Here is a 115,343-nt window from a genome sequence, read left to right as displayed (position 1 = left end):
CCATCATCCTTCTAGCCATTTACGTCTTTAAGGGCGGAGCCTGATATAGACTATTTTGAACTCATCCTATTCAGCTTGCTCGCCCTAACTAACCTGAGTACTCATACTTATCATACATATTGCAATGAACATTCGTCGCTCATTATATAACCTTTATGGCGTCTACATGTTATAGGAAAAATGCTCCAATCCCCTCATATTACGCCTCTTCTTTTTCCATTTTTCTCCCATTTGAATTCCGTTGTCTTTATCGTTTATACTTGGTTTGACCCTAAAGTCAATTCAAGAACTCGTAAGTTCCGCAGGTGAGGTGGATGTATCGTTAATGAACCCTATCCATGAAATGAATGAGAAGAAAAAGCTCATTATTACCACAGCACTCAAGCTGTTCTCAGCCAAAGGCAGTGCTGCAACCTCCATGCAGGAGATTGCAGAGATATGTGGGATGTCAAAAGGAAGCCTCTACCTCATGTTCAAATCCAAAGAGGAATTAGAGGCCAGCACGATGGAATACTGCATATTCACGCTCATGGACGAAATGTCCCAGATTGAACATGAAGCTGGGCTCACTTCGAGAGAACGTCTGCACAAACAGATTGAAACACTGCTTGTCCATGTATCCGAGCTGAAGGAATTTTTACGCGTGCAAATGCGCAGCATGATGATGGATGAAGAGCAGCATCGCAAGGAAAAGTGCAAACCGAAAAACAAGGATCTGGAGATCCGTACCCTGCACTGGTTTAAGGACAAACTGGAGGATCTGTACGGACCGGAGATTGAACCCTATACCATAGACCTTATCATGCTCACGCATGGTCTGTTCCTCTCCTACGTCAAAATCTGGTTTACGGAAATGCCTTCCCTTACCGTATCCAAGATGGCAAGCAACATGCTGCAAACGATTGATTATGCAGCTCGCGGATTGCTCGATCAACGCCCCGCCCCTCTGGTTCCTTTGGAACATTGGCCAGCATGGAGCAGCGATTCAGATACAGATTCGACAATGATGCGTCACCCCATTCATATCATCAAACAAATGAAGGATATCATCACTTCTGATATGCCTCCAGGGCAATTACGCAATGACGCGCTGGAGACCATCGCCATCCTGAGACAGGAAATGATGGAATTCACACCGCGACGTGCCATTATTCTGGGCATGATGCGCAACCTGGATCACATTCCTGTCATCCAGCCATTGCACTCCGAGCTTCAGCATATTATGGATGCCATGTATAGCCGGTTTATCCAAGCTGACTCGTCACAACAATAAAGAAATATAGGGAGAAACAGAGAGGAGAAGAAACCATCGTATGAAAGGAATTATTAATTTTTCACTGAACAACAAGTTTGCGATCTGGATTCTGACCATCATCGTTTCCTTCGCCGGTTTGTACAGCGGACTGACGATGAAACAGGAGACCATTCCAAACATCAATGTGCCATTCTTGAGTGTTACGGCCATTGATCCAGGGGCAGCTCCTGAAGGTATTGTCGAGGATGTCACCAAACCACTCGAACAGACCTTAAGAAATGTAGAGGGAATTAAGACACTCACCTCCACTTCCATGGAGAATGCCTCTTCCATCACCCTCGAATTTGATTATGGTACCGATCTGGATAATGCTACCGCAGCGGTTCGCGAAGCACTGAATGAGGTGCAGTTGCCGGATGGTGTACAGAAACCAACCATTTCCAAGTTCAGCATCAACTCCTTCCCGGTTGTCTCGCTTAGCTTGTCTGACAAGGACGGCGGCGATCTGGAACAATTGACTCGACTGGTTGAAACGGATATCCAGCCAGCACTCGAAGATATTGACGGTGTAGCTCAAGTCCAAGTTTCCGGCCAATATGTTAAGGAAGTTCAACTGAAGTTTGACCAGGAAAAAATGAATGAACTCGGTTTGACTGAAGATACAGTCAACGGTATCGTTCAAGGCTCTTCTGTCCGTGTACCACTCGGACTGTTCGAACTGGACAAAGCGCAGAAAGCTGTTGTTGTTGATGGCAATATCATCGATCTGGATGATTTGAAAAATCTCGCCATTCCGGTTGTACCAAGCGGTGCAGGAGCAGGCAGTGGTTCGGCCACAGCACCACAAGGCGCCGGCGCACAAGCTGGCGGGGCTCAAGGCTCTGCACAAGGTTCTGACCAGGCTGCAGGACAAGCTACTGGCGGAAATGCCAGTGTGGGCAGCACTTCAGGTGCCGCTAATGCACCTGGAATTCCAACGGTTAAATTAAGCGAGATCGCCAAAATTGAAGTCATTGGTCAGGCGGAATCCATTTCCCGCACAGACGGTAAGGAATCCATCGGGATCTCCATCGTTAAGTCCAATGATGCCAATACCGTTGATGTCGTGAAGGCGGTTAAAGACAAAGCGGAAGAGTTGCAGACGCAATTCAAAAACGCAGAGTTGACTGTTTTGCTCGACCAAGGTAAACCTATCCAGGACTCCGTAAACACGATGTTGTTCAAAGCGATGTTTGGTGCTTTGTTCGCCATTTTGATTATTCTGTTGTTCCTGCGTGATATTCGTTCCACCATTATTTCCATCATCTCCATCCCGCTCTCCTTGCTCATTGCATTGACAGCACTGAATATGATGGACATTACGCTGAACATGATGACCCTGGGTGCCATGACGGTTGCGATTGGACGGGTTGTCGATGACTCCATCGTTGTTATCGAGAATATCTATCGTCGATTGACACTCAAGGGAGAGAAACTTAAAGGCCGTGATTTGATCCGGGAAGCTACTCGTGAAATGTTCATTCCGATCCTTTCTTCCACGATCGTAACCATTGCGGTATTCCTGCCGCTGGCACTGGTAAGTGGTATGGTTGGTGAGCTGTTCATGCCATTTGCCTTGACGATGGTCTTTGCTTTGCTGGCATCCCTGATTGTAGCTGTTACGATTGTACCTATGCTGGCACACACGCTGTTCCGCAAAGGTCTGAAGAACAAGCAGAATCATGAGGAAAAACCAGGCAAGATGGCCGAAGCTTACAAACGACTCTTGAACTGGACATTGTCACACAAACTTATCACCGTCGGTGTTGCTGTATTGCTGCTCGTTGGTAGTTTGTTCCTCTATCCGTTCATCGGTGCAAGTTTCTTGCCGGAACAACAGGATAAATATGTGACCATTACGTACAGCCCGGAAACTGGAGCTTTGCGTGAAGATGTAGAAAAAGAAGCACTCGTAGCCGAGAAATGGTTGCTGACGCAGCCAGGTCTGGAGAAAATGCAGTATTCCATAGGCGGCAGTAATCCACTGAGCAGCATGGGTGGAGGCAGCTCCAACTCTGCTCTCTTCTATATCGAATATAACGAAGATACGAAAGACTTTACAAAAGTGAAAGAACAGCTTGTAGAAGGTCTGAAGAAAGAAGTGACTGTAGGAACCTGGAATGAGCTTGATATGTCCGGGGGTCTGGGAGGCAGCAGCTTGAGCCTTTCCATCTATGGTGACAATGTAGATCAGATCAAACCTGTCTCGGATGAAATTCTGAAACTGGTTGAAGCAGATACCGAATCTTTTGAAAAAGCCGACACTACGCTCTCCGATACCTACGGGCAATACACGCTCGTCGCGGATCAGGAGAAACTGAGCTCGCTGGGTCTGACAGCTGGCCAACTGGCTATGACGCTCAGTCCTGCACGTGAACGCCCTGTGCTCACAGAAGTGGATATCGATAACAAAACGTATAAAGTCTATGTAGAGACTGACAAAAAGACATTTACCAGCATTGCTGATATTGAAAACGAAAAAGTCACTTCACCACTCGGCATTGAAGTACCAATCAAAGATGTCGCGAAAGTGGAAGAAGGTACTTCACCGAACTCCATCATGCGTATTGATGGCAAAGTCGTTGTGCAGGTATCAGCCAACATTCTGGCTTCCGATGTGCAAAAAGCATCATCAAACTTGCAGGCGAACATCGACAAACTGGACCTGCCAGATGGTGTTGAAGTGAAATTTGGTGGTACAACCGAACAGATTAATGACACGTTTACCCAACTTGGTCTGGCCATGCTGGCAGCCATTGCGATTGTGTACTTTGTGCTTGTTGTTACGTTCGGCGGTGGACTGGCGCCATTTGCCATCCTGTTCTCCCTGCCATTTACCGTCATTGGTATTATGGTCGGCCTGTTCGTAGCTGGGGGTACGCTTGACGTATCTGCCATGATGGGTGGACTGATGCTGATCGGTATCGTGGTCACCAACGCCATCGTCCTGATCGACCGTGTTATTCACAAGGAAAAAGAAGGAATGCCTACTCGTGAAGCCTTGCTGGAAGCCGGAGCAACGCGTCTGCGTCCAATTCTTATGACAGCTCTGGCTACCATTGGTGCCTTGCTGCCACTGGTGACAGGACTTGAAGAAAGCGCAGGGATCATCTCGAAAGGTCTCGGTATTACCGTAATCGGCGGTCTGATCAGCTCCACGCTGCTGACTCTGGTTATCGTGCCAATCGTGTATGAGTTCCTGATGAAGTTCAAAAAGAAAAGAATTGAAGATTAATCGACACCTTCTGTTGATCGAATAAATCATCATTCAGAATTAAGATGAACTTCTAACATAGAACACCCCTTAGTCCGCATTAGAATGGTTTGTACATTCTGATCTCCGGCTAAGGGGTGTTTTACATTTAACTATAATTTCTTAGCATCGGTCATAGAAACATCTAGATGTTAGGTAGATCTACATAGGAATAATCCCATTTGTTTTATTTCATAAAAGGAAGAGATCATTTTGTGAAATAAAACAAATGAACGTGAGATTTCAGCTCATCTGTTGTTAACAGACTTATAATCAAGACAAACGCTCTTCAGAAGCTCGACTTACAAAGCGGGTATGTAAACTGCATGTATTTGAGGGAAGGACGGTGGTTGTGTGGGGGAAACGACGCTGCATATTCAGATGAGAGACATGCTGAAACGTCCAGTGTTCCGCAAGGCTGAGGTACTCGCCAGTGAACGGGCATTGGAGCGATATGTGCGTTGGGTGCACATTATGGAGGTTACCGAAGTAGGCAACTTGCTGAATGGCGGGGAACTGGTGCTAACGACTGGCATTGGCTGGCAGGATGATGAAAAGCAGGGACTGTCTTTCATGCGCCAGTTAATTGCTCGTGGAGCTGCGGGACTCTGTATCGAACTGGGGGCTCACACCAAGTCCCAGCTCGGACCTATGAAGGAACTTGCAGCAGAAGAGGATTTTCCACTGATCTGGTTCCACGAACAAGTACGTTATATCGATATTACACAGGACCTGCATTTCGCCCTGATTCGCAGCCACCAGCGTATGCTCGCTGATCTCGACAGCCTCACTACCTCGTTCAACCAACTTCTTTTGAATGGAGACGGTGTACAACCACTGCTCCGACTGTTGTCTCGAACAACGGGTTACCCTGTAGCGCTATATCCACTGGATGGGGAAGCAAGTGCCGTTCCCTACTGCCCTCCAGCCCAATTGGAGATTCGTCGACAGGAGTGGTTGTCACGTCGTGGTCATTCGGACGAGGGAGAGCATTTGGGAGATCATTCCGTGCAGAGGAATCATTCGGTGCATTCACCGGATGCACTCACTCTGCCTGTACAGGCGCTTGATTATGCATTTGCCGATCTGGTGCTGATGCTCGACAAGCTGTCGGATCACGATCAGGATCTGCATAACAGACCCTCTGAAGAGTTCATCATCCAGGCTCTGGAACGTTGTGCAGCCGCCATTGCTCAGGACTGGATGCGTACCAAATACATGGAGGAAAAACGACGCTACAAGGAAGATATGTGGGTCATTGACTGGCTTAACGGACATCATTCTGCGAAAGAAATTCTTGAATATGTATCTGCTGCCAACGCCCAGCTTGCTTCTGGAAAAGGTACCGTCATTTTGTTCGATAGCAATCCCAGCTACACAGACAGTCTCAAGCTACAGAAACTGCTGATTCAACGTAACATCGTTGCCCGTTCCGTGTTCTCGCGGGAAGGATTTGCACTGTACAGCACGGTTTTAAACCACCAGATCATTCTGATTATTGTTGACCCTCTGCCTGGATCTCAGCGAAAAAGCAGTCTATGGCGCTGCATTGAACAGTTGCAGCAGCATGAGCAGGAACAGACCCATCGCCTCTTCTCGGGTCTGTTCGGCATCGGTCACAGCTGCGCTGATCTATCACGTCTGAAAGACAGTCTTGAGGCAGCCAAGGATACCCTGCGCATTCAGAAGGACATCGGTGTGATGCAGCAGCCCTTTTACAGCAATCTTCACTGTTACCGCATTATTGCCAGCATGAAGCAGAGCGGCAGTCTGGATGATTTCATTGAGGAATATCTCGGGCCAGTCATTCGTTATGATGCCGAAAAAGGCGGTCAGTTGTTACGTACGCTTAAACAATATTTTATTCTATGCTGCTCCAAGCAGGAGACGGCCACGGCTTTGTTTATTGTCCGACAGACGCTTTATCACAGATTGCACAAAATTGAGACACTGCTGGGTGATGACTACACCCTCCCCGAGAAACGTGTCGCCATCGAACTGGCTATCTATGCATACGAATACGTCCATGGACCATTCGCGTGACCTTCTACGCTCCTTTTTGCTCCTGAAGCTGCCTGATCAGGATATGACTGAACCACTTCCGCCCAGACGCCGTACCCACATATTGCTCCTGTTTTTCTCCGGGAAGGTCGGGGTGCCCCCACACGACATGAGCACCCTCCAGATGTTCCCGAACGGCATAAATGCGATAACCCTGTGCCACCATTCGTTCAATCGCTATCTTTTCCGCTTCAAATACTTCATGATCAGACATCAGCCTCACCCTCCATTCACTGCCGTCACAGGCTGTGTTACAGGTAATGGTGCATCGGCATCATATTTTTCACGCTTCACATAGCGACCCGCGCCTGCCACTCCGGCAAACTGCCGGTCCCGAATCACATATTCCCCGCGGCATAACACCGTCACTGGACATCCCTGAACCTGCATGCCCTCAAAGGCGCTATAGTCCACATTCATATGGTGGGTAGCTGCCGAAATCACCCTTGAGATAGATGGGTCAAAAATAACGATATCCGCATCTGTCCCCACAGCAAGGGTTCCTTTCTGCGGAAATAACCCAAATAACTTGCTTGCCCGTGTAGAGCATAAATCCACCCACTGATTAAGCGAAATACGCCCCTTCATTACCCCTTCGGAATATAAAATGCTGAGCCGATCTTCAATGACAGGCCCGCCATTTGGAATTTTGCTGAAATCATCCCGTCCCAGTTCCTTCTGTCCCTTGAAGTTAAACGAACAATGATCCGAGCCAATGGTCTGCAATTGACCGCTCTTAAGCGCATTCCACAGCACTTCCTGATGAGGGGCTTCACGCAGCGGTGGGGACCAGACATACTTCGCACCTTCAAAATCCGGTTGATCCATCTTCGATTGATCCAGGGTTAAGTACTGCGGACAGGTCTCGCCCCAGATTCGATAACCCATGTCTCGCATACGCGCGATCTGCTCCACGGCTTCAGCACAGGTGACGTGCACCACATAGAGCTGTGAATCGGCAAGTGCTGCCAATCGGGCCGCACGCCCTGTAGCCTCTCCTTCCAACATGGAAGGTCGGGTAAGTGCATGGTGGATCGGCTCGGTTCTTCCATCCGCCAGCGCCTGCCGGACCAGCAGATCAATAACATCGCCATTCTCAGCGTGCACCATGACGAGTGCACCGTACTCTTTGGCTTTTTGCAGCGTCTGAAAGAGAATGCCGTCATCGGCCTGGAACTGGTTTTTGTACGCCATGAACACCTTGAAGGAAGACACACCCTCTTCTTCAATGATCTGTGGCAGTTCCTCCAGCACCTGATCATTCATCTCGCCAATCATCAAATGAAACCCATAATCAATGGCGGCTTTGCCCTCGGCTTTGGTATGCCATTCCTGTAGGGATTCAAGCAAAGATCGGCCTTTTTGCGTCAAACAGAAATCAATGACTGTCGTTGTGCCGCCGAAGGCAGCAGCTGCGGTTCCTGTTGCAAAATCATCCGCCGTCACCGTTCCGCCGAACGGCATATCCAGATGAGTATGCGGATCAATCCCGCCAGGGATGACATAACAGCCAGACGCATCCACAACCTCCGTTCGTTCATCCGGCACAAGTCCCATGCCAATCTGCACGATCTTTCCATTTTCAATGTAGATATCCGCCTCAAACGTATCCGAAGCTGTGACCAACATTCCATTACGAATCAATTTGCGGGTACTCATGATATCGCCTCCTTGGTGGATTGATCTCTGGCCGATTGCAGCAGGGCAATCGCAGACTGACGGTCATTCCAGGTTAACGGTTCCTGTTCATGTGCGATCTCTACCATCTCAATTGCGCCGTCCACCGGACAGACAATCGAGCACAGATTACATCCGACGCAATCTTCCTCAACGACCTCCAGATAGGAGCCAGAGGGATCAGACAGCATATCAATACATTGATGCGAGGTGTCTTCGCAGGCGATATGGCATTTGTTGCAGTTGATGCAGACATCGCGGTTGATGCGGGCTACCACTTTGTAATTCAAATCGAGATTGCCCCAATCGGAATAGCGCGGAACCGTTTGGCCAATCAATTCAGATACACTTCGCAGACCTTTCTCATCCAAATAATCGTTCAAGCCATCGATCATGTCCTCCACGATACGGAAGCCGTGATGCATGGCTGCAGTACATACCTGGACCCCCGTCGCGCCCATAAGTAAAAATTCTGCGGTATCCCGCCAATCGGATATGCCTCCGATACCGGAGATGGGCACACCAACTGCAGGATTGCGCGCACACTCAGCAACCATGTTCAGCGCAATCGGCTTCACGGCCGGACCGCAATAGCCGCCATGCGCCCCTTTACCACCTACATGCGGCACGGTATTCCAGGAATCGAGATCCACACCCGCCAGGGAGTTGATCGTATTAATCAGGGAAATCGCATCCGCACCGCCGCGCACCGCCGCCCGGGCAGTCGCCGTAATATCGGTGATATTAGGCGTTAGCTTCACAATGACAGGTGTGGTCGCCACTTCCTTCACCCACATCGTCTGCAATTCGACCAGATCCGGTTGCTGACCAGACGCTGCTCCCATACCACGCTCAGCCATGCCGTGCGGACACCCAAAGTTCAGCTCCAGCCCGTCTACGCCGACAGCTTCGACTTTCTTCACAATCTCATGCCACTTCTCCCGTTTCGGTTCAACCATGAGTGAAGCAACCACTGCCCGATCCGGGAAACGCCTTTTGGTCTCGGCAATTTCCCGCAGATTCACCTCGAGCGGACGGTCGGATATTAACTCAATATTGTTAAAACCCGCGACGCGCTGTCCGCCAAAATGAACGGCTGCAAATCGCGAAGAGGTATTAATGATCGGCTCGCCCAACGTCTTCCAGACGGCACCACCCCAACCTGCTTCAAAGGCGCGCTGAACCTGGTATCCGGTATTCGTCGGCGGCGCCGAGGCCAGCCAGAATGGATTGGGCGATCGAATACCTGCCAGATTAATAGATAAGTCAGCCATAACGATCCCTCCTTGGTGTGGTTTGAACTCACAATGGTGTTTGTTTGAACTTCACAAGATAGACTGGAATCTCTCGTATGACCCAGGAATCCTGCTTGATCAGGGTTAGTATGAGTGATTGGTGTTGCCAACCTGCTGTTATAAACTGTTGGTGTACATTCTAACGAACCGTGCACCTTCTGTTTGGTGCACATGCGGTAGGTGAGCGTTTTAACGAATCGTAGAAGGCTTGGTGCATAAGATTCGTTAGCTATAACTAAATATATCTCATGCCGTCTCTTCCACCTGTCCGGGCAACGCCTTCATCACCGATGCAGCCGCCAGCTTGCCCTGCTGTGCAGCGGAGACCACCATCGCTTCGCCCTGCCCCTGTCCGAAGATAACATCTCCTGCCGCGTAGATCTGTGGATGGGACGTACGGTACGTCTGTGGTTCCACTTCAACAACGCCCCAGTGATGACGCAGGCCAAATGCCTCAATTAATGGCAGCAAACGGTTCTGTCCAATGGCTCGAACAACAGTGTCACATTCAAGCATGAACTCCGATCCCTCTATCGGCACAGGCAGTGCCCGACCACCTCCAGGTGATGTAACCAACTTCATTTTCACACACTCTATAGCCTGAACTCGCCCATTCTCGTCTCCAATAATGCGCTTCGGCATAGTGAACCAGCGAAATTCCACACCTTCCTGCTTCGCAAATGTATATTCAAAGGCATAAGCTGTCATCTGGCTCTCCCCGCGTCGATAAAGCATCTGCACACGCTCGGCCCCCAGGCGTACCGAACAGGTCGCTGCATCCACTGCCGTATTGCCCGCACCAATAATGGCAACCTTCAGACCGTTCAGCGCCGGAGGCACACCCTGCTTCGTGGATTCCACTAGCTCAATGGCATCATAGACACCTTCCAGCGTCTCTCCTTCAATGCCAAGCATCGGAACAGCGCCCATCCCGCAAGCCAGAATAACGGCTTCGTGCTGTTCCAATAACTCTTCAGCGGACACATCCACCCCAATACGCACACCATACCGAATCTGCACACCCAGTGCCTGCACCTGTTCGACTTCCCATAAAGCTACGGATTCTGGCAGGCGAAAGGACACGATACCATACGTGTTCAGCCCTCCGCCTTTCGCTTTGGCTTCATAGATCGTCACCTCATACCCTGCACGCCCCAACTCTCTAGCCGCAGACAATCCCGCTGGCCCTGCGCCTACAACTGCAACATTTCTTCCGTTGGCAGGCGCTGCCTTGAATAACGGTTCATTCTTCGTCCGTGCCCAGTCTGTTGCATATCGCTGCAAATCACCGATCCGAATCGGCTTGGATGACTCGTTCAGTACACAAGCTCCTTCACACAGTTCCTCTGTGGGGCAGACCCGTGCACAGCTAGCACCAACCGGGTTGGCTTCCATAATGGTCCGAGCCGAGCCTTTGAGGTGACCTGTCGAGATTTTTTTGATAAACGAAGGAATATTAATGTCGGTTGGACACGCCTTGATACACGGTGCATCATAACAGTACAGACAGCGGTTCGATTCCTCCATCGCTTCCTTGCCTGTCATTGCAGGCTTCATTTCGGTAAAACGACTCTCCCATCCGTAATCGGACAACGTTGCTCCTGCGCTGTTCATCATGTCTTACACCTCCAAGGTAGATCTCTGATATCCCCAAATTTTCATTCCAGGCCACTGCTACAGGTTAACGAGATGTTCGTAGGTCTCAGGCCGTCGATCGCGGTAAAATTGCCACACATTGCGTACTTCCCGAATCAACTCCATATCCATCTCGCCAATGATGACCTCATCCTGATCCCTGCTGCCCATAGCAACCATCCTGCCCCGCGGGTCCACCAGATACGACTGACCATAAAACTCACCCATATTCCATGGCGATTCCACTCCCACTCGGTTAATGGCAGCCACATAATAGCCATTAGCTACCGCATGGGCAGGCTGCTCCAGCTTCCACAAATATTCCGATGTTCCGGCTACCGTTGCGGAAGGGTTGAATACAATCTCCGCACCAGCCAGCCCAAGAAGTCGTGCTCCCTCCGGAAAATGACGATCATAACAAATGTACACACCCACTCTGGCGTAGGCTGTATCAAATACCGGATAGCCCAGATTACCGGGTCTGAAATAATATTTTTCCCAGAATCCATTCGTGCCTTCGCCTGCTTCCACATGCGGAATATGATGTTTGCGGTATTTCCCCAGGTAGGAGCCGTCCGCATCTATAACAGCAGCTGTATTGTAGTACGTAGCGATTCCTTCTACCTCATATACAGGCAAAATGATTACTACCCCAAGCTCCTTCGCAAGCTCCTGAAAACGCCTAGTCGTCGGTCCTTCCGGCACCTGCTCGGCAGATGCATACCACTTGGGGCTCTGCTCCGTGCAGAAGTATGGTCCGTAGAACACTTCCTGCAAGCCAATAATTTGTGCTCCTCGAGCAGCCGCTTCACGTACCAGCGCAATGTGTTTCTGAATGGCGGCCTCCTTATGCACTTCAACTGGGGCCGAGCCTTCAACCTCGTGCGAAGCCTGAATCAATCCGATACTGATTTTACCCATAATGTCACATCGCCTCCCTGGGAAATGGTTTGATATGAACAGCTTTTACATGTCCGTCCCGTTACTCGCAATTTCCGGGCTGCACATTTGCCTGATCGTGCGGTACAACACTTCTGTACCGAGAGCAATGTCCTCGGGCGAAGAATACTCACTTGGATGATGGCTGACCCCATCCTTGCTGCGAACAAAGATCATGCCATAGTCACACACGTAAGAAAGGGCAAGTGCATCATGGAACGGACCACTCATCAGCTCTGGTAAAGGCAGGCCGATCTCTTCGGCAGACGAGCGAATGGCATTTTTGATTCGTTCTGCACAATATCGCGGTTCACTGTTGGTATCTTCGGTCAAGGAGTAGGTCAGCCCATATTCCGAGCTAACGTCATCCAAGAGGCTCATTAACCTTCCTTCAAGCCGATTTCTGCGTTCCATCTCCATATCTCGCAAATCAACCGTAAAGCTGACTTCTTCAGGAATGATGTTGCGTGAGTCCGGGAAGACACTGAGGCTCCCCACGGTCCCTACTGTCGGAGCTTCCGGTTCTTCTCTGACCATATCGTCAAAAGCCGCAATGACCTTGGCGCTGCCCACCAGCGCATCATGACGCATCCCCATCGGTACCGAACCGGCATGCCCTGCCATGCCTTTCATTGTCACCGTGAGCCACAGCGGGCCAGAGATGCCAGTCACCAGACCTAACGGGGCGGCCAGCGATTCGAGAACAGGTCCTTGCTCAATATGCAGTTCCAGATAACTGCCAATAGAGCCAGCCGGATAGATCGCTTCGGCAAATTGTTCTGGTGCACAGCCAAAGGCCTCCAATGCCTCTCGTCGGGTCACCCCATTTTTGTCCTTTCGCTCCAATTCTCCCTCTTCCAACTGTCCGGTTATGCCACGTGAGCCAAATAATCCTTTGTTAAAACGCGAGCCCTCTTCATCACAAAAAGCAATGACCTCAATGGGCATCCGAGGGCGAATGCCTTGTTCCATCAGGCACTGTACAGCTTCCAGCGCGCCAAGGACGCCGATGGCCCCATCATACCGACCGCCGTACGGCTGGGAATCGATATGTGAACCGATCATGAGGATCGGCAGGGACGAATCTGTACCTTCAAGGCGACCAATCAGATTGCCAAACGGATCAAGCCGAGTCACAAGCCCGGCCTCTTCCATCCAGAGGCGAACCTGGATAATGCCCTCCATATCTTCCGGAGTCAACGCGAGTCGGCAGACACCCGTCTCCACAATTCGGCCAATACGGGACAACTGTTCAATTCGATCATCCAGACGCAGCTGATTGATGATTTTCCCGGTGGTGGTCTGCATCCTCCATCGCCTCCTCACGCATATTCATAAGCACGATTTAAATGAAGATCCCACCTAGATTTCCGCTTCGCCCTCCATCACTACCCTGCATCCAGACTGCGTAGTGCAGCCAGCAAACTGCCAGCGATCAGGTCCAATTCTTCCTCAGTGGTGACGAACGGCGGTGAGATGGTCAAAATATTCGCAAATCCCGGCACGGTATCGCCGTTCTTGCCAATCAGGACACCGTCCTGTTTGCAGCTTGCCAGTACTTTCATGACCTTATCCGCATGAGCAGGCGAACCATCGGCTTCAATCAGCTCCACCCCGCAGGCAAAGCCAAATGTGCGGATATCTCCAACCACCGATAACTCCAGCAGCGGCTCCAGCTTATCCCGAAGCAGGTATCCAAGTTCATCAGCACGGCTGACCAGATTCTCTCGTTCCAGAATTTCAAGATTCGCCAGTGCCACGCGGCAGGATACAGGGTTGCCCCCGAACGTATTCACATGACGAAAGTGTGAATCGGGTCCGGGTTCTCTGAACGTGTCATACAGATCCGCTCGAACGGCTGTCGCCGATAGTGGAGCGTACGCGCTCGTCATGCCCTTTGCCATCGTGACGATATCGGGCTGCACCCCGTAATTCTGATGACCGAATTTTTGCCCGGAGCGGCCAAACCCGCAGATGACCTCATCCACTATGAACAGCACACCATAACGCTCACAAATCTCCTGTACGGTTCCCATATACTCCGGAGGCGGGACAATCATGCCGCCCCCTGTAATGACCGGTTCCATAATGACCGCAGCTACCGTCTCGGGCCCTTCCCAGCGAATAACCTCTTCATAGATGGTGGCGCATTCCAGTCCGCATGCATCCTTGTTTCGTCCAAATGGACAGCGGTAGCAATAAGGAGGTGGTACATGAGAAAAGCCTACACCTAGCGGCTCGTATTTGATTTTGCGGGCGGCTTGCCCGGTAGCGCCCAGCGCGCCCATGGAGTTGCCGTGATAGGCACGGTGACGGGAGATGAATTTGTGACGGGTTGGCTCACCATTCTGGTGATGAAACTGACGGGCTATTTTGAACGCTACTTCATTGGCATCTGAACCCGAGTTGGAGAAGAAGATGCGATACTCCCCCTCCAGCCAGTCATTCAGCTTCTCTGCCAGCAGAATCGCCGGCTCATGACTCTGGGTCATGGGCACGTACGCGAGAGCTTTCATCTGCTCATAGGCACTTCGAGCAATTTCCTCGCGTCCATGCCCGACGTTCACACACCACAGTCCCGACATCGCATCCAGATACCGTGTGCCATCCTGATCCGTGATCCAGCTGCCTTCCCCGCTAACGGCAATCATCGGATGATCATTATGAGGCGAGATGTGATGCCACACATATTTGCGATCCTTTTCTAGCCACTCTTCCTTTGTACCACCAATCGGTTGGGGTTGCTGATCCACTGAGCTCATTCGTCATCCTCCTCTCTAACCTGAACCTATGGACTTTACACTTGACCACTCCGATTGCAGTGCCCCATTCCGAACGCTCCACGCTTATTTATTTCGTCACATCCTTCACCGCTTCTTCATAGACGCTTTTCTCCAGTGCTTCGTCCAGGTTAGCGGCTTTCTTAATCAGACCATACTTCAGGGCAATATCCGCAGTCCGGGTAAACGATTCATCCACAAAACTGCCCACCTGTTTCTCCGTAAACCCTTCCGGGCGAATCAGCTTCGCAATCTCTTCCAGCATGGTCACCTGATGTTCACGGGTCGTACTGCCGTCCGTTACGTTCTTCATCACGATATCTACCGTTTCACTCTGATTGTCGATGGCGTAGTTCCAGCCTTTCAGAACGGCACGGGTCACTTTCACCGCGAGCTCTTTATTACTGTCCACCCAATCCTTCTTGGCGATCAGCGTATCCTCCAGCATGCCTACCCCGGCATCCTCAATGTTGAATACATCCAGGTCGGACTCCTTCGTCCCACTTTCAAGTACCACGTGATATTCGTTATAGATCGTTGCCGTGGCGACATCCACCTGATCGTTGAAGAACTGATCCATCGTGAAGCCCTGCTTCACCAGTTCAATATCCTTCTTTGGATCAAGGCCGTTCTTCTCCATAAAAGCGAGAACCTGAAACTGCTGACTGCCGAACCATGTGCTCACTTTCTTGCCTTTCATCTGGGCGGGATCGGTAATACCCACGGACTTCTTCGCAATCAATCGATAACTGCTCTTCTGCGAAATCTGGGCGAGGGAGACAAGCGGAAGACCGTTATCCCGGCTGACCAGCAAACTGTCCACCCCGGTGATACCCACATCGGCTGCGCCGTTAACCACCTGCTGTTCGATCACGATATCCGGGCCACCCGGAATGATCTCGGCATCAATACCTTCATCTGCAAAGAAACCTTTCTCCTTAGCGGCGTATATCCCGGCGAACTGAGCCTGAGGCACCCATTTGAGCTGAATCTTCACTTTGGTTAAGGGCTGATCTGACCCTTCCGCTCCCTCCGAGCTGGCAGCAGCAGGGGTGACGGACGGCTCTGATTTTGCGGAGCACGCTCCCAGCATCGCAACGACCAACAGGACCAACACCAGAAAACCCGGTTTTAACGTTTTGTACATATACAGAACAACCCCCTGTTTATATAAGGATCTTCAATCAGGTACTGTGAAGCCTGCTTCACGAGTCAATCGATCTGTGGAAGGTTGGTATCTTAATGAGCTTTAAGGATCTGTATGTGCACGATTCCACGGGGTCAGCCGTTTCTCGGCCAGAACGACGGCTTCATACAACACAATACCGAGCACGGCGGCGATAACAATACAGGACCAGGCAAGTGGCATGTTTGCCAGTCGGATCTGATCTGAGAGCAAGTAACCCAGCCCCTGGGAGGCGATGAAAAATTCACCCACAATGGCGCCAATAATGCTGGTCGACATATTAATTTTCAGACCTGCGAAGAGGGAAGGTAGCGCATGTGGCCAGCGTAGCTTCAAGAAAAACTGCATCCTACTGGCGGCAAGACCACCCATCAGATCACTGTATTGCGGCTGAATCGAGGTCAAGCCCTTGAATAAACTCACAGCCATGGCAGCCATCGTAATTACAGCCACGACGGCAATTCGAGACCAGATACCATCCCCAAACCAGTTGTTCATAATCGGGGCCAGCGCAACAATCGGAACGGCGTTCAGTGCTGACATCACGGCAACCGCCGCCCTGCCGCTCGTCGGGAAGAAGGATGCACCCGCAGCGGCCAAGGCTCCCAGCAAGGAGCCGAGCAGAAAGCCACCCAGCATCTCGGTTCCGCTATACATCGCGTATCGGAAAAGCATCTCTGCATTTTCCCTGATGGACGCTGCAATCGCTGACGGAACAGGCAGTTGGTAACTTTCAAGCGAGAATAACTGATGGAACAATCGAAGCTGCCACAGGGTTAGAAATAAGGCTCCGGCAAGCCACGGCAGTAGGCGCAATCCAATTGATCTTTTGCGAACACTGCTGCCCAGCGGCCTCTGTGCGGCTTGTCCCTGATGTCCATCGATATCCGTACTTGAAGGAGATGGTACCCTAACCGAATCCGCGATAGACTCCCCAATAGATGCCGTGCTTGAGACAGCTGCCGTCGCACCCTCCTCACCTTTGCGGCTTACCATCACACGTTCATTCATCATGCAGCATGCCCTCCCTTGGCCCTGAATTCAGGCTGCCATGGGGTTAGCCAGCGCTCAGCAAGGCTGATGGCAAGATACGAGATGAGTCCAATGCCAATGCTGAGCATGATGGTTGCCCAGAACATGCCGATTTGGGCACTGCCGTAATACAAGGAACTGACCATCAGTACGCCAAGTCCATCCGGCGCTCCCATTAGCTCCACCACAATGGAAGAGGTGACTGCAAGTGGAGCAGCTATTTTCATACCGGAAAACAGACCCGGTAGCGCAGAAGGCAGCAAACATTTGATATAACGAGCAGGCAGGGAAGCTCCACAGGAACGCATAAGCTCCAGATGCTCCGGCGCTGCACTTTTTAATCCTTTGAGTGTGTGGATGATAATCGGGAAGAACGTAACGTAAGCCGCCATTATAATTCGGGCCCACTCGGCGTTATGGATAATGCCATAGACAATGGGCGCAAGACCGATTACGGGCACCATCTGGGAAGAGATGACATACGGAGATAAGGTACGCTCCACCCAAACCGCCACACTCATGAGCAGGGCCAGCAACAGGCCTAACACAGTTCCACCGGCAAAACCAATTGCTGCATTCCCAAACGTTACGGCCCCCTGTTCAGCCAATGTGCCTGAGTAACGAAACAAGGCTGCTAGAACCTCGTGCAGATAAGGAAGACGGGATGCTGCCTGCTGGGGTGACAAGAACAAGTGGAGAATCCAGGCGATACCTTCCCACAGCAGCAATACGGACAAAATCCAGATCACTACCCAGGAGCGAAAACCCAGCTTATTGGTGTGCAGGAACATGGATTGGATCACGCTCCTCATAGAAACAATTGCGGATGGTGGTCATCATGCGGTAAAAGGCTTCGGTTTCCCTCAGCTCTCGATCCCGCTCGGCTGGCAGGTTGACGGAATGAATGGAGTGCACCTGACCGGGATGTGCGGAAAGGACGATGATGCGGTCAGATAGAAATACGGCTTCGGGGATGCTGTGTGTAACAAAAAGGAATGTCTTGCCTGTAGATCGCTTAATATCTAGTAGTTCCAGTTGCAGCTTCTCCTTCGTGAATTCATCCAATGCGGAGAAAGGTTCATCCATAAGCAGCAATGGCGGATCAAGCGCGAGTGCACGTGCAATGGAAACGCGCTGCTGCATGCCCCCACTGAGCTGCCACGGATAATGGTCAGCAAAGCGGGTCAGCCCGACCATTTCAAGCAGTTCACCACTTATGCGGCGGCACTCCTTCCTGCTTGTGCCGAGCAGCTCCAGGGGAAGCTCCACATTGTGGCGTACCGTGCGCCAATCGAACAGAGCTGGAGTCTGGAAGACAATACCGAACTGGCGCTGCAACCGCGCCCGCTCTGGTTCTTCCCCGGCAACCCGGATGCTGCCTTTCGTTGGCTGGAGCAAATCGGCTACGAGTCGCAGCAGTGTGGACTTGCCACACCCCGAGGGGCCAAGCAGAGAGACAAATTCATTGGAATGGATTTGAAACGAAACGTCGGACAGGGCGGTAACTTGTTGTGCTCCACTGCCAAATACAACGGACACGTGATCCAGCTCAATATGGCAGGTGTCTGGGACGATGATTGAGGACATGGGCATTCTCCTTTTCGCGGGAAGCTCGCAATCTTTTCACACCAAGGCTGAATGGAAGGTTTATATACACGAACGTAACAGGTTTTGCTTGTTAGGTAATACTATATATCTTTGGGCGGGGATTACATTATACAGACTGTTTTGAGTATGGGCCTGTTCATGTTACACATTGTAAAATGATACCGATTCTCAGTCCTAAACATGTCAATGTCCGTGTATGTTATCTTACATCTGCTTCACTCACACAGAACTCTTGTAATATCCAAGTAAAGGCGCATAATCATTTGTATTTATTGAATAAATATTCGGAAAATATGACATATACCCTCGTATTCTTGTTGATTTTCTTGTATAAACATTGATAACAGCATTTTGCAAAATGCTCATATAGAAGGACGTGAAATCTCGCCCCGATACGGTGTCTGGTTCTGGGATCATGAAGGCGGTGTCATTGATTCCCGTCCACCACCCATAGTGGCTGGATAATCGCGTTTCCGAACAGTCTCGCAAAAGATTTTTAAAATCAGAAATCGGGGTGGTCCGTATGTTTGATTGGCTGGGATGGAGAAAAGGGTGGCCGCTGTGGCGGTCGTATCGGTTGAATGAAAATATGAAGCAAGACGTAGAGGAAATCTTTGAGGGCATCGCCGAGACCCGGCGGCAGCTCTTGATGGATTGGGCTGAGGAGCAGTGGAATCATCTGGATCGATTGCTTCAGCAGGTACGAGCTGTTCATCCGCAAGGTATGTTACAAGGCACAGAAGATGTACACGGATTGGAGGTATGGTTCGCAGCAAGTTATGTACGCGCTACGGATTGTACTGAGCTTTTTATGCTTAACGAGCAAAATCAGGTTGTATTTTCTACATATAAGAAACATATTGGACAAGTCTACGAAGATGGAAATGCTTTGATCGGGCCAGGATTAAGGTATACCCAAGCGGATATCAACGGACAAAAGTGCCTGTTTGGACCTTATTCTGATCCGCTCACACTAGAAATTGGACCACGTTCTTCCACGTTTCACGATGATGTAACCTTGACGTTTATCGTACCGATCATGGAAAACGGCCGTTACATCGGTTCCCTGTGCAGTCGTGTGCCTAATGATGTATTGGGTGATCTGATCCAGCGTGAATCAGGCCACATCTACCCTGATTCGGGGGATAATTATCTTTTTATGGCTGAATCAAAACTGCGGCCCACGCTTCAACCCGGGACTGCCCTGTCCCGCAGCCGCTTCGAGGATCATACATTCACTCATGGGGAGAATCTGAAAGACGGCGTAACCACCGCATGGGGCGTTGTATCTGTTAAAGAACATACCGAATTGGAACTGATGTTTACCGATCCTTCCACCAACGAACTTCATCCTGGTGTAGCGAATACCATTTGCAATGGCTCCAATCTGTTTGTGGCTTTTCCAGGTTATTCGGACTATCGTCATATTTCAGTTATTGGTAAAGGCATCACGTTCCAGCTCCCCCATTGTCCGGATCTGTGGGGCATGATGTGTGAAGGCGATCTGGAGGAAGTTTATCGTATACGCAGCATTGGCTGGCGCCAATTCAAGCAGCACAGCTTATACATCCTGTTGTCAGGCATTGCAGGAGCGGCAATTGTATATGCGCTGACTGGAAGTGCATGGAGCGCAGCAGCCATCGCTGCCTTTAATATCATCTATGGATTTCTGACCGCAAACCAGCTGCAACGGAAACATGTTCAACGGGTCCATGAGGATTTGCGCCGCATTAGCCGATTTATTCGAATTAACGCAGAAGGCAAGGGCGATCTGACCCAGCGTCTGGATACGTCGGCTTTTGCCCAGGATGAATCAGGTGAACTGGCGAAATGGATCAACAATATGATTGACTCTCTGGAAGGAATTATGCTCAAAGTACAGCTTGCCACCGTGGATGTGATGAACAACCAGCACCAAATGCGGACGTCAACGGAAACTACACAGGGAACAACCGAACGTGTAAATCTCAAACTTGGCTCCATGATTCAGGGGATACGCAAACAGCTTGAGGACCTGGATCAGGCCAAAGTAGCCGCCGACGAAATGCGCCTCACCCTTCAGCAGCTTGAAGTGTCTGCCACCGAGCAGATTGACGTTGCCCGTCAGGAAGTGGAGCGTATCGGAGACAAAATGACCCAGATCTCGGGAGCCGTGTCCGACACCAACCATACGATTTTATCCTTTATGGCGACCATGCAGGACATCTACCGCGCACTTGCTGTCATTGATGAAATTTCGGCACAGACCAATCTGCTCGCACTGAATGCTTCCATTGAAGCAGCTCATGTTGGCGAACTCGGACGTGGATTTGCCGTCGTTGCTGGTGAGATCCGCAAGCTGGCCGAATTATCCCGTTCCTCCACGGAAGATATTCATCAGATTCTGGATAATATCTCTGTAGCGGCAGGAGCAGCCTCGCAATCCATCAAGGAAGGCGATCAGGTGCTGGCTGAAGGCACAACGCTTGTTCAGGCTGCTTCGCAGTTACTCCAAAGTGCGACGGCTGAAGAACCTCAAAGAACACAGGTTGTGGATCAGGTCGTGGTATTGATGGAGAATATCGCTGCCATCAGCCACAAAAATCGTTCCACGTCTTCGGAGGTGGAAGCCGAGATGGTCGAGCTTATTAACGACATGCTGCACGTTCAGCATTCATCGCACAATGTGGAAGCCATCACGGTCTTCTTGCAGCAGCTTGTCGGACAATTCCAACTGACCCATCCCGATAAAAACGTAATTATCTGAGGTCATCATTGACGCGGATTGGAGAAATAGCTAAAATTTGATGCAACTGTTCGTTTAGATATTGTCGGTTCATTTCATATAGAAGCTTTCCAATTTGAATCAATGAAAGGGTGGTCTGCATGGAAATGCTCCAGGATTCTTTTGGCAGAATACATGACTACATCCGTATTTCTGTTACGGACCGCTGTAATTTGCGTTGTGTGTACTGTATGCCCGAAGAAGGCATGGAATTTGCCCCGCATGACCAAATTATGAGCTACGAGGAAATCGCACAGGTACTCAAAGTGCTAGCTCCAATGGGAATGCGCAAAGTCCGTCTGACCGGAGGCGAGCCTCTGGTACGGAAAGATCTGCATCAACTCGTAAGTATGATCTCGGCCATTGACGGGATTGAAGATATTGCGTTAACTACCAATGCATTGCTGCTGGACAAACAGGCTCAGGCCCTTAAGGACGCCGGACTGAACCGGATTAACATCAGTCTGGATTCCCTGCAAGCGAGCCGTTTCTCCATGATTACTCGCGGCGGGGATGTAAATAAGGTGCTGAAAGGCATTGAAGCCGCCACGGCAGTTGGACTTGCTCCGATCAAGCTGAATGTCGTCTTAATGAAGGGCATCAATGATGATGAGATCAAAGATTTCATTGCCATGACCATAGATCAGCCACTGCATGTGCGCTTCATTGAATATATGCCGATTGGGCAGGCTTCAGATTCATGGCGCAAATCGTATTTGCCGCTGGAAGCAGTCACCGATGTATGCGCGGAGGCTGGCTGGACGGTGGAAAGTACGGCAGGTCCGGCAGGTAATGGTCCATCACGAAACATGAAGATTGCCGGTTCACAAGGAACATTTGGATTAATCCATCCGGTCAGTGATCACTTCTGTGATAACTGCAACCGACTCCGCCTGACAGCAGACGGGCATATCAAAGCTTGTCTGTACTGGTCGGATGAATACAATGTTCGCCGCTTCGTAGATGCCCCCGATGCTATGGCAGCTCTCTTCCTCAAGGCTCTTGGCACCAAACCGAAGAATCATGAAATGGCGCTTGCCCTGGAGCAAAAAATGCAAAGTCATACACCGACTGTACGACGCATGTCCCAGATTGGTGGATAGGCCAGCGTGATGTGGCGGGTAACACATCCATATTTATGTGCATCAGAGCAGGCAGATATAACAAACGTAAGCACCCGATATACTTCACAAAATACAGCCATTATCGATGTACTAAAAGCTGCTGAGGTCAGATGATCCTCAGCAGCTTTTTTATCATGTATTCTTCTTTTGTCTAACCTTGTTGATCAATTTTCCTGATCCCAAAATTAAAATAAAATTAATCTGCTTTTTGCCCTCTTTAGGCCTTCAAGAATCACGCAATTCTGACGATGAATATACAATACATCACGATCATACGCACACATATATAGGAGTTGATCCAATTGAATATTGTTGAAGCACTTGTTGCAGCAAGCCCGTATTTTAAAATCATGCTCAAGGAAAATGATTTGATGATTGCTGTTACCGATATGGAGCAGTTCCGGTATTACGTACGGAGCGAAGATCTTGATCTGGGTATCAAGGCTGGAGATCCGATCTCGCTTGAAGATCCTACACTACGCCGGGCGCTTATCCATGGTGAGACTTCAGCCAATCGTATTGAAGCGCATCATTACGGGACTCCCATTAACTCTGCGGCTACCCCACTTCGCGATGAAGCAGGCCAGATCGTAGGCGCATTAGCCATTGGATTTTCACTCAAAAACGAGGAAAAACTGGGGCACTTCACCGAATTGATCGGGGAAATCAGCGGTAAGTTAACCGATATGGTTCAGACCGTAGCGGCTCAATCCCAGCAACTGACCGCTTCATCTTCACAGATTTTGGACAACACACGGATGGCGGTGCAAAATTCCAGTGAAGTCACCAAGGTCGCTTCATTCATTCGTGAAATTTCGGAGCAGACGAACCTGCTGGGTCTGAACGCTGCTATTGAAGCGGCTCGAGCAGGAGAAGCAGGCGCTGGCTTTGGCGTTGTTGCTACCGAAGTACGCAAATTATCCACCGGAACCAAAGAAGCTACAGTGAACATTGAACGCTCCTTGAAGGAAGTACAACATTCCATTCGTCAGATGGAACAGGAGATTACATCCATCGCCCAATCCAGCAACCAGCAGGCCGAACTCGTCACCGAGTTCAGCGAGGTGATTGATCAACTGAACAATGCATCTCAGGATCTCAAAGCTTTTATTGAATCCATGCTATTGAAGGCAGAATAAGATAAAATACTCATTTGGCGCATTAACTATAAGGCCAGCATATAAACAATCCCCACACGTTTACCGTGAGGGGATTCTTTTCTATTTTTACGATACGATCAGCTTCCACAGCATCATGCCTGCCATTCCGACCATGACTACAGCGGACAATCGATTGAAGAAAACACTGATCCGGCCTGTACGATCTGTTCTACCTACTAGCCTGCCTGCACCTGCCAGTCCCAGAAACCATACCCATGATACCACTGCCGCCGTTATTGCAAAATAAAAGCGTGCCACCCCCTCGTATTGAAGTGAACTGGTGCCGATTACGGCTACCGTGTCCAGCAGGGCATGTGGGTTAAGTAAGGAAACGGAAGCAGCAAAGGCAATCTGTCTTCCCGCAGACAGCACTGCTGCTGAACTATTCGCAGGCCCGGAAGACTTCCAAATGCTCCATGCCATATAGAGCAAAAACACACTCCCTCCTGCATACAATACATTCGCCAGCACCGGCCATTGCAGTAAAATGAGGGACACCCCTCCGACGGCTGCTCCAATCAACAACGTATCACTGAGTCCTGCGGTTACTATCGCTGGCAGCGCCCGTGCATAACTTCGCTGACTCATGCCCTGATTAAAAATAAACACATTTTGTACACCGAGTGGCAAAATCAGGCCAAATGCCAGCACCACCGCGTGAATAATTACCCCCATCGTTCATCCCCCTTAGATATGTCTCCATAGTAGTAGAGATAACATCAGGCGTAACCAACCACTTGGATGGCACTGGACCCAACCAAATGATATAGTATTCAAAATAAGAGAAAATGTAAATCCCATCACTCATTCTATAAAGGAGGCAAACCTGCCCATGAATCGTTCCGATTCTCGACAGGGGGGCAGCTGGAAGCCGGACCCCTCCCATTCCCTACCTCTGTACCGACAGATTGAAGTCTATATCAGTGAGAAAATTACTGCCGGCGAATGGACAGCAGGATATCGGCTTCCTTCACAACGAACATTGGCTCAATCCATGGGTGTGAATCGCAGCACGCTGGTTACTGCGCTGGAAAACCTGGCCGCCTCAGGCATGATTGAAGGCAGACATGGCGGCGGAACATATGTCTGTGGCTCTGGCTGGCATGCGCTGGCTCACGGAGCCCTACCCAACTGGGAGGAAGCCATCGAAGAAGGCTGGTATTACCCCAATCTGCCAGAGGTACAGCAGATTAACCGGGCTGAGTTCCAGCCAGGCATCATCAGGCTTGGTACAGGTGAGCTTGCACCTGAGCTGATGCCCCAGGAGGCTTTTAACGACATCCTCCTTGCTCTATCCAGTCGTTCTCGTACACTAAACTACCTCGAACCTCAGGGTAGTCTGGAGCTCCGTCTGGCATTGTCCGTTTACTTGCAAGCAAGAGGCATCCAAGCCTCCCCTGACTCCATTCTGATCGTATCAGGCTCTCTCCAGGCACTGCACCTTATTTCAGTTGGGCTTCTGCCCCGCGGATCGGCAGTCCTGCTGGAAAAACCATCTTATCTGTACTCCATTCATGCCTTCCAATCGGCAGGATTGAAAATGAGTGGCATTCCGATGGATGCCGAGGGATTACACACTCCGCGTCTGGAAGATGCCGTACAGAATAATGCAAACAGGGAAAGCATCTCGCTGCTCTATACGATTCCGAGCTTCCACAATCCTACCGGCTCCGTCATGAGTGACAGCCGCCGGGAAGAACTGCTCGCCACAGCGCGGAACATCGGCATCTCCATATTGGAGGATGCCGCGTACAGCGACCTGTGGCTGGACGAGCCCCCGCCGCCATCACTGAAAGCGCGTGATAAAGAAGGACGGGTGCTGCACATGGGCACCTTGTCCAAGGCGGTCAGCCCCGGTCTGCGCCTCGGCTGGCTAGTTGGGCCGGAGCCGGTCATCCGTCGCCTCGCAGACATCAAGATGCAGACGGATTATGGCACCAGCTCCCTCGCTCAGGAGGCTGCTGCACTCTGGTTTGCGGATGGATACCACGAGCAGCATATGGATCGCCTGCGGCCAGAACTTCGCAAACGCAGAGACTTTATGCTTGAGCTTCTGCAACGCGATTTCAGTGAACTCGCTGAGTGGAGCATACCTGCCGGAGGCTTTTATATCTGGCTCCGATTTACCGCCAGTCCTCTATCCATTCGCGAACTGTTCCATGCCTGTCTGGAGAATCATGTGCTGATTCATCCGGGTTATCTCTATGACCGCCTAGATGCAGAGCACATTCGTCTGTCCTATGCCTATGCTTCACCGGATGAGATGGAGCGTGGTCTTCACTTGCTGGCACAGGCAGTCAAGAAGCTGATGTCATCATGAAATGAAAGAACCGCCATGATCGGAAGGAGTGACATCCCTCAGATCAAGGCGGTTCTTTCATGTTTTGTTATTAATAAGACAGATACGTCTCGTCTAGATCGCAGACAGGTTTTCCTTACCCTTTTACCGCACCTTCTGCAATACCCTCCATGATGAACTTTTGGAAGAACGCATAGATGAGAACCACCGGAATCGCGGTAAGTACCAGGGAGGACAGAATCAACGGCCATTCCTTATTGTACTCGCCAAACAGCATGTTCGTGGACAGAATCAGCGTATAACGATTCACATCCGTCAGCATGAGCAGCGGCAACAGGAAGTCATTCCAGATCCACAGGAAGTCCAAGATGGCGATGGTGACCGTAATTGGCAGCAACAGTGGGAAGATGATCTGGAAGAACGTCTGGAACTCATTACATCCATCCATCTGTGCCGATTCTTCCAATTCACGCGGGATGGACTTAACAAACCCGTGATACAGGAAGATCGCCATGTTCACACCAAGTCCGATATAGATCAGGGCCAATCCGTATGTGCTTCCTTGGACATGAAGTCCTTTGGCAACCCGTGTCAGCGGAATCATGATCGAGTGAAAAGGAACGAGCATGGATGCCACGAACAGGAAGAAAATCAGGTTGCTCAATCTGCCTGAAGTACGCGACAGCTTGTAGCCGGCCAATGAAGCGCAGAATACAATACCGCCAATCCCCAGGAAGGATACAATCGCCGAGTTCAAGGAGCTGCCCAGTAAATTGATTTTGTGAAATGCATCCGAGTAGTTTTCCCAATGAAATGTTGTTGGGAGAGCTATAAAGGACTGGAACATTTCGCCTTGTGTTTTGAATGAGTTCACAATCGCCATGTAGATTGGCAGCATTGCGACGAGGGAGCCCAGCACCAGCAGCAGTCGAATAAGGTAGCTGTTAATTCGTTGCATCCTCATGCTTCCACCTCTTTCTTCTTCATCACCGTAATCTGAATGAGCGTGAAGATGAGCACGATGACGAATAACACAACCGACTTGGCACTGGCATATCCGTATCTAAAATTGTTGGAGAATGCCTCTTCATAGATATTCATCGTAATGACCTGAGTGGCTCTGCCTGGACCGCCACCTGTCAGACCGTACACAACTTCAAATACTTTGAAGGCACCGTTCAGTGTCAGGAAGAAACAGATTGTAACCGCATGAGTAATCATTGGCAATACGACATTACGCAGTACCTGGAACGCGTTGGCTCCATCAATAACAGCTGCTTCCTTCAGACTCTTCGGCACACCCTGGAGTGCAGCCAGATAGATGATCATCATGTACCCCACACCATTCCAGAGCGATACGATCAGGATGGAGTAGAATGAAAATTTCGGATCACCCAGCCACTGTTGGTCCAAAAAGGAGACCGCCAACTTCTCGGCCAGCTGCGGCAGCACCTGGGAGAAGATGAATGTCCACATAAAGGCGCTGATGATCGTACTGATCATGTTCGGCATGAAAAACAGGGTCCGGAATAACCCCTTGCTGCGCGTCCGTGTCTCAATGAACACGGCGAGTAGCAAGGCAATTCCATTTTGCAGAATCAGCATAAACACCACATATTTTAACGTGAACCATAGGGAATTCAGAAAGTCGGGATCTTCCTTGAACAGCTCCACGAAGTTTCCCAAACCGATAAAACTATAATCCCGGTTCAGACCATTCCAGTCCGTCAAGCTGTAGAACAAGCCGCTAAATGTAGGATACAGCAGGAAAATGGCATAGATGATAAAGGCAGGCGCAGTGAACGCTAGCAGCGACAGATACTTCTTGAATACATTCGTAGCCATTGGTTCTCCCCCTTTTCACTATAAGCAGACTCGCGGAAACGGGGGAACGAAGACCGTTCTGCCAGCCGTTTCATCTGCTTACTTGTTGACTTTGTTGTAGGATTTCCACGCCTTGTCGAGCGCATCAATCACCTGCTGCTGATCCAGTTGTCCGGAGTAGTAACCTTGCAGCGCTTTGCCTGATTCATCCTTAACCGCTTGAGGAATGGATGGATCCTGATACGCTTTGCCTTCATTAACATATTTCAGGGCATCGTCTACCCAAGGGAAACTTTTGAAGTCATGAATTTTGGCAACCGGATTGAATTTCAGTGCTTCGTAGAATGCACTTGAATCCTTGTCATCGAGAACATAGTTTACGAAGTCGAGTGCCACTTCCTTGTTTTTGCTGGAGGAAGATACGGCCAGTGAAGTCGATGTGCTCAGGTTGATTTTGGTATCATCCGGGTTGTCATTGATCGGCAGTGGAGCTACGCCGAAGTTGATATCCGGATTGGACTTCAGGATGGTTTCTGCGAACCAAGGTCCTTGAATCCACATTGCTGCTTTGCCTGTTGCAAAGGCTGCCGATCCATCATCGCCGCCCACTTCGAGCGCTTTCTCCGTTCCATTGGCATTGACGAGATCGAAGATGTCGAACAAGGATTTCATATCCGAGAAGGAACCTTGATCCTGATTCATCTTATCCAAGAAGTCTTTATGTTCTGACTGAGTCAGTGCACCTACTGTAAGTGGCAAGAAGAGTTGTGGAATCCAGGCCTCTTTGTAGGACAGTTCAAACGGTGTGATGTTGGCTGCTTTCAGCTTTTCCACGACCGCTTTCATTTCCGTCAAGGTGGTAGGAACCTCTAGCCCCTGCTCTTTGAAAATATCCTTATTGTACAGGTATCCCCAAGACAACGTTTCCAAAGGAACGGCCACGACTTTACCCGACGCATCCGTTACGGAAGGCTTAACGGAATCCAGTAATTTATCGACAAAAGGTTGACCCGACAGATCTTCCAGATAACCCGCTTTGCTGAACGGTGGGATTTCATTGACCGCATGAAGTGCGAACACGTCCGGTGCATCATTGGAGGCAAGTCGTGTTTTCAGAATCTGCGGCGCATTATCTGCTGGCGGCATCTCCAGTTGTACATTGACCTCAATATTCTTTTCGGCTTTCTCCTTGGCTTTGAACTGTTCTATATATTTATCGTAATGTTCTTTCAGCCGCGGCTGTGCAATGAATACTTTGAGGGACACCGTACTGCCCGATGCAGTCCCCTCCTCCTTACCATCCGTACCCGCATTGGAACCGCAGCCTGCGAGCAGAACACTCACAAGTACCGCACTTGCTACGCTTTTCCATACTTTCATCTCTTATGACCTCCCGGTGTAACTGGTTTGTCTTTCATAGGATCATTATATATCACGAAATGAAAGCGCTTCATTGGACATTATTAGACTCGTTTATTGGATTATTTTAAACCTTAATCCAATAGTAAACTCTCTGTGAATGAATTATTTAGGGCTGTTACCTGATATTCGAGGTTGTCCCTTTCGCATCTCTCCAGGTGAAACCCCGAAGTGTTTCTTGAACACCCGGTAAAAGTACGATACATCCTCATAACCCGTCATCTCGGCAATATGTTTGAATGGAATCTGATCATCGAGCACCCATTCCTTGGCTCTTGCCATCCGTAACTGGACAATATAGTCGGTCACATTCACGTTATATTCTTTTTTGAACACCTTGCTGAGATATTCTTTGCTGACAAAAAAGATCTGGGCAAGCTGCTCCAGCGTAATCATCTCCATGCAATGCTGCTCGATGTATTGCTTCACCTCATCCAGGTTCAGCTTGTTCTTGAATTTGCGCTGCGCAATCAGCTGCTCCAACGAAGTATAATAAGGCGCTGATATCCAGTCCACTGCCGATGTGATGGACGCCAGAGCAGTTGGCGGCGGGAGTACAGCTGCTACAGGTTGCTCGCATAAGCCGTTGGAAACACAAAGCTCGCCCAGCAGCGTCTGCAATTCATATGCAATCCGCCCCAGCTGTTGCGGTCTTCGGATATCACTGGTATCAAGTCGGTGCTCCAGCTGCCCGAACAGCTCATGCAATCCCTGAACGTTCAAGTCGTTAAAACGTAGGCGTGCCTGCTGCTGGAACAACGAGAACTCGCCAGAAAAAGCGGAAGGATAAGGTTCCCATGACTCCGGCCCGGACTCGGTCTTTTCCAATTCACGTTTACACTTGGCCAGAACGTTATTCAATTCATCGGGATTTACCGGCTTGAGCAGATAATCAGCGGCACGGTGACGAATCGCATGTTTTGCATAATTGAAATCATCATATCCACTAACCACAATCACTTTGATATGCGGATATTGTGCACTTAGCGTCTGAAGCAGCTCCACCCCGTCTTTACCCGGCATACGCATGTCTGTAATGATAATATGGGGCTGATGCTGCTCGACCAACCGGATCGCCTCTCCGCCATCCTCTGCCTCACCTGTTACCACCATGCCAAGCTCATCCCACGTGCCCAAATTGCGCAAAATATCTCTGTTCCATGGCTCATCGTCCACTAATAGCACTCTATAATGATCTTTGTTCACGTGATCTCGCCTCCTGTATGGCAAGGAATTCGAACAGTGACACTCGTTCCCTGTCCTTCCCCACTCTCCATGTTCATACCGTATGCAGGCCCAAAGTGCATCACGATGCGTGATGCGGCATTGACCAGGCCAATGCTGGTGCTCGAGCTCCATACTCTGTCTCCTTGCTGGGACAGCTTGGACAGTCTCGATTGCATCTCGGCCAACCTTTCTTGATCCATGCCCACCCCATTATCGGAAATGCGGATGGTTACCTCATGATCTAGCCGGACAACTTGAATGTTCAATTTCCACTCTCCCTGCTTTTTCTCCAGACCATGGACAAATGCATTCTCCACAATCGGTTGCAGGGACAACTTCGGAATGTAGCAGTCACTGAGCCCGCCTTCAATCTCCAGTTTATATTCAAGTCTGCTGCCAAAACGCTGCTTCTGGATGAGCATATAATGCTCCAGTTGGTCCAATTCGGACTGCAATGGCACGAGACCATCCGGCGCTCTGACAATATAACGGAACATCTCGCTTAATGCACGAATAACTTTGTAACTGTCTGCCGGCTTCTGTGAGTACACCATACCTCCGATCATCTGCAGCGTATTTTGCAGAAAATGCGGATGAATCTGAGACTGAAGCGCTTTGAGCTCGGCCGTCTGTTTCTCCAGATTCATGAGGTAGTTATCCCGGATATGCTCCCGAATGCGACTTGCCATACCATGCAGATTTTTCTCCAGCAGGCCAATCTCATCCACCCGACCACTGCGGACCACTTCCTTGTCCTTGATCAACTGGATTCCCTTCATGGAATTCGCCAGTCTGACAATCGGTTTAGATGTTCGCCAAGCCACAAATGCTGCCAACAACACCGAAACCACGGTAGCCAGCCCACCTACAACAAGACCATATTTCATCGTTTCCAGTGCACTCTCATTGATAACATGGGAAGGAACAATTTTGATCAGACGCATCCCTGACGGATCAATGGCATGATAGAATACATATTCCTTGGCTGTTCGAATGAAGCCGGAACTGTCCTTCGTAGCTGCAAGCTTTTCCAGTGCCTCTGCTGAAGGCTGTATCTCCTTGTTTGGCTGATAAACCGGGCTTCCTGTACTATCCGCGATGTACACCGCATAATCGCCCCGGCTGTCCAGCAATTCCAGCGTTTGATTGAATTCGGCCCACTTGACTTCCAGACTGATTGCGCCGATCTGCGCCTGATCCTCAAAACGGTTCATGCTGCGGGTCATATGAAACTTTTCCGGATCATTCGAATCATTAATAATCGTAAAGTCCTTATGCTGCTCAAAAAGTTCATGGTATGCCGCAGGAATGTCCGGGACCGATCGAATTCGGCTTTCCATTGAGTTGAAGGTGAACAGCGTGTCCAGTTCCTTCAGGTATAATTCCACGCCAAATACATAGTTACCAGCTGAATAATATACACTGTTCAGCATGTTGAACATAGCCTTCTGCTCATCGAATCGACTGGCAGCTGGAGCATCCTGATTCAATGCCAAATACTGATGCAGCTCATCACTGATCTGAATGGAATAGATGAGATTGTTCATCCGCGCGAATTGTTCACCCAAATAGATGGAGGCCCAATTCATATTCGCACGGTTGGTCTCCATGACCTCTTCTTCCATGGAAGAACGGGTATTTTCTGCTGCTACAACTGTCATGGCAATTACGGGCAGAATGGCCAGAAACGTCATGGTGAGGATTAATTTGTTGCGAATGCTGCGTTTGAACGGATCAGTAAGCTTCCGATATAATTCGGTAAACACGAGGCATCCACTCCTGAGCTATGAGCTAAAATAAGATAAACGCCCCAGCATGAAGCCGAGGGCGCTTTGGTCTTGGTATTCTTTTTATAATCATTGAAAACAGACTTGTCAATTCATTTATGATTTCCCATTATTGCTCAATAATGCAGAACCCCCATGGTTCAAGCACCATATTCTGCCCTCCGGACACCGCTGTTCCTGCCAAAAGTTCCGTTCCGTCCCCGTAAGCATATACGAACGAAGTCGCCTGATCGGAGTAGTTAAAGAAATACCGAATCGTATTCCCTTGCTCATTCACTCCGTTCTTAACGATAATTGGAAAAGCCAATTCCTGATCGGTTCCCCACAGTCCGGCTTCCTTCATGACACGCTCCAACACGTTGCGGATCACCTCGGAGCTGGTATAACATCCAACGTACGTTGCTTTGCCCTTGCCATAGGCATTCTGGGTAATTGCCGCATATTCTCCCCAATGAGGATGATCATACCAGGCCAGCACTTCTGCAGTTGTTGGTGTGATCAGTTCCATCCAGGTGTGAATCTGATTCTGTTCCTCTCCAACCTCGAACGGATCATCTCGAAGCGACACATTTTTCGGCTCAACGAACAGGTTGTAACTGATGCCACAAGCCTCACTGATCAGTCCAGGCTGGCGGGTAGAGCGGACCTTAATATGCTCATTGGCGAATCCGCTCTTGAAGGAGTAAACGACATGCCCACCATCCTGTACAAATTCGTTCAGCCTCTCAAGCAAGGCATCAGAAGCTGCGTACAAAGCAGGCACAACGATCACATCATAGCCTTCATAACTCTCCACGGACGGATCAATCAGATCACAACCAATATTCATTTTGTATAATTCGTCATACATCCAGCGGATAACGTCGTTGTATTTTTTGTCACTCTTAAAATTAAATCCGAACCACTTGATCGACGTCAACGCCTCATTGCTGAACAGCATAGCTACCCGATTCGTTTTCTTCAAATTCACCAGTTGCGGGCTAAGTCTGGCAAAATCCCTACCGATTGTTTTGGCCTCATTGTAGACCGGATTCGGTTCAAAATCATGGCTCAGCAACCCTTTCCAATACGTCTCGAACGAATTATGCAAGGAATGCCAGTGCCAGTAAGCAACCATGTTTGCTCCCGAGGCCAGGTGGCTAAACGCCTGAAGGCGAAGCTGTCCCGGATAGGGAACCCAATGCCAGAAAGCCTGCGCTTCCGTCTCCAGTACAAGATAGTTCGATTGTTTGGTGGAACGTGCCACGTCACCGCCGAATGAAATCTCAATGCCGGTCAGATCATCCTGCGACGGATGGTAGATGTCCACACTAGTGATATCAAAAGGTTTGGATGCGGCAAAATGGTCCACATCCCCCTGAATGCCGTACGAGTATCCACGCCAGTCGAAGTCAAAGTTCTGGGTGACAAACTGACCTTCCTGTTTGTACTCATTTACAATTCCGACCTGCCACGCCAGAAAGTTGGTTACCAGTTGGCGCTGGAATTTAGCAAATTCAGCTCCCAGACTGCCATTGATTGTACCAACAACAGACGGGAAATCCTCCCAGCTATTGATACGGTTACTCCAATAGTCGAGACCAAATTCCTTGTTCAGATCATCCAATGAGCTGAACTTGTTACGCATATATTTGACGAATTGCAATTGTACATTATCTCCGGCAGTGTTGTAATGCTTCGTTTCGTTATCCGTCTGATAGCCAATCACGGCAGGGTGTTTGCTGACACGGGAAATCAGCTTGCGAATGATGCGTTCCGCGTAGAACAGATACGTTGGATGTGTGATATCCATGATCTGCCGTGCTCCATATTTTCCCGGTCCCTGTGCCGTTGTTGCCAGAACATCCGGGTGCTCCTTGACCATCCACGTCGGAACAGCATACGTAGGTGTACCCACAATAACCTGAATGCCCGCTGCATGCATGGCATCCAGTACACGATCTACTGAGGAGAAGTCGAATACGCCATTCTGTGGTTCATGCGTACTCCAGGTTGATTCCGCAATCCGCACCACGTTGATGCCTGCATCTTTCATCATCTGAATATCCTTGTCCAATCGCTCATAAGGCATATATTCGTCATAGTAGGCTACCCCGTACAATAACTTGTCCATGTTAAAATCCCCTTTTCATCCGGAAGTATGAAGCTCTTGGCATTTATACAAAATGAAATGATGCAATTGAAAAATGATAACGTTTACATTATTATCTATTGAAGTACATCAGAGACTTAGCAATCTGTCGAACGCTCTCCTGTTCTGCGATTTTCAATGTTGGCGTTAAACTGATTATAATGAAGTATACTATGCGTGCCGATTGTACAAGGCGAGTTGTTTTTACCCTTTTCCGAGGTGAATGTCATGGATATCCGATCGCAGCTTCGAGAAATGCCACATCATACATTGGCTCACTGGTTGCCTATTATCGACTGTAACATTAAATTCTATGGAGCGCACAGCCAACAAGTTCCATACGGTTGGGCGATGCCGGAAGAATGCCATCCGGGCTTTGAAATTATGCTGATTATAAAGGGGACTCAGGAGAGTGTAATTCACGGGTATACCTATACGGTTGAGGAAGGTTCGATTCTGCTGATTCCACCAGGATTCAAACATACAAACCAATGTGTATCATCAGAGGGCATGACATATTTTAGTGCTCATTTCAATGTAGATGATCCCGTATTTACCCTGAAGCTGATGTCACATCACAGCCGAATCTATGAGGCAGGCACCACAGATAACATGCAAATGCGCCCTGTCCTGGAGAACTGGATGAACATGATCAGAACATCAGAGGCATACACTTCCACAGACAAATTTATCATGCAGGCACGCATGTTTGAATTGTTTGCCCTGCTGTCCCAGGCAGCTGACCGTGAACCGCTGCCTACCCGATCTGATGCTTCGCCTAATGCTCCAGCTCCCGCAGCCATGCATTATGCAGGGGCCATCGCAGAAGCCATCAAACAGGCGTTCCATACGCAGCTCCGAATCAAAGAGGGCAATGTATCCACCGTCAAAGTGGAGCAGATCATATCCTCATTTGGTATCAGTCCGGGATATGGGCTGCAGATCTTCCGCAGGGTGTACGGACAATCTCCACGGGCCTATTTATCCAGCCTGAAGCTGCAGGAAGCCAAAGTGCTGATCGAACAGCCGCAGCTCTCTTTGGGGGAAATCGCATGGAAGCTGGGCTATACCCATCTGTCGCACTTCAGTCGGCAATTCAAGCGATGGACTGGCCAGAGTCCACTTCAATATCGTAACGCCGTTCAGGATCTATCCAACGAATCGGGTCCAGTGGACCAGAGTTGGGAGATCAAATCGGACTGAGAAAGGTATGAGATAATGAATGAACTGATGGGCTGGCCGGATTATCGGTTACGAATATGCTCGTACTCTTCCGGGGTATTCATATTACTAAGCTGAATGGCCACATCGTGGACACCAACGCTTTCCAACTCATCAACGTCGACATATCGGCAGCCGATCTCTTCAAGCCATTGCGTTACTTTCAGTCTATTATCTATTAAGCGCTGTTCAAGTTCGGGAAGAACACGTCTATGATATGCACCTGCAAGCGGATGAACACGCCCTGCCAGTCGCGGAATGATCGCGTGATGCTCTTGACCTGATTCGACGAGCCACTTCATACCTTTGAAAAAGGATGAATTTAGCAGTGGCATATCACAGGCGCAGATGAGGTTCCAGTCTGTTTCCGAGGCTCCCAGCGCGGCATGCAGCCCTGCGAGCGGCCCTTTTCCGGGGTAATCATCCTGAACGCAGTCGTAGGGCAATGCGTTGTATGCAGCTGTGTTGGTTCCTGCGGAAACGATAATACCATTCACAGCTGGTGCCATCGCTTGGATGACCTGCTCCAGCACGCTGTAACCATTCCATTCCAATAATGCCTTATTAGAACCCATACGGCGGGATAAACCTCCAGCCAATATAATACCTGTCCATTCCATCGTGCTCACGGTAATCCTCCTCGTTCAATAAACTTATTCTATACATTGAATACCCTTTCAACAAATGATACATTGAAGAATATGATTCTGAAAGGAATGGCTCTATTGGATAGATATGCACCCGGAAGAGGCAATCCCTCTTTGGTTTCGCTGAAACTATATAACTTTTTCATTTATGGAGCCATTTCAATCTTCGCCGGTTTTCTTCAGTTGTATTTGCAGGAAATCGGGATGACCAAATTGGAGATTGGCAGTCTGATGGCGATTGGTCCGTTTGTATCCTTGTTTGCTAATCCGTTCTGGGGCTTCTGGAGCGATAAATCACGCAATATTCGCATTATTCTGATGATGATGATGGGTGGCACCTTTGTGCTTGCTCAGGCCGTATTCTATGCGCCTACGTATGCCTGGATCTATGCAGCCATGATCTTTTTTTATTTTTTTCAAAGTCCGTTGTTTGCCCAAACCAACAGCCTCATTCTCGGTTATATCGATGGCACGACTCAGAAATTCGGTACGTTTCGGCTCTGGGGGTCGCTGGGTTGGGCTCTGACTGCTGCGGCTGCCGGACCGCTGATTGACCGCTTGGGAGCAGGCAGTGTATCGATTGTATTTGCCTTCATGATTGTCATTGCCTTTGTCTTTGCCTTGTTTCTACCTAGACAGCCGATCGCTTCAGATACACCTGTTGTGAGCTTTCGACGTTTCGGCAAGGTGATGTTCAATCCGTACTTTATGATCTTTATCGGGCTTGGGGTACTCGTTTCCGTACCCAACGCCATGAACAGTACATTTATGTCATTATACATCGTGGAAATGGGGGGCGATAAACAGATGGTTGGCTGGGCCATCTTCACATCATCCATCCTTGAAGTGGGTGTATTCTTGCTCCTGGACCGTTTTCTCAAACGCAAAATGGGCATGCTTCTCTCGTCGCTCATCCTGATCAGTCTGCTGTTCGCCATCCGCTGGCAGCTCATGGCCCTGGCGAACAATCCGTTAGAGATTGTGTTCATTCAGCTCATGCACTCCATTACGTTCGGCGGGTATTTCTATGTAGGGACTCAACTGACGATGCTGTTCATTCCAAGGCCGTACCGTTCCTCTGGTCAGGCCGTGTATACGATGGCCTGGGGCGGCCTCTCTGGTGTCATTGCCGGTCTGTTCGGCGGCTGGCTGTTCCAGAGCTTTGGTGCTGAAGTGATGTATAACATCGGGGTATTCTTCTCCCTGATCGGTGCTGTTGGCTTTGCAATCATGTGGTTCTCGAACCGCCGCAATGGCTATCAGCCAACAGTGCTGACGGAAATGGGTGAAAGATAATCTTTTGTTGGCAAAGGTTGAACCTTTCAAGATTTACACTGGAGCACTACGAGGACAGAACAATCTTTCGATCGCTGTTATCCCCGGATTTTTTTGGTTTCCCTTTTTCAAAGGGTAAAATCCAGGGATAAAGGCGAACGCTACGCTTCTCCAGCTTTATTCTGTCCTCTCCGTTATGGTGTAAATAAAGTTCAAACAATCAAACAAAAGATTAAGAATAGTAGTAGTAAAAAGAAAGGCGTCTCCATTGGCTTATTGCCCTGGAGACGCCTTTTACGTTTATAGATTAAAGTTTATTGATTTAGGTTTACAGCTTAGGCGTATAACCCTAACTTGTTTTCTCACCCTAAACCTCTAACTTCACCTATTGTTCTACCTCTATGCTTTACCTTAAGCTTTTGGCAGTTGGAACGAGCTTTTCAGGGATACAACCCGGTTAAATACCGGACGGCCTGGCTCGGAATGTTTCGGATCAACGCTGAAGTAACCGTGACGGAAGAACTGGAATTTATCCTGTGCTTTCGCTTCCTTCATCTCTTGCTCCACAAACCCTTGAACGACTTCAAGAGAGTTTGGATTCAATTGATCCAGGAACGTTTTCTCCGGTTGCTCTTCCACAACCTCCACCTCAGCGCCTGCCACGGCAGCTTCTGGCTCGATATCGGCTTCCGGTGCTTCTGCGGCGATCAGAGGTTCATACAGACGGAATTCAGCAGGCACCGCTTGAGTCGCTTCTACCCAGTGGATTGTACCTTTAACTTTACGGCCTGTGAATCCACTGCCGCTCTTCGTTTCCACATCATAGGTACAATGGATTTCAGTCACATTGCCTTCTGCGTCCTTAATGACATCGTTACATTTGATGAAATACGCATGTTTCAGACGAACTTCGTTGCCAGGGAACAAACGGAAATATTTGTTCGGCGGATTCTCCATGAAATCGTCTTGTTCAATATAAATCTCACGAGAGAACGGAATTTGGCGATTACCCATCTCAGGGTTCTCCACATTGTTCTCTGCTTCGAGCCATTCCACTTGCCCTTCAGGGTAGTTGGTAATGACCACTTTGAGCGGGTGCAGGACAGCCATTGTGCGCGGAGCTTTCAGTTTCAAGTCTTCACGTACAAAGTGCTCCAGCGTTTGCAGGTCGATAACGCCTTGGCTTTTGGAAATGCCTGTTTCGAATACGAAATCACGAATGGCTTCCGGTGTATATCCCCGACGGCGCAGACCCGAAATCGTTGGCATGCGCGGATCATCCCATCCATCCACATGTCCTTCATCCACGAGCAGTTTCAGCTTCCGTTTACTTGTCACCATTTGCGACAGGTTCAGGCGGCCAAACTCATATTGATGAGGTTGGTTCTCCATCTCACATTCGGCAATAACCCAATCATAGAATGGACGTTGGTCCTCAAACTCCAGGGAGCAGAGGGAGTGGGTTACTCCTTCAATTGCATCTTCAAGTGGATGTGCGAATGCGTACATCGGATAGATGCACCATTTGTCACCCGTATTATGATGATGTGCATGAGCAATACGGTAAATGACCGGATCACGCAGATTGATGTTCGGTGAAGCCATATCAATCTTGGCACGCAGCACTTTCTCACCGTTCTGGAACTCGCCTGCACGCATCCGTGTGAACAGGTCCAGATTCTCTTCTACAGTGCGGTCACGATACGGGCTGTTCTTGCCCGGCTCAGTGAGCGTTCCGCGCATTGCACGGATTTCGTCAGCGCTTTGGTCGTCGATATAAGCTTTACCTTTTTGAATCAGCAAGACCGCGCGGCTGTACATTTCATCAAAATAATCGGAAGCAAAACGTTTCTCGCTCCACTCATAGCCGAGCCATTTCACGTCTTCCTGAATCGATTGAACATACTCTACATCTTCCTTGACCGGATTCGTGTCATCGAAGCGCAGATTTGTTTTGCCGCCAAATTCGCCACCCAGTGCAAAGTTAATCCAGATCGCTTTGGCATGGCCGATATGCAGATAACCGTTCGGTTCCGGAGGAAAACGGGTAATGACTTCCTGGACTTTCCCTGACCGGAGATCTTCGGTAATAATATTTTTGATAAAGTTAGGTGGGGTTGTACGATTGTCCACAGGTATCAAACCTTTCATGAATTGATTGGAGCTTTCAGGAATTGCAGCAATTCCGGCTAAAATTCCTTTATAACGAAGTCATTTCCTGAAAAAATCTATTTTCTTGGAAAGTTTCGTACGCGTTTCATTTAAATATACCTTTAACGAGGAAGGAGTTCAATAAATAACGCCCCAAAATCAGGATCAGTTAAACACAAGATAGGCCCAAAACCATTTTGACGGGTTCGCACGAATCATGTAGCATGATAGAAAAACAGAATTTAAGGGAGGGTTTCCCATTGAACGCGCTAAAACTGTCCAAAGAACAACAGGATGAAGCCATACGTACCATCCAGTCGTATTTCGAAGAGGAACGCGGCGAAGAACTGGGCGATCTGGCAGCTTGGGGTGTGCTGGATCTTTTCATGACCCAGTTGGCTCCCTTCATATATAATCAGGCACTGGGTGACGCCCGTACTACGGTGAATCAACGCATGGCCTCGATGGAAGAAGACCTGTTTGCATTGGAGCGCAAGCTACCGAAGAATTCCCGATAATACATTATTTCAAAGAAAGAAGGTTGCACTCATGTTTACCTATTCATTGGATGAATATACCGAACTCCGCCCACTTGCCATGGAGCACACCAAACCGTTGTTCGAACTCACGGACCGCTCGCGGGATCAGTTGAGGCATTGGTTACCGTGGGTGGACAACGTGACCGAGATTGAGCATACTTCGAATTTTATCAGCAATGCATTGAAACAGGGCGCTGACAACGGCGGGTTCACCGCAGGTGTCTGGCTGAAAGGCGATCTTGCAGGCATCATCGGCTTCCACGAAATCAACTGGACCAACCGCTCGGTAAGCATCGGATACTGGCTTGGCAAAGGTTTTGAAGGTCAAGGCTTGATGACCAGCGCATGTCGTGTTCTGGTCGACTACGCTCTCGTCACCCTGGATCTGAACCGTGTCGAGATTCGTTCAGCAACCAACAACAAGCGGAGCCGGGCCATCCCTGAACGGCTTGGATTCGTCCTTGAAGGCGTTATTCGCCAGGCTGAGAAACTGCCTAAGGGCTATGTTAACCATGCGGTGTATGGTATGCTGCAGCATGAATGGGAACTTTTACGCTAAATTAGACTTACATAATTTGAATGGTTGGAGGACTAGCTTCCATTACGAATGACGGCCCTCCACAATGCATACATCAACCCTTAAAGCCCCTCCTACTCCACAACATGTGGAGAATAAGGAGGGGCTTATCTTATTTGCGCATTTGTGCATCCATATAAATTCGAATCTCTAGATCCGACTTCTTCTTAGAGCGCACGTACCATGCCACCATCCACCACAAGGGATGTACCTGTAATGTACGTATTCGCTCCTGATAGGAGGAACACAACTGCTTTGGCAAACTCCTCGGGTTGACCATAACGTCCCAGAGGAATTTCCTTACGAAATTGTTCGGCAACCTCTTCCTCACTTATTCCGTTCTGCTCTGCACGCGCAGCATCCAGTTCATGTATCCGATCCGTTCCAATTCTACCCGGCGCAACCGTATTGATCAGAATGCCATATGGCGCAAGTTCCCGTGACAAGGTCTTGGCCAATCCGAACACACCCGTACGGAACGTATTGGACAGAATCAGACCGGGAATCGGCTGCTTCACAGAGGTGGAGGCAATGTTCACGATATGTCCGCCATTCTCCTTCATGTAAGGAAGCGCACCGCGAATCAGTCTGACGTAGCTAAGTACATTTAATTCAAATGCACGTTCCCAATCGTCATCCGTCAATGACTCGAATGTTCCTGAAGGCGGGCCACCTGAATTGTTCACCAAAATATCAATCTGCCCAAACTGTTCGCCTGTCTTGCGAATCAGGGCATCAATATCTTCCTTGCTTGTCACATCGGTTGCACAATATTCGATACGTCCGCCACCACCGAGCTCCAGCAGCTCCTGCTTCACCGCTGCAAGCTTCTCTTCGCTCCGGCTGGCGAGCATGACATCAGCGCCTTCTGCCGCCAATTGAGCGGCTACCGCTTTGCCCAGTCCTCGACTGGATGCAAGCACCAGCGCCTTTTTACCCCGAAGTCCCATGTCCATTGTTGTTCCTCCTTCTACTCTGTTCTATCCTTTGGCCTGGATGAAATAACTCATAAGAATATCGTCCACATACTTGCCTGCGATATAAAATTCCGACACCAGTCTGCCTTCCGTCACAAATCCGCACTGTGTATAAAAAGCAATCGCCCCTGGATTGCTAGATAACACCCGCAACCTAAGTTTGATGATGCCTTGTTCAAAGGCATGCTGCTTCATGGCATCCATCAGAGCTGTAGCAATACCACAGCGCCGATCATGGGGATGAACAGCGATATTAATCTCGTATACATGGCGGTTAACAGGCATTCCTGTCGGCAGATAAAAGCCTACATAACCACATACCCGCTCTCCCTGAACGGCAATCAGCTGACTGCCTGGCGGACAATGCTGCAAATATTGTTGTCTGGATCGCCACTGAAACGGGGCCGGAGAGGTATGCTTATCCCATACCAATGCATCCAGTTCCATCAATTGGGCGGCATCCTTGATCTCGGATGGCCGAATAGTATACGTATGGCTGATAAGCATAAAAATTCAACCTTTCGTGCAATAGTCGATAACACTGCGCACAGCAGCGTTAGAAAAAATGTCTTATACCTTATTTATTTCAACATTTTGCAATTGAATGCGATGCAAAATGCTCCTTTGCTTTATATTGTAGCATAGCCTCAGACTTGACTAAAATTTCACCCAGTGGAAAGAAATGAACACTTAACCTTGCCGTAACGTCATCGTTTATACTGAATTGATAAGGAGGTGCACGTGATGAACATCAAAGAAGCCGCGGACAGACTCGGCATATCGGCAAGAGCCATTCGCTTTTACGAGGAAAAAGGACTGATCTCCCCTGTCAAACAGACAAGTAACGGATATCGTACATACACCGAGAATGACATCTGGCGGCTGCAAACCATTGCAGCTCTGCGCGAAATTGGGATGTCGCTTCAGGATATCACCCAAGCGCTCGGAGAGATTGACCAGGGTAATCAGCAGCGGCTGGAAGAATATCTGGAGCTGCAGCAGGCGGTCATGTATGCCCAGTGGGTCGAGCTAAAGCGCATGCTGGATACAACCCAGCGCATGATTGATCTCAACCGCCAGGACGGCCCACTGGATGTCAGCCATCTGCATGATCTTGCAGACAGTTCGCGCCGCCTCAGGGAAGCTCGGCAGAACTGGCATGACCGCTGGAATTACGATATGCAAGCAGCCATCCACGATCAGCGCGTACAAGCGGCGAATGACCGTCTGCCGAGACAAACCGACTCAAACATCAGCATTGATTCGGGACCTGAAGCCATGCAAACAACGGTTGAGTCGGATCGAGAAGACGGACCAGTTCATAACGGCGATGAAGTTCGCAGCCAGAAGAATAGCCGGACAGCACACAGGCCAAACAGCGATACAACGTATCCAGAAGACGTAGGATCAGGATTGGAAGAATTGGGAGTAAGAGTAGGTGCAGGACCGTTCAATATATATGACAACTATGATGAGGCGCTGGAGCAGACAGCAAGCTGGATATCTCCTGTTGCTGGCGAAAAAGGACTTGATATCGGTACAGGCACGGGAAATTTGGCTGGCAGACTGTTAGAGCGCGGCGCAGCGATGACTGCCATCGATCAATCCCGGGAGATGCTGCGTACATGCCGCACCAAATATCCAGAGATGCATGTGAAGCTTGGCAACTTTCTGGCGTTGCCTTTCGCTGACCAGTCCTTCGATTTTGTCGTATCCAGCTTCGCCTTCCATCATCTGAGCCCAGACCAGCAGCAGTTGGCGTTACAGGAAATGCAGCGGGTGTTAACTGCACGTGGACGAATCTGCCTGACAGACCTCATGTTTGTTGATGTAGCTCACCGCAAGACGTATATCCAACAGGCTGAGGCAGCAGGTCATGAGGACCAGTTACAAACAATAAAGGAACGTCATTTCCCGCTGCTGGACGTCCTGTGCGGCTCGCTGGAGGACGCAGGCTATGTGACGAAACATATACGCCATAATGCGCTTCTGCACACGTTGCTGGCCGTTCCATTGCGTTAGAATGATCATCGTATCGTAACGAGTTCCCCCTGATCTGCCAATAAACCTTCTCAAATAAAAAAAGGTCACCCTGCCTGTTAAGGAGGATGACCTTCCACTCTAGTGAAACATCGAGCTTGTATTGAATTTACATATAAATTTCAACAATCGTGCGCTCCGAAGCATTACGCGCTTGTTTGAACTCATCCAGCGCGATACGAGCCCCACCTTGACGGTAACGGTTCGCCGTTTGCTCGGTGCGGATGTCCTTGCCATTTACCGTTACACGGTTAACCGAACCTTCGTTCAGATGGTAGATAAATGTTACTGGCTCTCCTGCATATTCGAATTCGAACTGCATGCCATTCAGCTCAGCCGGCAGTACCGGGTCAATAACCAAATCTCCGCCTTCCTGACGAATGCCAAGTGCGTTGGAGATCAGTTGGTTCATGTAGATTCCAGGGCCGCTGGAGTAGATTCTCCATCCACCTTTCACCTGTACTGTTCCTTTGCGTAGTTGGTCAAAGTGCTCCTGCGCCTCGTAGCGCGTGTTGAACTTGCCGTCGGAACTGCTGAAATACGCGTTCGCCTGACGAATCTCGGCATTAGGTACAACTTCGCCGATGCCAACCGGGTTGATCATGGCAAGACCATTCCACACCTGATCCGTCTTACCGAGCTTCGCCATCGCTTCAACGTAACGGATATGAGCGTGTACATACTGCAAACCGATTTCGCGACCGAAGTTGGACGCTTGCTCTGCCCGTTTGAAGTGAGTGCTCACACCACCTGCATATTGAGCTGGACGATTCATCAGACGTACCCCATCCGGGCACAGGAACTGTTCACGAATCAGCGCATAATGCGATTCTGCCTGTTCTGCATTCAGCAATTCACCGATCATGCTGCGCGTCATCGGCAGAAGGCGATACTGAATGCCTGTCTCCGTATCTGTTGGGTGAAGCATCAGCTTCGCCTGATCCGCTTCTTCCATGTATACGAAACCTGGGATCACATCTGTACCCAACATGTAACGATTAAAGTCTTCACGGATGCCTTGAGCCAGAACATCCAGTTCTTGTGCAAATCCAGCATCTTTATGCTGCAGCGCCAGTGCGAGCACATTTACGGACTGATAAGTCAAAGCAACGGTCCAGCTGCTCACCATATATTGTTTGAGCTGTGCATTGGCTGGCTGGAGCGTATCATCCCAGTCCCCATCACCGTAAGAAGACAGGAATGTGTCGTGCAGGAAGTGTGAGCGGATATATTCGATCTCTTTTTTCGCGTGATCCAATACAGTCGCTGTTTCTTCCGTGAACCCGAAGCTATGCTTAACGGTATACGGTACTTTCTCATCCAGAATCGCATAGTCACGAGTCGCTGTCAGGTAGTCCGCCAGCACTTTCAGCGGCCATACGATGATATCACCGTGGCTCTCTTCCTGCTGAATTGCAAAGTATTTATCAAACATGAACCATTGCGGCCAGTTGCCATCATCTTCATATTGGTGGGTATATACCATTTTGATGATATCGCGAACCTGCTCATATTTTTGCGTTGCCATGAAGTATTCAACCGGACCTTGGCATACATCCCGAGTACCCCATGCTGCGCCGCCGTACTGCTCCAATCCGTGAGGTACGGAGTAGTGAACCAGCATGTTGTGTGTGTACCACCAAGCCAGTGCGTTCACTTTGAACAGATCCTCTGCACTTTGGCCTTCCCCACGAGACAAACGGAAACCGTTCATTACGCCTGCGAAGAATTCGCGGTACGCCTGAACTTCCTCTTCAAAAGTAAGGCTGGATCCTGCTGCTACAGAACCGTCTGCTTCGTTAGCTTGACCTTCCAATACGCCTTGTACCTTCAGCGTCCATTCTGCAGTCTCTTCCAGACTAAGTGTAACCAGCGATGCAGATCCACTGCGGATGCCACTCGCCAGCAACGTTTCGTCCCCAACATTTACGGCTGCTCCATCCACCGACATGCGGTATTGCAGGTCAGGATACGTTCCAGCACTAATCGCTTGCGGATCAGCCTTGAAGATCAGCGTGTTGCCATCTTGCGTCATATGCAGCGGATACTCGTATTCATTTACATTCATCGTAATTTGGTTGGTTACCAGGTAACGATATGCTTTGCCACTTGTCGAGCGTACGTTCATGCTCACTTCAGTGGTGTGTGCTCCAGTGTAGTTGGTCACGATAATGGTATCCGATTCGGTTTTGTAGATCCAACGTACATAGTTGAAGCCAATCTCGAACAGCGAAGGCATCGTCAGCAGACGATATTGTCCATCCATTTCCACATAAATGCGTTGTCCAGCCGTCTTCGGCACGTTCAATGCGTTGCGGGCATTACTGATCATTTTATTAAAATTGGTGTTACCAATAACGAGTTGTGAGTTGAAAATACCGTACATATACGATGTCGTCGTAATAACCTGCGCACCAAGCTGTACATTGCCACCACTCATCAGGATATGGCCGTGCGGACGCTCTACGAGCAATTCTTTCGCTTTCAGGACGATGTGTTCATAACTGCCCGTGAAGAAGGATAACAGCGAATCACCGCTACGCTCTTCCTGATGGCGATCAGGGAACAGATCATTAATCTCATCTTGTGTCAAATCAAGCGCAGCAAGTGGTTCACCCAAGAAGGATGACAGTTTCACCTGTTCCAACGTCTCGCCTTGCTCCACAGTCAATGCTTGTACTTCGTTCCATGCTGCAGTCACTTCATCCCCGAATTCCAGTGCGGAGATTCCGGCAGGATGATCTGCTTTGGCCAGTCCGTAGAAGACCACTTTGGCTTCACCGTCCAAGCTTACGCGCTCCGATTGCAATGCTGTGTAAGCAAATTCATACTGGTACGTCTCATTTGCCAATGTATTATGGCTCAGGCTTTCAGGCTGGTTTGTTTCCTTGTAGGACAGACCGTAGAATTGGAATCCATCTGTCGAGTAACCAACTGCCTTAGTCAGAGAACCTTGTTGCATGTAAGGGAAAGCACCGCCCTGAGGCTGGTTTTGACGCGAACATACCACATATCCCTTCGCTTCATCTTCGAACACCGTATGGTCAATATATTGTGACAGATAGGCTTCATTGCTACGTACTGCACCCGGATCAGCAAGACCTACATCTTGTCCATATACCACGTCAACGTTATGTTGTTGCCCTGTGAGCTTCACATCCCAGAACCAGACGCCTTGCGTTGTGGCTGTAAACACAACCTGATAGCCAATGCCTCGTTCTTTGCCTTCAAGCTGTACTGTACCTTCCCAGATCAGTTGATTGCTTGAATTCGCTTTGCTTGTAATCACTTTGCTGTTCGAACGCACACCCAGCAGTGGGAACGAGCTGATTTTCTCTCCCTCGTGTACACGCAGATACAGGTTATTCAAAGATCCATCGATCTGGTTGCTAAGCAATTGATTCAACATGGTCGTACCAGATTTAGCTTGGTACAGGTCCCCACTGTTCAAAAAGGTAAAGGATAAATCCCCGGCAGTCAGCCGGATTGGTTCATTAATCATCGTTGTCATACTATTCACTCCTTCAATTAGTATAAAATCGAAACGTTTCGATAAATCTGAAAAAGAATAGGGGTCCTCTGCGAAATGACCTTTGTCTGGCCAATTCGGACGGTGATCCCCATCATTCAACTCTTAATTCAAAGAGGGCCAATCCCTTTTACAACCACGCGAGTTAGAAAAGAACAACTTCACAAATCTATACAGACCGGATATGGTATGACTTCTGTAAGCAGTATCCAAACCATATCCCATCAGACGAGTTACTTCCTAGGCCGGCTGAATTCCTGACTCAACCTGTACCGATCGTACAGACTCGCGTTCAACCAGATCAATGGTTAACGTATACGATGTATTCACAGCTTCACCGTTCAGCATCTGGAAGAGCAAATGCCCTGCCAATGAACCTGCTTCATGCTTGGGCTGCCGCACCGTCGTAAGCGGAGGATGAACATATTCGGACAGTTGAATATCATCAAATCCGATGACCGAAATGTCATTCGGTACCGAAATGCCGCTCTCTTCAAATGCTTTTAATCCACCAATCGCCATTTCATCATTCCCGTAAAATACAGCAGATGGAAGCTCGCCCTGCATAACCATCATCTTGGTTGCACTATATCCACCCTCACGTACAAAGTTACCGCTTAGACGCCATTTGGACTTCTCTTCAAGGCCCGCCTCCTGCATTGCTCGCAAATATCCTTGATAACGCAGAGCATTATCATAAGAATTGGATGGCCCGCTGATATAGGCGATGGTCTTATGCCCCTTCTGAATGAGGTGACGTGTAGCGAGGTAACCACCTTGCTCCCCGTCCACCAGCACGTTGACCAGATGGCTACTCGACAGCTGCCGATCCATCACAATGATAGGGAAACGTTCACCTGCAGATTCCACCAGGATATCATCATGGATGTTATGGGCCAGGATGATAGCGCCATCCACTCTTTTTTCCCGCAAGAAACGAACCGCTGTGGAGTCGCGTCCTCCCATAGAGCTGCAAGCAATCAGATCATATCCGTTAGCCAGCGCTACGTCCTGTACGCTGCGAATCAATTCGGAGTAATACGGACCCGACAGATCAGTAAGAATCAACGCAATCGTGTTCGTCCGGCTCCGTTTCAGGTCCATGGCAAAGCCGTTTTTGCGATAATTCAGTTCCCGTGCTGCCGCCAGCACTTTTGCCTTGGTCTTGGCACTTACCTTGCTGTCCCCATTCAGTGCATAGGAAGCGGTCGAGAGCGCCACGCCTGCCAGCTTTGCCACATCCTTAATCGTTGCCATTCCACGTTCGCTCCTTCTAACTTTCTTGTTACCTATCATTTTATACTGTAAATGGTTGCAACAACCATACATTCCTATGCATTATCCATTAGAAATGGCATCAATTCTCATTTATCGAAACGTTTCGAAGTGTTTTCAAAAAAAATTTCTCTTCACGTCTTTTAAGCATCACTGCTGAATCATATACCCTTTTATTGTACATATAGCTTAATCGATTGACAACATTCCAATATTAGACAAGAGGAAGAATTCATTATAAATCACAATGAACACGCCTGTAAACCATAGATTGAAACGTTTCGACATTTTCATTATAGTCGGTGTTGATAGCGATTTCAACCTCTTTATCCATTTTTCACAGAAATATGTGAAGTGAATGATTCGAAGGGTCCTCATTACACCTTTGTGGTATTATACTGCTTATTAGTCCAATCCTCTATAAGGAGTCCATTATGTTATGAGCAATCTGGATCTAAGCTTTCATAAATCATCCGTGAACAATCCCGGCCGCTTGCAGCAAATCACAACCGTGCCTCCCGCAATGTTCAAACTGTGTCATCTGGTGCAGCTCCATGATCGGGAAGCCTTCTCCCGTATCGATGAACTGTGGAGCAGCAAGCACGTTCTTTATGTCATCACCTCTGGTCAAGCAAGACTGATCAGTTCGAATGGTCAACTGATGGTAAATACCGGATCAGCTGTCGTTCGCCAAGCTGGAACTCTGCTTCAGCATGAAAGCAAGCGTGGCTCCCTTTCCCCGGTTCAGGGTATTGCAATAGCCTTTGATTTTGCAGATAACGAACAAAGGCTCTGGCCATTCGGACATCCTGTTCCCGTTACAAGCCGCCTTATTGCCGAGCTGATCTCCGAATTGGTTCAGTCCAGCTCCAAACGCGATGAGTCGGGACCATTCAAACCTCATATGCTGTTTTATCAGCTGCTGGATACGTTGCGAGATCACGCTGTGCGTTTGGCTCATGAAGATCATTCCTGGCTGGACATTGTCCTCGCGCGTATCCATGAAAGAGTTACTCATTCTTTTACACGTGAGCAATTAGCGAGAGAGGTTAATGTGAGTCCAGAGCATTTTTCACGAGAATTCAAGAAATACACCGGATTTACATTCGTGGAGTATGTTACCCGGTTAAGAATTCGAATTGCCCAGGAGCACCTGCTGTTTGCCAATCCCACATTGCAAGAGCTTGCGCAGTTGACGGGATACAGGGATACCTTTTATTTAAGTCGAAAATTTAAACAAACGGTAGGTTGTGCACCGACTCTCTATCGGAAAACGCCAAAAAAAATTGCAAGTCTTACATACAACTATACCGCTTCCTTGCTCGCACTGGGCCACATCCCGCATCTGGGTGCCGTTGCAGAATGGATGAAAAGTAGACTTATTGAAAATGGACAAGACCAATTTGATCAGTGCTATGAGCATGATCTTATTAATCATCCGGATCTAATCGCAGACGCTCATCCCGATGTCATCCTTGGTTATGCACCTCATTCCGGCATGGATGAATTACGGCAGATTGCACCAACGATTTTGATGCCTTTTGAAGAACTTGACTGGCAGGAGCAACTCATTCATTTGGGACGCATCACAGGCCTGGAAGCCAAAGCTCGTGCGCTGTTAGACCAATATGATACGCTTCAGCAAGAGGCCAATCGTACACTTGATCAAATGATGGGTGTGCGTGGATCAGCAGTATGCATATTCATGATTGGTGAGAGTGGAGCGTACATCTATGGTCACGGATGGGGTAGAGCTTCTCATATTTTGTATCACTCGCTTGGCTTCGCCCCTCCTGCAAGAATGGAAAAGGATGGTCAGCTGCTCACAGGTTACATCCATGTTCCGCTAAATGAAATTCATTTGTACGCTGCAGATCATATTTTTATTGACTATGCCAGGGAGCCATCGGAGCAAGATGCTGTGGACAAGCTGTTCGCTCAGGAGTCCTGGAACAACTTGAGTGCGGTCCGAGAAGGGCGACTGTACGAGATTGAAGCGAATATGTTTTATGGATTCGATCCCATCTCGATTATGGAGCAATTACAGCACATCATACACAAACTGACATCACATCTGTCCATGCATTAGTCATCATAGATGTCCATGTACAAATGTTACGTCATCCTCTATGTTAGTAATGAGAATAATAATCATTATTGATTAAATAACAGGGGGAACAATTATATGTTTGCTGCAAAAAAACGCTTTTCTGGCTTGCTGCTCATGCTCGCCATCATCATGATCCTGGCTGCCTGTAACAGTGGTACGGGTTCCGGCACAACGGAACCAACAGCGGCGGGTTCAGAATCGACAACAGCTTCGACCGAAACAAATAACGACTCTTCCGGTGCTACGCGGATCTACAAGTCATTAAGTGGAGATGTGGAAATTCCGGCTGAACCGAAACGGATTGTTACGGATATGTACGTAAGTGATCTGCTCGCACTCGGTATAAAGCCTGTTGGCGCTGTTCAATATTATCTGGAAAACCCGTTCTATGCAGATCAGGTGGAGGGCATTGAAAGTATCGGTGATCGGGCAGCAGTCTCGATGGAGAATGTCATTGCCATGAACCCGGATCTGATCATTACCTACTCCGACCAGGCCAGCGAAATTGAGAGTTATCAAAAGATCGCACCTACCGTAGTGATTCCTTATGGTACATTCACCAATGTACATGACGAAATTCGGGGATTCGGAGAGCTGATGAACAAATCCGAAGAAGCCGAAGCTTGGCTGAAAACGTACGACGAACGGATTGAAGCCGCTCGTGCTAAGGTGAAAACCGTCATCAAACCGGAGGAAACCTTCTCCATCCTTGAAGTATCCGACAAGAGTTATTATGGATATGGAGACAATTTTGGTCGAGGAGGACAAGCGGTCTACAGTGCTTTGCAACTTGCCCCACTCGAGATCACCAAAAAAGAACTGATGGGTGATACCCAGTGGAAAGAGATTTCGCGTGAAGTTGTTGGTGATTATGCAGGGGATCATATCTTCTTGACCGTTGGGGAGAACAATAAAAATTATCAAGGCGACTCCATCTGGCAATCCCTGCCGGCAGTGAAAAACAATCAGGTGTACGAATTGCTGGAAGACCGTTACTGGTACTTCGACCCGATTGCGATTCAGGGTCAGGCTGAAGAATTCGCTGATATGATCGTAGAACGTGCACAGCAAAATCGCAAATAACATATGAAAGATGCAAGTGTCTGGTCAGGCTATGGAACCTGTCCGGGCATTTGCGTTATATGGAGGAGGACTTACATATGCTTCGCCGTTTCATGGCCTATTATCGTCCTTATCGGGGACTCTTTATATTGGACTTCTCCTGTGCCATTCTGGCTGCACTGCTGGAGCTTGCGTTTCCCTTGGCTGTAAACAAAGTTGTCGATCAGCTGCTTCCCGCAGGCAACTGGTCCATGATTTTATCAGCCTGTGCCGGATTGCTGGGCATCTATCTGCTCAGTTCCTTTTTCCATTATGCAGTCACCTACTGGGGGCATAAGCTGGGTATTAACATCGAATCCGATATGCGGCGGGAACTGTTCCAGCGTGTGCAGAAGCAATCCTTCCGCTTTTTCGATAACAACAAGACTGGGCACCTCGTCTCTCGCATGACCAACGATCTGATGGATATTGGTGAGATTGCCCATCATGGACCCGAGGATCTGTTCATTGCCCTGATGACGCTGGCCGGAGCCTTCGGCATAATGCTTGGTATCAACTGGCAACTGGCTGTCATGACCTTCATCATCGTACCGCTAATGATCTTCCTGTCTCTCTATTTCAGCCGCAAAATGTCCAAAGCGTTCAAGCGTATGTTTGCGGATATTGCAGACTATAACGCACGCGTAGAGAACAATGTGAGCGGAATTCGTGTAGTACAGGCTTTTGCCAATGAAAAGCATGAAGTGAAACGTTTTGTCGAAAATAATGAACGCTTCCGTCTTACCAAACTGATCACCTACCGGATTATGGCATGGAATTCCTCGCTCAGCTTCATTCTGATGAAATTTGTCTCGCTGTTTGTACTGGTGTGCGGTACGTGGTTTGTCATTCAGGGCAGCATGACCTACGGAGAATTTATCGCCTTTGTCATGTTATCCAATGTGTTTCTTGGACCGATTCAACAGATTAACTCCGTCATCGAAACCTATCCCAAAGGCATTGCCGGATTCAAAAGATATCTGGAGCTGCTGGAAGCCGAGCCCGATGTGGATGATACACCACAAGCCAAATCCATCCCACATGTGAAAGGCGACATCGCCTTCCATGACGTTTCATTTGCTTATGGGGAACACAAACCTACGCTGTCTCAGGTCAATCTGGATGTTCAGGCAGGCCAGACGGTGGCTCTGGTTGGACCCTCGGGCGGGGGTAAAACGACGTTATGCAGTCTGATCCCACGTTTCTACGATGTGGATGCGGGGCATATCTCTATCGATGGCATTCCGGTGAAGGACATGACGCTAGAATCACTGCGCTCCCATATCGGGATAGTGCAGCAGGATATTTTCCTGTTTGACGGAACGATTCGTGAAAATATTGCATACGGCAAGCTGAATGCTTCCGATGAAGAAATCTGGCAAGCCATTCGCCGAGCCCAACTGGAAGAGCTGGTACAATCCCAGCCAGACGGACTGGACACCATGATTGGTGAACGTGGCGTAAAATTGTCCGGCGGACAAAAGCAACGGTTGTCCATCGCAAGAATGATCCTGAAAAACCCGCCCATTCTCATTCTGGATGAAGCCACCTCCGCACTCGATACAGAGACAGAAGCTGCTATTCAACTGGCCTTGTCCGAGCTGGCGCAGGGACGTACGACATTGGTCATTGCCCATCGACTGGCGACCATCAGACACGCCGATCGCATCGTAGTCGTGGAGAACGGCAGCGTCGCTGAGCAAGGAAGTCACGAAGAACTGCTAGCACGCAAAGGCTCGTACAGCCGACTGCATCAAGCCCAGTTTGGGTAAATACAACGACAAAACAACCTTCCCTCAGAACTAGAGGTGAAGGTTGTTTTATTCATTTCAGGTATCCTTTTGATTTCCAGAATCGCTTCGCAAATGATTCAGCAGCGTACGGCAGCTCCCCATTCAGTAAATCCTCATTTGCTTGAATGAGCACTTGGCGTCCACGTTCGAGCAATTGAACGGCATGTAGTAATTGAGAGCCGCCTATATAATGAAGTTCAAGCAACACCGGTTCTTCTTCCTCACCCTCGTCCTTCTGAGCCGAGTATTCGATCAACACACTTTCCGTGCCGTCCTCATGTTGGTGCAGGGTATAATAGTATTTCTCCACCTGCGTCTCCCCTTGAGTATCCTTATACTCTCTTCCAATACGTAGCATAGCTGGCTGGGGAACACCATCACTCAGCTGACCTGCTTGTCGAAATGCATAATACAAGTCTCCAATCCACAGCCCATGCCGGTCGTCATCATAATAATCGTCATATGGCTCCACGATCGGCAAAGCTAATAAATCACGGATCAGTTGATGCGAAATTAAGGAACGGGCATACTGATAATTCGATACAGACTGCAACAAGGTGCTCCATCCTTGCTCGCTTAACTGCTGAATATCAGCAGGTGAGTTCTCCGAAAATACGTTCCATTCCGAATTCTCATTGTGCAGATAACGATATGCACCTGAGATCATCCAGACAGATTTACCCGGTTGTAGGATATGTTTATCAGGAGAGTTGGAACCTTGATCTGATGGCTCCATCTTAAGCAACAATGCACAGTTATGGTCATCCTGAAAATAAAGACTGCGGAAATACCCCTCCGTGTGCTCATCTCCATAGACCGATACTCGGCAAAATTGCTCGTTCAACCAAAATTCATAGCTGTTGAGTAACTCATCCTCCTCTCTTACAGGCAACAAAGATGAATGAGTAAGACGCTCTATGTTCTCAGCGGTAATACGATGATCTTCGAACCAATCCGGCACATCTGGCTCTGATTCATCAGCGTGAATGTACTTTCGGTTGATTACAGGTCGTCCTTGCTGCAGCCTCTTTAACATTTCTTCTCGCCAAGGAAACGGCTCTGTATCTTCATCAATCACACATTCAGGAACCAATAACGCCAACATGTCAAAGCCCCGCCATGGTCCGAGATCCTCCCATTCTTCAAGCTGACGCTTCACATTACGCTGTCCTTGAACCTGAATCATATATTGCTCGGTACTTACCAGCAATCCACCTTCTACATTCCCTCTCACTGTCAATTCTCCATGGTTATAATCCCCCCAGAACATATCCTCCACATAGAGATTACCTGTAATATATATTTCCTGCCCACCCACGATCATATAGGGCGTTATGAGATTCCCAAGTACAACCAGATTTGAACTGGCCGCGTCGGAACTTGTATTTCCAATATAACGATCCACTGTCAGATTTCCTTCAACCAAGATCAAAAAAGGTCCTTCATCCAACAACAGTTCACTGATATGAAGGTCACCAGAATGTAACCATACTTCCTCGGCTTCAAATTCACCGTTGTGCGCTTCATTCTGAGTGTACATCCAACTTTCCTGAGGCAACTTCGTTTTGATATCAGCAAAAGACACCTTGTGACCTATCTGATGTATGGACATGTCCTGACACTCCTCATCCAATAATATATGGATAGAATCTATCTGATCTACAGATAGACGACTACCCATTTTTATTATACTAGAGGAAATATACACCATTCCATAACAAAAACCCTCACCCGAGTAGAATGAAGGTTGAGCTTGTGAACGACAACAGCCCCAAGCCCATTATATACATATATGATCTAGTCCATTCTTATAACTGCCCACCCAGAATGGCATTCGCCCGCTCACGGAATTCCTTAGCCGCCTGCTCAGGCGTAATTTTGCCAAACAACAGGAGATCATACAACTCACGTAGCACCGCAGTGGCCTCAGGTGCACCTACAGGATCAGGCGGGTCCATCTGGCTGCTGTTATCTGCAACCCAATCAATATAGTCAAACACCTGCGCCAGTTCCGACTCAACCACCAGCTTCATACGCTCTTTGACACTGGATGAGACGGGCACACCCCGCTCCCCTTTGAGCAGCAGATTGGCATCCAAATCATTCACGAAAAAGCTGATGAACTTGGCAGCCTCCTCCTTATGTCTGGAATTGCCCGCCATGGAGAAAAACATGCCTGGCTTCAAGAACAATCCATCCTGGCTGTTTGGCCCAGGCATCGGGGAGATGGTTAAGGGTTTGCCATAACGCTGAGCGGTGCTGATAAATTGGTTGGAATACCCCCAGCTAAACAAAGCCTCTCCCAGATAAAACGGGTCGTTATCAGGCTGGCCAATATCTGAGGTCCAAATATCCGGTGCAAAAATAAGCTTCTTCTCTGCGAGCTGCTGCATCCTACCAAAGTATTCAATAAACAGCCCATCATCCTCATACCCCAACCTCTTGCCATCCTCCGCGTACAGCTTGGAACCATACTGTCTCAAGTAATACGCAAAAAACTGTTCGGGCGTAAAATAGGTTCCCAGATAGATGCCTTTCCCGAGCAATTGCTCGCCCATCCGGTCAAAATCCGCCCATGTCCACGTATCCGTTGGCAATTCAATATCATTGGCCTTTAACACTTCCGGATCATAGATGCTGAGCATGGCGTTAACCCCCAAACTGAGACCATAGGTTTTTCCATTCAGGCTACCACTCTCCAGCTGTTCCTTCTCAATATCTGTCGTGTCAATCAGCCCGCTCTGCATGTACGGGGTCATATCCTCCAACAGTTGCAGCGAACTGTATTGGGACAGATAGGAGATGTCCATTTGGATAATGTCGGGCAACGCATTGCCTGCTGCATGTGGGGCAAGTTTTCTCCAATACTCGTTGAAACTGCTATATTCGTACTCAATGTTCACATGTGGATTCAACTTCTCATACATGTCGATAACGGCTATCGTTGCATTGTTGCGGAACTCCCCACCCCACCAAGCGATGCGCAGTGTAATCGGCTCTTCGTCCACAATCATACCTGGTCTTTGATTCAGCTGGTTCACGCAGCCAGGAAGAGTCAGCATAAGGCAGATCATGCCTATGGTTCGCAATAATCTTCTCACAGCCTCTCCTCCTTACCTGGTGATGGGGGTGGCAGCAATACCGTTACTCTCGTTCCAAGCCCTGGCTTGCTCTCCAGCAGTACATCATATTCTTCGCCAAAAGCCAGACGCACCCGCTCCCTGATATTCAGCAGGCCAATGCCTGTTCCTCTGGTTTTCACTTCTCCGCGAAGCACTTGCTCCACATATTCGGGCTCCATACCGGGACCGTGATCCTCCACGATAAGGGCCAGCTTGCCACCTGATATCTCGGCAGACACTCGAATGAGACATGATCCAACCTGTGGTTCCAATCCGTATTGAATGGCATTTTCCAGCAGGGGCTGTAGGGTCAATTTGGGAATGGCACACCCCAGATAGTCAGCGGGCACATCCAAGCGAAAATCCAGTCGCTGCCGGAAACGGTAGGTTTGAATGGTGATGTAATGATTGACGATCTCCAGCTCTTCGGCAATGGTAATGATATTTTGCTTGAAGCTGATGGAGGAACGTAGCAAATATCCGAGTGATAGCACCATACTGGAGATTTGCTCCTGCCTGTTCTTTTTGGCGAGCCAATGGATTGAATCCAGCGCATTATACAGAAAGTGAGGATTGATCTGCGCCTGAAGCGCCTTGAACTCGGTTTCCTTAATAACCAGCTGGCTTGCATAATTTTCTTTGATCAATGTATTAATATGTGTAATCATCAGTCGATACGTACGTTGTAGTAACCCCAGTTCATCCATGTGCTGGTGTGTGGGAATGGTCAGATTGGCATCTATGTTCTCCAGATCCCCATACTGCACTTCCTTCATCTGACTGATGAGCTGCCTGATCGGCCTCGTCAGACTGCGTGCGAACACCATACCTAGCGCGAGAACAACCAGAATGGCGATAAGATAAACGACGATCAAACTATTTTTCAACCATATAATACGTTCAAAAATTTCATCATAAGAGGCCATATTGTAATAAACCCAGCCGGTATAAGAGGATTTCTTCTGGGAAAGGAATATCTCCCTCCCATCCAGATTTTTGATCTCATATCCCCCACTGCCTGGAAGTGGATTCAGTCCGGCGGACACCGCTTCCGGAAGCTGGCGATAAGGATAGACCACATCACTGCCTGCTTTTAAAATAATGTCACTGTCCTGGCTATCAATGCCCGCATACTCCTCAACGAGTCGCTCGATATTAATACGCAGAAACAGTATGCCTACCGGTTCCAGAGTCATCGGTTCGTAGGCTCGCACTTGACGCACCATAACCAGCATCGGATCATCATCATCCGGGTATAGCCACCTTACTGCACCATTCGCCTGCTCCGCAGCCTCAATCATCCGATCATATTTTTCCGGGGATACGGTTAGTGTTTCGCCGTACTTATTCACTCTTCCCCTCGAATCAATCAGATGAACGGACTGCACATATCGTGCAGCCCCACTAATATGCTCCCATAGCCGGTCTGTGATCTTCTTCCGTTCAATAAAGCTTGAATATGCGCTATCATCATCCAGCAAGGACTTCAAGGCCCTTTGAATTTGAGTATCGGAGATCATGTTTAATGATAACGCTTCCAACTTCTGAAGTTCAACATCCACTGTAGACGAGGAAAGGTTCAGCAGTCGGGACGACTTATCAAACAGCTGTTTGTCATACACCGAGTACGTATAATACAAGGAACCAAACGCCAGGATGATAATAAACGCCATCATGAACATAATCATCAGAAACATTTTCATTTTGATGCTCAGTTTGCGGTAGGCTGTCATGACCAAAGCGCTCCTTTGAACCACGTGATACTACTAGGTATATCACATGCAGGAAGGTTTTCCCAAAGTTTTAGCGCTCGATTTCTCACGTATTATTTGGACTGATATCGATCATAGGCCGCCTGATGAACCTCAATCGCCCGGTCAATGCCCATGCTCTTGATCGTTTCGGCCATGGTGTCAAATTCGGTGATTGGCTTCTGTCCGCTAATGATCGCAGTCATTGTCTCATTCAAGTACGTATTCACCTGGCTCATAATGGATGTACTTGTGCTTACCTCATCTGTTGACAAACGAATTGGCGGGAGTGTTAATGCCGAGCTTGCTTTCATCCATTCCGCATTCGCCGCACGCTGTCCATCGTCAAATAATAATGCATCCAGATAACGGCTATCCTGATTGATCGGACCGTCCATAATGGATAAGGCATAGGAAGCCAGTGCCTGGTCATACGTCAAACCGTTCGGATTATCAATGATGGTATCTGTGAATTTGACACCTTCCCCTTCACGAACATAACTGTCATTTTCGATACCAAAGTTGAACAGATCACTACCCTCTTCGCTATAGTTGTAGTCCATCCACTGAACAATATATTTTAATTTGTCTTCGTCTGCAGAAGCCGTAATGGCCTCACCATAAGTCAACACTTTGGCATCCAGATTAAATGTCGCATAGGACGTTCCATCCTGAGATACAGGCCATGGTACGCCGGTTACATTAAAGTTCGGGTCCGTATCTCTCATCAGATTGAAGTATTTCCCCATGCCACTGAATACGCCACCCTGATATGCACCTGCGAGATTGCTGGTGACCTTGTAGTCGAATGCTTTGCCGTCATTCGTCATGATCTCGGGATCAATCAGCCCTTCCTTGTACCACTTGGCCATGGTCTCCAAGAAATCACGGTAGCCCGGCTGAATCGGTCCGAATTCCACCTTGTCCCCATTCATCTGGAAGCCACCAATTACGCCAAAAGCCGCTGCAAAATCATGGAGCTTGGTCAGGTTACCCGGACCCCAGTTTCCGGTGAAAGGAAGCTCATCAGCCTTGCCGTTGCCGTTCGGGTCCTGTTCCTTGAATGCCTTAAGCACCGTATACCACTCATCAATGTTGGTCGGTACTTTGAGATTTAATTTATCTAGCCAATCCTGGCGCATAATTAAACCGGAAGTGGCATTCAGCTTCAGTGCATCCAGCTTCAGCAGCGGGAACATATAGATCGTTCCATCATCGAGTGCAATCTGCTTCTTCACATCCGGATCGGATTCAATAATCCGCTTCAAGTTCGGTGCATAACTGTCGATCAATTCATTCAACCGGATGATCCGGCCGTCCTTGATCATTTTTTCCGGTCCGCCAACGGCATCCGCCCAGTTATAATAAATGACATCCGGCAGCTCCTTCGTGGAGATCAGCAGATTGAACTGGTCCCGCTGTTGTCCAAGCGGAGGATGCGTGAACTTCACTTTGATACCTGTAAGCTTCTCCTTTTCCTTATAAGCCGCCATATCGCCAAAATTGTTCAAGGAAGCTGTCAGTTTGGCATCATTGGCGCGCCAGTAATCAATGGTAAATGGCTCACTTGTAATCGGTAGCGGTATCTCAGTCAATGCCTGAACCGCAGGTTCTGTCCCCTCCGCTGGTTCTGCATTTCCTGGCTCCTTATCACCCGTACAGCCTGCCAGTAAAGACATGGTTAGTAACGATGACAACAGGATGGACCCCATTCTTTTATTCACGCAATTCGCCTCCATAGGATACATTTTTTATTGTTTCACAGCACCGATTAAAGCTCCCTGAACAAAATAACGTTGGATGAACGGATATACCAGCATAATCGGCAAGGTAGAGATAATGATGGTTGCATATTTGATGTTCTCCCCAATGGCAAAGCCGGTATCGGCGCCAGCGCCCATGGCCTCCGTACTGCTGCTGATCAGAATATCACGCATAATAATCTGGATCGGATATAGCTCCTGACTGCGCAGGTAGAGCATCGGTCCGACATAATCATTCCAATGGTCAACCGCATAATACAGCATCATGACCGCCAGGATCGGTTTCGACAAAGGCAGTACAATCCGGAAAAGAATCAGAAAGTCATTGGCACCATCAAGCTTCGCCGATTCGATCAGACTGATCGGAATGCCTTCAAAGTTTGTTTTCATAATGAGGAAATAGAATGTACTGATGGCACCCGGAATAATAAGCGCTAAACGGGTATCCACCATCCCCAGATTCTGAATTAACAGAAAAGTCGGGATCATTCCCCCGCCGAAAAACATCGTAAACGTAATTAATTTCATCAGCGTTTTTCTGCCCATCAGATCACTGCGTGATAAGCCATAGGCTGCCAGCGAAGTCATGAGCAGATTGATGGCCGTGCCGACCACAACATAGAACAAGGTGTTCATATATCCGGTATAGATGCGAGTATCCTGAAATACCGACTTGTACGCTCCCAGCTGGAAGCCTTCAGGAATGAGCATCAGTGACCGGGAACGCAGCATCTGATCCGGATCACTAATTGAAGAATTGAACACGTACAGCATCGGGTAAAAACATAAAATCATGATCACCACGAGCAGCAGTGTATTGAATACATCAAAAACTCGTTCCCCTATAGACTGTTTCATCGCTTCACCTTCCAATTACCAGAGACTGGTTGAGTTAAGCTTTCTGCTGATCGCGTTCGCGATAATGAGCAGCGCGAAATTAATGACGCCGTTAAATAGTCCGATGGCGGTTGAATACGTATAGTTCCCCTCCAAAATACCCGATCGATAGACAAAGGTGGATATGACATCCGATGTCTCATAGGTCGGTGCCGTTTGCATCAGCAATATTTTCTGAAAATCAGCGTTCATCACTGCCCCCATGCGCAAAATCAACATGATCACAATCGTTGGCATGATACCCGGCAGTGTAATATGAAGCAGCTGTCTCCAGCGGCCTGCACCATCAATTTTGGAAGCCTCATACAGCTGTGGATCAATCCCGCTGAGCGCCGCCAAAAAGATAATCGATGCCCAGCCCGCCCCCTGCCAGATGTTGGACAGGATGTACATCGGACGGAACATATCCTTCTCCGCCAGAAACATGATGGGTTGCAGGTCGAAAAAGTCACGAATGACGTTAAATAGTCCGCCATCCAATGCGGAGAACGTTTTCAACATTCCGACCACGACGACAACCGAGATGAAATGTGGCATGTAACTAATCGTCTGCACCGTGCTTCTGAACCACTTTTTCCGTACTTCGTTCAGTAACAGGGCCAAGATGATTGGAGCCGGGAAACCAAACACAATGCTGTAAAAACTCAAAATCAGCGTGTTCTTGATCAGTCTCCAGAAATAATAACTTTCAAAAAACATGGTGAAATTGTCAAAACCCACCCATTCGCCTGCCAGGATTCCTTTGACCGGGCTGTAGGATTCCTGAAATGCCATCAGCAGCCCGTACATCGGCCCATAGCTGAAAATCAGATAGTAGGCTACAACCGGAACGAGCATCAGATACACGTATCTGTTGCGGACAAGCTCCTTTTTCACTGAACTCCATTTGCCAGCTGGCTTCAAACGCCCAGGTTCGATCCCCCGGCTTCGATTCAGCTCCATCCACTCAACCTCCACTCTCGATGTTCATTCATTAACATGACACCTCTAATGATAGAAGCGAGCGCCTTTTCTTCCCATGCTCATTTCCGTTAAATGGATGTTCAAAACCGAGTTCCGTCCGACAAAAAAAGACCCTGCTGCCGATGAAAGGCAAACAGGGCTCACTCGTAGATCGGATATAGAGGTTGCTATCTATATAAATCGAGCTAAAGAATATTTACACTTGCCACTCCGATGACAGAACAACCCTCTGATCGCTGTTATTCCCAGATTTTTATGATTGCCTTTTGCAAAAGGGAAAATCCGGGGATAGCATATGCTTACGATGTAGCTTTCTTTTAGAAAGCTTTAAGGCGAACGCTCCGCTTCTTCGTGTTATTTCTGTCTTCTCCGTTTTCGTGTAAATATTTAGTTCAATTGCTGTAGAAGCGACAGCAACGCTGGCCTAGGGTACTTTTTTATACTCGGAAGGCGAGAAGCCCGTGTATTTCTTAAACATTTTGCTGAAATACGGCCAGTTGGCACCAAACCCCGTCTGTTCGGCAAGCCAGGATACGGTACAGTTTCCGTCCTGCTCCAGCAGCTCCAATGCTCTTTGGATGCGGTAACTTAACACATAATTGGTGAATTTCTCACCTGTTTCTTTTTTGAACATTTTACCAATGTAGTCCGGGTTCATATATATCTCTCCGGCGATGGATTGGAGCGTCAGTGTTTCGTCCCTGTAACGCTTCTCCACAATCTGCTTCACACTGCCCACCATCTGTGATTGTCTGGAGCGGTGTTGTTCGTAGCGGCGAAGCGTGATTTCCTTGGCAACGGCAAGCAGAAACTGTTGAAAAGAGTGCAACGTGCTGGATTGAATCATACCTGGCAACTGGTCCATATACCTTTTCATCTCGGTAGAGCCGCTGAGCCGAATCGTTTCCATAAATATTTGAATAAGATAGGACTTCGTTTGAGATATATCGTATCGCAAGTCGGCGAGCAGCTGAAACACTCTGTTCAGCTCTGTTCCGGCTTCCTGCCAGTGTCCAGCCTTGATCGCCGTAGCCATCCGCTCTGGATCATATTCGAATCCAGGAAGAGTTCGCTCGCCTGGCGAGTAGACATCCCGCTCCATAATAAGACTGCCCTCACCAAGATAAAAGCGGTAATTGAGATAAACGAGCGTCTGCATGTACAATTGCCGTGCTTGCGTAAGATCTCCTGGTTCGCTCAGCGCAATCGTAAGATCATCATGATAATATCGGGTAAATGTGGCACGAATCTCATCAATATTATGGAACAACTGCGTTTCAGTCAGCTTGTCCTCCATCATCAGTAACACATGACCTCCAACCGTGGCACTTAAGATCGGATTATGAAAAATATCCTCGGCAATGTTCTTGACCGCGAACAAGTGCAAATACTCATGATCTCCCTCAATCTCTACCAACAGCAACCGCACACGCTGATCCTGAAATTGTACATCGAACAGCTCTCCGAAATACTTCCATTCCTTGACCCCGTACGTTCTGTTAGTGACCAGCTCCTTCAGAAAATATTCCTTGGCATGTGGTAGTACACGCTCCAGATTATATTGAATCGATTGTACAAACCGCTCCTGATCTGTCCACTCCCGCTTCTCACTGACCAATTCACTAATAGCCTGTACGAGATGCTCTTCACTGCAAGGCTTGAGCAAATAGTGCTTCACGCCATACTGCATCGCTGTCTTCGCATATTCGAATTCTGTGAACCCTGTGAGCAGGATAAACGAGACATCTGGATACTTCTCCGCCACAGCTTCAACCAGCTGTAACCCATCCATTCCCGGCATGCGAATGTCCGAGATAATGATATCCGGGCGTTGCCGCTCGATCGAAGCAAGCGCTTCCAATCCATCTTGAGCAATGCCGATCAGTTCTGTTCCTAATCGGGACCAGTTCACGACGCTGGAGATCCCGTCCGAGATCATAAATTCATCATCAACCAACAAAACCTTGTACATCGTATGCATCCTCCTGCCTTTAACCAGTTCCATTCTATTATATGGGCATTATGCACAAATAGAGGGAAGAACGTTGAATGACATGGAATTGAAACATAACAAGTCGGATATCTGAACAGTTGTATCATATGCGAAAATATTGACTACCGAATCATGGTCTATGTTGATCCTTCGTTCTAACTAAACAACCCTCACCCTGACTCAGGATGAAGGTTGTTTGGTTTGCAAATGTGGGCTATATAAGTGACCATACATGCCCGGATCGATTTATTTTTTTACCGCGTGAATGAAATGTATCGTTTCAAATGACCTTAGATGATCGATTCGATCCTGGAAATACTGTTCCTGAATCGCCTCCGGAGTCAGATGCTCATAGATAAGCAGTCCTGCTTCATCCAGCAAGGCCTCCATCTTCCCATAGGCGTACCCCGATTTCATCGGCTCACCGCCAGCCGCAGCCATCTGGATCATATGGTCCACGCGATTAGATATGCCCTTCGTATCAAAAAGATGTTCGTCAGCGTAGTCAAAAACAATTGAACTCCCAGAAGGCAGTTTCGTAAACAACACTTGCAACAATCGGGACAAGTCTTCCTTGGTCAAGTAAAAAGAGACGCCAAGTAGACTTACAAAGGATTTCTCGCTGCTTAACTCTTCAGTCACGAGCCTTGAAAGGGAGCCCTTATCGGTCAAATCCATAGCCACAAAGTGCAGATTGGATGGAATAGGTAGTTTCACGGACGACAGCCGACTGCGTTTGAATTGCTGTGTGACCGGGATATCCACTTCAATGATGTTCAGCCTATCCTTTAATTCCGGATACCGAAACGCAAACGTATCCAGACCGGCTCCAAGTATTACATATTGCGTGCCTCCCAATGCCACTTCATGAAGCAGCACCCGTTCGCAATATGCGGCACGTGCCAAGGGAGTTGGAGCAAGCTGAGTTTGTACAAACCACCTCAGTATTTCATCCGGGTCGTCCTTGATCAGATGAGCCATGTCCGGGTTGAAAAAATGGATGCCTTGAATCATATTCTCGCGAATACCCGCGAACTCTTGAGGAGTGATAAGCTCTTTGGCTAAATAATCATCGAAAATAAGAGGTGTGTCGTATTGGCAGTGGTAGGCTCGGCCAAAAGCCGAAATCAAGGATGTGATGCTGGATTCATTTTGCTTCATATTTCATCCTCCCGTACAAACAAAAATAAGATTCCCCCTGGCCAGGAGAACCTTAGTATATACGGAATATTTTTATATGTAAATTATAGCATAAAAAGATTTTTTTGTCAATCTAAATCTACAGGATGATCCGACAGATTCAAGTGGCTTTCTTTGTCCCTCCACTCCAATCTGCCCTCTTCCTCCTTCATACCACTCAACCCGAAAAGGCTAAGCGTCCAATCCGTACTCCTTCACTTCACGGTTGCGGTTCAGCACCGCATGCAGTACAAAACCAAGCACCGCAATAACCGCCGTGCCAGTCGCCAGCCACGCTACAGGGATCAGTCCCTGTTTGTCGTACATGACCCCCATTGCATACGGCCCGATAACCCGTCCAACCGCACCGATCCCACCGGAGATCCCGATGTAGAAAGGTGCCGCTCTTCCGGCATGCTCTGAGATGAATGCCGGCGTAGCAGGTGAGATCAACATTTCCCCAAAGGTAGCCAGTACCATTGCAAGCACCATACCCGGATAGCTATACATGGTGATCATGACGATGTAAGCCATGCCATAAAACACCGCACTTGCAGTCATCTGAGCGGTCGATGTACGGGCCATCGTACGCTTAACCCAGCTGGTAAAGGGTTGTCCCACAAAGATCAGCACCCCATTTAGGGTCCAGAGCAGACCGTACATTCTTTTCTCCATACCCTCGGAAATAATATACGGAGACACACCCGTATTCCAGATGGAATTACCGAACAGCAGGAACAGCACGCCCAGGCTCATGAACAGATATAATCTGGTGTTTCCTAGCAGCGCCCAGACGCCTGGCCCATCGGGAACCGTTTTGCGCTTGGTCAGATGTACTTCGCCCTGATCGGGCTCCGCCCGCGACAGATAATACCAGAAGAAAATCGCAAACCCGGCAGAGGTCACCCCGTTCAGTACAAAGCTGAGATGATAGGAAAAGTCAGCCAAGAAACCACTGAGCGCCGTACCAATCGCCACACCGATATTGTTGGCGACATAGATCACATTGAACAATTCCCCGCGTCGCTCCGCAAACCGGAAGCCAATAAAGGCTTGAATCGCTGGTAACGACAATGAACTGAATAGACCGATCCAGCCCATGGCACATATAAATACAACCCAATACGCGCTAATCCACGGCAGAGCAAATAGCCCTACCGCATTTAACGCCAGCGATCCGATGATCAGCTTCTTGACGCCCACCCTGTGGTACAATGCACCGCCGAGCAATTGCCCGAAGATGCCGCCCAGCGACTGAATCAGAATAACAAACCCCGCGTTCGCCATCGTGCGTCCAAGCTCGTCAAATACATACATCGTGGTCAGCGGCCACATCAAGGCACTACCTGTCGCATTGACCAAACTTGCCAGCAAAAATATTTTCACTTCTTTTGGATACGTATCCAGCCATCTCATCATCTTGTTTATTCTCCTTAGTACCTTCAAAAAGCATATTGCCATAAAAAATAGACCCTTGCCCTGACGGCATAATTAGCCAGAGCGAAGGCCACTTGAATTTAGAAATTTAGAATGTAGTACTTTGAATTCCGAATTTTGCTCTTTATCATTCTGCTTACGATCTATCCTTTGTTCATCTTACCTGAAAAGATCCGATCTGCAAGCACATTCATTGACGCTTCACTTCGACAGTGGCCGAGAAGAATGTGGCCCCGTTCCCCATGTCAGACAGACGATTGGACGTGAGCGAATTCGCCCGCTGTTTTTTGCCATTGCCATCCCACCATAAGCCTTGACTGATCACCGTTCCTGGCAGCATGGATTCACTCACCTTGGCGGTTAGCTCGATCCGGCCACGGTCGTTCCATACGACCACCGCATCGCCGTCTTCCACCTGTCTGCGGGCGGCGTCCTCCGGGTGCATTTGCAATAATGGCATCTTCTCCAAACGTTGATGTTTGGCCGAATTGGCAAAGGTGGAATTCAGGAAATTATGGTTTGGCGGCGACAGAAACATCAGCGGATAGACATCCGCAGGTCCAGCCGGGTTTTCCCCGTCATACCCCTCAACGAGAGCACTATACGTAGGTAAAGGAGGCAATCCCTTCTGTGCCATCGTTTCCGAATACAGCTCAATTTTCCCCGAAGGCGTGGGCAACTGATCCAAATAGGACTCATGTGCAGACATATCCAGCTTGACGAAATGATGCTGCTTCAGCCCCTCCAAGGTTACACCGTTCATGTAGGGATTACCCGTACCCTGAAGTGCTTCCTCGATCATCTGTTCCGGTGTCTCCCCGAAAATCTCCGGGTCATACCCCATCGCCTGTCCAAGCAAAGAGAACAATTCAACATTGCTCTTGCTCTCACCCAAAGGCGCAATGACTGGCTCTTGCAAATGAACATACTGATGCCAGTAGGACGTATACAGATCTGTCGTTTCAAATGAAGACGTCGCAGGCAGCACAATATCCGCGTATTTCGCCGTATCCGTCATGAATAGGTCATGGACTACCGTAAACAGATCTTCCCGTGCAAAACCTCGCTCCACCCGCTCGGTATCTGGTGCCACCACCAGTGGATTGCTGCAGTAGACCATCAACGCCCGGATCTGCTGCTCCGCTTCCAGCAGTGCTTCGCCAATCCGGTTCATGTTCACCACGCGCGGCTCCGGGTTCTGCCGCAGCTCAGGACGCTCGAGCGCATCGCTATTCGTGCTCGCGTAGCTGTTGGTACGAATAGCGCCCCCGCCGCGCTTCAGCCACTGCCCTGTAATGGCAGGCAGACAGGCTACGCTGCGGACGTTCATGCCACCGTTGTCGTGATGCTGGAGGCCATTGCCGATATGAATGTGGGCTGCCTGTGCGTTGCCATACAGCTCAGCCAGCTTCACGATGTCCGCCTCCGGCACGCCTGTAATACGTGCAACGCGCTCCGGGGTGTAGCTGCGGACATGATCACGCAGTGCCTCATGGCCCACGGTATATTTTTGCATAAAAGCCTCATCCGTCAGTTCCTGCTCGAACAATACATGCATTAATCCGAGTGCCAATGCACTGTCTGTACCGGGGTAGAGTGGAATGAACCAGTCTCCCCATTGGGCGGTCCGATTGCGATGGACATCAATAACGACGATTTGGGCGCCCTTTTTGCGGGCTTTCTCGGCCAGAACAACCTGATGCATATTGGTGCTGACGATGTTGCCTCCCCACACCAGAATGACATCCGCATGCTCTGTATCCTCGGGCAAGGTTCCCCGGTTCGCACCCATCGTATATTTCCAGCCGGTATTTCCCGCTGCATTACAGATGGTCTGTTCCAGCTTGCTCGCACCTAGCGCATTGAAAAATCGACGATCCATGCCATCCACACCAAGAATGCCCATGTTTCCATAGAAGCTGTAGGGCAGGATGCTCTCCGGTCCGTAGGTATCTGCCAGCGAACTAAATCTCGCCGTAATCTCTTCGATGGCTTCGTCCCAACTGATTCGCTCGAACTGGCCTTCGCCCTTGGCTCCGATGCGTCGCATCGGATATTGCAACCGCTCGGGGTGATACACCCGCTCCGTCATATTTCGGACTTTGTTACAGATGGCGCCTTTTGTAATCGGATGGTCCGGATTGCCCACGACCTTCACGATCTTACCGTTCTCCTTATGAAGCAGTAGGCCGCAAGTATCCGGACAATCGAGCGGGCAAACTGCCGGGAATACGCCATTCTCCTGATCGATCATATACAAGTTCCTCCCCCTTCAAAGTTATCCTCATATCATATCTTCTTCATGGTAATCGCGTAAAGAGAACAGTCTTTTTTACTGCCACAACCGCTCCAAATTTTTTTCAAAAAAAAATCTTTTTCCCCTTGATTCAATCTCGAAATTCAAGGGTAAATTAAAAATAAGGCATTAGGCTAGTGTTTCCCCACTTCCTCCTCATGCCATATCATGGACCACTCCCGAAATTCGCCATGAACAGGTTTCGTTCCCCCGAACCTTGTCATGGCGAATTTATTTTGCGTGCATACTTTTACATAAAAAAAAGCGACTCCTCTCCCGCCCATCACAGCAGACAGCCATGACTTGAACGAGATTAGATTCGCCAATTTCTGTTGCTATTTTGTTTAACTTCCCTGTTCCTGTTTAACTTCGCACTCGTCTTTGCTGGCTTATCGTGGTTACAACGCTACTCGATTACTCGAAAAAATGTCGCTACGCCTGCTTGCTCCACATCGGTCTGGCTTCTGTCTCCACAGGCTGGGCCACCGCCATTGCCACCTCAGGCTTCACTTCCGGCTCATGCTTGCGCAGGTACACCATCCAGTAAGCAGCCGCCACAAATAGCGCCCCTCCCGTCAGGTTGCCAAGCCATACCGGAATGAAATTCATGATGTATTGCCCCCACGAATAATGCCCTTCGAAGATCGCCGCAGGAATCAGGAACATGTTGGCGACAACGTGCTGGAATCCAATAGCCACAAAGGCCATCGTTGGGAACCAAATGCCCAGTACTTTTCCACTCATCGTATCCGATGCGTAGGACAACCATACTGCGAGAGCTACCAGCCAGTTACACCCGATCCCGGATATAAAAGCCTGAAGGAAGCTGTCCTCCAGCTTGTGTCCAGCCATATCCACTACTTTGGTCAAATAGGCACCTTCTGCCGTCAGACCGAGCACATGCCCAAATGCATAGGCCACAAAGAGCGCTCCAAGGAAATTACCTATCGTCACTAAGGTGAGATTCTTCAACATGTTGCCCGCGGACAGTTTACGTGCAATCGTCGCAAGTGGGACGGCCATCATATTACCTGTCAGCAGTTCCCCACCGCCAATCAGCACCAATATTAATCCTACCGGGAACACTGCTGCACCAATCAGATTAACCAAGCTGCCCCACTCGGTCGGAGCAGAGGCAATAACCCGAATATCCAGCAGAAATCCGAGCGCAATAAAAGCTCCTGCCAGAAAACTGAGTATCAATACGGAGGACACCGGATTTTGAGCTTTCTTCATCCCCGTATGCGCCGTATATTGTGCAACCTCAAGAGGTGTTTTTGCTGCCATAACGATCCTCTCCTTCACAGTTCATGAACATCATAATTCAACTTGTTTGGTTGATATGTTCATTGTATCGCGAAGGTTTCAAGAGGTTTGTTACTTTTATCACAAAGTCTGAAAACTACATTTTCACGTTTCGTTCTAGTTTACTTGATGTGCGATCGATGAGGTGGTTACTTACGCCGTCCCCAGATCCTCATGCTCACCGAAAATTTGCTGCAAATGATGTTCCAGATGCTCAACGTAATCTTGTGCCAGCCATTCTAGCGTTACCACACTTCCATCAGAGAGGATACATGTTTGCGATTGACCCATCTCTACCGAGACGGAGAGAACACGAATAACGGACTGGTTCAGACTAATCCAGAGATTTAATACATCTTCAATTGGTGCGCTCTTGTACTGTTGGCTCTCCACCCACTGCTCCTGCTGATACGAAGTTATACTAAAAGGTTCGGTCTGGTGCTGCATCTGTACAAATCTGCTGACATTATGCAGAGCCGAATCGCATAAATGCCCCAAAATTTGAAGACGGGACCATTTTCCTTCCATTCGTGGTGGAACAATCTCGTCCGGATTCATTGCAAGGAACTCCTGAGGTACCGATTGCAAGAGAACGTTCAACCGGGATACGGATTCTGTAAGCACGCCTGCGCCACTCTCCTTCATTTCAACTCCATTGCGTTTATAACGTTACAGTTGATAATATAGCACCATTTCCCAGCCCTAACTACCTCCGATTATTTTAAAAAACAAAAAAGAACTACCGCACGAAGCGGCAGTTCTCGGATATTTCGGTTAAACCATCGCTGGTGTTTTTACTTCTACTGGAGGCAACGCCTGAAGACCAGCCGAGTTCAGGAAGTTCCATGGTTTGTTGTAATGTGGTTGGAAGAAGAAGTCGATGAAGGCCAGCTCATCTACCGTCATGTTGTTCTGGATGCACACAGAGATCGTATTGATCGACTGTGTCAGATCAGCTTGTGACATGACCTGCGCACCAACAATGCGGCGCGTAGCCTGTTCATAGATTACTTTGAGCAGCAGCTTCTCTGCTGTTGGCATGAACTCTGGACGGTAAGCATCTTCAAGCGTTACAGCTTCAACCACCAGACCCTCATCCGCAGCAGATGCTTCCGTCAGACCTGTACCTGCAATATTTTGCTCATAAATTTTAATACCTGATGTGCCTTGTGTACCCATGTACCGTGTCGTAGGACGAACCAGGTTCCGTGCTACGAGTGTACCCATCCGCACCGCGTTGGTTGCCAGTGGAATGTACGCAGCCTTGCCGGTTGGATTGTAATGAATTGCACAGCTGTCTCCAGCAGCGAAGACGTCTTTTTGGCTGGTTTGCATATATTTATCCACGATGATTGCGCCGTTTGGCAGCATATCCACTTGGCCTTTGAGCAGTTCCGTATTTGGACGGAAACCAATGCACAGAATAACGAGGTCTGTATCAAACTCTCCTTTGGATGTAATGACCTTGTTCACTTTGCCATTCTCTCCGGTAAACTTCTGAACCGTTTGGCCCAGTGCCAGCTTGATACCGTGTCCAGTCAACGTTTCTTCAATGGCATCCGTGAACTCGGGGTCGAGATATTTGTTCAAGATCCGGTCCACGCTATCAATCAGTGTAACTTCCTTGCCGTTCATTTGGAAAGCCTCCACCAGTTCAATGCCGATATAACCTGCTCCTACCACGGTAATACGTTTGGCATGTTTGGCTTTCTCAATAATCGTGTTGGAATGGTTGTAGTTTTTGCAAAGTAAAATGTTATCCATCTCGATGCCTTCCAGCTTCGGTACGACAGGCCATGAACCCGTGGTCACGATCAGCTTGTCGAAGGTATCTTCGAATTCTTCCCCGGTTTTCAAGTTTTTAGCCTGAAGTTTGTGACCCGCAGCATCTACTGACGTCACTTCATGAAGCATTTTGGTAACGACACCGAGCTCGGCCAGTTGGTTTGGCGAAGAATAGAACAGTCCGTCTGGATCTTTCACCACACCACCTACATAAAGCGCAATGCCACATGATAAGAAGGAGATGTTGTCATTGCGCTCATACACTGTAATGGTAGCATCCGGGTACAATTTGGCGGTGTTAACGATGGCTGCGGTCCCTGCGTGTGTACATCCGATAACTGCGATTTTCATGATAAGGTTCCCCCTTGGAGTATATAAATAAAAAATTGAATATAACGTCATTTCGGTTGTGAAATATTTCACTTCTAAGCGAATAATGCTTATGTGATTTATTTCACTTTGTACACTTATTATAATGTGATATTTTTCACATTGCAATAGGTTAATCAAAGTAAATTCGTCGGATGTGGTTTTCTTTACGATCAGGCGAGTCATCGACTCATCTTCATTGACTTCAGTTTTCCCTGCTTATGGCTGGTTTATGCTCAAAATAAGCGTAGCAACTACCGCGGAGACACGTATATGGAGAGGATGTTTCGTACTAAAAATTGTATCAAAAAAAGCCTGTCCTCCAATCTGGAGGCAGGCTTCTTCGTTCATTCATTTTATACGCCAAGCAGCTTTTCAATCTCTGCAGTCATGGCTTCAGGGGATTCTTTTGGTTCAACACGCCCTACAACTTCACCTTCACGATTCACGAGGAACTTGGTGAAATTCCATTGGATGCTATTGTCTTCGCCAACACCAGGTTGCTGCTCACGCAGATACTTGAACAAAGGATGTGCATCTTCACCATTTACGTCGACCTTGGCAAACACCGGGAAATTAACACCATAGTTGATTTGACAGAAGGATTCTGCTTCCTCACTGGTACCCGGCTCCTGGCCGCCAAACTGGTTACAAGGGAAACCCAGTACAACCAAGCCTTGATCACGATAGCGATCATAGAGCTTCTGCAATTCACCGTATTGTGGAGTCAGTCCACACTTGCTAGCAGTATTGGCAATCACCAACACTTTGCCTTGATACAGATCGAGTGGAACTTCCTGATTGGCGGTCGTTACCGCCTGATACGAATATACGGACATGACTGATTCCTCCCATGATTATGATGTAGGTTGGGCTGCTGTATGTATGTACCCAATGACCATGCGGCACACAGCCTATCTCTATATTATAGACCTGAGGCGATTAATTACCAAATCTGTGATTAAACCCTGACCGAGTTCATTGGTAGAAGTAATCTTCATCCATCAACTTGGACATATTCCCTTTTAGCCTGATTTCGCCGCCATAATAGCATCATAACGCTCTTGCCGCTCTGCCTTTGTCAGTTTGGGACAACTGTAGCAATAGTTCTGACCGCCATACACCTGATGGTGTAAGCAGCAGACTGGTTTCATCAGCATCGTTTCTCCAGGTTGATGCGGATTATCAATCTCCACCGGTTTGAAGGTTAGCAGGTTCTTCTTCAACCCCAGAATCTCTGGAGACATTGCGATTACATGCTCATACCCTTGTATAACCGCTTCACGTTCCGTCTCCGTGATGTTCATCTGTAACGCTGTCGTTTTGAACCATCTCAGCATGGATGCGAGTTGTGCCCACATCTGGCCTGGATTTGCTCCTCCAGCAACAGCCACGCCTTCAATCAGTGGACGCAGCTGCTCACCGTAATATGCGGTTAATACATCATTACGCCAGGAGGATGGAACGACTTGAGATCCGTCCATCAGATTTGAATGTGATTGCTCGATTGCATTGTTCAGTTGAAAACCAATCACTGGACGGCCATCCTTTAACTCCAGCTGCATATCTATATTCTCCAGAGACAGATCCAGATAGGTGTCACATAACGCCGTCATGTAGTGAACCCCAATCATCAGGCCACGAACCGAATGCATAAAATATACTGCCGCTGAGCGAAGAGAATCGGCCCGAAGATGCTCATTATAAGCTTCCAGCATAAGTTTGGCCTGCTTCGGATGTTTCAATGCCGTCAAAGGCATGCCAAAGACCGATTCATCGATCGTCCCGGTTGTTATTCGTCCATATTGCTGTAACCAGGTGTAGTTGATTGCTCCCATTCCTGTAGACCTCCTAGAATGCGAATGAGCCGCGTGCATAACGCACAGCGGCTTCATTCTATAGTTTAGGACCACATATGGCCCGTTTCATTAACTTCCTGTCGCGTGACGAACGCGTTGCTCTGTCCGTCCTCCAGCATGAACCATTGCACTGTTCATGAGCACTTGTTCTGGAGGTGCTGATTGCTGACGTTCACCCGCAAGGGCGTAAGGCAAGCAGAGCGGTACACCGGAACGAGGATCAATCACGATATCAGCTTCAATGTTAAATACTTCGCGCAGCACATCGGAGTTCATAACCTCTACAGGTGAACCTGTAGCGATGGCTTTACCTTTTTTAATACCAATCATGTGATGCGCATAACGGGAAGCATGGTTCAAGTCATGCACAACCATAACGATGGTACGGTTTGCTGTGGCATTCAGTTGCTCCAGCAATTGCAGTACTTCAAGTTGGTGAGCCATATCCAGGAACGTTGTTGGCTCGTCCAGGAACAGAATGTCTGTCTCTTGTGCAAGAGCCATGGCAATCCAGGCACGTTGACGCTGTCCACCGGACAGTTGATCGATTGGACGATCATGGAACTCCGTCATGCCTGTTACTTCGATAGCCCATTCAATCATGCGTTTGTCTTCAGCACGCATCGAACCAAAACCTTTTTGATAAGGGAACCGTCCGTAGGACACAAGTTCGGTTACAGTAAGTCCTTCAGGAGCTGTTGGATTTTGTGGCAAAATCGCAAGCTGCTTGGCTACTTCACGCGTGGACTGCTTATGGATGGACTTCCCGTCGAGCAATACACTACCTGCTTTTGGATTCATGATCCGTGCCATTGTTTTCAGGATGGTAGACTTTCCTGAACCATTGGCTCCAACAAGTGCTGTAATTTTTCCTTGGGGAATTTGAATATTCAGATCTTCAACAATCAGTCTTTCCTCATAAGCGATATCCAACTTGGACGTCTCCAGACGAAACATGCGATCATCCCTCTCTCATTTATCCCGGTTATGTATTCCGGCTATGACAACGAAAACGAAATTGTAGTTCAGCGTATTTCCGGCGCAACAAGATCTTATACTCTAAAGATACTGATAATCATTATCATTTGTCAACAGTAAATACCAAATTCCATGACGGTTAAGAGCTATTTTTGAAATGTTTTACTAGAAATCAGTCAGATTGTCCGCACTTTATGTGAGAGCTTTTCTCATCGTGTACGTGCATTTCATCGCTTTGCGTATGTTCATCCTTGCCCAACATCTGAATAATGTGTCCGAATTGTGAAAAATAGACCTATATTGATTCATTTTTATATTTGTCATTCTCCATCGCTTGAACAAAAACAAAAATACAGCCCCTACGAAATTCTTCGAGGTGGCTGTATTCGAATTAATAACATATTCAATTAATGCCACTTAGAGCTTCGGTTCCGGGACTAGGTTGATCACAGTCGTTCCACTCTGGACACTCACGATGTCCTTCAGATCAAAATCGGCCGGAAGCGCCACTTGGTGCCCATAAGGATACAGACGATCTGCTTCGGCAACAGTCAGGTTTTCCACTGAAGATGAATCTGCTCCCGTAGACTGAGATGGATCTGAAGCCGTGCCGTTTGCATCTCCCTGTCCTGTGCCTGCATCCGTCGTGCTCCCTGCTGCTGGGTCTGAAGTGTTGCCCTCCGTTGAGGCTGAATCTGCCCCCTGCTCGGCTTCCCCGCTCTGCTGAGTATCGTCCACATTATCGGTAGAAGAACCTGCTGAGCTTCCATCAGGCGTGCCCTCTGAGCTGTCACCAGCTATACCTTCGCCATCGGGCTCCTCATTTCGGTTGAAACTCTCCCATTCACCCTCAGCATTGAGCTTCTGTGTAGTACCATCTTTCAAGTTCCATTGGAGAGTGTCCGTTTGCAAAGCATTGCTGTCCGTTTCGTTTCTGTAACGGATCACCAACTGGGCAGGCGTCTGTGTACCGTCGTCCGCTTCGGATGCAGGGACGAGGTAGGCGATCTGTTCAGCGAGCTCCACCACCGGTTCAGCGGGAACAACGGGCTCCTGTGTCGGTGGAGGTGATGCCGCAGGTGTCCCCGCCTTATCGCTCATCAAAGCGTACGTGCCTCCAGCTATACCAAGAATCAGGATGACAATGACCGATCCCAGAAAAAGGTTCTTCCTTTTACCTGTCAGCATGCGCACCAGCGGGGAAGCCAACTCTGTTTTGGCGCGGTCGTAGGCCGGCTTCATCGTCTTGCTTGCTCTGGCATAATAGGGTTTGAAAGCTGACTTTGACTTGAAAGCTTCGCGATCATGGGACTTGAAATAAGCCACGATTGCATCCGAGTATCCCTTATGTGCGTTGGAGCCGCGAATAAACAAACGTTGATTCCCCGACCACTCCATAAATTGATACAACACTTCTGTACGTCCTGAACTACTGTAGATAAATTCAATCAGGCCTGGATAATCGAGTCTGTTGCTGCCGCTACCACCGCGATAGAAAGCCAGTGGCAGTGCTTCAAATGAAGCCGTATCCGGGCGCTCGCGAAGCTCTCCGGCAAGCCAGCGACGCGTCCAGCGCTGGAGCTCATTACGTTCGGCCAAAGAGAGGGATTCCAGTTCCTCTTCCTCACGCCCTTCACCGCTAAGCCATGCTCTCGCTGCCAGCATCATGTTTGTACGCGCAGATACATCTGAGCCCTGGCGAGCAGCCCAGTCCCGAACCTCGTTTCCGTGCAACAAAATATCAATGCTTAACAGCTGTTCACGGTTAACCCGCTCCAGATCGAGATCTTGGATCATAAACAAGTTAATAACGTAAGCCAGCTTATCTGCGAGCCGGGTTAAATCCTCCTGATACGCTGGTGGTTGGACAGCGGGCCCAGGTCCACCTTTCTGGTTAGCGCGAACTGAAGCTCCAGACTGTCCAATCCGGGCGGTAATACCCGTGTCTAGGGAGCCTGCAACTGGTACACGATCCAATACACTAACCCGCTTAAGTGCCTCATTGGCAGACTGAACAGGGTTGGGTGCAGAACACAAACGTTCACGCAGCTCGGTTGAAGTCCGTTCCAGCAAGAAACTATTGTGAATGGCAGACGGGTGAGATGTAATCCATCTCTGAATCACTTCAACAACATCCGCAGCTGAATCCGTGCGTTTCAACTGATTATCCAGATAGGGCTCAAACAACAGTTTGGTCAGTGATTCGTTCGCCAGCACTTTGTCGAAGAAAGCACGGCTTAACAGGCTGTCCCGATCCAGCAAGCCGTATAGTTCCTGCACGGCACGCATACGTTTCTGCGAACGGGCGTTATTAATGCCATAGATGAAATAATCCACAATTCGGGACTGTACGACTGGCGCAGCGACCCGAAAATACTCCCCGATGCGTGCTGCAACTGATTCATCAGGTACATTCTCCCGTTTGACGCTGTCCAGCTCACGACTAAGCAACGTCAGGAACAACTCATTCAAACGAGAACGTTGATGCGCTCCGCCTTCCGGTTTCAAGTAGGTGAGCAATCCACTTAGGACATCGCTTTTGTTATCCAGGTACAACTCTTCCATCCCCTGCTCCAGACGATAGAACATTGAAAGTTCCCCGTATGCTTCAATAGAGAGCTCCCGTCCAGGTTCCATTCCAGTTAGCATCTCATCCGCAAAAGTATAAAATGAATCGGCAGCCGCAGGCTCGTGCAGTAGTGACCAGGCGAATTCCGCATATGGAAGCTTCGCCACAGATGCATCTGCATGGGTAACTCTGCCCGATACCAGATCAAAGGTAAAATCCTTCTCCGTATTCCGATCTTTCGGACGCAGCGTGCCCCGCTCCACAAACTGGAGGTGGATGCCTTTCTTCGCCTGCGGCTCCTTGGCAAACGTCATAAAGCCGAGCTGCCGCCGGAACGCGTAAGGCAGCGCCGTATATAACAAACGCAGCAGTCCCTTGGCTCCGGCAGTAACTTCCTCAGCGGGAAGGTCCAGCGCAATGTATACTTTTCTGCGTGTCGCTACAGACTGCATTACGGCGTAGAGCAAGCGCTTGAATACCACCTCGTCCATTTTCAGAGCACTAAGAATCTGGCTTGGGGAGCTTTGTCCAACACCAGCTGCACGTGGCAATTCAGTAAGCGCAGGCAGTACTGTGCCTTGTTCGATGTCATAGGACGTGGCGAACACAGCATCCAGCCAGCCGCCTTGCTTCATCTGCTCTTCCGAGCGTTCAGGAGACAAGACATAGTTATGAGCAAAAAAGGCGCTGCGCAGCCCGGTGAAATCAGCGGACTGGTACACATTTTGCCCAAGAATCGTCTCACCACTCTCCAGATGCAGCAGATGAATGGACGGCGGGAATTTCGTCTCATCCTTCTCACTCCGCCCAGTCAGCTCCGCTGGAGCGTCATAGACGCAGTAGGGATGAAGCACTTTTTTGATGAAAGAAGGGTCCAGTCCCGGCGATGCGGCAACCGTATCGAACCCCTCCGTTGTGCGGAACACCCCGCGCCGCTCTCGAGTATACAGCTGTTGTTCAATTGGCGGGGTTACGGAAGAACGCATCATCCCACTCTCCCCTCAATGTACTTCAGCTTGTACAACAGCCAGAGGAATGGCTCATCGACACGGATTGGGCTAACCACGCCTTGCAGCTTCATATCCACCGGATTGCTTCCCAGCGCAGACACCGCAAAGTAAGCCGTATCCTTAAAGTACACATCCATCGTGCCTTTAAACGGACGGTCCACCTTCTCGATAAAACGCCGGATCTCCCCGTCGATATTTTCGAACTCGGTTAAGTCAAACCAATCGCGGTGCACCATGTTGCGGAACACGTTACTGTTCGATTTGATATAATCGCCCTCTTCGTCCTTGAGGGAGTGCAGCATGTCACTTTTGGTGAGTACAACGGCTGTCGGAATATTCGTCTTGGCTTTGTCCTGGTACGCGATAAAGTCACCGAACATCGTTAACACCACATCACGCGGCTCATCGTATCTTGGCGTCCACTCGCCTGGCTCGTTGCCAAGGTTGATGCGGATTTTGTCCCGGATAGAACGAATCTGAAGCGGGTCCACCATGAACAAAATACCTGCCGAGTTCTTGATATGCTGCCCGTGAAGTCCCAGATAGTCCTGCTCCACCATACCTTCACCAGCGACGTCAAAGAACACCAGTGTAAGCGGAGCTTTATCTTCATCCTTGAATACAAATTGGAAAATGAACGGCTCCTGCAGCTTCTCCTTCTGCGTTGAATCCAGCAAATCGCCCCGCTCGAATAGCGGTTCTTCATAATCGGCACGGAACCGGCGGCTAATCTCCGCGTTCAGCGGCATGCAGGCCGCATCAAAATGATCGGCTGTGTAATGCTGCAATGTATGAATCAATGAAGTCATGTAGACGGATTTCCCCACCTGGGATGCACCGATAATGGAAATGATATTGCTTGGTGCTTTGCCTGCTGTGACAGGCAGCTCGTTATGGCACTGTGGACACAGCCGACGCCGTGTAACCACACCATAACGATCGTTCAGGCCCATCACAATATTGTCCGAATAAATGCGATGTTCCTCAGGTACATCATGCGGAGCCAGCACAGCCTCCATATCAAACACCGTATCCAGTCCAAACCGTTCGCGATATCGATTGAGCTTCGCATCTTCCCCAAGTGCGTAGTCCTCATCATCGTCGCGATGATGCGCAGCCCGGAACATAACCTCCTCCGGTGAAAACTTGCTGAAGCAATACGGACATACGATATCGTAAAACAACGGCCGCTCTTCCGGCTGCTGTCTCTTCAAAAACCGACTAAAAAAGCTCATAGCCGCTCCCCTCCCCTGATCAGTTAGACAAAAAGCCTAACTATCTAGTCTGATATAAGCCTATAGGCGGCTCCATACTTTGGTCCGTCCGTGAAGAATAACCTCACGTAATCGTCCTTGGCTACCTCGACGGGTGGCATCTCATTTCTCCCGGGAGCAAAATCACTCACAAAAGGGTACACCGTGCCATCTTCCTTATTCAACGGAACCCCGCCTTGCTTGCGGACATAACAGAGTGCTTCCTTCGGAACAGGTGCTTCCGTTGTGACGGTCATCAGTACACTTTTTCGTTTCTGAAAAAAACCGCTCTTGTATCGGATCGAAAAGCGAATATCCGCCTTGCCTGCACTGGCAACTACCGTGTTGTCTCCATCACGCTGACGCACCAGAACTGGCCCTTCCTCCTCCATCTGACACACATACACTGTATAACGGATGGCACCAAAACCCGTGATTCGATCCATATATCCATTGCTCGCCTTATATTCTTCTTTTGTGTATAACTTCAGCTTGCCCTGTGCAGCCTGCTCCCCGGTACGATCATCACCCATCATATCGAGCTCCAGCCGTTCAACATATACAGCTTCCACGCTCTCTGGCCAGAGCCAGCGAAGTGTACACTGGCTCTCATCCACTGCAAGTGTCAGTCTGCGAATCAGGGGCGCTGAAGGGTCTGCATCCGTAAAACGCATCTATCGCCTACCTCCAGACGTTAAAATCCTTTGCTGCGCGAATCTCTTGCCCGCTGACCGAATCCTTCCACCGAATTGGTTCCTCCGCCAGCATCGCGGCGTCCACGCGTCTTCCGCGGTGTATTTTCCTTGATCGGAATGATCCAGCTGAACAGGGTTAACACACCAGATAAGATGAGCATCGCTCCGAATCTTACAAATGTATCGCCAACCGTTGATCCGTCCAGGCCCCATTCGAGCAGAAGTCCTGCCAATAAACCAGACACGGCACCCCCCATTCCGAAACTGAGTGCGAGATGACGATTATCGAATACAAGTCCTAGCGACACGCCCAGTGCGACACCAATTAACAGTAAGGCAACCACTCGGAAAATAGCCAGATACGTACTGTGCTCCATCATGCCTGTACGTTCGGTCACCAGCGTTCGTTCATCAATCGTATCGTAAATTTGCTGGAATGCCAGATTCAGTCCCCCGGAATCCGGCACATCATAGTACATACCGCCCGTTTGCTGTGCGATATGACGAAGCAAGTCGGTTCCGGAAGGGTCCACCAGACTCAGACCTACCGTATTGACGGCAATCTGTTCATTCGCATACTCAGACAAAATGCCGGATGTGTCTGCATCACTGAATCCATCGGATAACAGGATTGCTACCGTTCCGCGTTTCGGGTCCTGTTTGCCCTTAATCTGCTCCATCGCTTCCCGCAGTACTGCATCGAAATTAGTTCCGCCCGAGGTCGTCACGATGCCGTCTATTTTGCTGTACACCTCTTTTTTGGCAGCTTCGCTGTCCAACGGGGTGAACGACTGAAGCAGCTCGGGTTGATCATCAAAGGTAATCACAGCCACCTGTTTATCGCTTTCCATTTGGCTGATCAGTGTTTTGGCCGCTTCAAAGCGACCGTTATCCGGGTCTGTCTCACTCATACTGCCTGAGTTATCGATCATCAGCACGATATCCTTGACTTGCTTCACACCGCCTGGGTTAATCTGATACAGCAATTGCAGGGCAAGTCCGACGACAAACAACAGCGCCAGCGTTGCTGGAACAAGCAGTTTCCAAGATAGTCCCAGATATCGCAGCTTCCAGGAAGCTCCGTTCAGCTTTGGCGAGATCATCTCTGCGAGTAAACAGAATAATCCGACGCTAAGCGCCAACACGCCAAAGTATAGTCCCATCAGCAATAGACGGGGCATTTCCCCGAGCCATTGACGCAGCATGATTTCTCCAGCCGCAAAGCCCACAGCTCCGCCAATTAGGCTGAACAGGACCAGGAGAAGATTAATTTTTCGCTGCATGTTTGCATGCATCCTTTCCAAACCAGCCGATGAACGGCTGAATTAATACGAAACCGGATGAAGAAAAACAAGAAATTTTATGTTCATGAACGGAAACAGATCGACGACGTCAAGCCACTCCCGGATACAGCGAGCCAATAAGATGCACTTTGCCCGGCTTCAGGCCCCTGGTTCCGTCATCCATCTGTACCTCCCTTCCGTCCATATAAGATACAGCCTTATGTTTTAACGCATGGGTGACAGCTTCTCGGCCAGATCGGAGGGATGGAGCTCGTAACCATTCTCCGTATACGAATCGTAATACACCCGACCATTGCGATACACCATCAGGTCTTCCAGATGGAAGCCTCCCATCAGATTCAGCTTCTCCACACCACTGCTCCGTTCTTCGTATACCACACCCAGCTTATAGATCCGTGACGTTTCTTCGGCATGCGCCGCATAGTCCATGAAGGCACTATGATGATCACCAAAGAAATATTTTTCTTCATAACGATGTTCCTGCGTATAGTCGAATACTCTTACCCGAACGACTGCCTGTTCCTCCAGTGTGCGATACAATCGGCGGAACAGATCATCACGGGTCAGTACATTTTTGTCGCCATACGTAATGGTAACATTCGCCCGTAACAGCAATTCTTCTTCGAAAGGTACCCGGAGCGGTTCTGCTGTAAGCAGCATCACATGACATACCTCCATCAGGCGTTGCAGGAGTCGCTCGTTTCCTTCTGTGGCAAGCCGGTTCATGTCCCCCATATAGCGGTCCTCGAACCAGACATCCCGTCCACGCTTCGCTTCCAAATCTGCGATTAACACTTCCGTCACTTTGCCATAGTACTCCATTACGTTCTGACCGATATATTCATCTGCAGCCGCTATGCTCTCTACCGCTGTCTCACGCAAAACACGCTCCAGCGTTACCAGAGTATCCGTCACGCTGCGGCTGAACGTATGCAGCTGTTCCATCTCTGTGTCATAGACACGAAGCAGCTGCAATTCATTCTCCAGGCGCAGCAATTCAACTTTGGGCACATAAACGCGCTCCAGCAAACAATCGATTAAGTTGCGCACGTTCTGTTTGTCACGGAACAAGGCCCGTTTGAACGATTGATCCTCTACCCGCTCCTGCTGACGCTGCTCAAGCAAGGCACGTGCAGATTCAAGCTGCACCGATTTATCACGAATCAGTCCAAGCAAAGCCTCACGCACGCTGCCGAACCCATTGTCACTCCAGGCGGCCCACTGAAAATAGCCAACCTCAGGATGCTCCGTACGTGATTGCTCAGCTTTGCGACGAAGGGAGTCTTCTGTGCTGCGCTGACGTACTCGTTCCTCGGCAAGACGGACCACGTTATCACGGAAGTACGCCTCTGCGCCTTGCCCAAACAGTGCTCTCTCCGCTTCACGCAGCGAGAGCGGCTTCAGATCGGAGAAGCTGACGTTATGCGTCATTATGCCGCTCATGCCGCTCACCAGATCCTCATCGGGAAGAATCCCTTCCACTTTGCGCTCTACCGAAGCCCCATCCAGTCCAAAAAAGGCAAGCTTGTCCTTGATGCTCCACTCAGGTTCTTGCTGCATCCGCTCAAGCAAATAACGATACAGATGATACAACACCGCGAGTGCAATAGGTTTGTTCGGCCGTCTAATCTCGGCAAAACCTGCACTGGCATAACCATGCTGATCCGAGGTCGTACGAATGTTATTTTTGAACGATGTATTGTTATACGTGTTGGCCCCTGTGCTTGTCACTGAACCAGAGTTATCTCCATCCTGCTTCCGGTTCTTGAGCAGGCAGATTCGGCAGATGATCTCGGCATTTTCGATCCACCCGCCAGGTACGCCAGTTCCCCGCTCGTTTTTGTCTGACAAAATATATACGAGATCGAATAGTGGAGAAGCGGGATGTACAACCGGAATGGAGATACCGTCCTCCGTAACCAGCAGATTGCCATTGAACGTATAGTCCAGCCCCTGCATGTAATCCAGTTCCCGCAGAAAAGCGAGTCCCGCCGCGCTTGCATATCCAAAGGAATCGACCTGCTCCATCTCGCTGACCAGCACATGCAAATCGGTCTGTACCGACTTGAAGGATTGAGCCAGTATCGTCTCAGTTAGCTTGGTAAGCTCCGGCAACAATACATTCAATGGATCATCTGCTCTGGTCACAACGGTCACGTAGATTCGATCGAACGATGAATATAGGCGTCCATATTCGGCAATACGATTACTCACCCGCCGCAAAGTACGATTCAGACCAAAGAGTGCCTGATCTGAATCGTGAAAACTGCGATGAACATCCTTGCGAAGCGTTTTGGAAGGTCGATCTGTCTGTATGGTGGACAAGGGAAGCACGTGACGTGTCACCTGACCATCATCCGAAGTGCTGCCATTCCTTGCATCACTTAAGCCGTTAACACGCGCATATCCTGAATGAGCACCCGCACTGTAATGGTCATGCTTCGTTTGCGCGGGGTCATGGTCACGATGTTGGGCATGCTCCTGATTTTCCGTTCCAATCTGTACATAGACTACACCTTCTCCGTTATCCCACTTCAGCCGGTTGATTTCCTGGACAGCAGACACTGCCGGAGCGACCTGGTCACCCACAAACAGGAACAACGCAGGGTAATGGATGCTGCTGCGACCATCACCCAGGATGCCTTGACGCTCCTGCTCAGTTGCATACTGTGCTGCATACTTCTCCAGATTGCGTTTCAGAGCATAGTTCGAGCTGAACTCCATCCCGGCCGCCATCTTACTTCAGCCTTCTGCGAATGTCATTCAGTTTCGATGACATCGTTCTGTAGAACTGATAGATATCTTCCCCGTTCGCCAGTTCCACTCGCTCGTATTCCAGACGATCACGGGACTCCATGAACAATGCAGCCAGATCATCCAATTTCGTAAGCAGTGGCGTGATATCTTCGGAAGCGGTCAGGTCGTTATCGCGGCGGGACGCTTTGCGCAGCAATGTGCTGCGATCCTTCTCTGCCAATCCACGGAAGTTGCCAAACACTTCATATTCGGCAAAGTTGCGGCTCTTCATCAGGTTCGCAAACGGCTCCCACGCGTCTTCTTCCGGATCACGATCATAGACGTACAGCGCGCCTTTCTTCACGATGGTATCGGTGTATAGTGCTTCGATGAAGCGGTCATACCACTGCTCCTCGTCCTGATGCTGGGCGAGAATGCCTTCCAGCTCGGCGACTTTGGCCGAGATGGCGTTCATCTTCGCCAGTTCTTCACGTACCCGCGCGATCAGCTGCGGGGAACGCACCAGGTTTTCTTTGGCCATATCTTCATTAATACTTCCGAAAATGTCCTTCACCGACACCCGTGGCAATCCTTCGGATTGCAGGCGTTTCAATTCCATGACTGCCCGCTTCACTTCACCCAGGTTCGGGGTGGTGGACGTCAGGCGCATGTCGTAGGCACCCAGCTTCGCAGACAGGTCAAACGGTTCCGTTGTCACAATTGCATAGCGGTTGCTTGTATTCTCATCAATGGATTTGGCTGTCACAATGTTGTATCCAAGCGCCTGCTCGAATTCGGTACGTACACGGGCATTGTACTGCTTCACCCGGGCGTTCTCGTACACATCTCCCCATGACTTTTCTGGAATTGGCGACGGCAGATAGGTCCAGTTATTCTTTTCGGTTTGCACCAGATGGCGTCCGATACCTTCTTTGTCCAAAATGGTACGTTCATAACTTTCCTCATATACTTTGAGTGGTGTGTACACAAACAATGGTACCCCGTTGCGAGTGTTCAGCCAGAAGATCCGGTTGCGCACTTCACTTTCCTTAACGGTAAAATGAGATTTGCCCACCGCATTATTCTGATAATTGCGAATCCCTCTCAGAATGCCCGGCGCCTGTGCCGGCACCGATACGAATCCCCAGGATGGGAAATGCAGACTGCCTGTGCTGTTGCTCAGATTGAACACCGGAACTGCCTCATCATCCAGTTTGCCTGCAATGAAGCGTTCCACGAATTTCTCGACCGACTCGTCCTGTCCATATTTGATAACCAGGAAGTCCTCCATCGAGCGGGTAATCAGATCTCCGAACTTCTCGGTCAAGAAATCAGAGATGGAGCTGACGATATCGATCTCGTTTTCTTTCACCCACTGGCTGGAGTTCTCCAGCAATTCACGCGAGAAGTCACGGATCAGATCATCCGTATCGCGCTTGTCCAGCAGTCCGTCCACCACACTGACGATATCCGGCACACTTACAACGTTCCAGTAATACGTTTTGTTGCCTTTGTGATCGGACTGTTCTTCGCCGCGTGTCAGGATATCCCCGTTTTTGGAGAAGATCGAGCTAAGTGCGTTCAGCGTTTCAGTAAATACGTTATAAATGCGGCTGTTCTCCTGGTTCAGCAATTCGTACAGGTCCTCGTAGAATTCGATCATCTGATCATTGCGTTCTACATCAGCATGCAGCCAGTACTCATGAATTTTTGCTTCAATATAAGCATTCTTCTTCTTCTCTTTGGAGACGAACGCACTCTTCGCATCGCCCAGTTTCTCTTCGGACTGCTCCTGAGCGGCCTCAATGTCACGCGGAATGCGGAAGGCATTCTCACGCAAGGTTTCAATGTATGACTGAATCATCTTCAGCACACAGAAGCCTTTTTCCGTGTAGATCAGACGGGAGACATAGAATGGACCCTGTTCAGGATGCAAAAACATACGCCGGATCTGTTCGGTGAACTGACCCGCAATTTCTCCCGGCAGTTGCTTCTTCGCCTTGATATATTCTTCACGGGCACGAGCCAGGAAGTTCTGCTCCAGTTCGGTGTCCATGTTCACGACCTGTGATTTCACCACATTGCCATAGGAGAGACGCTCACTGTTCTGATAACCTGGCAGCGGCTCCGGCACACGGGCTTCAAAGGACTTGACCACACTTTCGAGATCAATGCCCAGCTTGCGGGCAAACTTCTCGGTATCCTCCTGGTTCGGCGCTTTGGAGAACATGGTGTTCATTTTGTCGAACATGCGGTAAGCCAGATAAGTCGTCATTTCTTCAATCGGTAGTACCGCTGAGGATGCACCGATAATGTTGTAATCATAGTTGGCCGGATAGGCTTTGTTCATCTGTGCAATGTTCGTGCGAATGTTGCTAATATAATCGTGGATGGCAAACTCCTCGCCGGATTGCTTTTCCTCACTCGCCATAAAGTTGGTGATGTTCTCGGCGGTGACGTTCATGCAGTAATCATAGGCGTTCTCCAGCAGTTTGCCTTCCGTGTTGGTTGCGGAAATCAGATGACACAAGTTGAACGGTGGCAACGGTGAATTCACCGTCAGAATGTTGCCGTATTTCTGAGAGAAACGCTCCCCCCGGCTATCCACGTTCATCCAATAATCCAGTTCCTTGAGCGCAGCGTATCCATTCTTGCGGATGTACTCACGAGTGTGCTCACTCAAGCTTTTGTTGGACAGGTTCACGTCTGGGGTGAACAGATATCCAAGCGTGTTCACGCGGTCAATCCCGGCAGAGCCGTGATCACGTTCGATAATCCCGCGCACAATATAGGAAATATCGAGGAAGCAACCACTGCCCGTACCGCCGGAAAGACCTGTCAGCAGGAACACCATCAGTTTCTTGTTGGTGCCTACAGATAATGTTTTGATCTTTTTGTCGATCGCCTGCACGACCTGGTTAATCTTCGTGAAAAGCAGCAGTCGTCCAGCCTGGCGCACCCCTGCGGCGCCGTTCATGCCATCGGTGATGCTCAGCTCTGGAGACAGCCAGTCCGTAATATACGGCTCCAATACGCTGCGGTTCTGAAGCAATCCACCAATCTCGGCATTGGACAGCAATACGAATTCATTAATTGGATCGAGTCCGATGCCTTTATACTTTTTGGCGCGATCCTGTTCGTTCGTTTCAAAAGCAAGAAACTCCACGTTGGACGGTTTGTCCATTTTCTTCTTGGATACCGGGTCCTGTGGCAACTTGAAACGTCGGTTAATCTGGTATTTAAGACGCAACAGTGCATCAATACCTGTTCCTCCAAGACCGATAATCAGAATCGGGTTATCAATCGTATCGACTCTGATTTTCTCACTGACAATCCCTCCGCCAAGCGATACATCCAGTTGCTGAATATGTTCTCTAACAATCGGTTTCATTCGTTGTCCTCCTTAGATTAACGCAGTCGGAACTACAACATAATTACACTTGCTACTCCGATGACAGAACAACCTTCCGATCGCTGTTATCCCCTGATTTTTTGATTTATTTTACAAAGGTGAAAATCTGGGGATAAAGGCGCAGCATATGCTTACGAAGCAGCTTTCTTTCAGAAAGCTTTTAGCTCCGCTTCTTCAGGTTATTTCTGTCCTCTACGTTCTTGTGTAAATGGTTAGATCAAATTATATAGCTTACATTCACTTAGGCCATAATTCTTCACACCAGATACTCAATTAAAATGGTCTTATCCGCCTGTTGCAGCGGGATGCTCAGTCGGTCACCGTTCTTCAGTTCAACGCCTGAGCTTGCATCAACGGCACGGCCGGATTTCTCCAGCGTTCCGCCTGCGGTGTTGCGGATTATAATTCGATCCCCATTGCTGGGCGTAAATACATATTTCTCGGTTTCCTTCAATTCAGGGTCTAGTTGTAACAGCTGGTGCAGATGGAATTTGCCCCGGAAGGATGCCAGCTTTTTATATTGCGGGTACGACTTGTCCCCGGTATTTTCATCGCGAATTTCGACAACCATCTGTCCGACAAATCCACGGTTTTTGCGTTTCAACCAGCCTAACAGGAACCATACACCCACAGCTACCACGATCAAGGCGATCACGCCCAAAATAACAGGTATCCATGGAAACGGCTTGTCCTGATCGCCCGCAGGAGTCGTTGGCTGAGTTCCGCTACCGGCTGCTCCGCCCGCATTGATCGTAATTGGAGCACTTTCCCGGTAGAAGCTGTCTTCTTCTGCACGGATAACAAGCTCGTAGTTATGGTTGTCCGGCACTTCGAACGTTCCGGCGAACCCGGAGCCCGTGTTTTCGAGCGGCTGCTCCGTGCTTTTGCCTGTATCCTGATCGTTTACGACCAATGTCGCCTTCATATCGGCATACAGATCATTATCCTGTAGAGGCTGTCCTCCATTCTCTAGCTTGGCGGTCAGATCCACTTTGTCGCCCTTCGTATAGGACTTGGTCTTAATTGGGTCCACAACGAGCTGGAGATCATAGTTGAACAACAGGTTGATATCGATGCTGTCTTTCGGAGCCCCTTTTACCCGAAGTTTCCAGTCGCCTTCCTGAGGCTTGAGCAGCTTCACCAAGGAATAACTCTTCGAAGTCGAGAGCTTGGCTGCGTCAGAGTTGAGATCTACGGCCTTGCCAGAAGGATCGGTCAATTCAATCTGGACTTGTTTTGAAGACATAATTGAGATGTTGGCTTCAAGTACACTGTCGTTCGGTACGTTCACGGTAACTTCCTGATAACTGCCGTTTCCTGTAATGGAGGGCAGCTTCACGACATTCAGTTTGGCATGATCAGCGAAAATCTCACTCAGAATCTGGGGTAGATCATCCGGTGTATCTGTGATAAAAGACTTGCCTCCGGTCTGCTGAGCCAGATCTGCAAGTGCGTCCTTGTTCAATTTGCCGTCTGCGTTCAGTCCAATCGTATAGACGGGAATCCCCTGATCCTGTGCTTCCTTGACGGCTTTTGCCAGATCCGCATCGGATTGAGACTGGGTGCGACCTTTCGTTTTGTTAAAATCGTTGTTGCCGTCAGCCAGCAGCACGATCATTGGTGAGTGAGATGCGTCTGCCCCATGGTTCAGCACATTCACTGCTTCAGCCACTCCGACAGAGATATCGGTATATGGCCCTCGGCCGAGCTGATCAATAAAATCTTTCAGGCTGCTCTTGTCCGCATCGGACTGAATCTCCAGCAATGCCTTTTCCCGCTCCACCTGATCGGTGTAAGCGACAATCCCTACCTTGTCCCCCTGGACCGGCAGCATATCAATAAACATTTTCATGGCTTCATTGCTGATCTTGTCACGGTCACTTGTATTCATTGAATTACTTACATCGGCTACAAGTACCGCATCGATTCCGCTTGTCTGTGCCTGAGCCGCTGCAGCATGTGGCAGCAACGCCTGAGGTAGCAGCAGCGTTAGAAATGCCAGCAGAACCAGAGTTCCGCTGAGCCAGCGTATTTTGCTTGTCCGCAGCATTGGGTGTACTCCTTCACGTTTGAGATTAAAATGGGAATAGTTTATTATAGGCGTCAAGCCTTAAGGAAATCTTAACAGTCTACTAATAAATTCTGAAAAGCACCCCTATCTTCAGTTACAGTTTTGTAATGACTGACAAAAATCGACGAATTCACGTCATTAACTGGCATGAAAGTTCCAACTATGGAAATATGATATAGTTATTGCCAGCAAACTGCAATATAACGACTTGATCAGTAAACATTATAACTACGCATATTTTAACTATGCCTAGAAAGGAACGGATTATGGTTACATACGGATGCCTCGCCATATTGTTTCTTTTTGTCATTATAAAGGTGGTTGCGTTCCTGCTTCATCGGCGCAAACCCGTTTCCCGGGAAGATGCCGATCGAACCCTCTACACTATTCTGAATGGCGAGCGTGATTGAGCATGAGCACTAAACAAGTTGTATCCATCAGACCTTTTATAAGAACAACGCATGCGTTTCAAAAGTTGCGTGTCTGCAAGCGGTGCGGCCAGTATACCTGCCTGTGGGAGGATCACTGTACTGCCTGTGGGCGCGGCACCCTTGCTACAGTGGAAGAACGCGCCTCTTCCCGCGTGAAACGCCGGATCGCACGCGACCTGTTCATCACAGTAATTCTTGGTGCGGTTGCTACCTATTTTGGTGAAACCATAGACCAAACGATGGCGACGGCCAGCGTCTCCCTGCTGCTTCTGGCTGGATTGATCTTCATGCAAAAGCGATCCTTCCAAGTCGAACAGCAGCGTGAACTTAAACGCATGCTGCGTCAGGATGAGGAAGCGATTCGCCAAGGCATTAACCGGAATTGGGCTCTTGTCGCAGAAGCGCGCAAGCAGGATGAAGCGCTCGCCTATGAAATGCTCAGGGAAATCGGTTCACTCGTCTATAACGACCGGATTCGTCTGCAGCAGGTTGCGCTGCTGCAATCCTTTGTACTGCGCAGTGATATGGATCTGCAGCTCAAACCTCTGCTGCTGCGCAGCTTCGAGCGGCTGCTCGCTGAATATATCGGTGAAATCGCACGGCTGAAGCCCGAATTGGTCCGTGAAGATGCGATCAGGTATATCGCCACGTACGAAGTGAATATTTTGCAGTTGCACAACGGGATTCAGATTCTGACAGCTGTAGCTGCCGCTGCTGTACGGAAAAGTAAATATATTGAGTTGTTCCCAAGTCTTATTACCCGCTACGCGCGCTTTATGCCCAAAGATCGGTTTATGCGGCTCTATCGAACTCTGGAGCTGTATCCTGGTAAGGCACGCGGTGGTCTGGCGGAGTCGGTTGGTCGGGTCTATAACGAGAAATATCGGGATTCGTACGCAGATGTTCGTGTGTAGAACTGTAGTAAATGGTCTCGAAATGTACATTAGTGCAAACTCAATCCCTGTTATATAGACGAACCAAAATTCATTTACCCCTGCATGCATATTGGATTCACGCGTGACATTGTATAGTTTTTATCATATAAGCTTCGACGAAAAAACACCCCATCCTTAGGTCTAGGATGAGGTGTTTTGATATTTGGAAAATATATGGCGTCCTTCCAGACTACTTGCCATGGGTTTTATCGTTTTTACCGCCCGCGACGAGAATCGCGGCGGTCACTCTTGGCCGGCCCGCGCCCTGCGGTGTCCGGTCGGCGTGAACCTTCACTGCGCCCGGAGCTGCGCTTGTCGGCGCTACGGCCGCCCCAGCCGCTGCTGCGCTCATCGCCGCTGCGACCTGCACCACGTCCGCCTTGACCCGCTGCACCGCGACTGCTGTCGCTGCTGCGCGCGGAACCACGGCCTGCGCTGCGCTCGTCGCCACTGCGGCCGCCACTACGACCACCGCTGCGTCCACCTTCGCCGCCACGGGAACCACCACGACCACCACGTCCGCCTTCGCTGCGGCCGGTACGACCTGCGCCGCGACGGGCACTGCCTGTCCCAGCGGAGCGTCCGCCAGAACGTTCTTCATCACCCTGACTGTTGATGGAACGTCTATTGGCTCCAGTTGATGCTACCGGACCTTCACTTGTCCATTGGATACGGGACAGCTTCTGGTTGGTGCCTTCCTCAATACGAGCAAGCTCCGGTCTGTCGTGTTGTGTTGCAAATGTCACGGCAAGGCCCGTGCCACCTGCACGACCCGTACGGCCGATCCGGTGGATATAGCTTTCCGCATCATGCGGCATATCGTAGTTAAATACATGCGTTACGCCTTCAACATCCAGTCCGCGTGCAGCAACATCCGTAGCAACGAGGATCTGCAATTTCGCGTCACGGAATGCTTTCATTACATTCTCACGTTTGGATTGGGACAGGTCCCCATGAAGTTCATCGCTCGCATAACCTGCTTCACGCAAATCTTCATTCAGCTTGGAGGCACGGCGTTTGGTCCGACAGAAAACAATCGCCAGGTACGGGCGATACGTATCAATCATGCCGCGAAGTGCCTCAAGTTTGCCACGATCCGTGCACTCCAGCACCTGCTGGCGAATCTGATTGATCGGAATCACGGACTTGGAGGATACCTTCACATCTTCCGGGTCTTTCATATAGTTCTTCGCCAGGATGCGAATGCCTTTTGGCATCGTTGCCGAGAACAGCATCGTCTGACGTTTGTGTGGCAGTTCACGAAGGATGGTCTCCACATCATCTAGGAAGCCCATGTGCAGCATTTGGTCGGCTTCATCCAACACCAGTTTTTTCACATTATCCAGCTTCAACGTGCCACGACGCAGATGGTCCAGGAGACGTCCCGGCGTACCAATCACGATCTGTGTACCGTTTTGCAGTTTGCGGAGCTGTTTGTCCACATCTTGTCCGCCATATACCGCGAGAACATGTAGCTTATCGTCGTTTGCAGTCAGCTTCTTCGCTTCTTCCGTAATTTGCAGCGCCAGTTCCCGCGTAGGGGCAATAATCAGTGCTTGCGGCGAGCGGTCGGATACATTAATTTTCTGAATAATCGGCAGCAAAAAAGCCAGCGTTTTCCCTGTTCCCGTCTGCGCCTCAGCAATAATATCGCGCCCACCCAGCAATACCGGAATCGAACGCTCCTGTACCGGAGTCGGCACGGCGATACCCTGATGTTTCAGGATCTCGCACCATTCCGGGCGAATGCCCAGTTGTTCAAAGTTTGCCAATCGTTACACCTCTGTATATTCATTTAGATAAGTCCATTTCATAATTGCTTTCACTTGGCTTCAATCAAGACTAGTTTTCCGTATATCAATCATGATTATGAAATGAATTTTTTAAAAAGCAATCGGTCCGTTGCTCTTCTTCTCCATACCCTGTAGTTTACACGTTAGTCAAGCAAAACAAAAGGGGATCGGGCGTTACTTTCCTGCATTTGTCCACAAATGTCCCGGATCGTTGTGTTTAAAGCGTTAACGAATCATACAGACCTTATACCGCAATCATGACACTCTAAGGAATTGTAACGAACTTCAGCCCTGCTATTCCGGCTAGATTTAGCGAAAAAATACAGATAGCGGGCATATAATCGCCTACGGTTCGTTAGAATATCGGAAGCTTGAAATTACAGGCAATAGGACTTGTAGGGGTCCTTAGACCTCAACTAATTAAGCATTTTGCTACCCTATAACAAAAAAGGGCCATCCCTGTCATGATCCATCATGACTTGCAGGACAGCACCTTTTATCATCTATCAATGTTACTCATTTGGATTCAGCTATAGCTATTAAATTACGAACTGTGCCCTTGCACCGTGGCAAATCCACTTTTTTCAAGCAAACGAGAGCTTTCCTCGTTCAGTCCGCGCAGATGTACCGTTTTGCCTAGCTTGGCATATTTGAATTTAACTTTACCAATGGCAACAACCGCCGTGTTATCCCAAATATGTGAGCCACCAAAATCAATTGTGATTTCCTGCGGATCAGCCTCAGCATTGAACTCATCGACGAAGCGGGAAGATGAACCAAAGAAGAATGGTCCGTGGACACGGTACACCTTCTGCCCCTGCTCCTCATTTGCCTGCACACGAATCTTGGTCTGTTTCCAACCAAAATGAAGCACACTAAGAACAACGCCGACCATTACACCAATAGACAGATCGTGGGTATACACTACAATAGCAACTGTGACTACCATAACAAAGGCTTCCGCACGTGGCACACGCGCAATGTTCTTGATGGAACTCCAGTCAAACGTACCGATGCACACCATAAACATCACACCTACGAGCGCGCCCATTGGCACCTCTTTCACCACACCGCTAAGCAATAACAACAATATGGCCAGAAAAGCGCCAGCCGTAAATGTGGATAATCGACCTCGACCACCAGATTTCACATTAATAACCGACTGTCCAATCATCGCGCAGCCACCCATGCCGCCGAAAAGGCCATTAACAAAGTTGGCAATCCCCTGACCACGTACTTCACGGTTTTTGCTGCTCTTGGTCTCGGTCATTTCATCCACAATCGTTGCAGTCAGCAAAGATTCCAGCAAACCTACCAGAGCCATCGTGAACGAATAAGGCAGAAGGATCATTAGCGTATTAAGAGACCAGTCGATATTCGGCAGATGGAACATAGGCAGGGTACTCGTGAGATTCCCCATATCCCCTACCGTTTTGACATCCAGATGTAATAGCGCCGTAATGATCGTCATGATTACAATAGCAATCAGTGGAGCCGGAACGCTTTTGAAAAAACGTGGCAAAATATAAATGATCGCCAGCGTACCCGCTACCATCGCATACATAATCCAGTTCGCGCCCGTAAAATGGGTAAGCTGAGCCATAAAGATGAGAATCGCCAGTGCGTTCACAAACCCGGTCAATACGGAATGAGGCACAAATGTAATAAACCGACCCACCTTGAAAATCCCCAGAATAAACTGAATAATACCTGTCAGAATTGTAGCGGCAAACAGATATTCCACGCCATAATCCTTGACGAGTCCCACCATCAGTACCGCCATAGCACCCGTTGCTGCCGAAATCATGCCCGGTCTTCCGCCTGCAATCGAGATCACGATGGCAATCGTAATTGAAGCGTACAATCCGACCATCGGATCGACACCTGCAATGATCGAGAAGGCAATGGCTTCCGGAATAAGCGCCAGCGCTACCGTAATACCTGCCAGCACATCTCCGCGAATGTTACCAAACCATTGTTGTTTTAAAGTATTCATATCGTCCTTTGCCGGTCCTCCTACGTATTTAAACTCAAATTTGTCTTATCACCTGAACGGCAATGGAAATGGTTCGTCACTGACCAACTACAACAGACAACACAAAACAGCGGAATACCCTCCGCAAAAATTCGTCTATATAAGTTAAATTACATGTTGGATTAACCATGATATTGGATAAGGCATCCGATACCATGTCCGTACATGTCTCGTCCGTTCCAGTGTGTACCTCTTATTTCCACTCCAACATTCAGGTGTCCTGCCTCCGAGAAATCGTGAATCAATCATGATGTCTCTAGGTTTTCCCCTCTCAGAAAAACCGGGTCCGTTAATGTACTGACCTATTATTATAGTCATAGTAAGCGATATTTACTAATACAAATAAACTGAAAAAACAGAAGCATATCTCGTATTATCTTAATATTGCGTTATTTTCCTCCAACATACTCTCTTCTTAAACAAACTATTCTCATAAAAATCTGTTGCGACTCTATCCTTTAGCCCGACCGTTTTTATTTAATAAATATCTTACCAGATAAAACATAGCCAAAATTCCTGTAATTGCTAGACAAACAAATATGGCATTCATGGTTATGGTCCGAGCAATTACGTAATATGTAAAAATTCCAGTTAAAAACGATGAAATCAAGTTACTGATCATCTTTTTCAAACAAGCCTCTCCCTTTCACAAATAAAAATAACCCGCAAAGATCCTTTTAAAAAAGTCTCTTTACGGGTCTTGTTGTTATACTAAAATCTCCCCGATTTAAATATCGAATAAAGCAGGAAGGCTACCATCAGAATAGCTACCAGAAAACCGATCTCAATGACCGGAATATCCCACAGCATGGTTGATTGATGACTAATCGAAGAACCGATGATCAATCCAACCATAATGATACAAAATGCGAGCAGTACAATACTGAAAGACAGCCGATTACTGATCTGGTCCATTCTGCGCATGAGCGCGTCCAGTTCAGGGACACTGATCTCCAGTCTCAACTTACCTTTGCTAATAATGGAAGACAATTGCCTTAACTGCCCAGGCAGACCCATGACACTTTCGGCCATATCCGCAGCACTGCGGAACAGACGATTCTTGATCCGCCCAGGATTGAAGCGTTCCTTGATAAGTTTTCGACCAAAGGGTTCTGCCATATCCACGATACTCAAGGAAGGATCAAGATGTTCGATAACACCTTCCATCGTGAGCAGTGATTTCCCTAACAGCAGAATGTCGGCAGGCATCACAACCCGATGACGCTGAGCCACGCCGAACAGATCATTCAATGCTTGACCCACGCTGATTTTGGAAAAGGGAATATCGTAGTATTTGCTGCGCAGCTTGTCCAGATCGCTATGAAGCCCTCGCAGATCCATATCATCCGGCATCATGCCCAGCTTCTCAATCGCCCGGATCATGCTATCCGTATCTTTGCGCATCAAACCAATAATCAGCGAAGCCAGGTGCTGCTTCATCTCATCACTCAGACTGCCTACCATGCCAAAATCGATAAAGGCAAGCCTGCCATCCTTCAGAACCATCAGATTGCCCGGGTGTGGATCGGCATGAAAGAACCCATGAATGAAAATCTGATTCAACAACGAATCTACCAGTCGCTGAGCAATGTTATTGAGATCATGCCCACGTTTAATCAACTCATCACGGTCATTGAGCTTGATGCCTTCAATGTACTCCATAGTGAGCACACGAGAAGAAGTTTGATCCCAATAGATCACTGGTATTTTCACTTTGTTTTCCTGCTGATATTGCTGTGCAATCTTTTCCGTATTACGGCCCTCGACGGTATAATCCAGCTCAGCCATCAGTGCCTGGGCGTACTCTTCTACCATTTGGGGGATCTGATATTGCTTCACCCAATCCCAGCGTTTCTCCGCCATCGCTGTCAATTCTCGTAAAATATCCAGATCACGCTGAACGATACGCGATATGCCGGGCCGCTGAATCTTAATAGCTACGGCCTCACCGCTTCGGAGTTTACCCAGATGCACCTGTCCAATACTAGCCGCAGCCACAGGGGTATCCTCGAACCGGGAAAAGATCTCCTCCAGCGGTGTATCCAATTCCTGTTCCAAAATACCCCGTGCCGTCTCCGAGGAAAACGGCGGGACCTGATCCTGCAGCTTCACCAATTCCCGGATCACAGACTCAGGCAACAAGTCTGCCCTTGTGCTTGCCAGTTGCCCCAGCTTAACGAAAGCTGGCCCCAGCTCCTGCAGCACGAGTCGTATGCGTTCACTCAATGTCTTGGTGGTGTGGGCTTCACGCGACATCCACCGCCGGGGTATGGCCAGCAACTGGAACAAACCCAGCTCCTCGACCATATAACCGAAGCCATGACGCACCAGCGCCATGGCAATTTCCCGGTATCTGCCGACATGTTTGATTCGCACAGCCATCTACTCGATCTCGTTTCCTTTGAGAGGAGGAACTTCAAGTGGAGCTGGGGATACATCAGGTTGAAGCTGTGGTGTGTGACCCAGTTCCGCAAGCTTTTTCTCAAGCACGGCAACACGCTGTTCCAAACTGGTTACATCACTCTCGGATGGAACGCCCACTTCCTGAAGGACGCGCTTGACCTGTTCGTGAATCATTCTTTTGAACTGGCCCTGCTCTTCATCGCCCCGTTCCATCAGGCGTTCAACCAATGCTTTGGATTCACCAGGCGCCAGTTCCCCGCGCTTGACCAGATCATCCACGGTTTTCTCAATTTTCTCCTTGCTTACAACAGTAAGACCGAGCCCTAACGAGATTGCCTTTTTGAACAAATCGCTCATTCTTGTCATCCTCCTCTTCGTTGATCTCTATAGTATAACCCTAATCAGCTGCTCACAAAAGAAACGGTCCGGCTATACGTAACGCGCAGCCCATTTTCCTGCCTGCAGAATTAACTGACGATAGGTTTCATGGGCAAAAGATGGTACATGATGTCCTGGCATAAGGTAAACAATGCGTCCAAGACCATATCTATGCGCCCATGCTGCAGGTTTCGGTCCTTCTTCGGATTGATACTCCAGCAGAACTTTCGTTTCTGCAAATGAACCGAACTCGAACTGATAAGGCTCTTCCTCCATCGTAAATCCCGAAATGCCTTCCGTCACTGGATGGCTCTCTGCCGTTACTGTGAACTCCAACGGGGCATAAGGTGGATGATGCAGGAATTTGGCACCGATCATCTGCTTCAGCTCATAACGATTTTGGAGCGAAATTCCGTTATGTATAATGACCAGTCCACCTCCATTACTAACATAGGACAATAAGCCTGCTGTCTGCTGTGGAGAGACTTTTCCCTTCCAATCATCCATGTAACAGATACACACATCAAATCCGGTTATATTTTCTTGCAGCAGCATGTTGCGATTCTCACTGCACTGCACAGTCATAGTATCGTGAAAAATCCGACTAATTTCCGCATCCACACCTTGCAGCGGATGCCAGTCCGGATGAGTATAATCACCAAGTAACAACGCTTTTTTACGATGATCCATCAATAAAAACTCCTTTCAAATTACCTATAACAGAATTACCAAGGAAGGGTATCCCCCTTGTAATCTACATACGCAGGCTGATCTCCCATGAACTCTTTATGGCGATCGATGAGTGCTGTGATATATTGAGCCGATTGATCTGGTGTGAGGTCTGCATCGGTATTCAATTCCCCGCTCATATAACTCTGTACCCAGCCGGGATGTATCAGCATCACTTGCCCACCCTCATTCTTCAGACCATTGTGCACAAGGCGAGCCTGCATGTTTAACGCAGATTTGGACATACAATAGGCAAACCATCCATCCCGGCTGCACTGTTCAATACTGCCTGCCTCCGAAGATATATCGACAATCAGCTTGTTTGTCCCTTGCAGAAGGAGGGGCAACAGGGCATGAGTCACACGCAATGTCCCCAAGGTATTTACGTTGAATACTTCTGCCATCTCCGCCATATTTAACGGTCCGCGGATATGATCCGTAATACTTCCTAGTATAGCCGCATTATTGATAAGCATATCCAAATGCTCAGTATCCAGCTTAAGTGTCTCCGTGAACAAAGCTACGGACAGATCATCCGCAATATCCAGTTCAATGACGCGTAAATGTTTTGGATAGGCATCCGTCAAAGTACGAATCCCTTGGGACTCTTCCATGTCCAACCCTGCCGCATAAACGATATAACCTCTCTTCAGCATTTGTGCCGTCAGAGCCAACCCCAGTCCCCGGGCCGCCCCGGTTACACATACGGTTTTCATCATGCTGTCCCTCCCTCACAAGCTTAATCTGTCTTTAATTCATTCCACATTATTATCCAAAAACCTTTAATTATGAATGGGTACAACTAACTTCACGACCAAAGTCTCAGGTCGATTCCCTTGAATCAGAGTCGTTCAGCTTATAGAAAGTGAACCGGTCACAGAGACAAAAACAAAAAAAGTTCTGACCCGTATAGCGGATCAGAACCGGGAACAACGAGGCATCTTAAATGCGTTTTATTCAACGCATCCATATGAGTCCAGACGGGATCACATGTTACTGCAGAAGATGAGCCTTGTCCGCAGATTGGGCAGCGTAATAACGCCCCAACTCAACGATTAGTGCTCCCATCTTCTCATCCTCCGGAACTACGAGCGCCTCAATCCCTTCTTCACGCATCGCGTTTGCCGTAACCCTGCCCACCGAAGCAGGCACCACGCCTTGGCGGAAGGCTTCCTGCATGGATTCGAGTTTGCCCTTTGATGCCGCATACTCAACCAAAAAACGTACTTGCGGTCCACTTGTAAACGCGACAGCATCAACCTCATGCCGCAAAATCTCATTCAACAACTGTTCCAGTTCACCCTCTTCGGGTGGGACGTGACGATAAGGAAGCACCTGACGTACTTGAGCTCCTTGTTCCTCCAGCCAACCGACCAACTTGGGCGCGGTTTCCCCGTGCAGTTGCAACATGACCTTCTGTCCCTTAAGTTCATGAGGCGCAAATTCACGAATCAGCCCGTCTGTGCTACCATCATCATCCCGCACAAGCGGGGTCAGTTTACGTTTTCGGAGTGCATTGACTGTTTTGTACCCTCTTGCTGCAATCAAAGATTCCGATAAAACGTCCAGCAATTGATCAGCAATCTCCATATCCTCAGCCATATCAAAAATAGCGTCCAATCCCATACCCGTGGTTAATACCGTCCAGTCTGGCGGGTCGGATATCCAGGATACGAGACCATCCCGAATATTACGATCGTCCAGAAAAACAGTTCCCTGTGCAGGTCGAACTAGTGGAATCCCGCCCATTTTCTCAACCAGCAAGGACATCTCTTTGGATTTTCGTGGTCCTGTCAATGCTACGCGTATACCTGCCAAATGTTGAGCCATCCATGTTCCCCCCGTTAATTCAGCCGAATGTCATCAGTCTGACTACAGTATACAGGGTACTTCTATGGAGGGAAACCGAGTTTCCCCTCTTTTCAGTGGTTCATCTATAACGATTTTTGATGGGATATATCAGGAAGGCTGTAGTTCTCCACCCTGAAGCCCTTCATGTTTGTCCCCGTCGGAATTCTCTCTGTCCTGTGATGTTTTCCCTTGTTTGTCCTCTTTTGGTTGCTGCTTTTGTTTCTGGTTATCTGTTGTCCGTCGATCATTCGCACCTTTTTTGCGAGGACGAAGAAACACGAAGAGTATGATGGGAAATAGCACCTCGAACACAATCCCGATCCATGTCCATTCACGTGTAAAGCGGAAGAGCTGAACAGCGTTTTTGAAAAACCAGAAGGCACAGACAAATCCGATCAAAGCAACTGGCCCTGTCATGACTTTTCCCGAGACCTTCGGAATCATTCGTTTCAGTCCCCAACAGACAAAATACAGATCAAATGCGATCTTTGTAATTAACGTAGGCAGCGTTACGGCTGCTAGCGCAAGGTCAAATCGATCAAGGAAATCACTAATTTGCAGTTGCCTTGCAAGCTCATAGGAAGGATAAACCAGTCTGGATGCAATGGGTACTCCCACCGCCAAGATGGTTTCGATGACAATCAGCATCATGATCAGTGCTGTGATCGTAATCCCCCACATAACCGACTTGAATCGAAAATCACTGCCTTTAATTACAAAGGGGATGGCAATCATCTCACCAAAAAAAGAAAATATGTACCAGCTTCCCCTGCCAACACCAGTAACATCGATGTCAAAATAGGGCATAAGATTATCCATGTTTATTTGCTGAATGAGCATAAACGGCAAAATCAATGAATTCAGCACAAACAACGTAACATAGAGCTCGGACATCCCTATTAAGGACCCCAACCCTCCCCTCACGATAAAAACAACCATAACCAAGAGGCTCAATACAATGATGGAAATCGGGGTCGTCTCCAGCAAGGTAATACTTACATAGTCACCGATTAGTCGGATATCACGGGCAAATATAAAGAGAAAAAACAGGATATACAACAGACCTGTCACACGACCCAAAAAGGGGAAACGCTCCACTAGAGATTCAAACAGATCACGATCGGGGAACCGTCGCTGAACACGGCTTAACATCCATAGTGATGCCACCATGACAAGAAACACAGGGATATAAGATAAATAGGCGTGCTGTTCGGCATAAAAAATGGCTTGTGCATGGGGTTGCATCAACGTGCCTGTAGTTCCGAGCAGCATGATGAGCAGCACCAACTGACGACTGGTCACTTTTTGATTCATGGAATACCTCCTTTCTGTCTTATGCTTCAAAATTCGTTGAAAAGCCTAAGGTAACGGTAGCCAACGTTGAATTAACTGGGTTAGCCAAGCCGAAATAAAGACGGTTTTGCTCAAATTAGTCACATAGAACCAAATCCCGGCGCTGATGGCGATTATTCCGTAGGATAACCACCGATTAATGGCCGCTGCCTGCCTCACATGTTTGAAGTCCATGATGATTACGGCAATAACCATACCCAAATAAGTGAACAACAGCGGCTTAATCATGGACAATATCCTCCTCTTGTAATCCAATCGGTTTATTGATAACCCCTACATTTTCAATTATGATGTGTGGTTCAATAATTACCTTTACATCCGGATAGATATCATCCCACCGATCCCTCATTTTTTTCCATTCCCGAGGAAGTTGCTGATGAATGGAACGACCCAGACCCAAGATATCCGCAGGATATTGTTTTTGAATCAGCCTGATCCCTTCCTTAATGTCATCTTCAATTTTCTGGTGAAGGGCCTGAGTAAGGCTCTGCATCTCCTGGTCTCGCAAATCACCATAATTGGATTCGTTATCTACCATGACTCCCTTCGCATACAACTCGATCGTCACCGTGACTTTCCCGTTTTCAACATGAGGATGCAAGGAGGAGTTATTCTCGTTTAATTTAATGAACACATCACCTTTTCCACGCGGAGCCTTTACCATCACTTCCGGCTCATTGGCTTCGCCCATGGCTAAAATAAGCGCATCAGCGGGAGCTTTCTCTATCATGCCTACCAGTTTGTCCTTCTTGAAAATTGCGATCCCATCTAACTTAATGTTCGTCTTAACGTCCTTCCAGTTACTCGGCACATTGTCAGCAGTCGAAGCCACCGGTAGAAATGGATCTACTCCTTCGGAAAGAATCGCATCCGTAAATGTCTTGAGTGAACGTGGTCTGCGCATATTCAGGAAACACAGTTCGCGTACCATTTCAGAAGGGAATTTTTCAATTGGCGCATCGGTATCCAGCACTTTGTACGCAGATCCTTTGGTAACAATCGGTAGCGCAGAGAGTCGGTTAAGCGGGTAACGTGTAAGTAAGTCCAGCATGGGAGCAACACCTTCACGTGCAAGCTCTTCTCCGATCAGCATGGTACGTCGATGTGCATAATAAAGCTCACGGGAAAGTGCCTTTTGGCCTTCAATTGAAGTCCCGCGCAAGGTTTTGGCTGTAGTGGATAACATGAACCACGATTTGTCGCCACTTGTGCCCCCACCACCGCCTTCACTTCCAGAGGAACCGGACTGGCCGGGAAGGGCAATTTGCAGACTGGTTCTGAAATTATCCTCTTCCTTGTCGATAGCGAGACCAATGACAAAAGCGATATCATTAATCTCCTTCCGATCCCAGCAACCTGATATGAAAATAGTACATAGGAGCAGTATGGCTACCGCCCGTCGTTTACGGATGAGAACCATGTGCTCACCACCCTTCTTCTGCTTCAGGCGAACCGTTGATCTTTTCATTCATCCGCTGCTGGTCACGATGAACCGTTGAAGGACGATTGATCATCTTCCACCATGGTGTACGAATAACAATATCCTTGGTATCCGTCTTGCTATAGGGGCTGAGACCTGACAGATAAGGTACTCCAAAAGAGGTCATTTGTGTTAGATGTACCGAGATCAGCACCAGTCCGATTACAATGCCATATAAGCCAAGCGCACCGGCAAGCAACATGATGGGAAAACGCAGCAACCGAACCGTAATGGCAAAGTTAAAACGTGGGATGGTGAACGACGCGATCCCTGTCATCGATACAATGATAACCATGGGCGCCGACACGATCCCCGCCTGAACTGCTGCTTGTCCAATCACAAGTGCCCCCAAAATACTGACGGCCTGACCTACCGTTTTGGGTAACCTGACCCCCGCTTCTCGCAAAGCCTCGAATGATAGCTCCATAATGAGGGCTTCAACCAGTGCAGGGAATGGAATGGCCTCCCTTGCCCCGGCAATACTCAGAATCAGCGTGGTAGGCAACATATCCTGATGGAAGGTTGTAATGGCGATATAGAGTGCAGGCAGAAATAGAGCGATAGCTACAAACAAAAACCGAATCCACCGCACCAGATTGCTGATAAAGAACCGTTCGTAATAATCCTCACTCGCCTGAAGCATCTGCCACATGGTTACTGGGGCAATAAGGACAAACGGACTACCATCCACAAAAATGGCAAATCGTCCTTCCAGCAAGTTGCCCGCCACTGTATCCGGACGTTCGGTATAATGCATCTGCGGAAAAGGGGAATACGGATGATCTTCTATCAATTCCTCAATATAACCGGACTCAAGAATCCCATCGATCTTGATCTTGTTGAGTCGTTTTTTGACATCCTTAATCAGCTTGGGATCAGCAATATCGCTGATGTAGGTCAGTACGACATTGGTTTTGGTCTCAGTTCCAATCGTCATGCTTAACATCTTAAGTGCAGGTGTTTTCAGCTTGAAACGAAGTAAAGCTGTGTTCACCCGCAATGTCTCGGTGAAGCCTTCGCGTGGTCCTCGGATAACCGACTCGGTCTGGGGTTCCTCGACACCGCGCCTTACACCGCCCTTAACGTTAAATAGCCAAGCCTCTTTGCTTCCGTTGATCAACAGCAGTGCAGAGGATTCCAGCACACCCTCCGCTGCGTCTGCCCAGGTATCCACTTTCTTCACCTGCGTCAGAGCAATTCGTGTATCATCCAGAGGAGCCGCAGGTTCATCAGTACGTTGCTCGATCAGACCCCGAATGAGAGGCCGAAGCATATGATCCTGAATGTCCGTCGAATTCACGATGCCTTCGATGTATACAAGCAGTCCTTCCACTTCAGATGAAATCTTGACATTGCGGAAGACCACATCCGAGCAATCCGAGAAAATGTCTTCCAGTGCCAACATATGGCTTTCATGTGAAAGGCTTATCGGTTGCCTCAAAATAGGGGGAGACGGCAGCCCCAAAGGGATGTGTTTCTTCTTTTCTGAATCCCCGGAACCATTTTTCCCTGATGTTTTGTCCGCCATATGCCGCCCTCCGTTCCTGTTTTTTTATACAAGGTAGCTTGTGCCAGAGCGCGCAGAATTATGTGATCTTTTTATAAAAATCCAGATACCTTCTTCAACTAGGGCAACAAAAAAAGGCCTCTGTATGGATAACAGAGACCTTCGGGCCTAATTAAACTAATGCGTCAATCTTCATTCACTTAATTGATACTCTCGTCCACTTCTTTAATCATTTCTTGAATGGATTCCAAACCACCACCGGACAAGTACCAGTAATCCGGGTCAAGATAAACAATGTGTCCATCTTTATAAGCATTCGTATTTTTGACCAAATCGTTCTCAATAACCTGTTTGGCTGGAGTTGCCTCACCACTGCCTGCAACCACCGCACTCCGATCTACCACGAACAGATAATCTGGATTTTTCTCCATAACATATTCAAATGAAACGCTCTGCCCATGAGTGGACACTTCAATATTTGCATCTGCGGGAGTAAAACCGAACACATCATGTATGATACCAAATCGGGAACCTGCACCATAAGCGCTCAATTTACCTTCGTTCGTCAGAACAACCAGTGCATTCTTTCCAGCAGCCGTTACTTTATCTTTCAAAGCTTTAACAGAGGTATCAATTGATGCCAGTGCCTCTTCTGCTTCTTTTTCTTTACCAAAGATCTCTCCAAGTGTCTTCACATTCGAAGTCAGGGAGTTCATATAATCTTCTGTATCTACCGCCATATAAATAGTTGGTGCGATCTCGCTCAACTCTTCATATGAGTCTTGCAGTCGTCCTGAGATGATAATCAGGTCAGGCTTCAGGGCATTTACTTTCTCAAAATCAGCCTCTTTCAAACCGCCAACATTGGCGTACTTTGCATCGTTATACTTTTCCAGATAAGAAGGAACTCCCTCCTGAGGTACACCGGCAACCTCTACCCCGAGCTGATCCAATGTATCCAGCACCCCATAGTCGAACACAACCACTTTCTCCGGATTCTTCTTCACTGTTGTATCGCCAAGTTTATGTTTAATGACGATTTCTTCGTTGGACTGATCTGCTGCTGCATTCGCTTCTGACCCTGTGCCACTGCTGGAACCTGTATTTTCTGCTGTTTTATTTCCACCGCAAGCTGCCAGAACAACCGACAACACGACAAGCAACGTAAACAACCAACCCTTTTTCATAAATAGACACCTCTCGCTCTCTCTATATTGGTTTAACTTTAAGCAAAATACACACAAATCTTACGCCCATCAATCCATTGCACAGGGATGTGCATGTCATATACTTTCTGCAATACATCCGTATTAATGATGTCCTCCGTTTTACCTTCCTGCACGACACGCCCATCTTTGAGTGCCACGATATAGTCTGAGTAACAGGAGGCAAAATTGATGTCATGAATGACAATAACAATCGTCTTGCCCAATTCATCCACCATTTTACGAAGCACCTTCATAATCTGCACGGAATGTTTCATGTCCAAATTATTCAAGGGTTCATCGAGGAGAATATACTCGGTGTTCTGCGCGATAACCATGGCAATGTAAGCCCGCTGCCGTTGTCCACCGCTTAGCTCATCCAAATACTTTTTGCGGAATGGCGCCAGTTCCATATAATCGATGGCTTCCTGAATCCACTGCCGATCCTCTGCCGTGAGTCTTCCTTGTGAATATGGAAAACGCCCAAAAGCAACCAGATCCTCCACCGTCAACCTGATATTTATGTGATTAGATTGCTTAAGTACTGATATTTTTTTCGACAGATCCTTGTTCTTCCAGCCTTCGATCTCTTGCCCTTCGATCAGGACTTGTCCTGCATCCTTGCTGATTAGCCTGGTGATCATGGATAACAGTGTACTTTTGCCTGCACCATTGGGGCCAATAAATGAAGTGATTTTCCCTTTGGCAATATTCAGTGATACGTCATCCACTACCCGGACGCCGCCGTATTGTTTGGTTACATTTCTGACTTCTACCACGACTTATTCTCCTTTAGCAGTAAATAGATGAAGTACACACCGCCTACAAAATTGATAATGACACTTACTGTAGTGGCAAAAGTAAATACCCGCTCCACAATGAGCTGTCCACCGACCAATGAAACCACGGCTATAATGACTGAACCCCAGATCAGCACTTTATGACGATGTGATCGGAATATCTGATGCGCCAGATTCACGACCAGCAGTCCCAGGAACATGATTGGTCCAACAAGCGCTGTGGAGATTGACACCAGAACCATCACAACCAGCAGCAACCTTTTCACAATGTATTGGTAGTCCACCCCAAGATTAACCGCGTGATCTTTACCAAGAGACAGTACGTCGAGATACTTAGTAAACTTCTGTGCATACAGCAGGATCAAAATAATAGCCACCATTGAGATGATCAGCAGATCCGTATTCACATTGTTAAAACTTGCAAACATCTTGCCCTGCAGTACAAGGAACTCATTTGGATCAATCAGTACCTCCATGAAGGAGGACATGCTCTGAAACAGCGTACCCAGAATAAGGCCAACGAGCAGCAGTAAATAGATATTGCGCCCCCGTTCTCTACGGAACATGAACTGATGCAGGAGTAAGGCAAACAAGGTCATTAACAGGACAGATACCGCAAAGTTAAGATTTTTGTTCACAAAGCTGATATGCGTGCTCCCAAACACAAACACGGCAAAGGTCTGAAACAACATATACAGGGAGTCGAGTCCCATAATGCCAGGCGTAAGAATTCGATTGTTGGTTATCGTTTGGAAAATGGCAGTGGAGTACGCGATGCAAGCACCCGTGAGCACAATAGCAAGAATCTTTTTTCCTCTGCGAGGCAGAATATAATCCCAATTGCCCCCGGATTGAATGACCAGAAATACACCAATCAACAGCACTGCCGCTGTAATCAAAATGCCAAATTTCCAGGTATTCGCCGTATACTTCATTCTCATGATTCATAAGCCTTTCTTCGAAGCAGTAAATACAGGAACAACACACTGCCCACAACGCCCACAGTCAAACTGATGGAGAGCTGATAAGGATAAATAATCAATTGACCCAAAATATCGCAGACCAGAACAAAAATCGCACCGAGCACTGCCGTATGAGGCAATGTATCCCGCAAGTTGTCACCCTTATACAACGTCACAATATTCGGTACTACAAGACCCAGAAACGGGATTGTACCTACCGTAATAATGACGACGGCTGAAACCATGGCAACCAGAATCAGTCCGAGATTAACCACTTTGCGATAAGCCAGTCCAAGGTTGGTTGAGAAATCTTCACCCATGCCTGCAAGTGTAAAGCGATTAGCGAACAGATATACGATAATGAGCAGCGGAATACTGATATAGATCAGTTCATAACGTCCCTTCATAATCGTGGAGAAGTCACCTTGCAGCCAGGATGACATGTTCTGGATCAAATCGTTCTTGTAAGCAAAAAAAGTCGTGACTGAGCTTACAATATTGCCAAACATCAAACCGAGGAGAGCGATGTATATCGTATCCTTGAATTTGACTTTCTCCAGTATCCGCATAAAGATTAGCGTTCCAGCCAGTGCGAAGGCAAAAGCAACCAGCATTTTCTGCAGTGGAGAAGCTCCAGGGAACCACATCAAAGTAACAAGGATACCCAACCGGGCTGAGTCCATTGTTCCGGCCGTTGTCGGAGACACAAAACGGTTGCGAGTCAGCTGCTGCATGATTAGTCCAATAACACTCATACTGATACCTGCGACAAGGATGCTAATTAGGCGGGGAAAACGACTGACTTGTAACACCTGAAGCTGGACTGGGGTCAAATGAAATATATCCATGGGTGAAATGTCTGAATTGCCAATAAACAGGTATACGATAGACAAAAAAGCCAGTACGATCAACATATAGCCTAACTTCATCTCTCTACTAATCCCCTCACCAATAGCCGTAAAACACTTGTACTTGTTCTACTTCGTGTCATTTGATATTGATACTCATTATCAATTAGGGTAATTATATCGATATTAATTTCGTTATGTCAACCTTCCTTTGCTTCTCCTTTGCTAAATTTCATGAAACAACCTGAAACACATATAATTCAAAATTAATTGTATATAAGGAAAAAGACCTTCCAATTGGAAGGTCTTTTTAATCATTCGGTTAGTCGGCAAAATAATCTTCAGGAATATAGCGGATCTCAGATTCCGCATATATAGTCAATGTATGGCGTTCTCCATCATACTGCACCTGGTCTCCCTGAACGTAATACCAGTGCTTCACCAAGGGCTGATCTTTACGCTGTACAAAGCGAAACACATTGAGCTCCTGTCTAAGCTCCATAATGCTATCCACCACCTGTTGTTCCAGACCCGTAACGGTAAAAACAAAACCAGTGCCTTCTTTTTGATAACGATAGGACATCGAGTCTGTTTTGCTGTTAACCAGCCCTCGCCCAGTCACTGCATGCTTAACCATGAACCATTCCTGCTGCGTCATAAAAGTACATCCTCCTTTGATCTTGGAGTTTCAATCTATTTCGGTAATCTAGGGCAGATCGATCAACATATAGAAAGAGTCCTCGCTTGCATCCAGGTTCATGGATGTCGTCTGTTCCACACGAGCCGTATCCCCTTCATTTAACTGATACTCTCCGTTCAAGCTAAGCTTGCCTTCTATAGCAAAAATGTACATGCGGCGATCTTCCGCCTGTTCATATGTTAATGCCTTGCCTGCGGCCAATCGGCCAAGATAGATGGTCATATCCTGATGAATGGATGCAATACGCCCCCTACCTTCAGGGGATACCACGGGTACGAGTGCTCCCGCAAGTGCGTCTGGATCAAAAGAAGTTGTCTCATAAGACGGCTCAAGCCCTTTCGTATGTGGCATGAACCAAAGCTGTAATATACGCACTTCTTCAGAATCCGAGGCATTGTGTTCGGTATGGATCATGCCACTGCCTGCTGACATGCGCTGAATCCCACCAAATGATGTTACAGCTACATTGCCCAGGTTATCTTCATGACGCAGTTTCCCGTTCAACACGATGGACACAATCTCCATATCACTATGCGGGTGTGCACCGAAACCACGACCAGGAGCAATTACATCGTCGTTAGCTACCCGCATGGGTCCAAACGAAGTATTCTCCGGGTCCTGATATTCACCGAAGGAAAAGCTGTGATTGCCGCGCAGCCAGCCCCGGTCGAAGCTGGAGCGGGAATCGGATGGAATGACGTTAATCATAAAGCGCACCCTCCTTTATATCCTCTTATTTTTTCTTAGTTGCATACTTATTCTCATTGTACCAAATCGATGGGCTTGTCGTCCAAAACAAAAAGCCATTTCCCGCTTCGAACGGATCACACGTATAATTACGCGTAATCCGAACTAGCGAGAAAAGGCCTCTATGCAGGATATACCTACTTGAATGAACTTGTTATCTATCCCTATTGGATGGATATAAACCCGTTATGCACTCACATTCTGTCGAGCGTTCCCTTGTCTGGAGAAGAAATGATCCACCGCTAGGAAACGGCTGCCTGTGAAGAGCAGTGTCAACGAACCCGCCAGCAGCAGGTAATCAAACTCGGTACCACTCATGAACGGCTGTCCCACTTTGGCAGTGAGCAGAACCCCACCCATCACTACGATGAACAATGCAGCAAATACACGTGTTCCCAAGCCCAGAATCATGGCTGCACCACCCACAAGCTCAATGATCGCTACAACAGATGCCAGAAAACCAGGAATGCCGATACTTTCAAAGAAACCGACTGTACCACTAATTCCACCTTCGAATTTGCTCCAACCATGTAATACAAAGATGAGACCAATCATGATCCTTGAGAAAAACAAACCGATCTCCACACTTCTATTCATATTCATCTTCCTCCTTGGAGTTTAAGTTCAACGTTACCTTTCACCCAATTGACCAAACAAACAAAACAGACAGCAGCAGGATCACTGTGGCAGAAATGAATACCGCATAGCGGGGAAGCGACAGTGAAACATCCTGTTCCGGGTCTAATAAACGGGAAATACGTACATTCACCGAAGTATCGGCAAAAGACGATTGAATAGCTGTCTCTCTAATTCTCCAAGGTTCAGGGCAAGCCCGGATCAGTTTGAGCAGTGCACTACCAATGCCCGCAGCGTTCCCTGTACGTTCAATTGCTTCATTGTCAGCCAGTATTTCTCTAATGATCTTGTAATGTTTTGAAGTATGCTTCAACACCGGAATATAAGGCATCATCACGGCAAATACTGACAATAATGTCGTCTTGAGTGGATCACGATGCCACAGATGGTGCACTTCATGATACACAACCGCTCTTTCTTCTTCAGCATCCAGCATCGTGAGCAGCCCTGTGGAAAGTACAATACAAGGTTTCCAGAGACCAATCGTAAATGCCACCGGTGACGGCTTGTCCACCACAATGAATCCAGGTTGTTTCAGATGACGGTACCGCGCCTGAAGATCCTGGGACATGGCTCTATCTTCCATTGACCGAAGCTTCCGTACCGCTGCACGTGTCTTCATCATCCGATCGAATAGCAACCAGCCTGTACCTGCAAAAGTCAGGAGAACCAGTGCCATAAGAACATGCCCCATGGATAACCAGCCCAGCCTGCTCATCCAGTGATTACATAGCCAGAGCAGATTAAACGGAATGTCCCAACCGAATATTTTGTACATCGCGTACATGAACATCTGCATGAACACGAATAACGGAATGCCAAACCCGACGGTAAACAACAGCTTCGAGCGGGCCTTCCACATGTCAATCGCTATCCTTTTTCCATTGCTTAATCTTCTGCTCCAGACGCTCAATCAACCCTGCATCTGCTTCATCCAGCGCATCCAGCATGTGATTCACAGCAAGTACCCCGAATTCATCCACCAACTCATGTGACAATTCCTTGGATTGGTCGTTCATAAACTCCTCCCTGCTCTGTACCGGATGGTACAGTGACGTTCGGCCCTTCTGCGACTTGTGGAGCAGTTCCTTGTCCACGAGGCGATTCATCACCGTCATGACAGTATTGAAATTAACGTCTTTATCTTTTTCTAATGCGGTTTGCACTTCGCGAATGCTACTGCCTGGACGCGCCCACAAAATGTCCATAATCTTCGCCTCAAGCGGACCGAAAAACCGGTTCAGTCCACGCTCACCCACTTTAAAATTGTGTATTCTCATGTTCAGACACCCCTCACACTACCCATTGTAGTGCCAACAAACGAGAAGTCAACCTCTATGTCAGCTATTTATTGTAAATGATTTGTAAATATGTTTTCCATTTCAGAATATTATTTGGATGCACAAGATCAGCTTAGCGTTAAAAAAACCTAAAGACCGGGCAGGTCTGCTATTCTGCAGTCCTGCCCGGTCTAATTCATAAATCGATTATTCATTTCTGAAATAATGATGAGATCAGTGCTTTATTTACGATCCTGTGCGGGCATAAAAGCGGAAATATCCACACCCAGTCCATGAGCCAAACGACCACCGAGCTGTCCATCTGCCTGGAAGAAATGGCACAAGGCACGTAGCTGGGTCTGTTCCGGTACTGCCTTCAAGTCATTGATCAGGTTATCAAGCAGATGTTGCTGCTCCACCGCCGTGAATGAACGGAACAACTCCCCTGACTGCGTATAGTTATCAGTTTTCTCAATTTTCTCACGCGTAACATGGCCCTGTAACGGAGCTTGACTGTCACGATATTCAGGTGCTTCCTCCGGGCTGTTGCCTGAGCTATTCGGTTCATAGTTTACCGGGGACGGGTCCTGATTCACATTCATCAATCCATCACGCTGATGATTGCGAACCGGAGCATAAGGGCAGTTCACCGGAATCTGCAAATAGTTTGGTCCGAGCCGGTGGCGCTGTGTATCCGGATAGGAGAACAGGCGGCCTTGCAGCAATTTATCTTCGGAAGGCTCAATTCCAGGCACCAAAGCGCTTGGTGAAAAGGCTGCTTGCTCTACTTCTGCGAAGAAGTTTTGTGGATTTCGGTTCAATGTCATGGTTCCGATCGTCTGGAACGGCAGTACATCTTCCGGCCAAGTCTTGGTTGGGTCGAGCGGATCGAAGGCGAAATCATCCATCTGCTCCGGTTTCAGCAACTGTACCTGTAGCTTCCACTGCGGATATTGCCCGTTTTTGATATGATCGTGTAAATCCCGGGTGGCATGGTTGAAATCCTGTCCTTGCACCTCTGCTGCCTCTTGACGTGAGAAACCTCGTACGCCTTGGGCCGATTCCCACTTGTATTTCACATAATGGACTTGCCCTTGAGCATTAATCCATTTGAAGGCGTGTACGCCGAATCCATCCATTTCACGGTAACTTGCTGGTGTACCCAGATCGGAGAACAACCAGGTCATCATATGAGTCGACTCGGGTGATAGTGTCATGAAGTCCCAGTAGCGTGCAGGGTCCTGGATATTCGTATCCGGCGCAGGCTTCAGGGAATGAACCATATCCGGGAACTTCATGGCATCACGGATGAAAAAGACGGGCAAGTGGTTACCCACAATATCGTAGTTCCCTTCACGAGTGTAGAACTTCACGGCAAATCCACGTGGATCACGCGCTGTCTCCGGCGAACCCGTGCCGTGAATTACAGTCGAGAACCGCACCAGTACATCCGTCTCTGTTCCCGGGTCTTGTAAGAAATCGGCTGTCGTATAAGCCTTCATGCTCTTCTCCAGCGTAAACACGCCATGTGCACCGGCACCTCTCGCATGAACGACCCGTTCCGGAATACGCTCACGGTCAAAGTGTGCGATCTTCTCAAGCAGATGATAATCCTCAAGTAATGTGGGGCCTCTTCTTCCTGCGGTACGAGAGTATTGGTTATCACCTACGGGTGCGCCCTGATTGGTTGTCATGCGTTCTGTCATATCGTTATCCTCCTCATGTTGGTCTCATGCCTGCTGTATATACTCTATTAAAATCATATTCGCCATCGGATTAAATATACATTTAGACTTGATCTAACTGTTAAATTGATTCTAACATGTCCCACTCGCCCCTTGCATGAGGTTCGTATGAGATTAAGATGAGTTTCTTGCTCATTTCATGAATGAAATATGAACATCAACTTGGAGTAAGATGAGCATTGAGCCATTCCGATTGGCTTGATCTACTCCATCTAGTGGATATACCCGCATACGAGTGACATGAACAGCATTTTGTGTGCACAAAAAAAAGCGGACTAATCCGCCAGGCGGTAGCCCACTCCTCTTACCGTTACTATATATTGAGGCGAAGCCGCGTTATCGCCAAGTTTTTTGCGTAAGCTTTTGATATGAACATCCACCACATTACTTCCACCTGTAAAATCAGTCTCCCAAATATCGCTGAGCATCTCCTCACGGGAAATCACTGCACCTTTGGCATCAATCAGTTTCAGCAGCAGATCATATTCTGTCTTGGTCAAATGAATACGGTCATTATTGCGATGCACACTCATCCGCTCACGATCCAGCCATAGATCCTTGAAAGCGATGCGTTGGCCTTCCTGAGGGAGAAATCCGCGTTTCGGTGCTGCAGGGCTATTGCCAATCATGCGTTGCACACGATACAACGCTTCCTGAGGACGGGCCGGCCAGACCAGCAATTCCTCCTGAAGCATCGGTCCACTGGCACTGCCAATCATCTTCTCCCCCACCAGATACAGACACGGTGTTGCATGTTCTGCTTCACGATTCAATCGGCTGCTGATTCCCGCAAAAGCATCAATGGTTCCAGCAACAGACAGGTCATAGATTAACAGATCAAATACAAGCCGTTCATGCAAATCAGGCTCCCAGCGGTGGAACACCAGCACATCGAAGCAGCTGTCCGTCAAAGCCTTGACCAGTTCATGTACCTGCCCGGGCATCGGACTGATCAGAATGACCCGTCTCGTGACCGGGCAATTATCCACAAGGGGAGTTGAATCCGAAAGGGCAGGCTTGACCCGGAGCGGCAGACGACGGCCGGACA

General features: G+C 48.6%; 87 protein-coding genes (2 of these 87 cut by a window edge). 18 read left to right on the top strand and 69 right to left on the bottom strand.

All coding sequences use genetic code 11. The features are described 5' to 3' along the window. The 4 genes from MHB84_RS15675 to MHB84_RS15660 form a co-directional block, all read left to right on the top strand. Positions 1-44, top strand: the end of a protein-coding gene (locus MHB84_RS15675; protein ID WP_256716718.1) for a hypothetical protein. The gene continues 88 nt to the left of window position 1, outside the view; the window shows 44 of its 132 coding nt (coding positions 89-132); its start codon lies beyond the left edge, outside the window; it ends in the stop codon at positions 42-44. A 299-nt stretch (positions 45-343) separates the two neighbouring features. Next, the gene (locus MHB84_RS15670; RefSeq protein ID WP_076287732.1) at positions 344-1,273 is read left to right on the top strand and encodes a TetR/AcrR family transcriptional regulator; all 930 of its coding nucleotides are present in this window, start codon (positions 344-346) and stop codon (positions 1,271-1,273) included. Between the two features lie 40 nt (positions 1,274-1,313). After that, on the top strand, positions 1,314-4,529 hold the full coding sequence (locus MHB84_RS15665; RefSeq protein WP_076287564.1) for an efflux RND transporter permease subunit: 3,216 nt from the start codon (positions 1,314-1,316) through the stop codon (positions 4,527-4,529). A 372-nt stretch (positions 4,530-4,901) separates the two neighbouring features. After that, positions 4,902-6,590 carry a PucR family transcriptional regulator gene (locus tag MHB84_RS15660; RefSeq protein WP_256716717.1) on the top strand — a complete coding sequence of 563 codons (1,689 nt, stop codon included), beginning with the start codon at positions 4,902-4,904 and terminating at the stop codon, positions 6,588-6,590. Positions 6,591-6,594: 4 nt separating this feature from the next. Here the strand turns inward: MHB84_RS15660 and MHB84_RS15655 are convergent, their stop codons facing one another. The 11 genes from MHB84_RS15655 to MHB84_RS15605 form a co-directional block, all read right to left on the bottom strand. Further along, on the bottom strand, positions 6,595-6,822 hold the full coding sequence (locus MHB84_RS15655; RefSeq protein ID WP_076287563.1) for a hypothetical protein: 228 nt from the start codon (positions 6,820-6,822) through the stop codon (positions 6,595-6,597). A 5-nt stretch (positions 6,823-6,827) separates the two neighbouring features. After that, positions 6,828-8,267, bottom strand: coding sequence for a dihydropyrimidinase (gene hydA, locus MHB84_RS15650; RefSeq protein WP_076287562.1), 1,440 nt, complete (start codon positions 8,265-8,267; stop codon positions 6,828-6,830). Further along, positions 8,264-9,559, bottom strand: a complete 1,296-nt coding sequence (gene preA / locus MHB84_RS15645; protein ID WP_063566946.1) for an NAD-dependent dihydropyrimidine dehydrogenase subunit PreA — start codon at positions 9,557-9,559, stop codon at positions 8,264-8,266. The genes hydA and preA overlap by 4 nt, the downstream gene beginning before the upstream one ends. Before the next feature lie 267 nt (positions 9,560-9,826). Next, a complete protein-coding gene (locus tag MHB84_RS15640; RefSeq protein ID WP_076287730.1) occupies positions 9,827-11,194 on the bottom strand; it encodes an NAD(P)-dependent oxidoreductase in 1,368 nt (455 codons plus the stop codon). A gap of 60 nt (positions 11,195-11,254) precedes the next feature. Continuing rightward, entirely contained in the window at positions 11,255-12,136 is an 882-nt protein-coding gene (locus tag MHB84_RS15635; RefSeq protein ID WP_076287561.1) for a nitrilase-related carbon-nitrogen hydrolase, read from the bottom strand. 45 nt (positions 12,137-12,181) lie between these two features. Further along, a complete protein-coding gene (locus MHB84_RS15630; RefSeq protein WP_076287560.1) occupies positions 12,182-13,462 on the bottom strand; it encodes a M20 family metallo-hydrolase in 1,281 nt (426 codons plus the stop codon). A gap of 80 nt (positions 13,463-13,542) precedes the next feature. Beyond that, a complete protein-coding gene (locus tag MHB84_RS15625; RefSeq protein ID WP_076287559.1) occupies positions 13,543-14,916 on the bottom strand; it encodes an aspartate aminotransferase family protein in 1,374 nt (457 codons plus the stop codon). An 88-nt stretch (positions 14,917-15,004) separates the two neighbouring features. Beyond that, positions 15,005-16,081 (bottom strand): ABC transporter substrate-binding protein, encoded by a 1,077-nt coding sequence (locus MHB84_RS15620; RefSeq protein ID WP_076287558.1) that lies wholly within the window; start codon positions 16,079-16,081, stop codon positions 15,005-15,007. Positions 16,082-16,183: 102 nt separating this feature from the next. Beyond that, positions 16,184-17,134, bottom strand: a complete 951-nt coding sequence (locus MHB84_RS15615; protein ID WP_256716715.1) for an ABC transporter permease — start codon at positions 17,132-17,134, stop codon at positions 16,184-16,186. Further along, a complete protein-coding gene (locus tag MHB84_RS15610; protein WP_246317992.1) occupies positions 17,131-17,964 on the bottom strand; it encodes an ABC transporter permease in 834 nt (277 codons plus the stop codon). The genes MHB84_RS15615 and MHB84_RS15610 overlap by 4 nt, the downstream gene beginning before the upstream one ends. After that, complete coding sequence (locus MHB84_RS15605; RefSeq protein WP_076287556.1) at positions 17,924-18,739, bottom strand: ABC transporter ATP-binding protein; 816 nt, start codon at positions 18,737-18,739, stop codon at positions 17,924-17,926. The genes MHB84_RS15610 and MHB84_RS15605 overlap by 41 nt, the downstream gene beginning before the upstream one ends. Before the next feature lie 544 nt (positions 18,740-19,283). On the opposite strand from MHB84_RS15605, the gene MHB84_RS15600 reads away from it, so the two are divergent. From MHB84_RS15600 to MHB84_RS15590, 3 genes are all read left to right on the top strand, one after another. Further along, positions 19,284-21,506, top strand: coding sequence for a methyl-accepting chemotaxis protein (locus MHB84_RS15600; protein WP_076287555.1), 2,223 nt, complete (start codon positions 19,284-19,286; stop codon positions 21,504-21,506). Between the two features lie 119 nt (positions 21,507-21,625). After that, on the top strand, positions 21,626-22,627 hold the full coding sequence (gene moaA, locus MHB84_RS15595; protein WP_076287554.1) for a GTP 3',8-cyclase MoaA: 1,002 nt from the start codon (positions 21,626-21,628) through the stop codon (positions 22,625-22,627). 323 nt (positions 22,628-22,950) lie between these two features. After that, entirely contained in the window at positions 22,951-23,787 is an 837-nt protein-coding gene (locus tag MHB84_RS15590; protein ID WP_076287553.1) for a methyl-accepting chemotaxis protein, read from the top strand. An 87-nt stretch (positions 23,788-23,874) separates the two neighbouring features. Here the strand turns inward: MHB84_RS15590 and MHB84_RS15585 are convergent, their stop codons facing one another. Next, positions 23,875-24,483, bottom strand: a complete 609-nt coding sequence (locus MHB84_RS15585; protein WP_076287552.1) for a LysE/ArgO family amino acid transporter — start codon at positions 24,481-24,483, stop codon at positions 23,875-23,877. Between the two features lie 157 nt (positions 24,484-24,640). On the opposite strand from MHB84_RS15585, the gene MHB84_RS15580 reads away from it, so the two are divergent. After that, a complete protein-coding gene (locus tag MHB84_RS15580; protein ID WP_076287551.1) occupies positions 24,641-26,128 on the top strand; it encodes an aminotransferase-like domain-containing protein in 1,488 nt (495 codons plus the stop codon). A gap of 115 nt (positions 26,129-26,243) precedes the next feature. Here MHB84_RS15580 and MHB84_RS15575 read toward each other — a convergent pair whose 3' ends face one another. The 6 genes from MHB84_RS15575 to MHB84_RS15550 form a co-directional block, all read right to left on the bottom strand. After that, positions 26,244-27,071 carry a carbohydrate ABC transporter permease gene (locus MHB84_RS15575; protein ID WP_076287550.1) on the bottom strand — a complete coding sequence of 276 codons (828 nt, stop codon included), beginning with the start codon at positions 27,069-27,071 and terminating at the stop codon, positions 26,244-26,246. After that, positions 27,068-27,952, bottom strand: a complete 885-nt coding sequence (locus MHB84_RS15570; protein ID WP_076287549.1) for a carbohydrate ABC transporter permease — start codon at positions 27,950-27,952, stop codon at positions 27,068-27,070. The genes MHB84_RS15575 and MHB84_RS15570 overlap by 4 nt, the downstream gene beginning before the upstream one ends. Positions 27,953-28,030: 78 nt before the next feature. Further along, positions 28,031-29,311 (bottom strand): ABC transporter substrate-binding protein, encoded by a 1,281-nt coding sequence (locus tag MHB84_RS15565; RefSeq protein ID WP_076287548.1) that lies wholly within the window; start codon positions 29,309-29,311, stop codon positions 28,031-28,033. A gap of 144 nt (positions 29,312-29,455) precedes the next feature. Then, a complete protein-coding gene (locus tag MHB84_RS15560; RefSeq protein ID WP_076287547.1) occupies positions 29,456-30,556 on the bottom strand; it encodes a response regulator in 1,101 nt (366 codons plus the stop codon). Further along, positions 30,553-32,343 (bottom strand): sensor histidine kinase, encoded by a 1,791-nt coding sequence (locus MHB84_RS15555; protein ID WP_076287546.1) that lies wholly within the window; start codon positions 32,341-32,343, stop codon positions 30,553-30,555. Before MHB84_RS15555 ends, MHB84_RS15560 begins: the two co-directional genes overlap by 4 nt. Before the next feature lie 130 nt (positions 32,344-32,473). After that, positions 32,474-34,477, bottom strand: coding sequence for a beta-galactosidase (locus MHB84_RS15550; protein ID WP_076287545.1), 2,004 nt, complete (start codon positions 34,475-34,477; stop codon positions 32,474-32,476). A 246-nt stretch (positions 34,478-34,723) separates the two neighbouring features. Here MHB84_RS15550 and MHB84_RS15545 point away from each other — a divergent pair, with 246 nt between their 5' ends. Continuing rightward, complete coding sequence (locus tag MHB84_RS15545; protein ID WP_076287544.1) at positions 34,724-35,698, top strand: AraC family transcriptional regulator; 975 nt, start codon at positions 34,724-34,726, stop codon at positions 35,696-35,698. A 41-nt stretch (positions 35,699-35,739) separates the two neighbouring features. Here the strand turns inward: MHB84_RS15545 and mobA are convergent, their stop codons facing one another. Next, the gene (gene mobA, locus MHB84_RS15540) at positions 35,740-36,336 is read right to left on the bottom strand and encodes a molybdenum cofactor guanylyltransferase (RefSeq protein WP_076287728.1); all 597 of its coding nucleotides are present in this window, start codon (positions 36,334-36,336) and stop codon (positions 35,740-35,742) included. Between the two features lie 96 nt (positions 36,337-36,432). Between mobA and MHB84_RS15535 the strand changes: the two genes are divergently transcribed. Continuing rightward, the gene (locus tag MHB84_RS15535; protein ID WP_076287727.1) at positions 36,433-37,659 is read left to right on the top strand and encodes an MFS transporter; all 1,227 of its coding nucleotides are present in this window, start codon (positions 36,433-36,435) and stop codon (positions 37,657-37,659) included. A 390-nt stretch (positions 37,660-38,049) separates the two neighbouring features. Here the strand turns inward: MHB84_RS15535 and MHB84_RS15530 are convergent, their stop codons facing one another. After that, positions 38,050-39,789 carry a glutamine--tRNA ligase/YqeY domain fusion protein gene (locus MHB84_RS15530; protein ID WP_076287543.1) on the bottom strand — a complete coding sequence of 580 codons (1,740 nt, stop codon included), beginning with the start codon at positions 39,787-39,789 and terminating at the stop codon, positions 38,050-38,052. A gap of 260 nt (positions 39,790-40,049) precedes the next feature. Between MHB84_RS15530 and MHB84_RS15525 the strand changes: the two genes are divergently transcribed. Beyond that, entirely contained in the window at positions 40,050-40,307 is a 258-nt protein-coding gene (locus tag MHB84_RS15525; RefSeq protein WP_090808970.1) for a DUF2164 domain-containing protein, read from the top strand. 31 nt (positions 40,308-40,338) lie between these two features. Further along, positions 40,339-40,887: a GNAT family N-acetyltransferase gene (locus MHB84_RS15520; RefSeq protein ID WP_076287542.1), complete on the top strand. Its 549-nt coding sequence runs from the start codon at positions 40,339-40,341 to the stop codon at positions 40,885-40,887. A gap of 185 nt (positions 40,888-41,072) precedes the next feature. On the opposite strand, the gene MHB84_RS15515 is transcribed toward MHB84_RS15520, so the two are convergent. Together MHB84_RS15515 and MHB84_RS15510 are read right to left on the bottom strand one after the other, a co-directional pair. Next, entirely contained in the window at positions 41,073-41,861 is a 789-nt protein-coding gene (locus MHB84_RS15515; RefSeq protein WP_076287541.1) for an SDR family oxidoreductase, read from the bottom strand. 24 nt (positions 41,862-41,885) lie between these two features. Continuing rightward, positions 41,886-42,389: a GNAT family N-acetyltransferase gene (locus MHB84_RS15510; RefSeq protein ID WP_076287540.1), complete on the bottom strand. Its 504-nt coding sequence runs from the start codon at positions 42,387-42,389 to the stop codon at positions 41,886-41,888. A 237-nt stretch (positions 42,390-42,626) separates the two neighbouring features. Here MHB84_RS15510 and MHB84_RS15505 point away from each other — a divergent pair, with 237 nt between their 5' ends. Further along, complete coding sequence (locus MHB84_RS15505) at positions 42,627-43,904, top strand: methyltransferase domain-containing protein (RefSeq protein WP_076287539.1); 1,278 nt, start codon at positions 42,627-42,629, stop codon at positions 43,902-43,904. Positions 43,905-44,031: 127 nt separating this feature from the next. On the opposite strand, the gene MHB84_RS15500 is transcribed toward MHB84_RS15505, so the two are convergent. Together MHB84_RS15500 and MHB84_RS15495 are read right to left on the bottom strand one after the other, a co-directional pair. Next, complete coding sequence (locus tag MHB84_RS15500) at positions 44,032-47,433, bottom strand: GH36-type glycosyl hydrolase domain-containing protein (protein ID WP_076287538.1); 3,402 nt, start codon at positions 47,431-47,433, stop codon at positions 44,032-44,034. 258 nt (positions 47,434-47,691) lie between these two features. Further along, on the bottom strand, positions 47,692-48,708 hold the full coding sequence (locus MHB84_RS15495; RefSeq protein ID WP_076287537.1) for a LacI family DNA-binding transcriptional regulator: 1,017 nt from the start codon (positions 48,706-48,708) through the stop codon (positions 47,692-47,694). A 457-nt stretch (positions 48,709-49,165) separates the two neighbouring features. Here MHB84_RS15495 and MHB84_RS15490 point away from each other — a divergent pair, with 457 nt between their 5' ends. The 3 genes from MHB84_RS15490 (at position 49,166) to MHB84_RS15480 (ending at position 53,709) form a co-directional block, all read left to right on the top strand. Further along, positions 49,166-50,815, top strand: coding sequence for an AraC family transcriptional regulator (locus MHB84_RS15490; protein ID WP_076287536.1), 1,650 nt, complete (start codon positions 49,166-49,168; stop codon positions 50,813-50,815). 96 nt (positions 50,816-50,911) lie between these two features. Further along, positions 50,912-51,919 (top strand): ABC transporter substrate-binding protein, encoded by a 1,008-nt coding sequence (locus tag MHB84_RS15485; protein WP_076287535.1) that lies wholly within the window; start codon positions 50,912-50,914, stop codon positions 51,917-51,919. 77 nt (positions 51,920-51,996) lie between these two features. Continuing rightward, positions 51,997-53,709: an ABC transporter ATP-binding protein gene (locus tag MHB84_RS15480; protein WP_076287534.1), complete on the top strand. Its 1,713-nt coding sequence runs from the start codon at positions 51,997-51,999 to the stop codon at positions 53,707-53,709. Positions 53,710-53,761: 52 nt separating this feature from the next. Here the strand turns inward: MHB84_RS15480 and MHB84_RS15475 are convergent, their stop codons facing one another. From MHB84_RS15475 to MHB84_RS15365, 23 genes are all read right to left on the bottom strand, one after another. Further along, on the bottom strand, positions 53,762-55,342 hold the full coding sequence (locus tag MHB84_RS15475; RefSeq protein WP_076287533.1) for a hypothetical protein: 1,581 nt from the start codon (positions 55,340-55,342) through the stop codon (positions 53,762-53,764). A gap of 196 nt (positions 55,343-55,538) precedes the next feature. Further along, on the bottom strand, positions 55,539-56,831 hold the full coding sequence (locus MHB84_RS15470; protein ID WP_076287532.1) for an ABC transporter substrate-binding protein: 1,293 nt from the start codon (positions 56,829-56,831) through the stop codon (positions 55,539-55,541). Beyond that, the gene (locus MHB84_RS15465; protein ID WP_076287531.1) at positions 56,828-58,585 is read right to left on the bottom strand and encodes a sensor histidine kinase; all 1,758 of its coding nucleotides are present in this window, start codon (positions 58,583-58,585) and stop codon (positions 56,828-56,830) included. The genes MHB84_RS15470 and MHB84_RS15465 overlap by 4 nt, the downstream gene beginning before the upstream one ends. 92 nt (positions 58,586-58,677) lie before the next feature. Further along, positions 58,678-60,327, bottom strand: a complete 1,650-nt coding sequence (locus MHB84_RS15460) for an extracellular solute-binding protein (RefSeq protein ID WP_076287530.1) — start codon at positions 60,325-60,327, stop codon at positions 58,678-58,680. Positions 60,328-60,354: 27 nt separating this feature from the next. Further along, positions 60,355-61,224, bottom strand: a complete 870-nt coding sequence (locus tag MHB84_RS15455; protein WP_076287529.1) for a carbohydrate ABC transporter permease — start codon at positions 61,222-61,224, stop codon at positions 60,355-60,357. A 15-nt stretch (positions 61,225-61,239) separates the two neighbouring features. Continuing rightward, positions 61,240-62,205, bottom strand: coding sequence for an ABC transporter permease (locus MHB84_RS15450; RefSeq protein WP_076287528.1), 966 nt, complete (start codon positions 62,203-62,205; stop codon positions 61,240-61,242). 445 nt (positions 62,206-62,650) lie between these two features. Further along, positions 62,651-64,198 (bottom strand): response regulator, encoded by a 1,548-nt coding sequence (locus tag MHB84_RS15445; RefSeq protein ID WP_076287527.1) that lies wholly within the window; start codon positions 64,196-64,198, stop codon positions 62,651-62,653. A 267-nt stretch (positions 64,199-64,465) separates the two neighbouring features. Continuing rightward, the gene (locus MHB84_RS15440; protein WP_076287526.1) at positions 64,466-65,380 is read right to left on the bottom strand and encodes a class I SAM-dependent methyltransferase; all 915 of its coding nucleotides are present in this window, start codon (positions 65,378-65,380) and stop codon (positions 64,466-64,468) included. A 210-nt stretch (positions 65,381-65,590) separates the two neighbouring features. Then, on the bottom strand, positions 65,591-66,814 hold the full coding sequence (locus tag MHB84_RS15435; protein WP_076287726.1) for an MFS transporter: 1,224 nt from the start codon (positions 66,812-66,814) through the stop codon (positions 65,591-65,593). 211 nt (positions 66,815-67,025) lie between these two features. Beyond that, positions 67,026-69,089 (bottom strand): molybdopterin-dependent oxidoreductase, encoded by a 2,064-nt coding sequence (locus tag MHB84_RS15430; protein WP_143764507.1) that lies wholly within the window; start codon positions 69,087-69,089, stop codon positions 67,026-67,028. 474 nt (positions 69,090-69,563) lie between these two features. Continuing rightward, entirely contained in the window at positions 69,564-70,418 is an 855-nt protein-coding gene (locus MHB84_RS15425) for a formate/nitrite transporter family protein (protein WP_076287524.1), read from the bottom strand. Between the two features lie 171 nt (positions 70,419-70,589). Next, positions 70,590-71,081: a DinB family protein gene (locus MHB84_RS15420; protein ID WP_076287523.1), complete on the bottom strand. Its 492-nt coding sequence runs from the start codon at positions 71,079-71,081 to the stop codon at positions 70,590-70,592. A gap of 129 nt (positions 71,082-71,210) precedes the next feature. Continuing rightward, positions 71,211-72,572, bottom strand: a complete 1,362-nt coding sequence (locus tag MHB84_RS15415; RefSeq protein ID WP_072733668.1) for an FAD-dependent oxidoreductase — start codon at positions 72,570-72,572, stop codon at positions 71,211-71,213. A gap of 374 nt (positions 72,573-72,946) precedes the next feature. Next, positions 72,947-73,429, bottom strand: coding sequence for a glutathione peroxidase (locus tag MHB84_RS15410; protein WP_076287522.1), 483 nt, complete (start codon positions 73,427-73,429; stop codon positions 72,947-72,949). A 186-nt stretch (positions 73,430-73,615) separates the two neighbouring features. Then, the gene (locus MHB84_RS15405; RefSeq protein WP_076287521.1) at positions 73,616-74,428 is read right to left on the bottom strand and encodes a ferric iron reductase; all 813 of its coding nucleotides are present in this window, start codon (positions 74,426-74,428) and stop codon (positions 73,616-73,618) included. 90 nt (positions 74,429-74,518) lie between these two features. Then, positions 74,519-75,406: an ABC transporter ATP-binding protein gene (locus MHB84_RS15400; RefSeq protein WP_063566910.1), complete on the bottom strand. Its 888-nt coding sequence runs from the start codon at positions 75,404-75,406 to the stop codon at positions 74,519-74,521. A 438-nt stretch (positions 75,407-75,844) separates the two neighbouring features. Beyond that, positions 75,845-78,985: a GAP1-N2 domain-containing protein gene (locus MHB84_RS15395; protein ID WP_179087121.1), complete on the bottom strand. Its 3,141-nt coding sequence runs from the start codon at positions 78,983-78,985 to the stop codon at positions 75,845-75,847. Further along, positions 78,982-80,241: a TRAFAC clade GTPase domain-containing protein gene (locus tag MHB84_RS15390; protein ID WP_076287519.1), complete on the bottom strand. Its 1,260-nt coding sequence runs from the start codon at positions 80,239-80,241 to the stop codon at positions 78,982-78,984. Before MHB84_RS15390 ends, MHB84_RS15395 begins: the two co-directional genes overlap by 4 nt. Positions 80,242-80,285: 44 nt before the next feature. Continuing rightward, entirely contained in the window at positions 80,286-80,933 is a 648-nt protein-coding gene (locus MHB84_RS15385) for a beta-mannanase (protein WP_076287518.1), read from the bottom strand. Positions 80,934-80,953: 20 nt separating this feature from the next. Continuing rightward, positions 80,954-82,237, bottom strand: a complete 1,284-nt coding sequence (locus tag MHB84_RS15380) for a vWA domain-containing protein (RefSeq protein WP_076287517.1) — start codon at positions 82,235-82,237, stop codon at positions 80,954-80,956. Positions 82,238-82,462: 225 nt separating this feature from the next. Then, positions 82,463-84,994 (bottom strand): transcription initiation factor TFIID, encoded by a 2,532-nt coding sequence (locus MHB84_RS15375; RefSeq protein WP_083678744.1) that lies wholly within the window; start codon positions 84,992-84,994, stop codon positions 82,463-82,465. 1 nt (position 84,995) lies between these two features. Further along, complete coding sequence (locus tag MHB84_RS15370; protein ID WP_076287516.1) at positions 84,996-88,385, bottom strand: tubulin-like doman-containing protein; 3,390 nt, start codon at positions 88,383-88,385, stop codon at positions 84,996-84,998. A gap of 277 nt (positions 88,386-88,662) precedes the next feature. Beyond that, positions 88,663-90,456, bottom strand: a complete 1,794-nt coding sequence (locus MHB84_RS15365; protein WP_076287515.1) for a vWA domain-containing protein — start codon at positions 90,454-90,456, stop codon at positions 88,663-88,665. Between the two features lie 287 nt (positions 90,457-90,743). Here MHB84_RS15365 and MHB84_RS15360 point away from each other — a divergent pair, with 287 nt between their 5' ends. Beyond that, positions 90,744-90,887, top strand: a complete 144-nt coding sequence (locus MHB84_RS15360) for a hypothetical protein (RefSeq protein ID WP_341143052.1) — start codon at positions 90,744-90,746, stop codon at positions 90,885-90,887. A gap of 2 nt (positions 90,888-90,889) precedes the next feature. Then, the gene (locus MHB84_RS15355; protein ID WP_076287514.1) at positions 90,890-91,822 is read left to right on the top strand and encodes a hypothetical protein; all 933 of its coding nucleotides are present in this window, start codon (positions 90,890-90,892) and stop codon (positions 91,820-91,822) included. A gap of 236 nt (positions 91,823-92,058) precedes the next feature. On the opposite strand, the gene MHB84_RS15350 is transcribed toward MHB84_RS15355, so the two are convergent. From MHB84_RS15350 to MHB84_RS15245, 22 genes are all read right to left on the bottom strand, one after another. Beyond that, a complete protein-coding gene (locus MHB84_RS15350) occupies positions 92,059-93,615 on the bottom strand; it encodes a DEAD/DEAH box helicase (RefSeq protein ID WP_076287513.1) in 1,557 nt (518 codons plus the stop codon). 565 nt (positions 93,616-94,180) lie between these two features. After that, positions 94,181-95,632, bottom strand: a complete 1,452-nt coding sequence (locus MHB84_RS15345; RefSeq protein ID WP_076287512.1) for a SulP family inorganic anion transporter — start codon at positions 95,630-95,632, stop codon at positions 94,181-94,183. Positions 95,633-96,382: 750 nt separating this feature from the next. Then, on the bottom strand, positions 96,383-98,053 hold the full coding sequence (locus MHB84_RS15340) for an ABC1 kinase family protein (protein WP_076287511.1): 1,671 nt from the start codon (positions 98,051-98,053) through the stop codon (positions 96,383-96,385). Next, positions 98,054-98,431, bottom strand: a complete 378-nt coding sequence (locus MHB84_RS15335) for a phasin family protein (RefSeq protein ID WP_053782782.1) — start codon at positions 98,429-98,431, stop codon at positions 98,054-98,056. It abuts the gene before it with no gap. A gap of 72 nt (positions 98,432-98,503) precedes the next feature. Beyond that, the gene (locus tag MHB84_RS15330) at positions 98,504-99,142 is read right to left on the bottom strand and encodes a ThuA domain-containing protein (protein ID WP_076287510.1); all 639 of its coding nucleotides are present in this window, start codon (positions 99,140-99,142) and stop codon (positions 98,504-98,506) included. A 35-nt stretch (positions 99,143-99,177) separates the two neighbouring features. Beyond that, positions 99,178-99,900, bottom strand: coding sequence for an SDR family oxidoreductase (locus MHB84_RS15325; RefSeq protein WP_256716713.1), 723 nt, complete (start codon positions 99,898-99,900; stop codon positions 99,178-99,180). Between the two features lie 274 nt (positions 99,901-100,174). After that, a complete protein-coding gene (locus MHB84_RS15320; protein WP_076287509.1) occupies positions 100,175-101,011 on the bottom strand; it encodes a uroporphyrinogen-III synthase in 837 nt (278 codons plus the stop codon). Positions 101,012-101,140: 129 nt separating this feature from the next. After that, entirely contained in the window at positions 101,141-102,346 is a 1,206-nt protein-coding gene (locus tag MHB84_RS15315) for a GerAB/ArcD/ProY family transporter (protein ID WP_076287508.1), read from the bottom strand. Positions 102,347-102,391: 45 nt separating this feature from the next. Further along, entirely contained in the window at positions 102,392-102,613 is a 222-nt protein-coding gene (locus tag MHB84_RS15310) for a hypothetical protein (protein WP_076287507.1), read from the bottom strand. Further along, positions 102,606-103,853: a Ger(x)C family spore germination protein gene (locus MHB84_RS15305; protein WP_083678742.1), complete on the bottom strand. Its 1,248-nt coding sequence runs from the start codon at positions 103,851-103,853 to the stop codon at positions 102,606-102,608. The genes MHB84_RS15310 and MHB84_RS15305 overlap by 8 nt, the downstream gene beginning before the upstream one ends. Further along, positions 103,810-105,270: a spore germination protein gene (locus tag MHB84_RS15300; RefSeq protein WP_373561748.1), complete on the bottom strand. Its 1,461-nt coding sequence runs from the start codon at positions 105,268-105,270 to the stop codon at positions 103,810-103,812. Before MHB84_RS15300 ends, MHB84_RS15305 begins: the two co-directional genes overlap by 44 nt. Before the next feature lie 302 nt (positions 105,271-105,572). Continuing rightward, entirely contained in the window at positions 105,573-106,559 is a 987-nt protein-coding gene (locus MHB84_RS15295) for a siderophore ABC transporter substrate-binding protein (RefSeq protein WP_076287504.1), read from the bottom strand. Positions 106,560-106,597: 38 nt separating this feature from the next. Then, positions 106,598-107,356, bottom strand: a complete 759-nt coding sequence (locus MHB84_RS15290; RefSeq protein WP_076287503.1) for an iron ABC transporter ATP-binding protein — start codon at positions 107,354-107,356, stop codon at positions 106,598-106,600. Then, entirely contained in the window at positions 107,350-108,312 is a 963-nt protein-coding gene (locus MHB84_RS15285) for an iron chelate uptake ABC transporter family permease subunit (RefSeq protein WP_076287723.1), read from the bottom strand. Before MHB84_RS15285 ends, MHB84_RS15290 begins: the two co-directional genes overlap by 7 nt. Positions 108,313-108,314: 2 nt before the next feature. After that, positions 108,315-109,268, bottom strand: a complete 954-nt coding sequence (locus tag MHB84_RS15280; RefSeq protein WP_076287502.1) for an ABC transporter permease — start codon at positions 109,266-109,268, stop codon at positions 108,315-108,317. A 241-nt stretch (positions 109,269-109,509) separates the two neighbouring features. After that, positions 109,510-109,845 (bottom strand): hypothetical protein, encoded by a 336-nt coding sequence (locus tag MHB84_RS15275; RefSeq protein WP_076287501.1) that lies wholly within the window; start codon positions 109,843-109,845, stop codon positions 109,510-109,512. Positions 109,846-109,893: 48 nt separating this feature from the next. Continuing rightward, the gene (locus tag MHB84_RS15270) at positions 109,894-110,595 is read right to left on the bottom strand and encodes a pirin family protein (RefSeq protein ID WP_076287500.1); all 702 of its coding nucleotides are present in this window, start codon (positions 110,593-110,595) and stop codon (positions 109,894-109,896) included. 225 nt (positions 110,596-110,820) lie between these two features. Further along, on the bottom strand, positions 110,821-111,231 hold the full coding sequence (locus MHB84_RS15265; RefSeq protein ID WP_063567226.1) for a DoxX family protein: 411 nt from the start codon (positions 111,229-111,231) through the stop codon (positions 110,821-110,823). A gap of 40 nt (positions 111,232-111,271) precedes the next feature. Next, entirely contained in the window at positions 111,272-112,132 is an 861-nt protein-coding gene (locus MHB84_RS15260) for a M56 family metallopeptidase (RefSeq protein ID WP_076287499.1), read from the bottom strand. A 1-nt stretch (position 112,133) separates the two neighbouring features. After that, complete coding sequence (locus MHB84_RS15255) at positions 112,134-112,550, bottom strand: BlaI/MecI/CopY family transcriptional regulator (protein ID WP_076287498.1); 417 nt, start codon at positions 112,548-112,550, stop codon at positions 112,134-112,136. Between the two features lie 242 nt (positions 112,551-112,792). Then, positions 112,793-114,256 carry a catalase gene (locus tag MHB84_RS15250; protein ID WP_076287497.1) on the bottom strand — a complete coding sequence of 488 codons (1,464 nt, stop codon included), beginning with the start codon at positions 114,254-114,256 and terminating at the stop codon, positions 112,793-112,795. 314 nt (positions 114,257-114,570) lie between these two features. Next, positions 114,571-115,343 carry the 3' portion of a winged helix-turn-helix transcriptional regulator gene (locus MHB84_RS15245; RefSeq protein WP_076287496.1) on the bottom strand. Its footprint extends 34 nt past the window's final position, so 773 of the gene's 807 nt are visible here — the last part of the coding sequence; its start codon lies off the right edge, out of view — the gene reads right to left on this strand; the stop codon is at positions 114,571-114,573.

The sequence above is a fragment of the Paenibacillus sp. FSL F4-0087 genome (genome assembly GCF_038020215.1).
GTDB lineage: Bacteria > Bacillota > Bacilli > Paenibacillales > Paenibacillaceae > Paenibacillus > Paenibacillus taichungensis.
This window is presented reverse-complemented; position numbering and strand designations above follow the sequence as displayed.

Coding starts and splice junctions, on each gene's coding strand:
- MHB84_RS15670 (WP_076287732.1), top strand. CDS start 344: ATGAATGAGAAGAAAAAGCTCATTATTACCACAGCACTCAAGCTGTTC.
- MHB84_RS15665 (WP_076287564.1), top strand. CDS start 1,314: ATGAAAGGAATTATTAATTTTTCACTGAACAACAAGTTTGCGATCTGG.
- MHB84_RS15655 (WP_076287563.1), bottom strand. CDS start 6,822: ATGTCTGATCATGAAGTATTTGAAGCGGAAAAGATAGCGATTGAACGA.
- hydA (WP_076287562.1), bottom strand. CDS start 8,267: ATGAGTACCCGCAAATTGATTCGTAATGGAATGTTGGTCACAGCTTCG.
- preA (WP_063566946.1), bottom strand. CDS start 9,559: ATGGCTGACTTATCTATTAATCTGGCAGGTATTCGATCGCCCAATCCA.
- MHB84_RS15640 (WP_076287730.1), bottom strand. CDS start 11,194: ATGAACAGCGCAGGAGCAACGTTGTCCGATTACGGATGGGAGAGTCGT.
- MHB84_RS15635 (WP_076287561.1), bottom strand. CDS start 12,136: ATGGGTAAAATCAGTATCGGATTGATTCAGGCTTCGCACGAGGTTGAA.
- MHB84_RS15630 (WP_076287560.1), bottom strand. CDS start 13,462: ATGCAGACCACCACCGGGAAAATCATCAATCAGCTGCGTCTGGATGAT.
- MHB84_RS15625 (WP_076287559.1), bottom strand. CDS start 14,916: ATGAGCTCAGTGGATCAGCAACCCCAACCGATTGGTGGTACAAAGGAA.
- MHB84_RS15620 (WP_076287558.1), bottom strand. CDS start 16,081: ATGTACAAAACGTTAAAACCGGGTTTTCTGGTGTTGGTCCTGTTGGTC.
- MHB84_RS15615 (WP_256716715.1), bottom strand. CDS start 17,134: ATGATGAATGAACGTGTGATGGTAAGCCGCAAAGGTGAGGAGGGTGCG.
- MHB84_RS15610 (WP_246317992.1), bottom strand. CDS start 17,964: ATGAGGAGCGTGATCCAATCCATGTTCCTGCACACCAATAAGCTGGGT.
- MHB84_RS15605 (WP_076287556.1), bottom strand. CDS start 18,739: ATGTCCTCAATCATCGTCCCAGACACCTGCCATATTGAGCTGGATCAC.
- MHB84_RS15600 (WP_076287555.1), top strand. CDS start 19,284: ATGTTTGATTGGCTGGGATGGAGAAAAGGGTGGCCGCTGTGGCGGTCG.
- moaA (WP_076287554.1), top strand. CDS start 21,626: ATGGAAATGCTCCAGGATTCTTTTGGCAGAATACATGACTACATCCGT.
- MHB84_RS15585 (WP_076287552.1), bottom strand. CDS start 24,483: ATGGGGGTAATTATTCACGCGGTGGTGCTGGCATTTGGCCTGATTTTG.
- MHB84_RS15580 (WP_076287551.1), top strand. CDS start 24,641: ATGAATCGTTCCGATTCTCGACAGGGGGGCAGCTGGAAGCCGGACCCC.
- MHB84_RS15575 (WP_076287550.1), bottom strand. CDS start 27,071: ATGAGGATGCAACGAATTAACAGCTACCTTATTCGACTGCTGCTGGTG.
- MHB84_RS15570 (WP_076287549.1), bottom strand. CDS start 27,952: ATGGCTACGAATGTATTCAAGAAGTATCTGTCGCTGCTAGCGTTCACT.
- MHB84_RS15565 (WP_076287548.1), bottom strand. CDS start 29,311: ATGAAAGTATGGAAAAGCGTAGCAAGTGCGGTACTTGTGAGTGTTCTG.
- MHB84_RS15550 (WP_076287545.1), bottom strand. CDS start 34,477: ATGGACAAGTTATTGTACGGGGTAGCCTACTATGACGAATATATGCCT.
- MHB84_RS15545 (WP_076287544.1), top strand. CDS start 34,724: ATGGATATCCGATCGCAGCTTCGAGAAATGCCACATCATACATTGGCT.
- mobA (WP_076287728.1), bottom strand. CDS start 36,336: ATGGAATGGACAGGTATTATATTGGCTGGAGGTTTATCCCGCCGTATG.
- MHB84_RS15535 (WP_076287727.1), top strand. CDS start 36,433: ATGGCTCTATTGGATAGATATGCACCCGGAAGAGGCAATCCCTCTTTG.
- MHB84_RS15530 (WP_076287543.1), bottom strand. CDS start 39,789: ATGAAAGGTTTGATACCTGTGGACAATCGTACAACCCCACCTAACTTT.
- MHB84_RS15520 (WP_076287542.1), top strand. CDS start 40,339: ATGTTTACCTATTCATTGGATGAATATACCGAACTCCGCCCACTTGCC.
- MHB84_RS15515 (WP_076287541.1), bottom strand. CDS start 41,861: ATGGACATGGGACTTCGGGGTAAAAAGGCGCTGGTGCTTGCATCCAGT.
- MHB84_RS15510 (WP_076287540.1), bottom strand. CDS start 42,389: ATGCTTATCAGCCATACGTATACTATTCGGCCATCCGAGATCAAGGAT.
- MHB84_RS15505 (WP_076287539.1), top strand. CDS start 42,627: ATGAACATCAAAGAAGCCGCGGACAGACTCGGCATATCGGCAAGAGCC.
- MHB84_RS15500 (WP_076287538.1), bottom strand. CDS start 47,433: ATGACAACGATGATTAATGAACCAATCCGGCTGACTGCCGGGGATTTA.
- MHB84_RS15495 (WP_076287537.1), bottom strand. CDS start 48,708: ATGGCAACGATTAAGGATGTGGCAAAGCTGGCAGGCGTGGCGCTCTCG.
- MHB84_RS15490 (WP_076287536.1), top strand. CDS start 49,166: ATGAGCAATCTGGATCTAAGCTTTCATAAATCATCCGTGAACAATCCC.
- MHB84_RS15485 (WP_076287535.1), top strand. CDS start 50,912: ATGTTTGCTGCAAAAAAACGCTTTTCTGGCTTGCTGCTCATGCTCGCC.
- MHB84_RS15480 (WP_076287534.1), top strand. CDS start 51,997: ATGCTTCGCCGTTTCATGGCCTATTATCGTCCTTATCGGGGACTCTTT.
- MHB84_RS15475 (WP_076287533.1), bottom strand. CDS start 55,342: ATGTCCATACATCAGATAGGTCACAAGGTGTCTTTTGCTGATATCAAA.
- MHB84_RS15465 (WP_076287531.1), bottom strand. CDS start 58,585: ATGACAGCCTACCGCAAACTGAGCATCAAAATGAAAATGTTTCTGATG.
- MHB84_RS15455 (WP_076287529.1), bottom strand. CDS start 61,224: ATGAAACAGTCTATAGGGGAACGAGTTTTTGATGTATTCAATACACTG.
- MHB84_RS15450 (WP_076287528.1), bottom strand. CDS start 62,205: ATGGAGCTGAATCGAAGCCGGGGGATCGAACCTGGGCGTTTGAAGCCA.
- MHB84_RS15445 (WP_076287527.1), bottom strand. CDS start 64,198: ATGTACAAGGTTTTGTTGGTTGATGATGAATTTATGATCTCGGACGGG.
- MHB84_RS15440 (WP_076287526.1), bottom strand. CDS start 65,380: ATGAAGCAAAATGAATCCAGCATCACATCCTTGATTTCGGCTTTTGGC.
- MHB84_RS15435 (WP_076287726.1), bottom strand. CDS start 66,814: ATGAGATGGCTGGATACGTATCCAAAAGAAGTGAAAATATTTTTGCTG.
- MHB84_RS15430 (WP_143764507.1), bottom strand. CDS start 69,089: ATGATCGATCAGGAGAATGGCGTATTCCCGGCAGTTTGCCCGCTCGAT.
- MHB84_RS15425 (WP_076287524.1), bottom strand. CDS start 70,418: ATGGCAGCAAAAACACCTCTTGAGGTTGCACAATATACGGCGCATACG.
- MHB84_RS15420 (WP_076287523.1), bottom strand. CDS start 71,081: ATGAAGGAGAGTGGCGCAGGCGTGCTTACAGAATCCGTATCCCGGTTG.
- MHB84_RS15415 (WP_072733668.1), bottom strand. CDS start 72,572: ATGAAAATCGCAGTTATCGGATGTACACACGCAGGGACCGCAGCCATC.
- MHB84_RS15410 (WP_076287522.1), bottom strand. CDS start 73,429: ATGTCCGTATATTCGTATCAGGCGGTAACGACCGCCAATCAGGAAGTT.
- MHB84_RS15405 (WP_076287521.1), bottom strand. CDS start 74,428: ATGGGAGCAATCAACTACACCTGGTTACAGCAATATGGACGAATAACA.
- MHB84_RS15400 (WP_063566910.1), bottom strand. CDS start 75,406: ATGTTTCGTCTGGAGACGTCCAAGTTGGATATCGCTTATGAGGAAAGA.
- MHB84_RS15395 (WP_179087121.1), bottom strand. CDS start 78,985: ATGATGCGTTCTTCCGTAACCCCGCCAATTGAACAACAGCTGTATACT.
- MHB84_RS15390 (WP_076287519.1), bottom strand. CDS start 80,241: ATGAGCTTTTTTAGTCGGTTTTTGAAGAGACAGCAGCCGGAAGAGCGG.
- MHB84_RS15385 (WP_076287518.1), bottom strand. CDS start 80,933: ATGCGTTTTACGGATGCAGACCCTTCAGCGCCCCTGATTCGCAGACTG.
- MHB84_RS15380 (WP_076287517.1), bottom strand. CDS start 82,237: ATGCAGCGAAAAATTAATCTTCTCCTGGTCCTGTTCAGCCTAATTGGC.
- MHB84_RS15375 (WP_083678744.1), bottom strand. CDS start 84,994: ATGGCGGCCGGGATGGAGTTCAGCTCGAACTATGCTCTGAAACGCAAT.
- MHB84_RS15370 (WP_076287516.1), bottom strand. CDS start 88,385: ATGAAACCGATTGTTAGAGAACATATTCAGCAACTGGATGTATCGCTT.
- MHB84_RS15365 (WP_076287515.1), bottom strand. CDS start 90,456: ATGCTGCGGACAAGCAAAATACGCTGGCTCAGCGGAACTCTGGTTCTG.
- MHB84_RS15360 (WP_341143052.1), top strand. CDS start 90,744: ATGGTTACATACGGATGCCTCGCCATATTGTTTCTTTTTGTCATTATA.
- MHB84_RS15355 (WP_076287514.1), top strand. CDS start 90,890: ATGAGCACTAAACAAGTTGTATCCATCAGACCTTTTATAAGAACAACG.
- MHB84_RS15345 (WP_076287512.1), bottom strand. CDS start 95,632: ATGAATACTTTAAAACAACAATGGTTTGGTAACATTCGCGGAGATGTG.
- MHB84_RS15340 (WP_076287511.1), bottom strand. CDS start 98,053: ATGGCTGTGCGAATCAAACATGTCGGCAGATACCGGGAAATTGCCATG.
- MHB84_RS15335 (WP_053782782.1), bottom strand. CDS start 98,431: ATGAGCGATTTGTTCAAAAAGGCAATCTCGTTAGGGCTCGGTCTTACT.
- MHB84_RS15330 (WP_076287510.1), bottom strand. CDS start 99,142: ATGGATCATCGTAAAAAAGCGTTGTTACTTGGTGATTATACTCATCCG.
- MHB84_RS15325 (WP_256716713.1), bottom strand. CDS start 99,900: ATGATGAAAACCGTATGTGTAACCGGGGCGGCCCGGGGACTGGGGTTG.
- MHB84_RS15320 (WP_076287509.1), bottom strand. CDS start 101,011: ATGGCTCAACATTTGGCAGGTATACGCGTAGCATTGACAGGACCACGA.
- MHB84_RS15315 (WP_076287508.1), bottom strand. CDS start 102,346: ATGAATCAAAAAGTGACCAGTCGTCAGTTGGTGCTGCTCATCATGCTG.
- MHB84_RS15310 (WP_076287507.1), bottom strand. CDS start 102,613: ATGATTAAGCCGCTGTTGTTCACTTATTTGGGTATGGTTATTGCCGTA.
- MHB84_RS15305 (WP_083678742.1), bottom strand. CDS start 103,853: ATGAAAAGATCAACGGTTCGCCTGAAGCAGAAGAAGGGTGGTGAGCAC.
- MHB84_RS15300 (WP_373561748.1), bottom strand. CDS start 105,270: ATGTTGGCACTGGAAGACATTTTCTCGGATTGCTCGGATGTGGTCTTC.
- MHB84_RS15295 (WP_076287504.1), bottom strand. CDS start 106,559: ATGAAAAAGGGTTGGTTGTTTACGTTGCTTGTCGTGTTGTCGGTTGTT.
- MHB84_RS15285 (WP_076287723.1), bottom strand. CDS start 108,312: ATGAAGTATACGGCGAATACCTGGAAATTTGGCATTTTGATTACAGCG.
- MHB84_RS15280 (WP_076287502.1), bottom strand. CDS start 109,268: ATGAAGTTAGGCTATATGTTGATCGTACTGGCTTTTTTGTCTATCGTA.
- MHB84_RS15275 (WP_076287501.1), bottom strand. CDS start 109,845: ATGACGCAGCAGGAATGGTTCATGGTTAAGCATGCAGTGACTGGGCGA.
- MHB84_RS15270 (WP_076287500.1), bottom strand. CDS start 110,595: ATGATTAACGTCATTCCATCCGATTCCCGCTCCAGCTTCGACCGGGGC.
- MHB84_RS15265 (WP_063567226.1), bottom strand. CDS start 111,231: ATGAATAGAAGTGTGGAGATCGGTTTGTTTTTCTCAAGGATCATGATT.
- MHB84_RS15260 (WP_076287499.1), bottom strand. CDS start 112,132: ATGTGGAAGGCCCGCTCGAAGCTGTTGTTTACCGTCGGGTTTGGCATT.
- MHB84_RS15255 (WP_076287498.1), bottom strand. CDS start 112,550: ATGAGAATACACAATTTTAAAGTGGGTGAGCGTGGACTGAACCGGTTT.
- MHB84_RS15250 (WP_076287497.1), bottom strand. CDS start 114,256: ATGACAGAACGCATGACAACCAATCAGGGCGCACCCGTAGGTGATAAC.